We start from the raw sequence: 95192 nt of genomic DNA, 5'->3' as shown, positions 1-95192 counted from the left end.
GGCAGAGCCCGCGCCTGCCCGGCCCCCTGCCGTCCGCAGGACGCAAGGCCGAAGGCCGCGCAGTTTGCTACTGTTGTTACGCGTGCTGGTTTAAGGTTTGGGTTACCCGACCTGTCCGCGTAGCCATTCAACAAAGGATTTCAACGGCTCGGATTCGGCCCTGGATTGGGGCCAGACCAAGTAGAAATCCCCCAGACTGACGCCCGGACCGTGCCAAGCGGGAACAAGACGCCCTGAGCGCATGTCATCTTCCACAAGGTAACTCGGCAGCAGAGCCACACCCAACCCGTGAACGGTTGCCTGCCCCATGGTCGAAAACTGGTCGAACAGCATTCCGCCAAGCCCAGACACCTCTTTGCCCTGAAACGCAAACCATCTCTCCCACGCATCCGGGCGGGTTTCGAGGTGGAGCAAAGGCGCGCTGAGCAGCCAGTCAATGCGATCCGCCCGCTCTGGCAGGATCGACGGGGCGCAGACTGGTACGACATCTTCGCGCATGATGGGCAAGTAATTGACGCCCCTCCAATCCCGTTGTCCAAAATGGATGGCGGCGTCGAAATGCTCGGCCTCGAAATCAAAGGGTCGGAGCCGTGTGTTGAGGTTCACCGTTACCTCGGGATGGCGGCGTGCAAAATCCTGAAGGCGAGGGGCCAGCCAGTGCATGCCGAAGGCGGGCAGGATCGACAGGTTCAGCGACCCGCCCTTCGGGTTTGCTTTCAGCTTGACCGACGCCTGCGCCAGTTGATGCAGCACGGTGCGTGCGACCTGAACATATTCCTTGGCTGCCGGGGTTAGATGCAGGCGCATCTGGCTGCGCTGGATCAGATCGACGCCCAGTTGTTCCTCCATTGTTTTGAGTTGGCGACTGATTGCGCTTTGTGTCAGCGACAGCTCCTCGGCCGCTGCAGAGGCGCTGCCAAGGCGGTCCACGGCCTCGAGCGCCAGCAGGGACGGGATGGAGGGCAGGAAGCGTCGGGGGGCGATCATATGATTATTCCTCATACCTTTCGGATGGATTATCACTGGCATTTCGATTGCACCAGCCTGATAGATTGATGCGTTTTAACGCGGTCTTCGGCGGCGATGATCCGGCAGAGGTCTTGCCCGCCAATCGTGGGCGCGATTATTGCTGTAACAGAAGACCCGGCCGTTCATAGGCCACAACGGGGATCACAGGGCACGGCAGCGCCCATGATCCGACAACAATAGGACGGAGGCGCAGATGGATCGCGCTCAGATCGTGCATGAGAACTTCCTCAAACGCGTTGCCGCGCGCGATTTTCCCGAAGGCAACGCGCCCCGGTCCGGTCTGAGCGACGCCGATGCCGTATCACTGTTCCGCTCGCAAGTGCTGAGCCGCGCGTTGGATCGCACCAGCCGCGCCATGCAGAAGGCGGGGCAGGGGTTCTACACGATCGGCTCATCCGGGCATGAGGGGATGGCGGCCGTGGCCCATGCGCTGCGCCCAACGGATATTGCGTTTCTGCACTATCGCGACGCCGCCTTTCAAATCGCCCGCGCTGAGCAGGTGCCGGGTCAGCAGATCGCCTGGGACATGCTGCTGAGTTTTGCCTGTTCTTCCGAAGACCCCACCTCGGGCGGACGGCACAAGGTGCTGGGGTCCAAAGCGCTGACCATCCCACCGCAGACCTCGACCATTGCCAGCCATCTGCCCAAGGCGGTCGGCGCGGCTTATTCTCTGGGCGCGGCGCGGCGTCACGCACCTGAGCATCGCGAACTGCCCGAGGACGGGATCGCCATGTGCTCGTTCGGCGACGCCTCGGCCAATCACTCTACCGCGCAGGGGGCGATCAACACGGCGGGCTGGACCAGCGTGCAATCGACGCCGCTGCCCTTGTTGTTTGTGTGTGAGGACAATGGAATCGGCATCTCGGTCAAAACGCCAAAGGGCTGGATACAGGCGTCGATGGAGCATCGCCCCGGTATTCGATATTTTCAGGCCAACGGGCTGGATATCTACGAGACCTATGCCGTCGCGCAAGAGGCCGCCGACTATGTGCGCACCCGCCGCAAACCCGCATTCCTGCACCTGAAGACCGTGCGTCTCTACGGCCACGCAGGGGCTGACGTACCCACCACCTACATGCCTAAATCCGAGGTCGAAGCGGATGAGGCCAATGACCCTTTGCTGCATTCTGTGCGCCTGTTGGATCAGGCCGGGGCACTGTCGCCGGATCAGGTGCTGGAGATATATCAGGATACTTGCGCCCGCACCGATCGCATCGCTGCCGAGGCCGCTACGCGCCCGCATCTGGGCGGCGCCGCCGAGGTGATGGCCAGCCTGATCCCGCCCAAACGCGACTGCAAACCCACCAATGGCCCTAGTGCCGAGGCGCGCGCTGAGGCGTTTGGTGGCGATATGCGGGCGATGAATGACCCTCAGCCCATGAGCCGCCTGATCAACTGGGCGCTGACTGATCTGATGCTGGAACATGGCGAGATCGTCTGCATGGGCGAAGATGTAGGTCGCAAGGGGGGCGTCTATGGCGTCACGCAAAAACTGCAACAGAGGTTCGGGCCTGACCGGGTGATAGACACGCTGCTGGACGAGCAGTCGATTTTGGGCCTCGCGATTGGCATGGGGCATAACGGGTTTGTGCCGATCCCCGAAATTCAGTTCCTCGCCTATCTGCACAATGCCGAGGATCAGATCAGGGGTGAGGCCGCAACGCTGCCGTTTTTCTCGAACGGGCAATTCACCAACCCGATGGTCGTGCGGATCGCCGGGCTGGGCTATCAGAAAGGGTTCGGCGGGCATTTCCACAATGACAACTCGCTGGCCGTGCTGCGCGATATTCCGGGGGTGATCATTGCCTGCCCCTCGACCGGCGAGGATGCTGCGCAGATGCTGCGCGAATGCGTCCGCCTGGCGCGCAAGGAACAACGGGTGGTTGTGTTTTTGGAACCCATTGCGCTCTATCCCATGCGTGACCTGCATGGGGCGCAGGATGGGGGCTGGATGACCCACTATCCCGCGCCGGATCGGCGGATTGCGCCAGGTGAGGTGGGTGTGCATGGCGACGGTACAGATCTGGCCATCGTGACCTATGGCAACGGGCATTACCTGTCGAAACAGGCGCTGCCCGAGTTGGAAGCGGCGGGGCTGAAGGTGCGGATTGTGGATATGCGCTGGTTGGCCCCGATGCCGATGGATGCACTGCGCGCGGCTACCAAAACATGCGCGCATGTTTTGATCGTCGACGAATGCCGCCGCACCGGCAGCCAGTCCGAGGCGCTGATGACTTTCTTCGCCGAAGAAAGTCCGGCCACTCCAATCGCCCGTGTTGTCGCCGACGACAGTTTCATAGCAACCGGCCCCGCCTATGCTGCGCCCTTGCCGTCGAAAGACGGGATTGTGGCCGCCGCATTAAACCTGACCGGAGGTCGCCAATGACCCGCACCGCTGTTCTGATCTGCCCCGGTCGGGGGACATACAACAAACCCGAATTGGGCTATCTGCATCGCCATCATGCTGACCGGATGCAGCTGTTTGCCCAGTTTGACGCAATTCGCGCAGAGGCAGGGCAAGAAGGGGTCACGGCCTTGGATGGTGCAGGTCGGTATACGATCAGCACGTATTCTCGTGGCGATATCGCGTCGCCTTTGATTTACGCAGCCTCGCTGGCCGATGCGCAGTCGCTGGCGGTTGATATCGAAGTCGTTGCCGTCACCGGAAACTCGATGGGGTGGTACATCGCTTTGGCGGCGGGCGGCGCGGTCACGCCAGAAAACGGATTCCGCGTGGTGAACACCATGGGCCCGCTGATGCAGGACCACCTGATCGGCGGGCAGCTTGTGTATCCGTTCGCCCGAGAGGATTGGTCGAACGACGCCGAGCGCAAGGCTGAACTGTTGGCCGATGTCGTGCGGATTGACGCTCTGGACGGGCACGAGTTGGCATTGTCGATCGATCTGGGCGGTATGCTGGTTCTGGCAGGTAATGAGGCCGGCCTAAGCGCGTTTGAACACGCGCAACCAACTGTGCAGGATCGCTTTCCCATGCGCTTGGCAAACCACGCCGCGTTTCACACTGCGCTACAAGCGCCGGTGGCCGCCGAAGGGCGGGCGCGTTTGTCTGCGGATATGTTTGACCCGCCCGAACGTCCTCTGATCGATGGGCGTGGAAAAATCTGGTGGCCAGGGGCGACGGACACCCAAGCGCTGTGGGACTACACCCTAGGGCATCAAGTCACCGATACCTATGATTTCACCCGCGCCATCCAGACTGCCGCGCGCGAGTTTGCGCCCGATCTGTTCATCGTCACCGGACCAGGGGCAACCCTGGGTGGGGCGGTGGCGCAGTCGCTGGTTCTGGCCGATTGGAAGGGCATGTCCGACAAAGCGGCATTTCAGGCGCAGCAGGACGCACAGCCCTTTCTGATCGCTATGGGGCGAGAAGATCAGCGTTCGCTTGCAACCGGTTGACGCAGCCCTGATGATCCGCGCATGCGCAAGGAGCCCGATGTGAGCGACCATGACCAGTCCCTCTGGCTGAACACCTGCCGCGAGCATGTGGACAGCACCCCTCTGACCGACGATCTGACGGTCGATCTGGCCGTGATCGGTGGCGGGTATACCGGTTGCTCGGCGGCTTTGACGGCGGCACAATCGGGGGCGTCGGTGGCGCTGCTGGAGGCGCATGAGATCGGGCATGGTGGGTCGGGTCGCAATGTGGGCTTTGCCAATGCGGGGCTATGGCTGCCACCGAACGAGATCCGGACGCATCTCGGGGCTGAGCCGGGCAATCGCCTAATCGACCTTTTGGGCGCTGCACCGGGGGATGTGTTCGACCTGATCGCGCTGCACGGGATCGATTGCGAGCCTGTCCGCAACGGCACCCTGCATTGCGCGCATTCGGGGGCGGGGTTCAGGGACTTGGAAAACCGCCATGCGCAGCTCAAGGCGGCAGGCGCGCCGGTGGAACTGTTGAGCACCGATCAGGCCGGGCAACGCACCGGCAGCGCAGCATTTCACGGGGCGCTTTTCGATCCGCGGGCGGGAACGATTCAGCCTCTGGCCTATGTGCGCGGCTTGGCCCGCGCCGCGACTCAGGCGGGGGCGCAGGTTTTTACGGAAAGCCCGGTTCTCTCTCTGTCCCATGATGGCGATGTCTGGACCCTGACAACAGCCCAAGGCTCTGTCCGGGCGATGGCGTTGATACAGGCCACGAATGCCTATCACCGGGGCATGCCGGATACCGCGCCCGCCTATGTGCCGGTTTATTACTTCCAGTTTGCCACGGCCCCTTTGTCGGACAACCTGCGCGCCAGTATCCTGCGCGGGGGCGAAGGGGCGTGGGATACCGGGTTGATCATGACGTCTTTCCGGCTGGATCAGGACGGGCGGTTCATCATCGGCGCGATGGGGGAGCTTGGTCATGCAGGAAGCAGTGCCCATAAGGCGTGGGCGAAACGCAAGATAGCGGCGCTTTATCCGCAGCTGGCCGACCAGCCGTTGGTGCAAGGTTGGCACGGGCGGATCGCAATGACCTCGGACCACATTCCGAAAATCACGCGGATCGGCCCGAATGCGCTGGCGGCGCACGGGTTTTCAGGGCGTGGGATCGGGCCGGGGACTGTTTTTGGTCGCCAGATGGCCGACAGTTTGCTACGCGATGATCCCGCCCTCCTGCCCGTTCCGCCAGTTGAGGGATACCGCGAAAGCTGGACCGGGCTGCGGCGCGCATATTTTGAGACCGGTGCGGCGCTGACGCATCTCATCAAAGCCCGGTTCTAAACCGCCCCCTTCATAGTGCGGCGGCAATCCGTTCGATCCGGCCGCGCAGCCAGCGATGGGCCGGGTCATTCGCCGATCTCTGGTGCCAGACCATGTAGATCGAGACCTCCTCACACGTGAAAGGCAACGGCGCGCAATCCAGCGCCGCCAACGGCCCGCGTTTCATCAAGGCGGTGTCGGTCGAGATCAGGTCGCTGCCTTTCACAAAGGACGGGATGGCGTTGAAATGGGGCAGGGTGACGGTGGGCGGTCTGATCTGGTTTTGATCCACGCCGCGCATCACCGCGCGCGAGCTTCGACCATCGGCGAACCGCACCTCGACATGTTCGGTGCTGCAATAGACGTCCCAACTGTCCGGCGGTTTGCGCTGTGCGGCGTCATAGAAGATCATCAGCGGGCTGCTGAGGATGCGTTTTTGAAAAATGTCCGGCCCGTCGGGTGGAAGCGGTGTCAACATCAACTGGCATCGGTCGCTGCGCAGAAGGTCCGGGTCCGGCACGCCCGATGGGATGAACCCCAGATGCAGGCCAATGCCTTCAGATCGCGCGGCCCGAAGCAGAGTGGGAAAGATCAACTCGCGCGGCATATCGTTGGTGGCGATCTGGATCTGCATCTGTTCGGCTTGCGGATCAAAGGGGCGGTCTTCGGTCAGGGCGCGCATCCCGTCCAGAACATGCTGAACCGGGTCTTTCAGCGCCAAGGCGCGCTCGGTCGGGGTCAGGCCCTGGCCCGAGCGCACGAATAGCGGATCGCCCAGAACCTGCCGCAGCTTAGCCAGCGTATGGCTGATAGCCGATTGCGTGACGCCCAACCGGTCGGCCGCCTTCGAGACCGAGCTTTCCTCGAGAATGGTCAGGAAGACACGAAGGACCTTGCCGTCCAGATCGGTAAAATCAATATTACTCATACCATCTATGATTATTCATGAATGGTTTTGAGGTCCATGGCGGATTAGGGAAAGCTGAACTCAACAGGAGGCACAGGATGGCAATCCGCTTTTTCTCGGACAAGAACAGGCCCGTTCACATGGGCGGCTATCCGTCAGAGCGGCTGGCACGGCAAGCGGAAATGCCTGATCTGTCGGCGGTGCCGCCGATGCAGTCGCTCAGCTTTCATCGCCCCAAGCGCCCGGAAAGCATCGTCAACGCGATGGGGGAGTTTCAGGCGATGCTGGACACGATCCGCGATGGGTTCGTGAATCCTGTGGTCTCCGAGGTGCCTGCTGACGTGACCGAGCGCGCCAACCATCTAAAAGCGTTTGGCTATTTCAATGATGCCTCGATGATGGGGTGTGGTTCTTTGCCGCGCGAGGCATTGTTGACCGAACCCCGCCGCAACCCCGATATTGACCGTCTGGCCCATGCGCTGAAGACACGGCAGACCAAGACGCTGGCTTCGGGGATCGACCTGATCATGGCCGATCTCAAAGAAAGCATGGAGGCCACGCCGCGCCCGATGGACACCCATCGCCATGCAATTGTCTTTCTGTACGAACACAACCGCGACCCGGACCCCAACGAGACCGGCGCGGATTGGATCATGGATGCGCAGGATCACCGCGCCTGTCTGCTGGCGACCGAGAATGCGGTGGTCGTGGCCAACTACCTGCGCGTTCTGGGCTTTGATGCGCGGGCGCATACGGTCATGTCCTCTGAGGTTGATCTGGGTAAGCTGGCCGTCGCGGCGGGGCTGTGTTCGGTCGAAGACGGAGAGCTGGTCGCGCCGTGGCTGGGTAAACGGTTCGGACTGGCTGCGGTCACGACCGAGATGGAGATCGCACACGATCAGCCTCTGCAACCCATGACGCAGCAGCCGTGGTTTCGTACTCAAGGCCCCGCGTGGTGCCTGGGCGCGGGCTTTGCCAAGAACGCGCTGAACCGCGATCCTTATGCCAATCGGCGCTATGTGGACGGGGCGCACCCGTTTGAGAACCTCAGGCGGGTTGATGCGCCCACTACCTATATTGATGAGGAAAACGTGGCCCGCGTCCCCAAGCGCGCCGATATGTTCGCCCGCGCACAGTTCGGGGATATGGGTAAGCATCTGCAAGACGGGGCCAAGGGCGGGTATTACGTGCGCAAGGCCGCGCCCAGTACCGCACAACGCCGCGCGCTGGGCGCGTTCGTGCTGTTGCAGGATGGGGAAAGCGCTGACACTGCTAGGCCGACCGATGCCGCGCGCAACGCCGCGAATATCAAGGCAGCAACGTATTTTCTGGGGGTCGATGCGGTGGGTCTCAGCCGGTGCCCGGACTGGGCTTGGTACTCGCATGATGCAACGGGCGAGGAGATCACACCGCCTCACGACCAGGCCATCAGCATGATCATCGACCAGGGTTATGAGACGATGGAGGGCGCCAGCGGCGATGACTGGATCAGTGTCGCGCAGTCGATGCGCGCTTATCTGCGGTTTTCGTTACTGGGTGGAGTGATCGCGCAACAGATCCGCAATCTGGGCTATAAGGCCCGCGCGCATACGGTGATGGATGGCGAGGTGTTGCAGCCGCCGCTGCTGCTACTATCCGGTTTGGGCGAGGTCAGTCGCATCGGAGAGGTGATCCTGAACCCTTACCTCGGGCCCCGCCTGAAATCCGGCGCAGTTACCACCGATATGCCAATGGCGCATGACAAGCCCATCGATTTCGGCCTGCAAACCTTCTGCGAAAGCTGCAACAAATGCGCCCGCGAATGCCCTTCGGGTGCGATCACGGCCGGGCCGAAGCTGATGTTCAACGGCTATGAGATCTGGAAGTCTGACAGCCAAAAATGCGCCACCTACCGGGTGACCACGCCGGGTGGGGCGATGTGCGGGCGGTGTATGAAGACCTGCCCTTGGAACCTTGAGGGCATCTTCAAGGAACGCCCCTTCCGCTGGGCCGCTATGAATATTCCCAAGGCCGCTCCCGCGTTGGCGCGGTTGGATGATGCCGTGGGCAATGGCGGGCTGAACGACATCAAGAAATGGTGGTGGGATCTGGAGCTGCAACCGGACGGCGCCTATCGCCCGACCGACCACCCGCTGAACCGGCGCGATCTGCAAACCGACCTAGACCTGAAATACGAAGATCAGACTCTGGCCGTCTACCCCGCCTATCTGGCCCCGCATCCCTGGCCCTATCCGTTCGCCATGGACCGCGAGGCTGGGATCGCAGCCTATCAGGCCATGGTCACGGCCGAGGAATACAAGGCGCGCAAAGCGGCGGGCGATCTGTCGGTGATCCACCGCTATACCATCGCGGGCGATGCCCCGGTTATGCGCGTCGCACTGACCAAGGTCGACAAGATGACTGCGGATGTGACCAAGTACGAATTCTCGACGCTGGACGGCTCACCCTTGCCCGAATGGACGGCGGGCGCGCATCTGGATGTGCTGGTCGCGCCGGAATTCCTGCGGCAATACTCCATGTCCGGCGATCCGTCCGACCGCGCCACCTATCAGATTGGTGTGTTGCGCGAGGATGAGGGACGCGGTGGCTCAGCCCTGCTGCACCGCATTTTCAACGAGGGGCGGAAAGTTTTCATCTCGAAACCCATCAACCATTTCGAACTGGACGAGGGCGCAACGAAGACCTTCTTGATGGGCGGCGGGATCGGCATCACTCCGATGATCGCTTTTGCCCACCGTCTGCATGCTTTGGGCAAACCGTTCGAGCTTCACTATTCCGCCAGTACCCGTGCCGGGGCCGGGTATCTGAAGGATCTGGCAGCGATGCCTTGGGCGGATCACGTGCACTATCATTTCTCGGACGAAGGCACACGGGCCGATTTGGATGTAATCCTGCAGGGGTATCAGGATGGATGGCATGTCTATACCTGCGGTCCTGATCGCTTTATGGACGGAGTTATGCAAGCAGCTGAGCGTCAAGGATATCCCGACGAGGCGCGGCATCTGGAGTATTTCTCGGTTCCGGAACAGCCGGACTATGAGAATCACGCCTTCACCCTACGGCTGGCAAAATCGGGCCGCGATCTGACTGTACCCGCCGACAAAGACGCCGCGCAGGTGATGAACGAGGCTGGCATTCACGTCGATGTGAAATGCGCCGATGGCATCTGTGGAGTTTGTAAATGCGGCGTGATTTCGGGTGAGGTCGAACACCGCGATTTCGTTTTGTCCAAAAAACAACGTGAGAGCGCTATCATCCTATGTCAAAGCCGGGCGGCACAGCCGGATGGTGTGATCGAGATCGACCTCTGAGCCAAGGTTGGGAAACGAAATTCTGAAACGCAAAAATTGGTCGCTCTGGCCATGGACGTTACGGCACGGCTGCACTAACGTCCCCAGCGAACCCTAGTGAATCCTGATCAACAGGTGCGAGGTATTTTCATGGATTATCACAGCCCCGCCAGTTTTGCCGAGGCGTCGGCTCTGGCTGCAAACGCAAAGGGGGTCACCCGCTTTTTGGCCGGAGGCACGGACGTTCTGGTGCAGTTGCGCTCGGAACTGGTCACGCCCGATACGCTGATCGACATCAAAAAGATCGACGGCGTCAGCGATATAACGCGCAACGCGGACGGCAGTTGGACACTGGGTGTTGCTGCCACAGGTGCCGAGATGAGCGAGCACCCTGAGCTGGGCAGCGACTGGCCTGGCGTGGTCGAAGCGATGGACCTGATCGGATCGACCCAGGTTCAGGGTCGCGCAACGCTGACCGGAAACCTGTGCAATGGCTCTCCGGCGGCGGATTCGGTGCCTGCGATGGTTGCCGCTGGTGTGACCGTTTCTGTCACTGGCCCAGATGGAACGCGTGATGTGGCTGTCGAGGAAATCCCAACCGGACCCGGCAAGACCTCGCTGTCCAAGGGTGAGGTGATCTCGGCTGTGAAAATCCCCGCACGCGGAGACAACGCTGGCGACGCCTATCTGCGGTTCATCCCGCGCACTGAGATGGACATCGCCGTTGTTGGCGTGGGTGTCAGCCTGCGTCTGGACGGTGATACCGTGACTGAGGCCCGCGTCTCGCTGGGCGCGGTCGCGCCGACTGTCCTGCTGGTTGAAGACTGTGCCAAGGCCATCATCGGCAGCACTCTGGACGATGCTGCGTTGGACGCGCTGGCGGCTGCGGCATCGGCCGCCTGTAACCCAATCGACGACAAACGCGGCACGATCGAATTCCGCACCGAGGTCGCAGGCGTTCTGGCCAAGCGCGCCGCGAAAATCGCCTATGCCCGCGCGAAGGGAGAGAAAGCATGAGCAAGCTCCACGTAACGACCACCGTGAACGGCGATGAGGTCGATTTTCTGTGCGACCCGCGCGAAACCCTGCTAGATTGTCTGCGCGACAAGCTGAACCTGACCGGCGCGAAAGAGGGTTGCGGTACTGGCGATTGCGGCGCGTGCTCGGTCACGGTTGATGGCCGTCTGGTCTGTTCCTGCCTGATGCTGGGCGCTGAGGCCGAGGGTAAGACCATCGAAACCGTCGAAGGTATCGCGGATGGTGACGTGCTGCATCCGCTGCAGCAGAAATTCATCGAACATGCAGCCCTGCAATGCGGCATCTGCACGCCGGGCATTCTGGTGGCGGCCAAATCGCTGTTGGAGAAAAACCCCAACCCGACCGAGGAAGAAACCCGGTATTGGCTGGCGGGTAACCTCTGCCGCTGCACCGGCTATGACAAGATCATTCGCGCCGTCATGGAAACGGCAGAAGAATTGCGGGAGGCTTCGTAATGGCTCTGGACGATCGTAAAACGGATTTCACTTTTGTCGGCACCCGTCCGAACCGCCCTGACGGGTTGGACAAGGTGACGGGCCGCGCCAAGTTCGGCGCGGATATGTCTGCGCCCGGCATGCTGCATGGCGCGATCCTGCGCTCACCCCACGCCCATGCGCGGATCGTGAAAATCGACACATCGAAGGCTGAGGCGCTGAAAGACGTCAAAGCCGTGGTGACACGCGCTGATTTCGCCGACGTGCCGTTCAAGCCGGGTTTGGCTGGCGAATTCTGGAACGTGCTGGAAAACGTCATGGCGGGTGAGAAAGCTCTCTATGATGGTCATGCGGTGGCTGCTGTGGCGGCGACCTCGGCACTGGCCGCGCGGGATGCGCTGAAGCTGATTGAGGTTGAGTACGAGGTATTGCCTCATGTGACCGACGTAGACAAAGCGATGGCCCCGGATGCGCCGGTTATCCGCGAAGGTGCGGCAGATTATTCCGTGCCCGAAGGGATGCACCCCAACGTTGTGCGGTATCACGAAAGCGGTCACGGCGATGTCGACGCAGGCTTTGCCGAGGCAGATTTGGTCCTCGAAGACAGCTTTGTCACCGAGGCGACCCATCAGGGCTATATCGAGCCGCACGCCTGTCTTGGCCTACTGGGCAATGACGGCAAAGGTGAGCTGTGGTGCACCACCCAAGGCCACTGGATCGCGCAAAAGACCTGCGCGGCGTTGCTGGGAATTGAGACCTCGCAGCTGCGCGTAACTGCGTCCGAGATTGGCGGCGGTTTTGGCGGCAAGACCACGGTCTTCATCGAACCGGTCGCGCTGGCGCTGAGCCGCAAGGCGAACCGCCCGGTCAAGCTGGTCATGACCCGATCCGAAGTGTTCCGGGCGACAGGGCCAACCGCCTCGGCCTCGATGGATATCAAGATTGGCATGAAGAATGACGGCACGATTACCGCAGCACGCGGCGAGTTCCGTCTGCAAGGCGGTGCGTTCCCGGGTGCGCCGGGCGATATGACCGCCATGTGTGCCTTTGCGGCCTATAATCTGACCAACGTCAAACAGATCGGCTATGACGTAATGGCCAACCGTCCCAAGCAAGCCGCTTATCGCGCGCCGGGCGCGCCGATGGGGGCTTTTGCGGTCGAGTCGGTCATTGATGAGATGTGCAACAAGCTGGGCCTCGACCCAATTGAGGTGCGTTTGAAGAACGCCGCGCATGAGGGCACCAAGGCCAGCTATGGCCCGCGCTATGAACGCATCGGTCTGGTCGAAACGCTTGAGGCCGCCAAGGCACATCCGCATTATTCGGCGCCGTTGAAGCCAGGGCAGGGACGCGGCATCTCCTGCGGTTTCTGGTTCAACCACGGGGGTGAAACCTCGGTAACCTTGGCGTTGTCCGAAGACGGATCAGCCCAGTTGATGGTGGGCACGCCCGACATTGGCGGCTCGCGCGCGTCGATGGCACTGATGGCGGCTGAGGTGCTGGGCATTCCATATGAGAACATCCGTGTCACCGTCGCAGACACCGCAACGCTGGGGTATAATGACGTCAGCCACGGTAGCCGGGTGACCTATGCTTCGGGTCTGGCGACGATCAAGGCGGCGCGCCATGCTGTCGAAAAACTGTGCGAACGTGCAGCGGCCAAATGGGATATCCCGGTTGAAGCCGTGAAGTGGGAAAACGGTTGCGCCGTGCCTTCGGGCCCGAACGCGGGCGACTTTGACCCGATGCCGCTGGCAGATATCACTGCCAAAATGGGACGCACCGGGGGTCCGATCTCGGGCCATTTTGAGGCGACGCCCGAAGGCGCAGGTGTGTCCTTTGGCACCCACATTGTTGACGCCGAGGTCGACCCGGAAACCGGCAAGACCACGATCACCCGCTATACGGTCATTCAGGACGCTGGTAAGGCGATCCATCCGACCTATGTCGAGGGCCAGTTCCAGGGCGGTGCCGCGCAAGGTATCGGCTGGGCGCTGAATGAGGAATATATCTATTGCGAGGATGGACGGTTGCAGAACTCGATCTTCCTTGACTATCGCATTCCGGTCGCCAGCGACCTGCCCATGATCGACACGGTGATCGTCGAAGTGCCCAACCCCGGCCACCCCTTCGGTGTGCGCGGCGTGGGTGAGACGGGCATCGTGCCGCCCTTGGCCGCCATCGCCAATGCTGTGTCCAACGCAGCTGGCGTGCGGATGAAGCAACTGCCGATGTCCCCGCCGCGCATTCTGGCGGCGCTCAAGGACAATGGTTGAGGTCCACCTCTGGTCCGGCCTCCGGTCTTTGACCGGGGGTCAGCAGGTGGTGGAGGTCGAGGCCAAAACCACCGGCGATCTTCTACGGGAACTGGTCAGGACGCATCCGCAACTGGAAGGCCCAATTGAGGCGGGCGTGTCCATCGCCATCGACGGACGCGTCATCGCAACCGGTTTGACGGAACCGATCCCCGAAGGCAGTGAAGTTTACCTAATGCAGCGTCTGCGCGGCGGTTAGGACGGCGACCAAGGCTCGCGGCCAACCATGCGGTCGGCCTCGGCCGTGATGTCATTCATATGTTGTTCAAGGCTGAGGCGCAGATCTTCTATCTGCTCGTCAGACGCTTTGCGCGGCACGGTTTCCGTCCATTCTCGGCACAGAAACACGCCCTTGTTGCGCCAGGGGCGCGGCATCAGCAACCGGTCCCATGTGCCTGCCTCGCGACCATGTTCCGCGGAAAAAGTAATCCCGAACACCCGCTTGCCTGAGGTCCTCGCCCAGACTAAAGGCACCGTGGACAACACCCTTTCCGGCCCGCGTGGACCGTCTGCGGCGATGCCGATGGAAATGCCTTGCTTCATTTTGCCGATCACTTCGCGCGATACGGCAATGTTGTTCGATTTCTTGCTGGTCATGGCGATCGTGTCCATGCCGAACAGCTTTTGCACGCGACCAACCATGCTGCCGGCTCGAGCAGACGAGGTGATGGAGCAGATGGGCCCCTTGTCCAGCGGGTAGAAATAGGGCGATTGCGCCAGCCTTTGGTGCCACAGCACCACAATGACCGGTTCGCCCTGCTCGGCCAACTGGTCCAGTTCCTCATAGCCAATACGCTGCCATTCGGTGTTGCGATTGACCAGCCGGATATACCACGCAATGCGCCGTGCAGCCCAGTTCAACAGGGCTTCACTATCAGCGATCTTCTTGCGGATACTCACGAGCGGGGTCCTTCTGCCAAGCAAATTGTGTCTTATAGAACTCAACGCCATGCGCAACTTGTTTGTCGCATGGGTTTAGAGCGGCGGAATCTGAAAAAGCCTCTTGAGTCCGCCGCGCGGCTGGCATATCTGATGCCCACCTTAGGGGTATAGCTCAGTTGGTAGAGCGACGGTCTCCAAAACCGTAGGTCGCGGGTTCGAACCCTGCTGCCCCTGCCATTTAAAATCAATGACTTAGCGGCTAATTTTTTTCGACCGGGTGACGCGGTTTACACCTCGGTTTACAGTTTTGTTCCCGATTCTATCCATCACGGGACAATTTGATAAGCAGGCTGTCCGACGCATCGGCGGACATCATGACGTAGGTTTCGATCATTTTTGCCGTGTGTGCGACACTCCATCCCATATGGGCGGAAATCTCGCGCAGCGTGGCGTCGGCGCGGTAAAGCCGGGTTGCGGCGGTGCCGCGTGTATCGGGTAGGCGTAACTCCTTACGTATGCCGCACTCATCCCGGCGTCGGCTGATGGCCTGACCGAGTGAGCCCACGGATTTATAGGGCTTGCCATCGCCGCCCAGAAGGAGGCGCAGGCGGTCTTTGGGCGTGGCGTCGATGATCTCGCCCATGCCCGGCGTTACAGGCACCGAGACGAGCCGTTTGCGCTTCGCGGTGCGAATGAAGATGCGACGGCCTTCCTTGGTGTGCTGGATGTGGCTCTTGGACAGGATCATCAGATCTCCGGGTCTCAGGCCAGTTTCCAGTGCCGCGTTGAACAGACGCCGCAGCCAGTCTGGCGCGCGGGCAATCTGAACCAGATCCCCGCCGCGCTCGATCTCACCGCCATCGAGGAACAGGTCGATTTCCTCGGGCGTCCAGATGATCTCGGATCGGTCGGACGTGTAGAGGTTGTTCATGCCTGCAAGGTGGTTGACCTTGAGGTGTGACTTGTCCACCGCCCAGTTGACGATGCTGACCAAATGGGTTTTGCGCGCGTCGGCCACCCGGTCGGATTTGAACCCGTCGCGCCACGCATAGACGATCTTGCGGATCGAGGCGTCGTTGAACACGCCCAGGGGCGCATCACCGAATCGCGCGTCGATCCCGTCCTTGTGATAGATGCTGCCCTGATAGTCGCGCTTGGTGCGCGCGGCCAGCTTGGCAAACTCGCGACTGTCGAGAAAGGCGCGGATCACCTGCCGGAACGTGCCGGTTGAGCGATCTCGCGCGGCGCAGGCGTCCCGGTAGGCCGCCCAGTAATCGGCGGACCCTTCTGTGCAGCCGTCGGTGGACGACCAGAACCGAGGCCCCCCGCGCCAGGCGTAGTGGTGACGCACCACCTGACCGGAGGCGAGGGGCTTTTTAACGCGGTGAATGCCTTTAACCGGCATCCGGGTCATTGGCTGCGAGCCATTGGCTTACGGGGTCCTCACTGGTTGCAGATGCGGGGCAATCCGGGGATGCGCCCGCGTGATTTGTTCGAAGGTAGACAGCTTCGCCTTCAAAAACAATTTCTGTGAGATGGGTCGCAGACGAGAGGTCAATCGCAGACACAAGTTGAGTCACGATTGTTCTAAGTGTGGTCGTTTTCATTTTCAGCCTTCTTTTTTTTGGCTGAAAATCACTGTGACACTTCAAAGGCAAGCATGAGGGTGTCCATTTTGGACACCCTTACTTAAACGGCGGAAAATTAAAGGTTTTCTGCCGTGCTTGGGTGAGGTCTGCATCCGTTACGGATGCAAATATCGCAATATATTCCGCGCTAAACGAATCTCGTTTACCTAACGTCAGGTCGTACAACTCTAGGAAGAACGCATGAGCCATGTCCTGACCGAGATCAGTTGTCCGCCAGCCATCGGCGTCATGTTGGACCAGTCCCTTTTTTTCATATCTGGCCAGATGGCGCAGAAGCGTTGGACGACGAACGCCGATATATTCGGACAGGGCGGACGCCGACCAAGGGCCGGGATGTTCGACAAATGCACCAATGGAATTAACGGCCACCCTGGACATTTTCAAGGCGTCCATCACGAGATTGACGCGTCGTAACAGCTCGGCCAGCTGGCCGGGTGAGATTTTCTCGGGGAACATGGGGATAACCCCTTCAGCAAAAAGGGCGGACCACTAGGGCCCGCCAGTAAGCTGAAAATGTCACAACCCAATGTGACGGGTTGTGACCCTAACTGGTCAGAAGCCGAGCGGCAACCAATCTTTGTTTTCGGAGAAGAGTCTTTCGAGAGTGTCGGCCAGTCCTGTTGCTTTCTGGTTGGCAAAGCTGTCCGGTTCTTCGCCTGTAATATGCGCAAGCATTTTAGTCATCCCTGCTATTTTGTATGACTTAAAAAAGTCAGCGTCCAGAGCGACGTATTCACGCAACAGTGCGGGCGTGACCTGCATGGGCAGGTGGGTCGAGCGCAGGCAGTTCAGAATGCGCATCGCCAGCACCGTGCGTTGCTCGGCAGGTTTCAGGGCGCGCAGGGCGTCCTCGTCTCTGGCATCCAGTTCTTCCGCCTTTTGCCATGCGGACCCGAAGATCGGCGCGGGGTCGCCCGTGCCCAGATGCTCGGTCGGCTCGGGCCGGTACGAGAAATGGCTTTCGAAGTAGGACGGAACCGCGATGTGCACCAGAAACTCCTCGAACACATCATTGGGCCGCTTCATATAGTCCTGCCGGACGCAATGGGCCTTGATGCGTTTGATCCGCTGCTCCAGTGCGGCCGAGATTTGCGGCGCTTCGGGTTCAGCCGGGGCGTCAGGTTCAACGGCGTCTGTGGGCGCCGGGCGCTCCATATAGCCGCGGTCGATCAGAGCCTCACGCTCCAGCGTCGTATCGGGGATGATGTGCTCGATGACGCGGATCGGATCATCGCCCCAGGTGCGCAACTCATAGGCCACGATCAGAAGCGATGCGAGATTGTCGGGATAGACCGGCTTCGCCTTCTCGCGCAGTTCCTGCCAGCGAGCATAGAGCTGTTTCTGCTGCGCTTGTTCATCAGGATCTTCGATGGCCTCGAATTGTTCCTGATAGTCCTCGGCGCTGCGCCATGTGTAGAAATCATATCCGATTTCGTCCCACTCCGCATCTTCCTCGGCGGTCATCTGAGAGACGCCGGGGTGGGTGCGGTAATTGTCGGGCAGCTTGTCCACATGCACGACCGCGACCGCGTTGGGGAAGCGTTCCTCCACGATGGTCTGGGCCTTGGCGCGGGCCAGCCGGTCCAACACCTCGGGGCTCAGAATGAACTGGTCCTCGGCAAAGAGGTCGCCTTGCAGCTTGCCGCCGGCCTCGCGGTATTCGTCCTGCGTGACCAATGTCGCGGGGAGGCTTTTCGACCATGCCGAACAGCGGCGCTCGAAGTCTCGGCGCAGATCGTCGCCATCGTAGTGGCGGTTGCTTTTGCAGTCGCCCAACGCTTCGGCGAACCCGTCTGGGTCATCGACCCAGTAGGTCAGGCCCGCCGCCTGACTGACCGTGATCTCGGTCGCGTAAAGCGCGTCGATGGCCTCTTGAGGCAGGCCCAGAATGGCGCGGCGCTGGGTGACGTATTTGGTCGACCGACCGACCAGAGCGCCAAGCTGTTGATCGGTGTATTTGGCGTATTCGGGGCGCGCAAACACCTTGATCGTGTCCAGATCGGACATGATCTGGTGCGTCAGCTGCTCGGCGTCACCGGCGTCAATCGCGGCCTCATACTCCATGACCGTGACCGGGATTTTGTTGTTCGCATCCCAGCGGCCCTCTTCGTCCAGCAGGCGAATGGCGCGCAGACGACGACCGCCAGCGGTCACGAACCACTTGTCGTCTTTGCCGTAGGCGATCAGGGGCGTCAGGACGCCAATGGCCTCGATGCTGTCGGCCAGATGAGCGACGGCCAGAGCGTCCACGGTTTCATCGGAGCGCGGGTTTTCGGGGGCGATCTCCAGTTCGTCGATCAGCAGTTGGGTTGCGTTCAGGGGGCGAAATTCAGCGTTCATAGACCTAGATCCTTGATTGCGATGAGATAGCCAACCCAGATCATGATCAGGACCATGATCAGGGCGGCATCAATGATGTTGTGCAGATTGCGTTCGAGCCATTTGCGGCGCTTGGGCGGGTGCTTCCAGTGACCGCTCATTCGCTTTTTAGCCTCGAATTTAAGGGGACTTGGTAAAGCTCGAACGACAAATCCCAGCGAATTTCGATGGAGCCTTTGTCAATCAGCGTTGCGACTTGACCGATTGCCTCGCCCATATCGCCGCTCAAACAGGAGCCCATCATTGGGGCAACTGTTTTCAAGTCCGGTTTCTTCGTGAAGATTGCGAGAACCTTGGTTTCGGATGGGAAGCCGGTACACTGACCGGCTTCTTCGGTGCGCTCCAAGAGCCAAACTTTGTCGGTCATTCTGCGGCCACGGCGCTCTGGTCGGTGATGATGTTTTCCGACAGGGCTTTCATCAGATCTGTGAGGGGGTTGATTGCGGCCTCGATAGGCTTGTGCTCAAGACCAAGGTCTTTCGCGCGCTCCAACAGTTGCGCGACAGACTTCTGGAAGTTCGCGACAACCGCCGCGTTCTGATCCGGCATATCCGAGACATACGCTTTGATCTTGTCCAGCAGGTCCTCAACGCTGTCCGCATAGAGGTGTGACCCCATGGTGGTTTCAAAATCGTTTTCGATAGAGCCGTGGACGAAGGACCCGAACCGGTCTCCACGGGGGTGCACCTGAAGATACGCGATCGGGCGGATATAGCCCAAATCCGAAATGGATTGTTTCACTTGTGTCAGCTCGTCTTGAATTTCAGCGATGGATTTTGCCATGTTCATTCTCCGAAAGTGTTGCCAGGGCACGCACATGCAGGTGGTCCACCCGTCTGCGTCCCTGACCATTTGAGTGTCATTGCAGTCGCGGCAGGTCATTCCGCTGCCAAGGCGACGGGTTTTTCGATCCAGTCGGGTCGGGATGCTTTGTTCATGAGGTCGATCCGCAGGGGCATCAAAACGGCAAGCAGTTCATCCCTGGCGTCTGGGTGTTGAACAAGAGCGGGATCATTGGGCGAGTTCTGATTGAAGGACAGGTGCTGGCCAATAGCCCCAAGCGTTTTGAACGCTTTTGTGGTGCGCGACATTAGGCTGCTACCCCAACCATAGTCTGCGCCACCTGAACTTTCAGCGGCAGGGCTTGGGACGACGCACCGCCAGTCGGGGAAGTCGCCCGGAATTTCGCGCGCCAGTAGATACTCGACATCTGTTTCCCGGGATTTCAAAGCGGCTTTGACCTGTCCGCTCCACACTTCGGCCACAGCGGGGCGTGAAGGGCTGATCTCTTCCACAATCAACCGACGAAAGCCAATTTCGCGTCCGATCTTTTTCAGGGATTTGGCCTTGAAGTCCAAGGACAAGATGGCGTCGCGCGGGGCATTGCCCCAGCGGTCGTAACCGACAAGCATCATGTGGCCGTCAGTTGCCACCATCAGAGCGCCATAGCCGGTTTTTTCGTCGATGCGGGGCGTGACAAAGACGCCGTTCAGATAGTAGCGGGTTTCTTCATTCGAGCGGGCCTCGGCCACGGCCATCAGCAGGTCAGTGCGAAGTGAGAACATTTTCAGCGTTTCCCTTTTTCTTGGGTTTTTAGTCGTTCCGTCAGGGCCTTTACGGCCAGTTCGATGTGTTTGGGGAAGGGCGGGATCATGACGCGCCCTGTCCGCAAGGCGATGATCAGCACCGCCATGCCGCGCATGGTGTTCAAGCGATCTCCCATGCGATCTGTTCCTTGCCGAAGCGGCCGATCTTGCGCGCGCCGCTGTCTTTCAGCAGCCCGTCATTGCCCAGTTCGGTGACGCGGGGGCGCACGGAAATGAACTCAAGATCGAGGCGCTTTGCCACTTCATCCGCTGTGAGCGGGAAGGGGTGGGCGTGATATTCGGCGAGAACGCGGGCCTTGATCGTGCCGGACTTGGGCGCGATCGCAGCAGCTGCGGCGGCGGATGTGTCGCGGTTGCGAAAGCCGGTTCCGTTTTCAAGATAGGGCATCGTCACTCTCCCACTGGTTTTCGTCGGCAACCTCTTGCAGCTTGGCCGCGATCATCTGCGGCTGGGCTTCATAGAGGCCGATGATGGCGTTGCGGCGCTCACCCTCGCGGATGAGGCGCTTGCGTTCTTCGCGTTCAGCGCGGGTCATGCGGCCTCCTTCTGCTCGGCAGGTTGTAGGTTGTTGAGAAAGTCCACGGCGGCGGATGCCTTGCGCGCCGCGTCGAAGATCAGCCGGGGTTCTTCTCCCAGGCGCTTCATCCACGACTTGATGTAGGCGGCATTGTCCTCGCGCGGCCCGATCTGGATGCCGTGCTCGGTGCCCAGCATGACGGAGCCGATCTCGGCCACCAGTTCCTCGAACGCATAGTCATGGTCGCCGAACTGGTTTTTGATTTTGCGGTCGAGCCGGGTATCCGCGCCGGTCCAGTGCGTCAGCTCGTGCAGCAGAACGCCGTAATAGCCCTCGGTGGTATAGAAGGTGTCAGGCTTCGGCATGTTGATGTAGTCGGCGCAGGGGTGGTAGTAGGCGCGGGCTTCTTCATGGCGCACCTTGGCCTTTGTGTTGCGGATCCACTCGTCCACGGCGATGATCCGCTCGATCTCGTTCTCGGGGGCCGGGTCCTTGGCGGGTTCCACCAGTTTGGCCTCGTCCAGATCGTCGATCTGGGACACGTGCCAGACCCAGTGAACACGGGCGAAGCGATAGCGGCCCTCGTCGCCGTTCTCGTCCGTTTTCTCCACGGTCTTGTAAAAGACAATGGGGATGCCCTTTTCGCCTTTGCGCAGTTTGCCGACCCGTTGTTCGGGGTCTTTGTTGAACAGGGCAGAGCGCGCGATGAACCGGGGGTCGGATTTGTCGTTGCACATCAGCCAGAGCCATGTGGTCAGCACATTGGTGCCGCGATAGACATGGCCGGTGATGCCGTTGCAGGCGGGGCGGGGGCGCTGCCATGCTTGGGTCCAAGACAGACCCTTGGTTTTCATCAGGTCGATGATCTGTTCCGCGACCTGTTTCTCAAGGTCGCAGATCGACAGCCCTTTTCGTTGAGCCATTGGGCATTCCTTTTTCAGCTATGCGGCGCTGTTTGGTGCCTCTGGTGGGCGTGCGCTCGCAGGGGGTGATTCCATGTGTTCGCTTGTTTTGCGATCACGTCAATCATGGGGAGAATGAGGTGGGCGTCTGTCCCTCAGCCCTGGGAGCGATTTGTTGCGCGGGGTCCTGCCGCGTTGCACTTAGCGACGTGCAGTCGTCGATGTGTCGTCTGTGCCCGTCAGCTATGCAGGGGGAGCGCATTTGTTCAGGGTCACTTGGGCCAGCCTCTCGGCTCTAGTCTGACTGATAAAATCAGCGAAAATCTAATGGGCACGACGCCCGCGCGGACTTTCACCGCTATGCGTCTAATCGAACTTCATTTCGGTCCTCCGATTTTAGGGGATGGGGGAGGGCCATTTCTGACCCTCCCTTACTCAAGATACTGATAACAAAGCACATTTTACCATTTCGGCTTGAGTAATAATATTTCGCGGTTTTTGGCGAACACGCGAAATTCGTCTAAGTCACTGATTTCATTCAATCAGGTCTTTAACATAATCAGGATTATTGTTCGTTTGCGGCGCTACTCGTGGACGCCGGGTCAATCGCTCAGCAGCTGGTATGAGCCCTTCTCCGGGTGCCACAGGTAACTAGCCCCGTCGAACTTCACGATGATACCAAAAAGCCGGGCGATTGCGCTATCCATTTTCGATGCCTCCTACGCATCAGGTGAAACGGTGAAAGCCCCCTCCGGCGAACCGGAAGGGGCAGCGTTGCGGTTGAGGGTTACAGGCGCGAGCGCGACTTGCTGTGCGCGAACCGGCTATCCAAGTCCTCGGTGGTTGCGGATGTGTCCCGCTTGACCGGCTTGGTCCATTCCTGACCGGTCTGGACGAGATAGGCGGTTTTGACTGCCTTCTCCCAATCCTCGGCGATGGGCCGGGTGACGACCTTGCAGCGGCCGTATTCCTTTTCGGCGAACTCCAGTTCGTGCGTGTCGATCTCACCGCCCGCGTAGGCGTGGCGCTTGTTGGCCGCGTTCTGACGCAGCCAGTGGAACCGCTTGGTTTCGCGCTGGCGCATCATGTCGGCCTGATAGCACAGGTTGCCCATCACGCCGCCCTGATTGTATTGGGCGATGTTCGGATGCGCCAAGAACTCCTTACCCTCGGGCACGTCCGTGGCGTCGAAGGTCAGTTCCGGGTCGTCGTCATGGAAGAATGCCGCGACTGTCGCCAGCGCCTCCATGATGTGCATCGGGGATTTCTCACCCTCGGTGATGGCGGTGAACTCGTCGAGGAACACCTGTTCCAGCGAGCGGCTGGCGAGGCGTTCCTGTTCCGCAGCAGCGTCTTGCTCTGCCTTGAACTTCACCAGCGCTTCGATTTCAGCTTTTGTCATTGCGTCAGCCATTGGGTATTTCCTTTTCAGCTTGTGTTTTGTGATTTTCTTTTTTGAGTGCCCAGCACCCTATTCTCGTTTTTTAGTTATGCGGGGCTTATGCCCCGCCCTTCTAACGCTCGATCTTGAAGCGGAGTTTCGGCATCTTGGCGCGAACCTTCTGGATCGCACCTTGGGCGCCGACCTTGCGGTCATGAGACCACACACGGGCGGCCAACAGCCGGTTGGTCATGCGGGCGGTGCGCAGGTCCTTGCGCAACACCTTCAGCTGGTCGTCCAGCAGCTTGACCTCGATCTCGATCTCTTCGATCAGATCCCCGTTCATCTCCATTGCGTGCAATATCGCACTGTACTCGTTACTCGTCATGGCCTTGTCCTTACTTCAGGGCTTTGTGAATTTGGTGGGCGGCAAGGGCGGCCCAGAACAGGGCCACCAATGTGTAGAGATCGGTCATCAGAACAGCACCTCGTCATCGAGTTGCAGGCTGACCGGCTTGCCAATGAGCCCGCCTGTCTGGGGCAGAATCGGCGCGTTGAAATCGTCGTCGTAGTCGATAAGGCTGTCCGTGATCGGCAGCATGTCGTCCAGATCGCGGTCCGACAGGTGGACGGCTACGGCAGTGAAGGTGTTCACGTGGATGGTCATTTTCAGCTTCCTTTTGGTTTTTTTGCTTGGTCCTCCGACACCGCACAGGGGCGCGGAAGATGCTGACACCCGGCTATCAATTCGTGTCGGGTCAAGGACGCGAAGCGCCAGCTCTGCTGGGCGTCGTCGGGGCAATCTTTTTCTTGCGAGGAAGGGTCGATTGCAGCCTGGTCTCAGGAAACAGGACCGACCTAACCACGCTCGATGAGCGTCGGAAAAAGATTGGTTCGGCGGCGATCCTTGAGGCGGCGCGAATTGGCAGGCTTAATGCAATTATCCTTCCGCCCTCATGTGTGTGTGGTGGGGGGTACATGGCCGACGGAGTGGGACTGGCTTCTTGGTCTGGTCAGGCTGTAGTGGACGAGCTTTTGCTTGCAAAAGTCGGAAGCGGAGGCCGGACCAGCACCTAGAAAAGCCATGTCCCCGACGAGGCCATTTGTGACACCGACGGTTGATCAGTGTGTCCCAAGTCGACGGGTCTGGATGGGGCGGGCCTCAATGGCCCGGTTCAGCCATCTTCTAAGCAAGCAGCTTGTGCAGACGTGGGTGATGGAGAACTGACCCGCGATAGGGATACTCACCGAATGGCCGAGACAACTTGTTGGCTCGGGGCTTTAGCCTGAGTAGCCCGGCCCGCCACGCGGGCATCGCCCAACTTTCTTTGCAATCAATTCAATGCCTTGCGGCAGTGTTGCAATATTGCCTAATTGACAGGTTCGGCGACGAAGCGCGGAAAGATGGGGACTTAGGGGCAAGCTCATCATCATCGAGCATGTGCCCAGCGGGCCCTCAAGCTACGCGGAAACCTTCATCCATAGGACAGGAACGACGACGTGGACCACGACGACGATCCAGTCCGAGTAAGGCTTGCCATGATCGCAAAACAAGCGCAGCGCTTGAAGCATGGACAATACACCAGCCACACTCACCGACCTCGATAAAGCGCTCGAAGAAGCCAGCATCGACCTCGACGCAATCGGAGGCGCAACGCTTCCAGATGGCACAGAGCTAACCGCGCAACAGAACGTCGCGGCTACACTGAGCGCACTCACAGAGCTCAATAACGCTCAGATCGCAAAACTCGCGCAATACAGCGACAAAGCAGCCGTCTGGCGGTTCCTCAATAGCGATACTGGGCAACGAGCGGTTCGAGCAAGGCTTACATCCTACACCGTTCGAGCGGGCAAGATTGGCTTGATGCAGACGATCAAGCTGGCGCAATCAGCCAAGAGCGAGAACGTGCGGCAGCTGGCAGCAGCCAAGCTATTGGACATAGCGCGCATTGAGGCAGAGGTGGAGGCAAGCCCGAGTAGTCCAGCCACAGGTGGCGGGCGTGAGGTGAGCATCAACATCAGCCTGAGTGGATCAGCAGAGCCAAAAGACGTGACCATCGAGCATGAGTGAGACCTTTTCCAGCAGGTTTTTTTCGCGTGGCAATGGCCGGAGGGGGGCAGGGGAAAAACTGCGCGGGCCATACGGAGGCGACCCGACCACCCCTGACAAAATGCAGGACCCCCAGAAGTTCGAGTGGCAAAAAGGACACACCGCATGAACCACAAGTGCTTTGAATGCGGATGTGCGGCGGCGTTTGGGTTTCGGTTCCCAGGCGCGGCCAAGGACATACCTGAGAAGTATCGCGGGACGCTCTGGGCCTGTGGCGACCATCGTTCCCAAGCAAGAGCCCGCAGAGACACGGCGTTTGAAAAGGCGAGATCCGAGGGGCTGATCAAGGCGCAACAGATCACGATGGATGGGTGGCTGCGCGATGCCGGATAGTCAGTTGAAGATGAGTTCAAGGTGGGAGTGGCCGGAGGACGTGAGGTTGCTAGGGAAGGTGTCGCCGCTGGCGGATTTGGAAGCGGAAATGGCGTCGTACCGGGTGCGGGCGATGGTGGAGCGGTGGATGACCCAGAACCCCGGCAAGGTGCCGCGCCTGTGCTGGGCGGCGTCGAACGATCACGGGACGTTCACGGTGACGGTGGAGGCTGAGGCGTGACCTTCTTCAAGAAAGCCTCATCCCCTTCGCAGCCCATCCAGCCCGCGTATACACCGCCCAAGACACCGGCCCATCGGGGCGACCGGGCACTGGCGGCCCGGATCGAGGCTGACGACATGATCCCCGATCATCGCAAGCCTGCGCAGACGTTGGAGGGCAAGGGCAAGGTCGGGCTGACCAATGCCCGCGTCCTGGAACGGGAGCCGCGCGGGTGCTTGTTCAAGGTGGCCGGCGGGTTCTTCGACCTCGATGGGTATTGGGTGCGGGTGCTGTCGGATCGTCGCTATGAGGTGCGGCGCGGGGCCCCGCGCAAGATCAACAAGCTGATGACGGCAGAGCAAAAGCGGGAATTGGAGCGGGTGCGCTTGCAGGCGCGGCGGAAGGGTGTACGTTGACGCCGTTTCAACCCAACGGAGAACCCCCATGTGGCACCTCGTCCTTATCCTCACCGCACCTTACACCGCCGATTTCAAAGAAGCGCAGGGCGAATATGTCCAGCCCTTCTATCATGGGGTCTATGTCGAGCAGGCCGAGTGCCGCGCAGCTGGCCGGGAACTTGCTGAGGTCCAGAACCTCTCGAACGGCCCCGAATTTCAATACGCCTATACCTGCGTGAAAATACCGAAGGAGTAGAGAATGGGCCTGAATTTCAGCTACGAACCGGACGGTCAGACACTTGCTGACTTCATGGCAGACAACCATTTCGTGCGCGCCCTGATGGGCCATATCGGATCTGGAAAGTCTGTGGCTTGCGTGGTTGAGATGTTCAGGCTGGCCTTGGCGCAACAGCCGGGCCCGGATGGCAAGCGCAAGGTGCGATCGGGCGTCATCCGCAACACCTCTCCCCAGCTGGAAACCACCACCATGAAAACATGGCTGGAATGGTTGCCGGAAGAAGATTTCGGGCCGGTGCGCTGGCGTGCGCCGTTTCGCCAGACCATCACCATTCCCGAGATCAATCTGGAATGGGAGGTTTGGTTTCTGGCTCTGGACCGGGCCGAGGATGTGAAGAAGCTGCTGTCCTTCGAGTTCACCAATATCTGGCTGAACGAGGCGCGGGAATTGCCCCGCGAGGTTGTCACCGCTGCCATTTCCCGCGTGGGCCGCTTTCCCCGGCAGGTCGATGGCGGACCGACCCGCGCCTGCGTGATCATGGACACCAACGCGCCCGACGAGGAGCACTGGTGGTCGATCATGGGCGGATATGTGGAGCCGCCCGACTGGCTGTCGGACGAGGACCGGCTGATGCTGGTCAAGCCCGATAACTGGAAGTTCTTCGCCCAGCCGCCCGCCGTGCTGGACCGATTCAACACCGATGGCACGCTGGCCGGATATGATCTGAACCCGGACCGCGAAAACGCCAAGTTCACCACCGACGACTATTACGGCAACATCATGCACGGCCAGACCCGCGACTGGATCAAGAACATGTTGCAGAACGAGATTGGCCGTATCTTCTCGGGCCGCCCGGTCTATCAGGGCTTCAACGAGAAAATGCACGTGGTCAAAGGCGGGCTTGCGCCTGATCCGTCGGAACCGATCTTTGTTGGCGTGGATTTTGGTCTGACCCCGGCTGCGGCCTTCGGGCAGGACATTCGCGGCCAGGTGCGGGTGATCGACGAGCTGGTGACGCGCGACACCCATACCGAGCAATTCGCGGAAATGCTGTCACATCACATCGGCCAGCATTACCCCGGATACCGGATTGTCATGGTGGGCGACCCGCGCGGCGATGACCGCCAGCCCAACCAGACTGACGCGGCGATGACGGCGTTTCGGATCTTCAAAAAACATGGGCTGGATATCACGCCCGCATGGTCGAACGACCCGCTGATCCGCATCGGCGCGGTGCAAACGCAGCTGAACACGATGGTCGATGGCAAGCCCGGCTATGTGATCTCCGACACCTGCACCTATTTGCTGAACGCCAAGAAGGGCGGCTATTGCTACCTCAAGGACGGCGACACCATCGACAAAAAGTCGATCTATTCGCACATCTCGGACGGCGAGCAGTATATGCTTCTCAAGATGGGATATGGGAAAAAGTTGGTCACATCCGGCAATGGCGGCCACAAATCGGTGCAGGCAAACCACAGGCAAAGCCTGTTTGCGCGAGGCGGGGTGCAGAACCGCAAACAGCGGCGCATGTCGCAAATCCTGTCACGGGGCCGTCACGGTTGACGCAGGCCAAGCAATGCGGCCTGCGCTCGCCTTCGGCTGACCGCTGTTGACCTGACACAATATGAAGCGCAGCGTTCCTGAAATCGAACCAGATTTTGGGGTTTGTCATGTGTCCGCCAGTTATTCCTTTCCTCACAGCCGCCGCCACTGTTGCCGGTGCGGGCGCAAGTATTCACGGCGCTATTGAGCGAAAAAAGGAAGCCAAGCGACGTGAGCGCGAGCGCGAGAAGGAGGCCAAGCGTCTGAAGGACGAGGCCAACCGCTCGAAATCTGCGGCCGATGACGAGCACCGTCAGGACCGCCGCGACAGATACTCCCGGTCCACGTCACGATCCGCCAGCCGATCTGGCAGTGGCGGCTTTGCCTTCGAGCCCCGCTCCTTCTTCGCGGCGGGGTAAGCATGGACGTCAAGAGCATCATCCAGCGGTTTGAGGCCGCCAAGCAGGACCGCTTGCGGTACGAAGATATCTTCGACGACGCGATCCGGCTGACCATGCCCGCGCGGTCCCGGTTCAACACGACCGATATCCGCGACAGCGCCGATGACATTTTCGACGAGACCGGCGCAAACGCCGTGACCGAGTTCGTTAGCCGGATGCAGGCGGGGCTGATCCCGCCCTTCACGCAGTTTCTCAAGCTGGAGGCGTCCTCTCAGGTGGAGGCGTCCGACCGGGATGCGATCAACCGCGACCTGGAGGAAATCTGCGAATACGCATTCGAGGAAATCTGGGCGTCTAACTTTGCGCAGGAAAGCGCGGAAAGCCTGTTGGACCTGAGCATTTCCACCGGCCTGCTGAATGTCGAGGATCACCGGAGCCACGGGCTGATGAATCGGGCGATCCCGATCACCGAGTTCTATGTCGAGCGCGGCGTCAATGACCTGATTGGCGGCACGTTCCGCTGCCGCAAGGTCAAGGCCAGCTTGCTTGAGGCGACCTATCCCCATGCGCGTTTCGAGAATGCGATGAAATCCGCAGCTGACGTGCGCGACCAGCAGGACAAAGAGTTGGAGGTGATCGAATACACCTACCGCGACTGGTCGCAGGCAGATGAGGTGAACCGGCATTTCGTCGTGGTCAAGGATCACAACGAGATCATTGTCGAGCGCACCATGACCGGGGCGGGGTCATCCCCTTTCATTCCTTTCCGCTGGACGACCGCAGCCGGTGAGGCATGGGGGCGCGGGCCGCTGCTGAACGCTCTGGCGGCAATCCGCACCACGAACCTGATGGTTGAACTGGTGCTGGAAAACGCGGCCATGTCCATCGTGGGGATCTACCAGACCGACAACGATGGGGTTGTGAACGCCGACAATGTAAACCTGCTGCCCGGTACGATCCTGACCAAAGAGGTCGGCACCCGCGGGCTGGAACAGATCAACGGCGCGGCGGGCAATTTCAACATGCGTGACGTGGTGCTGAACGACCAGCGGCTCAACATCAAGAAGGCGCTGTTCAACGACATGCTCAGCGACCCGAACAAGACCCCGGCCACCGCAACGGAAGTGGTCGAGCGCATGGCCGATCTGGCGCATCGCACGTCGGCAGGCTTCGCGCGGGTGCATTTTGAGTTTCTGGTGCCCTATATGCGCCGGGTTCTCTACATCCTGCAAAAGCGCGGCGACATTCAGCTGCCCGTCCACAATGGGCGCGCGATCAAGTTCCGGGCCGTGTCACCGCTGGCGCAGGCGCAATATGGGCGCGAGTTGCAGGCCCTGAGCCAAGACTTCCAGATGCGCTCGTTGATGCACGGCCAGTTTGTTGCCGGTCAGTCCTATGACTTCGAGGCGGTTCATCCCTGGCTGCAAAAGCGGTTCGGCACGGATGAACGGCTCTACAAGGACGCCAAGACCATTCAGGACCTTATCGGCAAATCCGCTGAAATGCTGGCACAGGCGCAGGCGCAGGGGACAGTCCAGTGATCACCCGCAAGCAAATGGAAGAAATGCGCCAGCGCGCCAACAAGCCGAGTTTCGACGGCGTGATGCGCAGCCCTGACGCCGAAGAACAGATCAACCAGACCGTTCGCGCCGCCCTATCCGGCCCGAATGGACAGGCTTTGATGGACTATCTGCGGTCCATCACCGTGAATTTCGTGGTGCCCCCGAGTTCCACGGATGCTGAGTTGCGCCATCACGAGGGCAAGAGACACTTGTTCCAGATCCTCGACGCGCGGCTGAAATCCCAACCCAAAAAGTGAGACCCCCCATGCCCCAAATCGAGAGCATTGCCGCCGTCGCCCACGCCGCAAACAAAGAGTATTGCGAGCAAAATGGCGATCGGTCCCAGCCCACGTGGGAATTTGCCCCGCGCTGGCAGCGTGAAAGCGCAATCGCAGGCGTTCAGGCCGTGATGGACAATCCCGACCAGACGCCGGAGCAGAGCCACGAAAGCTGGCTTGCCCACAAGGAAAAGGATGGCTGGACCTTCGGAGAGATCAAAGACCCCGTTGGCAAAACCCATCCCTGCATGGTGCCCTATGACGAACTGCCTGAAGAACAGCGCGCCAAGGACGCCATTTTTACCGCCGTTGTTAAGGCCCTGATCTAAGAGACCCCCATGAAACATGCTTTACTTTTCTCGACGCTTCTATCCCGCCCTCATCCGTTTATGGACGCTGCCGCTGAAGGCGGAACCGGTGGCGGAGCCCCAGCCCCCGGCGGCTCGTTCTTCCAAGCGGGCAGCGGCGGCGACGCCGGACAAGGCGGCAGCCCAAACACGCCTCCGCAGGGATCGGGCGATCAAGGCGCAGGTGCACCGCCGGAAGGCGCACCGGACTGGCTGATCGGCAAGTTCGCCACCAACAACGACGCGGGCGAGTTCGATCTGACCGCCTCGATGGAGAAACAGGCGCAGGGTTATTCCGACCTGTTCCGGTCCTTTTCCAAAAAGACCGACACGCTCAAGGCCGAGTTGAAGGACGAAGTTGCCACCGAATACGCGGCCAATTACGCGACCGAGCGGGGTGTGCCGGAAGATTTGGCGGGCTATGAATATCCCGACTCCGTGCAGGCCCCCGCCGAAGATGTGGACAACGCTCTGCGGCAATGGGCCAAGGACAACAACGTGGGCGCCGAGCAGTTCCAGCAGCTGGTCAATGACGTCTGGTTGAAATCCTTCCCCAATCCTGCCGATGAAGCTGCCAAGCTGGGCAAGACCCAGGAAGCGGTTCAGGAGCGCGTGGACAAGATCAACAACTGGATCGGCGCAAACATCCATGAGGACCATCAGGGCACCATTTCGCGGATCATGCAGACCGCCGATGGCGTCATGTTCATGGAATCCATGGCCGACATGCTGAACCCCTCGGGCTTTGCGCCGGAATTGGGCAGCAATACCAGCAAGGTCGAGCTGACCCGCGACAATATCCGCAACTTGCAGGCGGACCCGAAATTCGGAACCGACGATCAGTACACCGCCTATGTGCGTGGCCTGTGGTCGAAATTCGCCGCCCTGCCAGCTGAAAAACAGCGATGATCATCTGGCCCTCCACACGGGCCGATGTGCAAAGGCTCTGCCGTGAAATGCGGCAGAGCGACCGCCTTGAGGTCCAGTATAACGCCGAAGTCACCGGACGCCTGACGCCTGACTGGTCGATTGAGGGCGATCTGATGGCGGCGTTCGATGCGTCGCAATTCTGGTCGATCTGGCGCAAAGAGGCTCTGGTGGGTTGCGGTGGTGTTGCGCCCTTGCCACAGGATGTCTCCATCGGCGTGATCTGGTTTCTCGGAACCCATCAGGCCGACATTCACCAACTGCCCCTGACCTTGACCATTCGGCGCTTTATCCGCGCCGAGCGCCGCAACTGGTCGCGGATCGGCAACGTCATCCCACAACATATGGTGCGCCGTCGCGCATGGTTGGAAAAATTAGGGTTTGACTTTGGCGCGGACGAAGCGAACAAAAATACACAAGGTCTTGTGACTTTTTGGTCACATGCCCAAGACGGCCCCGAAGAACAGCCTGCGGCCCCGTAAGGAATACCCGCTTTCCGGCTGGCTCAGAGGAACACCCGGCGATCCCGAGTTTCACTGATCCATAGGAGAGCGATATGCCCTCAACCATCGACACAGCCTTTATTGAGGAATACAACAGCGACGTTCACCTGTTGTACCGCCAGATGGGCTCCCGCCTGCAAAACATGACCCGCAAAGGCGCGGTCATGGCAAAATCGGTCTACTGGCAAAAGTTCGGTCATCTGACCGCGCAGCAGAAGGGCCGCAACGCGCAGCACACCTTCATCGACCCCGATCACACCCGCGTCAAAGCGGACATGGCCGACTGGTACGTGCCCACGCTGATCGACGATCTGGACCTGCTCAAGCTGAACATCGACGAGAAAAACAGCCACGTGGCTGCACACGTCGCGGCTCTGGGCCAGAAAACCGACGAGATCATCATCGCCGGTATGGAAGCGGGCGCAAACGCGACCGATCTGGGCGACGCCACCGGCGCGTGGGATTACGACACCTTCATGTCGGTGCTGACCACGTTCCAGTTGAACGAAGTCCCCGATGACGGCAACCGCTTCTGCGCCCTGCATCCCTATGCATGGTCCCAGGCGCTGAAAGTGCCCGAGTTCGCCAACGCCGATTATGTCGGTCAGGACAACCTGCCCTTCAAAGGCGGCATGACCGCAAAATTCTGGTTGGGCACGCTCTGGTTCCCGCTGGCAAACGCCACCTTCGGCGTACCGGACGGCAACCCGGCCAACGTGGCGACCAACCTTGCATGGCACCGTTCGGCGATGGGCCACGGCGTCAACAAGGACATCGACACCAAGTGGGACTGGGAAAACACCTACTCGGCATGGTCCTGCGTCAGCTGCATGTCGCTGGGCGTCTCGGCCATCGACGATCAGGGCCTCTACAAAGTGTCCTCGCTGTCTCCGAAGCCGGGCACCTAAGAATTGCTCTGATCCCTGCGGGGGTGGGGATGCCCGTTCGGTGGCAGACGTAACGGGCAAGAGCCAAGGGGCGGGGCATAGGCTCCGCCCCTTTTTGCAAGAAAGAGGCAAGGCAAATGGTCACTTCGGTTTCAGACAGCACGATCAAGGTTTACAACGCCGCGTTGGTGCGCCTCGGCGTCCCGAAAATCGCATCCTTTCTGGACACGTCCATTGCCGCCCGCACCGGCAACGAGATGTTCGAGGACGTGCTTGAAGCCGCCATCTGCATGTATCCGTATCGCTTTTCCACGCGCCGGGTGGACCTGACGCGCCTGTCATCCGATGCGCCCGAGCCTTACGAGGGCCTGTATCAGATCCCCAACGTCGCCCGCCATGTCTGGAAGGTCTACGAGGACGGCCAGCAAAGCACAGATTTCGACGTGTTCGAGCGCACCGTGGCGCTGAATATCCCGGCGGAGGGTAAATCGGTTGTGTCCGCCGATGTGTCCGTGATTGTCGGGCCGCAGGCATGGCCGGGTTATTTCCGCCTGCCGTTCATCACCTATCTGGCCGCAAACATCTGTATGCCGATCACACAGGATCAGCGCATGGCCGATAGCCTCCTGTCCCTCGGGCAACAGGGGCTTGCGCGCGCCGCCAGCCGTGACAGCCAGTCCCGCACCCCGCCGCGCGTGGATACCAAGCTGTTCATCCGTCAACGTCGGGGAGGCCGTCGCTGATGCCCACATTGCATGACTTCCGATCTGATTTCCGCCGGGGGCGCACGGGCGACGGGCTGCGCATCAACCAGAAGGCCGGGGCCTATGTGGCCTCGCTGTTTGACGCGGACAACTTCATGGTCACGTCCAACGGCAAGATCGAGCGCCGCTGGCCAACCGTGATCCGCAAGGCCGTGACGGGTGAAACGCGCCTGGAGGGCTGGACCTACGGCTCAAGCAATGCCTTCCGGTTCCTGCTGGCCTTTGAGGCGGGCAAGTTGACGATCTACGACATGGACCTCGGCGCAGCGCGCGCCACGTTTGCAGGCGAAGAATGGGATGCGTCCTCGATGTGGTTCATGACGCTGACCACCGAGAACAACCGGATCGTGATTGCAGACGCCACGTTCAAGACACGGGTTCTGGAACTGGACGTTCAGGGCGGCACGTTCACCCTGTCGGATTTCGGCTTCGACACGCTGCTGTCCGACACGAGGCTGGCCGCTCCGTTCCGCAGTTTTGCCAACAAGGATATGACCGCCACCCCGACGATCTTTACGGCCCAAGGCGAACAGGCTGGATATGGGGTCAAGATTGCAACGGCGCTGAACATCAATCAGGCAGATTTCGATCTGGCGCTTGGCACCGGCAAGCTGACAACATCGGCCGATTTCTTCACGTCCGAGCACGTGGGCACGCGGATGCGGCTTGGCACCGGCGAGTTCACCGTCAACAGCGTCGTGGATGCGCGCAACGCCACCATCACCGTGCATAGCGACATTGCCGTTGTTCTGGACAATGACCCGTTTTTCATCACCCGCAATTCGGCGATTGTTGAGGTCGCAGCTGAAAATCACGGCTTGGCTGTGGGCGACGAGGTGTTTTTCTACGGCCTGTCCGTCGAGACCGATGACTACGCCGACAATGTTCTGACGGGTGCTGCGCAATATGGCGGGGCAACAGCCACGGCGGCGCAGGCTTACGTGGTGCAGCGGGTCGTGGATGAAAGCCATTTCGAGATTGCGGGCAACACGGGCGTCAATGAGACAACCGGCCTTTATGGCGGATCCTCTGTTCGGATGATCCCGGCAAGCGGGCTCCGGGGGATCAGTGAACCCGCCTTTTCCGATGCGCGCGGCTGGCCCCAGGCTGCGGCCTTCCATGAAAGCCGTCTTTGGCTGGGCGGCACAGATACCTTGCCCGATGCTGTCTGGGCTTCCGCGCCTTTCGCATTCCGCAATTTTGATCCCGGCGACGGCAATCCCGATCAGGCGATTGCCATGTATGGCATCGGGGAACAGAGCCGCGTGCGCCATCTGGTGTCGGGCTTTGACCTCATCATCCTGTGCGACAACGGCGAATATTACACACCCGGTTCCACCGATCAGGCGATTGTGCAGGAAACGGCCCGTGCGCGGGCTGCAACGGCGCATGGCGCGGCCTTCACCGCCCCGCATAACTTCGATGGCGCGGTGTTTTTTGCCGACAAGACGGGCGGCCATATCCGCGAGTTGCAGCTGCGAAGTTCGGAGCAGGGCTATTACGCGCCGCCTGCCTCTGTTGTGGTTCCCGACTGGATCGAGCAGCCGAAACATTCCTGCGCCTTCCCCGGCTCGCCTGAGCAGGTCACGCCCTACCTGATCTGGGGCAATGACAATAGCGGTGCACTGGTCGTCATGCACTCAAGCCGGACAGATGAGGCGTTTGGCTTCATGCGGTGGACGCTGGCCAATGGCCGGTTTGTTTCGGCTGCGGCGGTGGGGCAGCGGCTGTTTGTGTCCGCCGAGCGCGGCGGCGAGTTTTACCTGCTGGAATTTGAAACCAGCCCCGCCTTTCCGAAGATGGATTTCGCCGAGCAGCTGACCGGCGGCGACGGGATCAACTGGTCGGCCACTTATCTCAAGGATGGCGCGTTCCAGCTTGTCTCGGAGCGCCGGGTGTATTCGGATCAGACATTGGATGCGGGCGGGGCCTTCACCACGCCGGAAAGCCTCACGACCATCGAGGTCGGAGATCCGATGCCGTACCGGGCGGAATTGAACGCGCCGGTATCGGGTTCGGGGCAAGGGCCGAAAGTGGGCGCCAAGCAACGCCTTGTGTCGGCAAAAATCAACTGGAACGACACCGAGACCGGGGACGTGGACGGGGTGAGCGAATTGGGCAGCGCGGGCGCGCAATCGGTGCTGACCGCACTCGACAACCTGTCCTTTCAAGCGCCTACTCCTGTTGACGAGTGGCGTGAATATTTCATCGGCGCATGGGGGCGGGAACCGCGTCTTGTGATCTCCGGGGATACGCCGGGACAGGTGGCGATCCGGGGTCTGGTGATGGACGTGTATTTCTGAGGGGGCAGGCATGTGTGACGTGAACAGCTTCGCATCGGCGTTTGGCAGCTACACAACCGGGCAGGCGGCGCAAATTGAAGCCGATAGTCGCGGGATGCTTGAGCGCGCGCAGATGGAAAGCAACGCCGTTCTGGTTCAGGCCGAGGCGCGGGGCGAGGAAATCGCCCTTCGAAAGAGCTTTGATGACCAGATGAGCGACAATATCGCGGCAATGGCGATCTCCGGCCTCGATCCCGAAAGTTTCGCTGGCGTGACAGAAGGCAATCGCAAGAACCTGCGGGACAATGTGAGGCGCTTGAGCGCGTCCGCTGATCGACGGGCGGGAAATCTGCGGGCCGGTGGCCGCTTTGCGGAAATGGCCGCGCGGATGGAAGGATCGGCGGCGATGTATTCCGGCATTCTGACGGGCCTGAACACGCTTTCCGACGCCGCGACTGCCTACCAAGAAAACCACACCGGCGAGGGCTTCGGGCGCTACTTCGCCAAATCCATCTATAATCCTGGGGGATAATACATGCCAGTTCTTCGCAACCGCGAACGCATCCGTGAGGATTACTCCCCCGGCAGACCGGTCAGTCTGGGCCGGTTTGCCGGGCTGGAAACCGCTGAACTTGGCGCGCGGCTGGCAGGCAAGCGGGCGCATGATTTCGCCAAGGCCATGGGGGCAGAAGCGGCCCGAGAGGGGCAGGCGCTGGCCAAGGCCGCGACCTTCTCAACCGGCCCGAATGGCTTGCCGCAGATGCCGCCCGATGCAACCGAGCGGATGGGCACATTGGCGCGACGCGCCTATGACGACACCATTCAGGAGCGGTTCGCGCACCAGATGACAACCGCAATCCGGTCCCAGATCAGGGATGCGGAAAACGCCAACATGTACGACTACGACGCTTTTGCCTCGGATGCAGAGGGGCGCATGGCGCGCATGGCCGCAGATGTGCCCGCTGGCATGGAGGGCATGTTCCAGCAGATCAGCACCGGCCTGATGGCGGATGCGGGCGCGTCCATCGGTGGCCGCAACGCGCAGGTGCAGCTGGGCAATCGTCGCAGCCAGGAGCCGATCATGGGGCGCGATGCGCGGCAGGCGATGCGCGATGCGATCATGGCCAGCAACCCGGACGGCGCGCGGTCGGTGATGGGAATGGAAATCGCCCGTCTCGACGCGGTTCCCGCCCATATTCTCGATGACGAGGCGAAGGCCAAGGCCAAGGATCAACTGTTCTACGACTTCGGCTGGTTCCAGATGATGAAGGAACTGGACGTGGAAAACATGCCCTATGCCAGCTTGCAGGAATTGCAGGAACGCATGGCAACGGGCGAAGATGAAGAACTGTTGAAATACTTCACCACGCCGGAGGGGGTGAAGCGGTACGACCTGATGAAGCAGGCCATGTACGAGGTGAACCCGTTCATGGGCAAGGCACAGCAGCGCGATGGCGCGGCGCGCAAGGCCATCGAGGATGCCTCCAAGCTGGATCTGGTCCTGCGGGGCGGCGGCAGCGCCCGAGGCACCGAGCCGGAGCGCAAGATGCTGTCGGGGCACCTGAGCCATGCCATCGGGTTTGAACAGGCAGGCAATCCCGGTCACTTGCGCCCGATCGACATGAGCGACTGGTGGACGATGGACGACCAGACCCGCGCAAGCGCGCTGTCGGTGCTGAAAACCGCAGGCTTCCCCGATTCCACGCTGGCAAGCGCGCTGCGCAGCCTTGACCGGGTTCAGGACCCGGACACGCTAGTTGCAGCCTTTCCCCTGCTGCGCGACGTGATGGAAAGCCCCAACACCGCCGGTCAGGTCGTGTCCTTCGAGGAACATATGCCCGAGCGGCTACAGGCGATCTACCAGCAAGCCTCTGTGCTGCATGGCGACGGCGATCCAAGCCAGGAAAGCATTGCCACGGCCATGGCGCAGGTGGACACGCTGCGGGACACCGAATGGAATGACGAGCTGCTGGCGCGCAAGCTGAACAACGACAACCGGTATAGGGACGGTCGCGGCAGGGTCACGAAGGATGACGCGCGCGATGCGTTCCGCAGGGCGGTGATCACGTCCGTATTCGATGGCGTAGAGGCGCGGCCCGATGAAAAGGATCAGGCGGTGTCCCTGGCCGAAACCTATTACCGGCTGGGCAATGGGTTTGACGACGCTCTGGACATGACGCGCCAGAGTTTCGACGGCCGCTATGTCGAAAGCGCGTATATGGCAGGCGCGGTGCGCTCGGCCTATGCGCCGGAAAAGCACTATGCTGATCCCGGCGTGTCCTCCATCGGCGAGTTTTTCCAGCGGGCCGGAACACACGGCATGGGCCGGATGTTTGAGGGTCTGGAATTGATTGCCTATCCCGGCATCAAACTGGGCCAACTGTTTGGCTACGACCCGCAAATGCCCTCAGAGCGGTTGCAGGCCAGCCCGTTCGAGCGTCTGGCCGATGCGCAGATTGCCCAAATGGTGGCCGATGACCCGGTTCTTGGCCCGCTCTATGAGGGCCGACGCGCCGGGGATCAGTTCTGGAAGGGCGGCGACGATTATGTCCTGACGCCTGATCTGGGGGCCGGTGATCCGCCGGTTTACCACGTTCAGGTCAAGGGCCCGTCCGGCACATTGCAGCGCGTGGGCACGCTGGATATCCGCGAGGAATGGGCGGAGATGCAGCAGCTGGCGGTCGCGGTCGAGGCGCTTGATAAAACCGGCGCGCGGCGCGGCTGGGATTTCCTTGGCAGCGACGATCCAGAAGCGCAGAAAATTCTTCAGGACTACATGGAAAGCGTGAACTCCGGCACGCCGATTTCCTATGACGAACTGATGCGCCGGATCGAGGAAGTATTGCCGTGACTGACAAGATCAAGGGCCTCCTGAGTTACATCTACGGGGCCGAGAACGGCGGCAGGATCAACTATGATGTGGTCTATGGCGGCATTCCCGCCCATGCCCGCCCGAGTAAGCCGCTGACAGAAATGACGGTGGGCGAAGTCTACCAGTGGCAGATGGACAATCGCGGCAAGTGGGGGTCCACCGCAGCCGGGGCCTTGCAGGTCATGCCCGAAACGCTTGCGGGGCTGGTCCGCAAGGGCGCGGTTTCCTCCACCGATACATTCGACGCGGCGACGCAGGACCGCATGACGGTCGCCCTGATGCGGGGCCGGGGTCTGGATGACTGGCAGGCGGGCAAACTGTCCACTGAGGATTTCGGCACCAATCTGGCAAAGGAATGGGCGTCTCTGCCGGTTCTCAAGGACACCTATCGCAAGGGCCAGTTCATCCCGGCAGGCAACGCCTATTATGGCGGCGTTGGCGCGAACAAGTCGCGGGCGCTGGTGTCGGCCATGTCTTTCCGTCAGCAGCTTGGCGATCCGGGCCGCGCATTCATCGCAGAGGGCGATTACGGGCCCACCGGAACCCAGGGCACAATGCTCGATCACGCGGGCACGCGGCTGGCGGGCAACATGGATCAGCGCATGGCGGTGCAGTTCGAGGGGCCCGGAGAGCAGCCATATCGCCACATGCAGCCATGGGAAGCCCCTGACGTGGACCTCGGCCCGGATTTGCCCGCAACGCCCACCAGCGGGCCGGACGATGGCTCACGCGGCCCATCTGGCCCACAGCTTACCGCCGTGGATTACCGTACCCGGACCGGACAGGGCGGAAGCCCGGTGTTGCAGGATTGGGGGCAGGCATTCCGTGATGTGGCCTCCGACGGCTATATCGTGCGCGAATTGCAGCGCCGGGACTTGGCGGGCCGCTATGCGTTCGACCGCAGCTTTGATCCGCTGGGTCAGGCTGAACAGGATGGCTTGTTGCAGCATCATGGCCTTCTGGGCCGGGCACGCAACCGTGAGCATTACAACTCCATTCGCCAGCAGATCGAATGGGACGACCTGCGACAGCGCCGGATGTCCGCATGGGATGGCACGGCGGCGCATACGCTGGGCGGGCTGCTCAACCCCGATACCATCGTCACCATGGCGGTGCCGATTGGCGGTGTGGCGGGTGCTGGCCTGCGCGGAGCCGGAGGCAATTTTCTGCGCACAGGCGCAACCACCGCGTTTTATACGGGCGCGTCGGAATATGCGATTGAAGCGGGCCGCGCGTCACTCGACCCCAATTCCAGCCAGATTGACAGCTTTGCCCGTGTGGCCGGGGCCACTGTTCTGTCGGGCCTGATCGGCGGCGGAATCGGCGTCATGGCGGGGGCGCGGGCGCGCAAGGGTCTGGCCTTTGATCTGGCGCAGGACATTGCCCGGTCCAAGGGTGTTGGCCAGATGACCCGCGAGGTTGATCTGGGCAACGGCGCGCGCGGCAGGATCGTCATTGATCCGCAAGGCCGCAGTCTCCTGGCCGAAGTCTCGGATGCGGGGCCGGGGCCGCGCTGGTATTCGGAGCGGGGCGTGAAGATCGTCGGCGAAGAAATCCACGTGAACGAGGAAGCCCTGCAATGGCGGTTCCAGTCTGGCGCGCATGGCACGCCTGCGGAAAGCGCGCAGGAGCTGATGGAATTTGAAGTTGCCCGCGCCGCAGCCCTGTCGCGCGTGATCAAGAATTTCTGGTCCGATGAATTGGGCGCAGTCGGCAAGGGGGCTGGGGCCGGTCGCAATCCCTTCGCAACGGTTGGCGATGATGGCGTGGTCAAGATCGACGCCGCGCGCATCCAGAAAGCCATTGATGAGGGCGAGCCGATTATCCTTGGCCCCGCCACCGGATCACGGCAGGCGCGCAAGATCGAGCCGGTTGTCGTGCGCCCCGGCGTGTTCCAGTCCGCCGACGAGGCGGCAGAGGCCATTCAAAAGGCGCATGATCTGGCGAACAAGGCCCGCGACACGGGCGAGTTCCGCAGCTCCATCCAGTCGCTGATGCGCGATCGGGCGGAAAGTCTCGACGATATCGAGCCGGAGCTGACGGTCGAGCAGCGTCTGCGCGCCGAGCGCAAGGCCGAAGCGGAAGCCGCCGAAGCCTTGGAACAGTACCGCCGCGACAACAACAAGGTTCTTCAGAACGCCAAGCTGGAAGCGCTGGCCCGCCTCACGGATGGGCCCTTCAAGCGCGTTCACCGCAATGCCCTGTCGCCCGAGGCACGCGATCTGGTGGACACGCTGGCCGCTGATGGTGCGTTCTTGCGGGGATCTGACAAAACCGGCCTGACGGTCGGCCCCTCTGTCTATTCCCGCGCAAAGACCTGGGCCGGTGTCACCCGCCGCGTCTGGGATCGGGAGAACGAACTTTACAACAAGTATCTCGGCATCGAGCAGGAAGGCCGGTTTGCTGATCTGGGCCGCCCGGATTTCGTCAAGCGAGCACAGCAAAAGCCTGACGCCATCAACCGTGATGTGTTCCGCCAGCGCGTGACGCAAGCCTATATCAACGGCGAGAAAGACCCGGTGAACGAGGTCATGGAAATGGTCGAGGTGCTGCGCGGGGCCTTCGACGAATATCAGGGCGTGGCCAAGGAATACGGCGTCATCGAAAGCATGGACGCCATTCGCACGCGCATGACCCGCCTGCAAAGCGAGTTGAATGACTTCGCAGCATATGGCCCCGAGCCGGATTCGCGCGTGGCCCGGTTGCAGGAGCAGCTGGAAGAACTGCGCCAGCGAGCCAAGATTGCCGAACAGGAACCGCGCGAGGACTACTTCACCCGGATCTGGAACAAGTCCAGCATCAGCAAGCACCGCGACCTGTTCAAAGAGCGCGTCGTCAAGCCGTGGATGCGGCAGCAGAACCGCGTGCAAATGTGGGTGGTCGGCAAGGACGAGCTGACCGATCAGATGAACAAGCTGATCAAGCAGCTGGGGGACAATGAACACCCCCGCGTCGTGGACCTGCGTCACCGGATCAACGACCCCAAGACCCCGGAAAAATCCGGGTTCAACTGGATTGACCTCGCCACCGATCCCGCCAGCATCAACAAGCGCGCGGATGAAATGATCGAGCAAATTCTGGGTGAGGCAGAGCCGGACGACCTGACCACGCTGCGCGAAGCGAACCGCCCGACATTCGGCCGGCACCGGCAATTCGACATTCCCAACGCCATGCTTCTGAAAGGCGGCGGCAAGGGCAATGGCATCGCGGACTTTATCGAAACCGACTACATGCTGGTGCAAAATATCTATTCCGAGCGGATGGGGCCCGCCATTGAAATGGCCCGGTCCTTCGCGCGCCCGGTTGATGGCATCAGCGCCGTTGAGGGTTTCGAGGAAGCCTTGCTGAACGCGCAGGTGGCCGAACGCCGCGCCTATAAGGGCAAGGACTTCAAAAGCCATTGGGCGAAGATCGAGCGCGACATGCGGCACCTCAAGGACCGCGTGACCAACCGCGTGATCCGCGACCCGAACCGCTGGGACAACCGCGTTGCCACCAATCTGCGGAACTGGTCGCACCTGGCTTTCATGGGCATGTCCGCCCTGCCTGCGGTTCAGGAGGTCGGCACCCTCATCATGCGGCACGGCATGGGGCGGGTATTCCAGCCCGCCATGGGCGAGTTGGACGAGGGCCTGAAGCTGGCGAAAACGATGGGCATTGAGGAAATGCGCAAGGCCGGGGCCATCATGGAGGTGGTCAACGGCGTGGCGCTGTCCCGCTTTGCAGAGACCGGCATGGAGGCCACGATGGGCACCGCGCCGGAACGCTGGCTCAAGACCGCCGCCAACAAGTATTTCCTCTGGAACGGCCTCGCGCCGCTGTCCACGCGGATGAAGGAAATCGACGCGGGCCTGCGGGTGAGCGATACCGTTGAGCGGATCATGCGTGTGTCGGATCTCGGTAAAGGCGCAGATGAGGCCGATCTGGCTGATCTGGCACGCTGGGGCCTGTCCCGCGCCGATGCCGAGCGGATTGCCAAAGAGCCGGTTGAAATGCTCGAAGGCGGGCATTGGGTCGCGAACACGGATATGTGGGGCGACGAGGAACTGGTACGCAAATTCCGCGCGGCGATTGCGCAGGGCAACGAGAACACGATCCTCATGGCCACCGCGGCTGACAAGCCAACGATCATCGACGGCACCATGTATCTGCGCAAAGGCGGGGTGGTGGACAAATACGCCGCCCGCGCGGGCCTGCGCGAAGTGGGCGATTACTGGCAGGTTCAATCCGGCCTGATGACCTTGCCCTTCACCTTCTGGAACTATGCCATCGCGGCCCATAACAAGATCCTTGTTGCTGGCCTCGATGAGCCATCGGCGCAGAAGCTGGGCGGCGTCGCGGCCATGGTCGGACTGGGCATGATGGTGGCGCAGCTGCGCACGCCTGAGTTCAAATGGGAGCAGAAGAACACGGGCGAGAAACTGCTGGCGGGGATCGACCAGTCGGGCGTGATGGGCATTCTGTCACAACTCTCTGGCATTGCCGAGCAGCCGACGCCGATGGACATGGCGCTGCGCGCCGCAGGAGCCGGGCCGAATGTGGCGTTCAACGCCATCGAGGGCGTGACGCAGGGCGACGCCAACTCTGCATCCTGGGCGCTGCCTTTCCGCAACCACTTCCTGCTCAAAGGTCTGTTTGACCGGGCGGTTGACGGGATCGAGCGCGCAGAGGGCTAGACGCGACAGAATTAGAAGCGCAGCTTTGGCGAAAGTGAAGGGCTGCCACCCGACGCGAAGCTGAAACTGTCAGGTGGCCTATGTCTGCAATCACGGACAATATCTATCCGCGCTTCAAAGTGTATGTTGTCGGCCCTGCGGCGTCTGCCGGGCCGTTCGACATTCCGTTCCCGTTCTATGACAACGACACGGTGAACGTTTATGTCGATGGCGTTGAAATCACCGAATACACGATCACCAAGCCAAGCGTCTTTGGCACGGAAGGCAACACGGTCACGCTGACCGCTGCGGTCCAGAATGCGGTGGTCACGGTGGCGTCGGACACCAAGGCAATCCGCACCACGGGCGCGACCTTCACGCAGGGCGAATTGAGCCAGGAATTGGACCGGGTGTTTGCCCTGTTCCAAGAGCAAAGCGAACGGCTCATGGAACAGACGGTGGACGGGACCGGGTTTGACGCGCAAAACCTGCGCATCCAGAACGTCGCCGATCCGGTCAATGATACGGATGCAGCAACAAAGAATTATGCCGACACGGTTCTGGTGCAAACGGGCGCGGCGCGCGATGCGGCACAAGCTGCGCAGACCGCAGCCGAGACAGCCCAGAGCAACGCCGAGACGGCGGAAACCAACGCTGAGACAGCAGAAACCAACGCGGGCAATCATGAGGCCAAGGCGCAGGAATGGGCCGAGAAAGCCGAGGACGCTGAGGTCGAGCCGGGTAAGTTTTCCGCCCTCCATTGGGCTGCAAAAGCGGCAGCGGTTAATCCCGATCAGTTCCTGCCCGTTGACGGTAGCCGTCCCATGACGGATACGCAGGTCATCAACGCGCCCTTTATAGGCACGGAATGGTCCCCGAGTGACCCCGGCCCAAAGGCCCGCATGATCCAGTTTGGCCATTCCGACTACATGGGGTTTATCCCACGCATCAGCGATAACAGCGATTGGGATTGGGGCCAACGTCTATGCTACGGCACAGGCGAGCGGGGTGAACGCGGTTGGTTTTTGGGAGATGAGGGGGTCGCGGCGAACCGCCTAATTACTAGGGGTTACGATAACCTCACAGCCCCCGGTGCCTATTGGCAGAACATGTCGGCCTCACGGGCCGCGCTTGTGACCTACACCAACACAACCGGCCACATTCTCCCGATCAGCGTGCGCGCCATCGACAGCGCAGGAACGTTGAGAAGCGCTTACGCAGCGATTTCAGTTGGCGGCCTTCTCATAGCCGAGACATCGGCGATTGACCGAAGCAGCGAAACACAGGCCGCAACTGTGTTCGCCCTCGTGCCCGCCGGGGCCACGTATTTCGTCAACTATGTCGGGCCGTCTGGTGTCGTTGTGTCGGAGTTCAGAGCATGACCGTCAAATATTACCGTGATGAAAATAACGATGTTCGGGCGATAGAGCCGGGGCAGGAATTTCTGGTTCAGCCAGACTGGGTAGGCCTGACGGATGCCGAGATCGACCAGATCAAGAACCCACCGCCGCCACCACTGGACGAGGCAGGGCGTTTGCAGGCGGTCCGGGTCATGAATGACTGGATCGAGACCTGGATGGAAACGGTGACAAGCCCGGTCCCGGCAACGGAAAAAGCCAGTTGGCCCACCAAGGCCGCAGCTGCGCGCGCCTATCTGGACGGGACGCCAACAGCCTTGCAGTCCTCCATGATCTCAACCGAGGCAGGCTTGACCGGCGAGACTGAGGCCAATCTGGCCGCGATCATCGTTGCCCGCGCCGATCAGTGGCAGATGGTCATCTCGGCCGTGACCGGATTGCGGCGCGCAACGAACCTGCGCATCGAGGCCGCGACGACCGTAGATGAGATCGACGCGATCCTTGCAGACGCACAGGCGCAGGCCGGGGCCTTGGCGCAGCAGATGGGGGTTTGAGATGGCCCGCATAAAGTCATTCCTGCTTGAACTGTTCTCGCTGGTTTCCCGGCCCATCAACGTGCTGACCGGTGGCACGGCGGACCTGACCTTCTCGGCCCGGTCTTACCGCGACGGCCTGTGGACCGAACGCCTGATCGACTTCTTTGCGCTGCGCCTGTTTGGCGAAGCCGATCATTGCCGCGTGTGGTGGGAGTGGGAAATCCAGAGATCCCGGCAAAACATCCTTGTTAACGAGACCAAAAAATGACCGGCAAGCCTACATTCACAAGTCAGATTTCCCTCGGGAACTGGATCACCATTGGCGCGCTTCTTGTGTCCATGGCGGTTGGGTGGGGCGTCATGCGCACGCAGCAATCCACGAACAAAGTGTCCATCGCGAAAATCGAATCCAGCCAGTCGGCGATCATCGCCCGGCTGCGCAACCTCGAAATGGAAGATGCGCGGTCGCAGGAGCGATACAACGCCATCCAGTCCCTCTTGAACCGGATCGACGGGCGGCTGGAACGGATCGAGAGGAACAGTGAATGACCTACCTATCAGACAGCAAGGTCAAGTGGCTGGTCATCCACTACTCGGCAACGCCGGTTGAGCATGACGTGTCGGGCCTTGCCATCGACGCCATGCACCGGTCCCGTGGGTTCAATGAGATCGGCTATCACTTCTACATCCGCAAGGACGGGACGGTGGAGACGGGCCGTGACCTGAGCGTTCCGGGACGGTTTGAAACCGGCGCCCACAGCAAGGGCGAGAACAGCCAGAGCATCGGTATCTGCTACGAGGGCGGCGTCTATCTGGCCGATATTGATGTCGGGCGGGACACGCGCACAAAGGCGCAGACAAAGGCGATGATCAGCCTCATCGACGACCTTCTGGTTCGCTTCCCGAATGCCCGTGTCGAGGGACACCGGGACATGCCCGGAGCGGCCACGCAGTGCCCCGGCTTTGACGCGGCCAGCTGGTGGGCCGAGGTGCAGGCGCAGCGCGTGCCGTGGTGGGCCAAGCTGCTTGAAATGATCCTGGGACAAAAGGAGGCTGCCGCATGACTGGAGCATTGGGGCGTATCATCCTGCGTTATGGCGCGGGCGGGATATTCGGCGCGGCGGTTGGCAACAGTCTCGCGTCAGACAATGATCTGGTGCTGGTCGTCGGCACCGCCGCCGGGTCGATCATCGCGGCAGGTGTCGAGTGCGCCTATGTCGTTGCCAAGCAGAAGGGGTGGACGCTGTGATGGACGCGCTTCCCCTTATCGCCGTGGCCGTAATCGGCTTTCTGGGCTGGCTTTTGGGCATCAAGACCGAGAAGGGCCGCGCCAACAAGCGGTCCAAGCTGGCGCGCTGGCGCAAAGCCAAAATCGAGCGGGGCATGAAAGAGGCCAAAGATGATGAGATTTATGATGTTCTCATTGATCGTCGCGATCGTTTCTAACTGCACGGGCGATTTCTGCGATGTGTATCAGGAGCCGAGCCTGACTCCGGCAGGGGCGCGGGCCCTTCTGGCCGAGGATCGGGCGTCGGCAGAGGTGATTGCGGCGAACAAGGCGTATTCCCTGCGGCATTGTCCATAAAAAAAGCCCGCCAATTCAGGCGGGCTTAAGGTCATCCAACAGGGAAAAATCATTTCTGATCGAATTTACAATTCGCTTTGCGGCGCTCTGCGTCAAGCGCGCTGAGCTTCCCTTATGATGATTTTTGTGTGACAGCTTCAACGCCACCCATTACGCGGCCACCGTCGACCACGAATGATGGTGCCCAGCCTGGACCTTTGACAAAGCGTTCGGCCCGTTCTCGACCCCATGCCGAAACACCTGGTGTTCCGCCCCAGAGCGTGTCCCAGTTGGGTTCGTTGCAGCGCTTCTGATCCCAGAAATCACCATTCTCTGCTAGATAGTCGATAAGGGCTTCTTCGGTTTCGAATGGTGGGCTTACTGGCGTTCCCTCTGAGACGGTTTCCCAAACCTGAAACCAAACAGCATCCTCGTCTTTCCACGGTCGGTAATACTCGGGGTCAGGCGCGGTGTTTTCACTGGCCCAATGCGTGACGCCGTGCGGATAGCAGTCTTTTTCATAGCCCTGTGCGCCGCCGCTTCTAATGCGGTCGAAGTCCGCCAGCCAGTTGGCGGCAGCTTCTTCGTAGGTCTCGTCCATCATAGGCTGAAAGCCCATGCGGCCATTGGGTCTTTCCGTCACCGGGTGGTCCCAATTTGCTGGTACTCGTCGAATTTCTCGGCCCATGTTGGTTCCCTTTAGTCGTTTCCATTTCGGATCGCGCAGAAGGCAGTTAGGTCAACGCGACCGCCACCGGGCAACGGCGCTTGAGAACAACCTAGGCGCTCGCCCCATCGGTCCAGCCAGCCATCGGCATCAAACTCTGTGTGCTCGCAGCACCATGTGTGCAAAGTGATCCATTCGCCTGTAGTGCGCAGCATTGCCTCAAGGCATTGATCGTGGGTCTTATCGGCCATCGTGGTTCCCTTGTGTTGATTTGATGATTTATCTACAGGTTCGCAGCTTCAATCTACGAACCCGTAGTCTGAAAATTAGCCTGTAGAAATTAGGCCATGCCAAGTGCGGTTTTATACATATCCAGCACGGCTTCTTCTTCGGCGATATCGTCCTTGTCGCGTTTGCGCAGGGCAATCACCTTGCGCATGACTTTCGTGTCGTAGCCGCAGGCCTTGGCCTCGGCCATGACCTCTTTTTGCTGCTCTGCAATGTCTTTCTTTTCCGCGTCCAGGCGCTCGAAACGCTCGATGAACTGGCGTAACTCGCCAGCGGTGACACGGTAGCTTGCGGATGATTGGTCGTCGCCGGAATTGTGGCCTTGGCCGGGGGCTGTGTCTGTCATGTTTTCCTGTTCTTTCTGGTGTCTATCGAACGATGGTGATGGAATCTTGCGCTCTGGTGATGGCTGTGTATAGCCACCGCTTCGCGTCCTCGCCAAAGATGCCGCTTTCGTCGTAAGCGATCACATTGGGCCATTGCGAACCCTGCGCCTTGTGGCAGGTCAGGGCATAGCCGTAGTCGAACTGCTGGCTCTGTTTCAGGTCGCGCCAGTCCAGATCCTCCACGCCACCCAGAAAGAACTCCTGCCGCACGCTGACGATAAAGCCCGCGCGGTTCGGCTGGTCCTCCGAGTGAACCCGCAGGCGGAACTTGGTTGCGCCGCGCTTCTTGTGCAGAACCTGCTTCACCGAGAAAATGCCGCCGTTGAAAATGCCGGTGGCCCGGTCATTGCGCAGGCAGACAAGGCGGTCATCGGTTTCCGGTGTGGGCCCGGATCGGCCGAGAATGCGCCTGATCTTCTTGTTGTAGGCGTGGCGGGTGACATTCTTGCCGACCAGAACCTGATCGGCGTCCAGAATGTCCTCACTGGTCAGGACGCCTTTGCGGATAACGCGAGACGTGCCGTAGTCGCCATAGTCCAGCGCCTCGCCCTGCCGCACAGCCGTTGCCAGTTGAATGATCGGATTGCCTTCGGCCTGTCTGTGGATCTCGGTCAGCATCGCGTCGGGCGTGGCTTCGGTGAAGTAACCCGCGCCCTTGACTGGGGGCAGCTGGGCGGGATCACCCAGAACCAGAACCGGCTTGTTGTAGCGTAGCACGTCCATTGCCAGTTCTTCATCCACCATCGAACACTCGTCGATCACGATCAGGTCTGCGGACGCACAGGCGCTGTCCTCATCCCAGACGAAGGTGAACGACCCGTCATCACCTTCCACCGCCGTGTAGATCGTGGAGTGGATCGTGGCCGCGCCCTCGCAGCCAGAGCGGCGCATCATCAGCGCAGCCTTGCCGGTGAAGGCCATATAGACCACGTTCGCCAGACCTTCGGCCAGGTGCCGGGCAATGGTGGTCTTACCGGTGCCGGCATAACCGAACAGCCGGAAAATCGGCTGGCGGTTCTCGGTGTTGAGCCAGTCAGACACGGACGTGATGGCGTCGAGCTGCTGGGGCGAAAACAGGGGAACGTTTGAGCCGTCCATTACTTTCCGCCTTTCCGGCGCGCATCGCGGGCCATTTCTTCCATCGCAACGCGCATGAAGAACTGGTTGTTGTGCTGGAGCCCTTCGAGAAAGAGCCTCCATGCCACATCGGGGGTTTGGAACATTTTCAGCCTCTTATGATTGTTATGCCGATGAAGCCGCAGGCGACGACAGCGCCCATAAGGCCAACGGCAGGGGACGCCATGCAGGCCGCCCCGAGTACGAACCCGCCCGCGAAGGACAGGGCGACGTTACGAACGGCTCTTTCGCGGGGGGGTAGGTGCATTGGGTTTCCTCGGGAACGGGATGACATTGGCAGGAAGCGGCACGGCCTTGCGGGCCTGCGCCATTTTCAGGGCGTCGCGGCGGCAGATACCGCTCGCCGCGCACCGTTTTGGCGTGTCACAGACGCATCGCTGCATCAGAACGGGATTTCGTCGTCGTCGATCCCGCTGCCACCCCAGCCGCCGCCAGTGTCTTGAGGCTGGCCGCCGTTGCTGGCGCTGCTGTTGCCGCCATCCTTGCGGCTGATCTTCATCGAGAAGTATTTGCGGCCGTCTTTCTCACCCTTCCAGACCGCCATGCGGTGATTGGGGTGAGTGTCCATCGGTCCCGAACGATCAGGCGCGCGGTCGTTGCCCTTCTTGTCGTTGGGGAACAGGGGCCCGACGCGCTGGTAAACCACCGGCATGAGGTCGCCATCGCGCTTGATGCGCTCCATCACGACGATGATCCGGGTTTCCGCGCCCTCGACGTTCATCTTGCCCTGGCCGAAAAGTTTCTGATCCTCGTAGGGCTGGAAGAACACGCCCGAGTTGTTGTTGTCGAAATTTCCTGATCCGTCAGCCATAAGCTATCCTTTCGATCTGTTTCATGACCGGCTTGGTGGTGTCGAAACGTTTCCACCATTCCGGGTAGGTTTGCGTGAACCGCCGCCAATCGTCCGGGTGCATGTCAGCTTTCATCCGGTTGCAGTCGAGGCAGCAGGGGGTTGTGCGACGCCCGCCAAGTTTGCGGGGCATCACGTGGTCGAGGGTGAAGGCGCAGCCGGATTTGGACCCGGCTGGCTCAAGGATGCGCTTGCAGTAGGTGCACCATTTGCCCTTTTCCTGCCTGCGGCCCCTAAGTGCTTTTTGGCGGCGGACTGAGCGCCGCCTGTCCTTGTTGCCGCGTGCCATCACCAACCATCATCTGCCGGGGCCGTGTTTTGACGGTTGCCGCTGGCAGGCGGGGTTTTGTCGGCGGGTGGCGCTTCATTTGCTGATGGCTTGTGATTGGCCTCTGGCCCCTGCGTCATGTCAGGGTCATCGCCGGTTTCAAGCTGGAGCGTTTTGAGTACCGCATATTTTACGGCGTAACTCATCGCCTTGCCTGGCCCCTTGTCCTGCGGGTCGATCCCGTAGCCGGGGCATGGAACGTCGATAAACTCCTCTGGAGCGTCGATATTCACAAACCGGACTGTCACCTTTGCCTCGGTGCGGTTTCCATCCTGACGCAAGGCCAGATCAACAGGGTAGTAGACAACGCCCTGTTGGATGAAATGATCCCGCACCAGTGCCGTGACCTTATCGTGGGACACAATGGAGTAGTTCATGCCCCGCTTTTTTTCCTTCTGGATGTACTGCACGCCCTGCATGATTGCGTGGATGCGCTGCCAGAGGTTCTTGGTGCTTTCGATGTTATCCTTGGGCATCGTAGGTCCTTTCATGTTCAGCTTTCATCGCCGCCAGCACCGCTTCTGCCCGCGCCAAATTGTTCTGGGCGTGCCAAAGGCGCTTTTCGCAACGAATGCGAAAGCTGTTCCAGGCTTCGGCTTTTGTCGGGTAGGCGAATTTTTTTCGCGTATTGAGCAAGCAGAGCTTTTTGTGGCGCTCGCGGGTGTTGACGCCAAATTGGCCGCCTAACCGATGGTAATATTCGGGGACGAGCCAGACACCGCATGGTGTTCGACGTAGGATGTGCCAGCGTTCGAAGTGGATGCTGGCAATCGGGTCGTCATGAAATTCCCAGAAGTCAGCACCGCCATTCACGCGCCACCAGTAGACAAGCGGATGATCTGGGTGCTCGTCGCCGAACACCCTTCGATCGTCAATTCTCATTTCTCCGAGGCCAGCCAGCATCAGGCGGCCTCCTTCTTGTCTTTGTGGATGTTGATCAGGACCGAGCCCTTGGCGTTGCGCTTCAAGGTCACGCGCTCGCCGTACAGCTCGTTCTCGTCCTCGCGCATCAGGCCTTTGAGTTCCTTCTTCACCTCGTCATGCCGTGCGGCCTGAGCCTTGGTGATGATGAACTCGTCGATCAGGGCGGGCGCGCGGTTGTCGCCATCGAGGCTGCGTTTCTTCCAGCCGTTGCGGGGCACGGTGTCCGCAATCTTGGTGGGGACAACGACCTTGGCTTCTTTGGGTTCGCCGTAGAAGGTGGGCGCCGGGCGCTCCTGCGTGGCGATGTGACGCCAGAACCGGACACAGGTTTCGATGTAGTGGTCCTGCCATTCCTGGCTTGCGCCAACCCAGATGCGCTCGGGCTCATCCGTGCCGCAGATCACCGAGAACAGCAGCCGATCCACGCCCCAGCAGATCATGTGGTGTTGCAGCTGAGGCATGTAGTAATCCGCAGCCTCGTCGGCGTTTTTCCAGCGGCCCGTGTGCTTGACCTCGATGGGGTAAACGGTGCCCGCATGGTCGCGCAGCAGGGCGTCAGGGTGAGAGCCGAGGATTGGAGCCTGTTCGTTCAGGCCCGAGGCTTCCGGCTGGAACTGGGCCCAGTGTTGCGTCTCGTCGGCCTTGTTGGCGAATTTCGAGAACTGAAACGCGCCACCGGTTTCCTCGTTCAGTCGCCGGGTGGTCCAGTCGAGGTGGAAGTCCTCGGTTTGGATGCCCAGCTGGACCTTGAAGTTGTCGCTCAGATCGGCGCGCTCTTTCAGGCCCATCTTTTCGGAGTAGACCTTATCGAAGTCACCGGCCAACAGGTCGCGGGCGTCCGAAGATCCGATGTATTTGCTGCGATCGTCCATAATTCAGTCCTCAGTGTTTGGTGTTGATCCGGGCTTCCATCAGCTGACGGTTTTGCTCCGCCAGATCGGTGATGTTGTTCAGGGCTTTTTTGACTGTTTCCGGGTCTGCGCCTGCGCCGATTGCATAGACGATCCATGTCCCGGCTTGTTCCAAGGCGGTTTGGACTTTGGCCGCTTGATCCTTGCCTGCGGCGGCTAGCCCTTGGTCGATTGCATGGCAGAGCGCGCGACGCTCTGAGTTGATTTCGAATGCGAGATCGAAATGTTTCATAGTCAGTCTTTCAGTTTGGGGAGGATGTGGCGGAGGGCATTCAGCAGGGCCGCGCGCGGTCCTGTGAGGCGGTCGAGTTCTTCCTGCATGTCCGACCAGGCGGGAAAGAACTTGGCGGTGGCCGATAGATTGCTCAGTGCAACCATCACCATTTGGGCCGGATAGTCGGCGAGCCGCTGGACATAGGTTGCCAGCATGGCCTCGCGGTCCTGTTGGTCCAGTTTCTCGTGCTTGGTGGTCAGCCAGAGCTGATACAGGGCAGCGCGGATTTGGCCGCTATCCTGCGTTTGATCCGTCAGCGAGGCCGCCGCGTGCTTCACCTGTTCCCGCGATGTGCTGCGGGGCAGATACCAAGTCGCGTCCAGAATGCGGGCGATGTGAATGCAATCGTGCTGATTTTCCAGATCCCGCAAGGCCGAGAAGCTGGCGATCTGCGGACCTTCAAACGCGCCCAGCAAGGAAAGCGCCGACCGAACGCGATCTTCCTCCGTCCGCTTCAGCTGCAATTCGGACTTTTCCCGGCTTGCGGCGCTCAAGGATAGTGCGAATGTTCCGCTCGAATGCCTTGTTTGGGTCGGTGGTGGTGAGCCCTGTGCGATGGGCAAATTTGATGAAGTCATCGACAGCTTCCTTCATATCGAAATCGTGGTGGGGGAAATCCTCAAGCAGCGCGTCAACCGTGACGCTTGAGGGCCAGAACTCGGCCGGGATTGGTCCCCCGGCATATCGGTCAGGGAAGGTGAACCCGCGCTCCGCGCGCCCGATCAGGCCCGATGACAACAGGTCAGTTACAATCTGGCGAACCTGCGTAATTGGCAGCTTCGTCTTTCGGGCGATGGTTGCGGGCGACGGGTTGCATTGTCCCGTGTCCATGTTGTGAAAGCTGGCAATCTGAAACAGGACCAGCTTGTGCATCGGTTCTAAGGTGTCGGTGTCAGCGACGAACCGGGTTGCGTGGTATGACATTGATCGAAATCCCCTGTGGTCACATCGACCACCCGAGGTTCCCAGCGCATTGCCTTGCCGCCGCGTTTGACTTTCACTTTTCGCCAGCCTTCAATCCTGATCCTCATCCCGCTTTTCAGCGCCGTGAGTGCGTGGCTTGTGTCGAGGATTTTGGACTTTCTGCTGGCGACGTTTGAGCCGGACGTGACTTGGACAAGCAAGGGAGCCTCACCCGCCTTGATGGCGAGTAGATCAGCAAAGCCGAACAGGTCTTGCCTGATCCGGGCATGAGGGTTCCATCGTTCAACAATGGCCACCGTCCAGCCGTCCTTTTCCAAGGCGGCTTTGCTTCTCTGGGTGGGTGAGGTCATGCTGCTTGGCCGGTCCCAATGCCCAGCTTGGTAAGCTGTTTGGCGAAGGCGCGGTTTTTGCTGTTGACGGTTTCCAGCTTCGTCGTCAGCTGGTTGACCTGCTCCTGAAGGTCGAACGCTTCGGCCTTTTTGGCCTCTAGTTCTTTCTTCAGTTTGTCGTGGTCGTCCATGTTGGGCAGGATGCCCGGTGCGGACGGCAGGGTGACAGGGGCTTTCGAGGGTTTTTCGGCTTGCTTGATCGTGTTCTTGTTCAGGATCGGCTTGCCGTTGTCGTTGGTTTTGACGGGCGCGGCCTTTTGGCTCTTTTGCTCGTCCTTGGGTTGAGAGATTTTCAGCGATTCGGTTGGTGCCAAGGGACTGCTCCTTTGAAGTTCGGCAGTTTACAGAAATTGCCTAACCATTTGATTAGACAGGGGGTGAAAACGAGCCTGCGCTACAAAATTATTGTTGTAAATCAAGGAAAAGCCACGGTCTCCAAAACCGTAGGTCGCGGGTTCGAACCCTGCTGCCCCTGCCATTTCCCAATATCGCTGACATCCACGCGCCAATTTGGGCTATTCCTTTGCATTCCGGTTTCCTCGGCCCGGCGATTGGCATATTGTCCGGCGAAACACCCAAGGACCGGATGAGGATACATGTCGCGTTTCGATGGATATTTCCTGCGGCAATTGCTGATTCTGTTCGGCTTTTTCACGCTGGTTCTGGTGGGGGTCTTCTGGATCACCCGTTCGGTCAGCCTGTTTGATCGTGTGATCAGCGGCGGTCAATCGGCGATGGTGTTTCTGGAATTCACCGCGCTGACCCTGCCGACCCTGATCCGAACGGTGATGCCCATGGCTGTGTTTGCCGCCGCCGTTTATGCCACCAACCGCCTGAGCCGCGAAAGCGAGCTGACGGTTATGTTGGCGACGGGCTCCAGCCCATGGCGTCTGGCGCGGGCAGTATTTCTGTTCGGGCTAGTGACAGGTTTGATGATGGCCGCGATAAGCGTGTTTCTGCGCCCGGCCTCGGTCGAGCAGCTTGAACAACGACAGGCCGAGGTCGCAGGCGATGTCACCGCGCAGCTTCTGAACGAGGGTGAGTTTCTACATCCTGCCAGCGGCGTAACGGTTTATATCGGACGGATTGACCTGGATGGTACACTGTACGAAGTCTTCGTCTCGGACCGCCGGGATCGGGCCAGTACAGTCACCTATTCCAGTAAAACCGCTTATCTGGTCAACAATGGCAGCGGCATTCATCTGGTTATGGTGGACGGGGTGGCGTTGCGCTTGGATCAGCAGGGCAGGACCTTATCATCGACCCTGTTCGAGGATGCTTCATACGACATATCCGAACTGGCTCATGGCAACGATATGAGCCAACGAAGTCTTGAGGCGATCCCGACCCTTGAATTGTTGGAAAACCGTCAGGCGTTGACCGCAAACGAAGGGTTCAGCGAAGGAGAGCTGGTGGATGAGCTGCACCAGCGGTTCTCATGGATTGCCATCTGCGTAGCGGTGGCCATGGCGGGATATGCAACCCTGATGCTGGGCAGCTTTTCCCGTTTCGGTTTGTGGCCGCAGATTTTTGGGGCGTTTACTATTCTCGTTTTGCTGGAAGGTGTTCGGGGGTTCGTATCGCCTATTGTGATCGACGATCCCGCGCTGTGGGCGGTTCTCTACCTGCCCGCCGTGATCGGCATCCTCATATCCTGCCTGTTCTTGCTGATTGCGGGGCGACCACTTTTGCGGAAAAAGCCGCGAGAGAGCGATCTCGCCTGGCCGCAGGCCTAAGCCGTCCGCAATTCCTGCAGGCAATCTAGAACATCGCCAAATGCTGGGCTGTCGCGGCGCGTGACCAGATAGAGCGGCAACATCAGGTCATAGGCATCTGCAACGGGCGCAACCTGCCCAGAATGAAGGTATTCTGCGATGACATAGCGTGGGAAATACCCTAACCCACCGCGCCGCAGGACATAGCGTAGGGCCATCATGCAATTGCCCAGAAACACCGTCTGGCCCGAAGCCCGATGCGCGGCGGATCGAATGTGATTCTGATAGACCTCCCCCAGTTCCAAATTGACGAAAATCGGGTCAGTTCCGGTATCAGGGGTCTGGACCAGCACCAGTCTCTCGGGTGGCAATTCGTGAAACATGACCCGTCTGTCCGACGGTTTCTCATGGGTCAAGGCCGCGTCAAGAACATGGGTGGCTACCGCATCAACCATATTCAGGTCATGATCATAGTTGAGCGTCAACAGCAGCTGCCCCAGGTCGTCCTCATAGCGGATTGCCAGATCGACCAGCAGCGGGTCCCAGATGCTCAGTTGCGCGCCCAGGCGCAGGGCGACCCGGTTCTGCGACTGCGCGGGCAGATCGCGTGAGGCAAAGGACCAGAGCGACAGCATCTGTTCAGCATAGGGCCGGAACTGCCGCCCGAATTCGGTCAGGCCGGTCCCGCCTGCCCCACGGGTGAACAGGGCTTTGCCGGTTTCATCCTCGATCAGACGAATGCGGGCGCTTACAGCGGTTTGCGTCACGTTCAGCTTGCGGGCGGCAGCGTGGAAGCCTCCGGTCTCGGCGACGCACAGAAAGGTCTCAAGGGCTTTGATTTGCATGTTGAAAGTATTTTTTGATCGAAGTGATAAAATCAATTCATTTTTTCGCTCAGCTGGAGTGGAGTAAGCTTTCGTAAATGGATCGATGAAAGGACCGCTTCCATGCTGGACAAAAGCCACAAACCCACTTGGACCAGTTTCGAAGAGGCGACAAAGGCCGATTGGGATGCCGTGATGGAGTATGAAGAGGCGTACAACGCCGCTTTGCCCGACCGTATTCTGGACGCTATCCGGTCGCTGGACGAGGAGTGGACGCCATACCCGGTCAACCGCTATCAGCATAGTTTGCAGGCCGCGACCCGCGCTTACGAAGATGGGGCTGATGAGGAACTGGTGGTCGCTGCTCTGATCCATGACACCGGCGATATCCTGTCGCCCTACAATCACGGTGAGCTGTCAGCGGCGATGATGAAGCCCTATGTCAGCGAGAAGACCTATTGGATTTTGAAACATCACTGTGTGTTTCAGGGCTACTACTATAACCACCACCTTGGCGGCGATCGCAACGCCCGCGACAAGTACCGCGACAGTCCTTATTGGGAGGACTGCCGCTATTTCTGCCATGAATACGATCAGAAGGCGTTCGACCCGGACTACCCGACCAAACCGTTGGAGTTCTTCGAGCCCATGTTGCGCCGCGTGTTGAACAAGGGCGAAGGGCACATGGAGCTGAACGAAACCTCGGAAAGCTAGCAGGCCGCCATCAGGCGATAGACGATCTGAGCTACAGTGAAGTCCCAGGCGGCATTGCCGTCGGGGGCCAGTTCGACCACGTCAAAGCCCACGCATTTGCGGCCTTTAAGGGCATGTTCGACCAACCGCAGGGCTTGGTAGTAACCGAGCCCGCCCGGAACCGGGGTGCCGGTGGCAGGCATCAACGAAGGGTCCAGACCGTCCACGTCAAAGCTGACATAGACCAGCTCGGGGAAATCCTCGGGCAGGTCGACGGCGTGGATGTTGCCTGTGACCAGTTCCTCGGCGTCGACGTGGAATACGTGGTTTTTCAGACGGCTTTTGGCCTCTTCGGTGGAAAAGGCGCGGACGCCGAATTGGGCCAGTTTGATGCCCTCTTCGGTCAGCAGATGCATGACTGAGGCGTGCGAGTGTTTCTTGCCCTGATAGGCGTTGCGCAGGTCCGCATGGGCGTCGATCTGCACGATACCGACGGGCTGGTTCAGCGCCCGCGCCACGCCCATCACCGCACCATAGCTGAGCGAATGTTCCCCGCCCAGTGTGACCGGCACCTTGCCAGCGCGCACCGCAGCCTCGGTGCGTTGCGCAAGGCGTTCCATCACTTCGGGCAAGGGGCCGTCGCAATCCAGCGGGTCTTCGGTGAAGATGCCTTCGACGCAGGGTTCCGCGTGGCCTGTGATGCGTTCCAGTTCATTGCTGGCCTCGATGATGGCTGCGGGACCGTTGGCGGTCCCTGATCCGTAAGACACGGTACGCTCCAGCGGCACGGGGATGACGCGGAACCGGGCGTCTTCGCTGCGCTCAGCGGCGGTCAGTTCACTGTCGAGGAAAATGCTCATGAGAGGCGGTCCTTAAAGTCGTCATAGCCGAATAGTTTGATAATCTTCAGCGCGTCCGTTTCGCTGTTCCAAAGGGCGATTGTGGGCAGGGGTACCCCGTTGAACGTGTTGGTCTTGACCATCGAGTAATGCGCCTGATCGAGGAAGGCAAAGCGCTGCCCTATCTCCAGCGGTTTGTCCCATGTGTAGTCGCCAATCACGTCACCAGCCAGACAGGAGGGGCCACCCAGACGGTAGGTATGACCTGCTTCGGCCTCGTCCATCAGGGCAGGGCGATAGGGGGCCTCGATCACGTCGGGCATGTGGCAGGTGGCCGAGATATCGGTGATCGCAAGGTTCATGCCATTGGTGGGCAGGTCGAGGATTTCGCCGACCAGAATGCCAGCGTCCAAGGCGACCGCCTCGCCGGGTTCCAGGTAGATGTCGACGTTGTGCGTTTCGCGGATGGTCTTGATGAAAGCGATCAGCCCTTCGCGGTCATAGTCATCGCGGGTGATGTGGTGCCCGCCGCCGAAATTCAGCCATTTGAGCTGACCGAGGAAGGGTTTGAGCTTCGGCTCAACGGCAGCCCATGTGCGTCGCAACGGCTCGAACCCCTGTTCGCAGAGCGTGTGCATGTGCAGCCCGTCGACTCCGATCAGTGTGTCTTCGGACAGTTGGCTGACGGGTGTCCCAAGGCGCGAGCAGGGCGCGCAGGGGTCGTATTTGGGTATCTCGCCTTCGGAATGTTCTGGGTTGATGCGCAGGCCGACCTGAACGTTCGCGGCTTGGACTTTTGCCAGGAAGCGGTCCGTTTGCGTGGGTGAGTTGAAGATGATGTGGTCGGACAGCGACAGGATTTCGTCGATATCTGCGTCTTTGTAGCCAGCGCAGAAGGTTGCAACCTCACCGCCATATTCCTCGCGACCCAGTCGTGCTTCGTAGATGCCACTGGCGCAGGTACCGCCGAGGTGGTGGCGGATCAGAGGGGCCAGTGAGAACATCGAGAACGCCTTGAGCGCGCTGAGGACATGTGCGCCGGACCGGGTGCCGATCTCTGAGAGGATGGTCAGGTTCCGCTCGACCGCTTTTTCGTCGACCACAAAGCAAGGTGTGGGGACGCGGCTGAGGTCGAAATTGCGGAAGGCGCCGGCGTCTCCGGCTTGGGTCGTCATCATGTCGGACATGTCCGGCGTCTCCGATTGTGGTGAGGCCGGGGGCTCTGCCTGTCGCCATTGGTGCTTGAACCAATGGCGCATCAATGGCGACCCCCGAGGTACTTTTGAACAGAAGAAGTTCTGGGGATTAGAATTCGACGGGACCGTCAAGTTCATGAACTTGCCATGGCAGGCCGTGATTGTTCAGCATATCCATGAAGTCATCGGGGTCGAGTTGTTCCATGTTCCAAACGCCCGGCTCGCGCCAGTTGCCTTTCAGGACCTGTGCCGCGCCGATCATCGCGGGAACGCCGGTGGTGTAGCTGACGGCCTGGGAGCCGACCTCAGCGTAGCATTCTTCATGGTCGCAGATGTTGTAGATATAGTAGGTTTTTTCGCCCGAGCCGTCCTTGGCCTGACCTGTGGCGATGTCGCCGATGCAGGCTTTGCCCTTGGTTTCCGCGCCCAGATCGCCGGGATCGGGCAGCAAGGTTTTCAGGAACTGGATCGGGATTATCTCTTTGCCGTCATGCATCACCGGATCGATGCGGGTCATGCCGACGTTTTCCAGCACTTTGGCGTGCATGATGTAGGCGTCGCCGAAGGTCATCCAAAAGCGGGCGCGTTCGATCTCGGGGAAGTGGGTGCTGAGGCTCTCCAGTTCCTCGTGATACATCAAGTACATGTTCTTGGGACCGATGGCGGGGAAGTCGAACTCGACCTTGTGGGTCATGGCGGAGGAATGTTGCCACGCGCCGTTTTCCCAGTGACGCACTTCGGCCAGCACTTCGCGCAGGTTGATTTCCGGGTTGAAGTTGGTGGCGAATTCTTGATCGTTGCTACCGCCATTGGCGTCCAGCACGTCGATCTGGCGGATCGTGTCCAGCTTGTGTTTCTTCAGCCATTTGGCGAATACGCTGGTCACACCCGGATCGAAGCCAGATCCGAGGATGGCGGTCAGGCCCGCCGCTTTGAAGCGCTCCTGATAGGCCCATTGCCAGTGGTATTCGAACTTGGCCTCGTCCTCGGGCTCATAGTTCGCGGTGTCGATGTAGTGGATACCGGCCTCAAGACACGCATCCATCAGCACCAGATCCTGATAGGGCAGGGCGAGGTTCACAAGGATTTCCGCGCCGGTTTCTTTGATCAGCTTGACCGTGTCTTCGACCTTGTAGGCGTCCAGTTCGGCAGTAGCGATATCTACACCAACGCGGTCTTTTACGGCTGCGGCGATGGCGTCGCATTTCGATTTCGTGCGGCTGGCCAGAGTGATCTCGGTGAAGATGTCCGAGTTCATCGCCATCTTGTGCACGGCTGCGTGGGATACGCCGCCGGCGCCGACAACCAGTGTTTTGCCCATGGTCTGTCTCCTTCTTATTCGTAATAGGTGTAGCCGTTGATTGAGTCGCGATAGGCGCTCATCAGGGTTTTGCGGTCCTTGGCTTGCAGAGTACCGGTAGAGATCGCCTCGTCTACCATTTTGCGGAAGGCGGCAACGCAGTCTTGCGGGTCGAACTCGACATAGGACAGGACCTGACTGATCGTGTCGCCCTCTTGCTCGTGCAGCAGGTCGAAGCCGCCATCGGCGCGCAGGTCGATGGTGACGACGTTGGTATCGCCAAACAGGTTGTGCAGATCGCCGAGCGTTTCCTGATAGGCACCGACGAAGAAGACGCCCATGAAGTACTCGCCGTCCTTGGGCAGGGAATGCACCGGCAAGCTGGGTGAGACACCGTCGGCCAGAATGAAACGGTCGATCTTGCCGTCGCTGTCGCAGGTGATGTCTGACAAGACGGCGCGGCGGTCGGGGGTTTCGTTCAGCCCTTGGAGCGGCACGATCGGGTGTAGCTGGTCGATCGCCCAGACATCGGGCAGGGATTGGAACAGCGAGAAGTTGCAGTGGTAGATATCGGCCACTTTCTCAAGCTGATCGTCTACATCCGTGTCCAGATCATCGCTTGCGGCCAGCGCCTTGAGGCGGGCCATCAGCGACAGATAGATACGCTCGGCGCGGGCCATCTGGCGCAGGTCGACATAGCCGCGACGGAACAGGGCGCGCAGTTCGTTGCGGTAAAAGGTGGCGTCGTTCCAGCATTCTTGCAGACGATCTTGGCTGAGGTATCCGTGAACGGCAGCAAGGTCCGAAACCAGATGGTTGTCGTCAGGTTCCACATCCGGTGCGGTCGGTGCATCGTAAAGCGTGCTTTCCAGCACATTGAATACCAACATCGAGGATGTCGCCACCACCGCACGACCGCTTTCGGTGACCAGCGTTGGGTGGGCGATTTCGGCCTCATCCATCGCGTAGGCGACGGTCTCGACGACGTTGGCGCAGTATTCCTCGACAGTGTAGTTGATCGAGTTCTCAGCGGCCTTTTTCTCACCGGTATAATCCACGCCCATACCTCCGCCGAGGTCCAGATGGGTCAGCGGTACGCCCTCGCGGGTAAGTTCAGTGTAATAGCGGCAAGCTTCGCCGACGGCGCGGCGCACATCGTTGACGTCTTGCACCTGAGAGCCCAGATGCGAGTGTTGCAGCTTGAGGCAGTGTAACAGGCCCGCCGCTTTTAGTTTGTCCACCGTGGCGACTAGCTGGTCGGTGTTCATTCCGAAGGCCGAGCGATCGCCCGAGCTTTCTTCCCATTTTCCGCTGATCTGGTTGGTCAGTTTTACCCGCACGCCGATCAGCGGTTCGATGCCCAGATCGTTATAGACCTCGATCACCGTGTCGGCCTCTTTCGGGCTTTCCAGAACGATGACGGTGTTGAAGCCGATCTTGCGGGAAAGAATGGCCAATTGGATGAATTCCGCATCCTTGACGCCATTGCAGACGATCAGTGCCTCGGGGGCCAGACGATGGGCCAGCGCCACAACCAGTTCGGGCTTGGAGCCCGCTTCCAGCCCATAATTGTATTTCTTCCCGAACTCGACGATCCGGTCGACGACCTGTGCCTGCTGGTTCACCTTGATGGGGAAAACACCACGATAGGCGCCCTTGTAGTTAACGCGCGCGATGGCATCGCGGAAGCTTTCGTTCAGATGCGCAATCTCGTGTTCCAGATACGAGGTTACGCGCAGCACCATCGGGGCCTTGATCCCCCGGTCGTCCAGATCGGACAAGATACCGGGCAGGCTGATTGCGGCGGCTTCGGGGTGTATCGGGTTGCGCAAACCAATCTCGCCCTGCTCTGTCACCTCGATGAGGCCCTTGCCCCATTTTTCAACCCCGTAGATGGAATGCGGTGCGTCGGGCGTCTGTTTCAATCAAGTCAGTCCTTAACGTAGGGTGCCGGTTTAGCGCCCGCCAATACGGCAGCAATTTGATTCGTCCAAGTGTAATCTATGTATCGCGAATTGCCGAATTTAGGCCAAGGTGCGGATTGGGATCAAGTGGTTGTCCCAATGGCATTTGGCGCGCGCCATGATGTGGGCACCCTCGGTGATCTCTCCGACCGCGCCGGTGCCTGTGGTAAAGACAAATCCCTGCTCGGCAGAGCCGATGCCGCAGACATCCGTCAAGGAATAGGCCGCAGTCAAATTGCCGGTTTCGACATCGAATTGATGCAGCGCGTTTCCTCGGGGGCAGGTGATGGCGACGGTTTTGCCATCACTGGCGAAAGCGATGCTGCCCGCGTAGCCCTGAAGGGTGCTCTGTTCTCTCTCGGGCGCGGTCAGCAGGCGCGGGGCCGTGCCGCGCCGGTGCAGGCCCAGCAGCGGCGGGTGCCGTGTTTTGTCCCCTTGCCATTGCAGCGCAAAAGCCACCAGGCCGTCGGGCCGGACAGCCAGATGGCGGATCGAGTTTCTGTGCAGCGCGCGCGGCAGTTCCATTTGTTCTATAACCGCGCCAGAGTGGTCCAGATAGGTCAGGTTGGGGCGCATGACGGGCAGGTTCAGCTTGGTGCGCCCTGTTTCGGGATGGGTTTCGATGCCGCCATTGGCCACAACAAGTGTTTGGCCGTCGGGCATCAGGCGCATGTCATGGGGGCCGATGCTGCCCGAGGGGAACTCACCCATTCGCGCGTAATCTCCGGTATTCCAGACGCCGATCACGCCTTGGCCTGCCTCATAGTCGTTTTCTGTGGTGTAGAGCGTCGCCCCATCTGCCGAAAACACGCCGTGGCCGTAGAAATGGCGGTCTTCTGGCGCGTCCAACCGGGCGGTTTGGGCTCCGGTTGCGCAATCGATCACCAACGCAAAAGTGCCCGGTCGGCGGGCAAATGCCACCGCCTGCGCGCGCTGAGGGTGCGCGGCCGCCGCGTGACCCCTTGCTGGCAAGGGTAACGTGAACAGAATATCTCCCTCGGCACTCAGCCCCGCCAGCCGGTAAGAGCCATCGGGAAACAGCGCCGCCGCCAAGTAGTCGGGCGCGCCGACCGCTGCCCAACCGCCTAAGGGTGTCATGCTGGCGGCGGCAAGCCCGGCAAGAAAATGGCGGCGGCTGGTCATGGTCAGTCACCGTCCAGTGCGTTGAACCCGGCGCTGATGCCCAGGGTCGGGCCCAGATCATTTGCGGCAATCTGGCGGATATCGTTGATCGACTGTTGCAGCGCCTCGATGCGTAGACGGCCCAGCGGGTTGGCCACGCCCGCAAATGCAGGGTCGTTCAAGGCTTGCGCGCGGGCAATCGCATTGTCGAACGCGCCGTCCATATCTGCCGCAATGGCAGGATGATCCGCAGACAGGCGCATGGCCAGATCACGCAGAGTGATCAGCGACAGTTCCACATGGCGCAAGGACCGCGCAGACCGGCGCGCCTCGGCCCTCTTTGGACGGGGGCGGTCGAATGTGCCCAGCGGGCGTCCAAGGCGGGTCTCGGACGTGAATTGAAGGCTGGTGGACAGTGCCTTGTATAGCTCTTGCAGGGCTTCGTTTTCGGACCGATAGGGCCTGTCGCCGCCGGGTTGCGTCACGTGTTCGGCAAAGGGTTGCCAATCCCGGGCGATGGCCTTTGCGTTGCGGTCGATGTCAGTTGTGATCGCGCGGATTAGGGCGCAGCGATAGGGGGCTTGGCCCTGATCAGCAAAGGCGGGATCAAAGAGCATCATCTCCAGCGCGAAAAACCCGCGCCCGGCGATGGAGGTTTCGGCAAAGGCCTCGGGGCGTTCTACAACGGGGTCGATGGTCGAGATCAAACCGCTCAGGGCCTTGGGCGTGAATCCCTTAGTGTCGGGCCAGAAGGCCAGCGCAAAGGCGCGGTCGTCCCGCTCGGACGGCCCGAACCGTAGGTGACTGACCAAAATCCAATCGTCGAATGCGCCATGGAATGCGGCCCGCAGGTCAGGTGATGCAGGATCGCATCCAGCCTGCGCGGTCGAGGCCAAAGTGGCGGTCGTCTCGGATAGTCTCGCATAACCGGGCAGAACGTGTGCGTCGACCACGTCCGTCAGAATCGCAGCACTGTCCTGTGCTGTGGCGGGCAGGGGCAAAGCCAAAGCAAGGGCAAGGAACAGCGGGCGCATCAGAGGCTCTCCAGAAAGCGGATCAGGGCGTCTCGGTCAAGCTTGGGCATCGACACAACCGTATCGCGCGCCGCTTGCGCCTCGCCCCCGTGCCACAGGATTGCCTCTAGCAGGGACCGCGCCCGCCCGTCATGCAGGAATTGAGTGTGGCCCGAAACCTGTTGGGTCATCCCGACGCCCCACAGCGGCGGCGTGCGCCATTCCCGACCCGTAGCGCGCGCCTCCGGGCGTTGGTCGGCCAGACCTTCGCCCATGTCGTGCAGCAGCAAGTCGGTATAAGGCCAGATCAGTTGGAAGCTGTGTTCGGGCCGGTCCTCCATACGGTGCGTGACATAGGCGGGGGTGTGGCACAATGCACAGCCGGTCTGGTGGAAGACCTGCTTTCCGCGCAGCACTTGCGGGTCGTCTGCATCTCGACGTTCTGGCACCCCAAGATTGCGGCTGTAGAAGGCCACAAGGTCCATACCCTGCTGATCAATCTCGAACACACGGTCGTCGCCATCGCCATGCGGGGCATTCACGCAGTCCACCTGCAACTCCGTGCAGTCACCATGGGCCGCAGGGAACAGAGGGCTGGATATCCCGATGTCTCCGGCAAAGGCACCTGCCGATTGCTCCAAGATAGTCGGCATCCCAGCCTTGTAGCCGAACCGCCCCATCATCGGCGCATCGAATTCGGTCGACCACACAATGTTGGGGCGGCCTGAGATACCGTCCCCATCAACGTCTTCTGGGTCGGCCTTGGCCAGTATATCCCCGACCGGGATCGCTTCGAGCAGACCCAGCCCGATCATCTGCGGTGCCACACGTGGGCTGAGCATCGCCTGCGGGTGCAACGGCCCATAGCCCAGATCGGCTGCGGTATAGGTCGGTGCGCGCAACGTGACCGTCTCACCATCCAACAGCTCGACAGGGACTTCCGTGTAGGTGATGTCCAGCCGGTATTCTGCCGGGTGGCCAGGCAGGGCGAGGTCCTGCATCTGGCCGCCGTAGTTTGGCTCTGGCTGCGTGGCGATATAGTCCGCGATCTCGGACTGGCCCGCCCCGCCAGGGATTGAGACGCGCAGGAACATCGACACCGCGCTGTCCTGTGGGCCATTCGGCGTATGGCCGCGCCCGTCCTTGATGTGGCACCGCTGGCACGACCGCGCGTTGTAAAGCGGCCCTAACCCGTCCGAAGCCAGCGTCGAAGCCGGCGACGAAACCCATAGCTTTTTGAACAGCCCGTTACCGACTTTGAAATCCAACTCCTGCTCAAACTCCAGGTTGCCCGACGGTTGCGAGAACGCATCTGCATCCGCGCGCAACCGCACGGTGGCCGCCCCTGCCGGCAGGTCCTCGAACCGTTGTGGCACGCTGAAATCCTCGGGCGCGGCGGTGACATCCGCGATCCGGGCGGCCTCGTCTTTGGTTCTGGGCTGGAAGTTGAGGTGCAGGTCCTGCAACCCGGTCGGGAAAGAGGGGGTGGCCGCCAAAGCAGCCACCGCTACGATCGAAAGCTTACTCGCCTTCGTCCATTTTCGATGCATTGAGATGCGCATAATTGGCTTCGCCAATCCTTTCATACAGATCAAGCTGCGTTTCGAGGAAGTCGATGTGACCCTCTTCATCGCTGATCAAACCTTCAAACAGGGACATGGTCACATAGTCCCCCGCCTCGCGGCAGTATTCGCGGGCCTCCACATACAGGGCGCGCGCGTCGTGTTCGGCTGCCAGATCACATTCCAGAGTTTCCTTGGGCGTCTGCCCGATGCGAAGTGGGTCCAGCTTTTGCAGGTTGGGATGGCCTTCCAGAAAGATGATCCGTTCGATCAGCTTGTCCGCGTGGCCCATCTCCTCGATGCTTTCCTCGCGACTTTTCTTGGCCATGTGACCAAGGCCCCAATCCTCCTGCAAGCGGTAGTGAAGCCAATACTGGCTGACCGCCGTCAGCTCATGCCGCAGGGATTTGTTGAGGTATTCTATGACTTTGGGATCGCCCTTCATGTGCTTTCTCCTGTGATGCTGCGGACCGCAATGTCCGAAGCTGCATGGGGATTTCCAGCTTATCGCTGGACCGCATCGTGTCTAGGAAAAGTGGCATGCATCCGCCACAATCCGCTGATTTTCCAAGGGCATGATAGATCTTGCCGGGGGTGATCACCGCATGGGGATCGGACGCGCGCATCCAGTCGATCGCGGCGTGGATGTCTGCGTCCGAGATGTTGGTGCAATGGCAAACGATCATGGCAGAACGCCTTTAGTTGATTATTCTGACTATAATAGTCGGTTAATTGCTGAATGTCCTGCGGCAAACCGTCTGCCAGCCCTCAAAAACCTGCGAGGCGGCGGTGAGATGCCGCCCCACAGGTGTGGGATCACTGGAAGACTGCGTTGGGGTTGTCCAAACTGTCCGAGCCTTCAAAATCGATCTGATCCAGCTCCAGCTTGGTGACGATGCGTTCGATGGTCTTGGTCTGATCGATCAGGCCGTTCACGCCGCCCATGATCAAGGCCTCGCCACCTGCATTACCGCGTTCCAGCATTTGGTCATAGGCGAACCCGGCCTCGGCTGTCGATTTGATCCGGCCCAGCGCCTGCATTGTATTGGCCAGCTTCGCCTTCATCTCGGCATCCAGCGCGGGGTCGGTCGCAGTGACAAGATCAGACAGCGATGCGCCCGAGATCGGAGTGCCGTCGATCCGGGTGTAGCTGCCCAGATAGACATTCTGGATGCCCAGACCGTCATAGTAGTGGCTGTTATGGGTGTTGTCCGAGAAGCAATCATGTTCCTCTTCCGGATCATTCAGCATCAGGCCGAGGCGCATCCGCTCACCGGCCTGTTCTCCATAAGACAGCGAGCCCATGCCGGTCAGAATTGCGCTGACGCCTGCGGCCTCGTTCTCGGTCAGTGCCAAGCGCGCATCACCGCCTTCAACCCATTGTGCAGCCATCCAGTCTAGATCGCTGACCAACAAATCGGTCACAGCGCGCAGATATTCTCCGCGACGGTCACAATTCCCGCCGGTGCAATCGGCGCCGGAGGCATAGTCCGTCCACGGGCGGTTTCCGGCCCCGGCGCCGTGGCCGTTCAGGTCCTGCCCCCACAGCAGAAACTCGATTGCATGATAACCGGTGGCTACGTTCGCTTCGATCCCATCAGCCTCGTGCAGGGTTTCGGCCAGCAGTTCGGGGGTGATCTGGCTGGCATCGATGGTTTGGCCCGACAGGGTAAAGTTGGGGTTCGCGATGACGTTCAGCGCGGCGAACTCGTTCTCGTCCGATGGGCCGCCATAAGTGGCATCCACATAGTCGATCAGCCCTTCATCCAACGGCCACGCGTTCACTTTGCCTTCCCACTCGTCGACAATTGGGTTTCCGAACCGGTAGACCTCGGTCTGCTGATAGGGCACGCGCGCGGAAATCCAAGCCGCCTTGGCCGCTGCCAACGTCGCGTCCGAAGGGTTGGCGATCAGGGCATTCACTGCCGTCTGTAGCATTTTGGCGGCGATCAAGCTGTCATCGTATTTCGCTTGGGCGATATTGGCGTAAGTGGCGAGGATGTCGGCTTTCGAGGGGGTCTCGGCGGCGGACGCATTGGTTGCAACGCACAGCGCCAGCGCGCTGGCAGCAGCATGGAATCTGGTCATGGGATCAGGTCTTTTTTGTTAATTCAGAGTGGTCGGCGCACCTGATTGGTGCTGGCTGACGAATAACTGAGTGAATTAGTCGCCTATGTCAACCTGAGTTTTTTAATCAGATATAAACTCCGCGCAAATACCCAAGACAGATGATGCACAGATACTGGTCGGTCGAACCGAACGCAGCGAGTCTGTGGTCTAAAACTGTTTGGGGAAGGTGAAGGCTGAGGAGGGGCTTGAACCCCGTTGCGCGGATCATGACCGAGTTCTGGTACGGTCCGAGAGTTCGCAGGCCGCTACAACCGACATCGTCAACTTATTGGCGACGGTGAGTTTCTGGCGGGCAAACCACCACAAAGCGCCACACCCAACCACACGGGACTTGTCACCCAAACGCTACCCAATCCCCAAAAGCGGACAACTATATTCCGCATTGCGAAATCAAACTTTCAAGGGGTTTTGGGTGATCCTGCGCAATGTTTGCAGCGGATCGCTGTCAGCCGCTTCGAGGGATTGTGACTTTATATCCGGTCTTGAATTCATTCGGCATACGTGTCGGACGTCCAGTTGTCAGATTGGTACACACATAGTCTGATCTGGCGCGCAATATCGTTTTGCTGTCACCCAATCGGATCATCTGAAACAGGCGACTGCAACGCAAACGCTCATCATTCACCGAGAGCCAGTTGTGCACGACGATCTCATCATCCAAAAAAGCGGAGGACAGATAATCGATCTCGTGGCGCACTGCGGCCATACCGCGATTCAGGTCGAGGCAGGCTTGCTCGGTCAAACCGACATGCCGCGTATGTTCCCAAACGGTAGCATCCATCCATTTCAAATAGACAGCGTTGTTTACGTGGTGGAAGCCGTCCAGATCGCCCGCCGTGACCTTGAACCGTTTCCAGAAGGAGTTTGGATAATCTGCAAGTGAGGATATGTCTTCGTTCATTGCGCGAAATACACCATTGTGAGTCTAAAATGGAGAACGTGAAGAGGCCTTTGACGAGCCTACTCTGACAACCATAAGGAACGCCCTATTGTCCATTGATCCCTTCAAAGAACGGCAAGACATCTATTTGATTGCCTGAGTTTGGTTGCGAAACAACCACGGCTTTAGCAGCAGAGTTATGATTGGCATTATCAGATATGTCATCGACACAACCTGAATTGTGACGATGCTGAGCGTCTGTGCCCAACGTGGCCAACCAGTCATGAAAGGAACGAGGAAAACCTGAAGCGCAAAGACAAGGGCAAAGATCACAACGATCAATACAACAGCCATTTTATGGCGTGGTGGTGGAACGGCTGCAGGGATCTCGGGCATATCGAACCACACTTCGAGACCGGTCTCGCTTTTGCGATCTGCATCGCCATCGGATATCCCTTCCAGCTTGGCAATCCACTCGGATCGCTCGGGCGAGGTTTCCCAGGCGGCAGCATGTTCGTAATTATCGAAACGATAAATCATGACGTAGCGTCCGCCAGTCTTTTCGGAAGGGCGCAAAATGCTTAAACCTTGTTGCCCCTCGAAATGCGATGCAGCCTCGGCTATGCCTCGGATCCAATCCTCGAATTCGGCCTCGCGCCCCGGCACGACGCGACGTGAAACAGAGATCGTTACGGGGTTGTTGTCCGTGTCTCGGTGATGTGTCATGTGATCAGTCATTGTGAGCCAAGTTTCCTGCTATGAGGCGCGTGAACGACCTTTGATCAGCCGAAACGCAGCGCCTCTGCGGTTTTCCTAAACCAACATCAATCTGTGTAATTGCAAAATGGACCCTCGCATCGCTGAAGATCCCTGATGTCTTGGTTTTCAAGAGCTCGAGATGCTTTCAAGCTCTCGTTCCACGAGATCCAACCGGTCCTTGCCGAAAAACATTTCTTCTCCGACAAAGAAGGTGGGGATGCCGAAGACACCACGCTCGACAGCTGCGCTGGTGTTGTTTTTCAAGCGCTCTTTGACCGCATCTTCATTGGCACGCTCCAACAGATTTTGACCGTCGAGTCCTGCATCGTTCATCGCCGAGACAAACACGTCCGGATCATCCATTTTGAGCCCCTTTTCCCACATTGCGGCCATCCCTGCCGTGATGTAGTTGCCTTGAAATCCGTCAACCTCAGCGGCTGCCGCCGCCCGCATCATAAGCAACGTGTTAACCGGGAAATGGGGGTTCATTCGGAACTTCGACAGCTTATGCCGGCGAATAAACCGTTCAAACTCCACGCGGTCGTAATCCAGCTTACCTTTGACGTCCCGGAACATGAGAAACGGAGACTGATTGCCTGTCGCTTTGAATATCCCGCCCAAAAGACAAGGAATGTAGTTGAACGACGCGCCGGTTCGGGTCTTGATGTCATTGACCAGGCAATGGGCCAGATAGGCGTTAGGGCTGCCGAAATCGTAGATGAAGTCTACCTGAGCTGTCATGGTTCGCTCCAGTTACCAGGTTTCTTTCCAGGGACGCAGGTCCATCTCATGCGTCCAGGCCGTACGGGGTTGTTTGTGCAGCATCACATAATTCTGCGCGATATGCTCGGGGTTCAGAATACGGTCTTCCTCGCGCATCTGATCCACATCCGGGAAATGTTCGCGGATAAAATTGCTGTCGATGGCCCCGTCGATCACCGTATGGGCGACGTGGATGTTTTTTGGCCCCAACTCGCGCGCCATGGACTGCGCCAGCGCCCTCAGCGCGTGTTTCGCGCCCGAAAAGGCCGAGAACCCGGCATTGCCACGCATACTGGCCGATGCTCCGGTGAAAATGATCGTCCCGCGTTCGCGCGGTAGCATCCGGGCGGCGACCTCGTGACCCATCAAGAACCCGGCGAAAGCGGCCATCTCCCAGACCTTGCGATAGACGCGCGGGGTGGTCTCGGTGATGCCAAAACGCACATTGGCCCCGATGTTGAAAACGGCGACCTCGATTGGGCCAACCTCCTCCTCGATCTTACCGATCAGATTGTGCATCTCGGTCTCATCCCGTGCATCAGCGGGATAGGCGCGGGCCTGATGACCCTCGTCGCGGATTGATTCCGCCAGCGCCTCAAGAGCATGGGCATGGCGGTCGCGGCGAACGACACAAGCGGTTAACCCCTCGCGGGCAAATGCCCGGGCGATAGCAGAGCCTGTGTCATCGCCAGCTCCGATTATCAAACATGCACCATTGGGGTTCTGCATCTCGTTCTCCTCAGTAGCTCAACATCCGGTCAGCCGTGACCGCGAAACAAACCGCGCAGCAGATGGATCGTAAATCGAGCCTGGCTGGGCAGATAGCCGCTGGATTTCGGCAGATCGTCCTGCGCTTCACGGACCCGGTGATTGTAAAAGATGTGGAAATCGGGTGAAGGTAGGTCTGACTGTTCGACAATCCGGGCCGAGGGCACCAAAATCAGTTTTGGAAACAGCGGCACGTTCAATTTTTCCAGTGCCGGGTTGCCGCATGCTGTGCATCTGCCACGCGCCAGCAAAGGCGGCTGCTTCAGGCTTTCGTATACAATTTCACCACACCCGGCCTGGTCCACGTCCGCAGCACGAAACAGCAGGATATCGCCATATTCGGCATCGTTGAACCGCTGGCAAATGGTGCAGTGACAGATCGCCCTAAGCAGCGGGCGACCTTGTGTTTTGAAGTGAACCTGCCCGCAGCTACAGGTGCCGTTGGAATGCGTCATCTAACTCTTCCTTGTTGCGGGCAGGGTTCCGTGAGATCAGGCGCGGACCTTTTTGACCGCTTTGCCGTTTTTCCAGAACCGGTACATCACGCGCAGCGCCGGCCAGACACCGTCCGCTTTGGTCTGCACCTTCTTACCTTGCGAGATGCGTTCGATCTGCATTGTGTACCAGCTGATCTCCATGATCGCCATTGCGTCGATCTTCTTCAGACCCGAACGGATGGGCGCAACATGCGATACGTGCTTGGGGTTCTGCAGAACATGAGTGCCGAACTTGGGATCGACGGCGAAAGGACGGGCCACACCGGCCATATCCAGAGCGCCGGTTGCCAGAGCTTCGCTCATGCCCTCGGACGAGCGGAAACCGCCGGTCACGACCAGAGGGGTCGAGATCTGGCTTTTGACCTTTTCGGCATATTCCAGGAAATATGCCTCGCGCTTGAGGGTGCTCTCCTTTTTGACTTCCTGCTTGCCCTTGCGGTTAACCGGGTTTTCCCAGCTGCCGCCCGAGATTTCGATCAGGTCGATGCCCAGACCGTCCAGACGCTTGGCCACTTCGATCGAGTCTTCCTCGGTGAAACCGCCCTTTTGGAAGTCGGACGAGTTGATCTTGATGCCAACGTTGAAACCGGGGCCGGTACGGGCGCGGACGCGTTTGTAGACCTCTTCGACAAAGCGGAAGCGGTTGTCAAAACTGCCGCCCCATTTGTCTTCGCGGCGGTTGTGATGCGGCGACAGGAACTGGCCGATCAGATAGCCATGCGCGCCGTGCAGCTGAACGCCGGTGAAACCTGCCTCTTCCAGACGGGCGGCGGCTTCGGCGAACCGGTCGATGATGTCCTCGATCTCGGAATCGGACAGCTCGCGCGGGGGGGCGAACATCTCATTCGGGATTGGCACGACCGAAGGTGCAACCGGTGCGTCGTTGACCATTTTGGGCGACTGCTTGCCCGGGTGGTTCAGCTGCGGCCAGATATGGGTGTTGGTCGCCTTGCCGGTGGCCGCCCATTTGCGCAGCAGGTCCATGTTGCTGTCCAGCAGCGCATCCACGACCAGCGGTTCGTTCATGTGCTTGCCGTCAACCATCATGTTGCCGGTGATCAGCAGGCTCGCGCCGCTATGGGCCCATGCCTCGTACAGCGAGACGTGGGCAGGTGTGACTTTACCGTCCGGAGTGGCCAGAGCTTCGTTCATCGAAGCTTTGCAGATCCGGTTGCGCAGAACCGTTCCCGATTTCAGCGTCAGGGAATCCCCAAGCGTTGCCATTTCTGTGTTTCCTTGATTCGTCGTTTCGATCTTCTGAGCAGCAACCATTGGTCTTTACTCCTGAATATTGCGGCGCCGGAAGCGCATCGCCTGAAGCTTTTTCAGGCTGTTGAACATGAAGTTGTCCCAGGGTGGGGCAACAAAAGCGGTGGCGTTGATGCGGCCCTTGCGAACCACGCCCTTGGCCTTCGAAAAATTGCGGAAGCCTTCTTCGCCGTGATAGTGTCCCATGCCCGACGGACCGATGCCGCCGAACGGTATGTCATCGGCCATCACATGAGACATGGTGTCGTTGATGCAGACACCACCCGCATGGGTGCGGGCCAGAATGTCATTGGCGCGGCTCTTATCCCAATCGAAGTAGTAGAAGGCCAGCGGACGCGGGCGGTCATTGACGTAAGCCACAGCTTCATCAATCGAGTCGTAGGGGATCACCGGCAGGATCGGGCCAAATATCTCTTCGCGCAGCACCAGCATCTCTTCGGTCGCGCCCAGGATCAGGGTCATCGGCATCTTGCGCGTGTCGTTGAAATGCTCACCCTTGGGGTTGATGGTGATCAGCTCGGCACCTTTTGCCTCGGCGTCTTTCAGATAGCCTTCAAGGCGGGTTTTCTGACGGTCGGTGATGATCGCCGTATAGTCCTGATTGTCGCGCAGGGCCGGGTAGGCTTTGCTCATCGAATCCGCAAAGGCTGTGCAAAAGGCGTTCACCTTGTCGCGCGGGCACAGGATGTAATCGGGCGACACGCAGACCTGACCGGCATTGATGCCTTTGCCGAATGCAATCCGGCTGGCGGCTTCATCAATCGGGAAGTCCTTGTGGATGATGACCGGCGATTTGCCACCCAGCTCCAGCGTAACCGGCGTCAGGTTGTCGGCAGCGGCCTTCATCACGATCTTGCCGACCTGAGTCGAACCGGTGAACACCAGATGGTCGAACGGCAACTTGGTGAACTCAGTCGCGACCTCGACACCACCGGTGACAACGGTTACTTCGTCCTCAGAGAAGATATCGGCGATGATTTCTTTCAGCAGATCGCCCGAGGCCGGTGCGAATTCCGACGATTTCAGCATCGCGCGGTTGCCCGCGGCCAGGGCGCCTACCAACGGCGACAGGGCCAGGAAGATTGGGAAGTTCCACGGCACCACGATGCCAACCACGCCCACGGGCTGATATTGCACCTGAATGCTGGCAGGCATCAGGGTCAGCGGCGCGTGGCGGCGCTGCGGTTTCATGAACTTGCGCAGGCGCTTGCGGTAAAAGGCGATACCGTCCAGCAGCGGCATGATCTCGGCCAGTTCGGTTTCAGCCGCCGAGCGGTTCGAGAAATCCTTGCTGACCGCCGCGATGATGCGCGCCTTGTTGTCGATCAGCGCGTTGTGCAGCTTGTCCAGACGCCGCACCCGAGCCGCCCGGTCGGGCATGGGATCGGCCAGATAGGCCTTTTTCTGAGCCAGAAGCAGAGCCTCGAGATCAGGCGTTTCCGATTTAACGGGTGTCAGGTGCGGTGCGGACATTGTTAAACCCTCCTGGATTTAAATGTAATCAGTTACGGGGCCAATCCCCATTGCGGCATGGGTGGCGTTCTTGCGCTCAAGCCAGTCGGCTTCGTCGCCTGGGAAGGGCAGAACCATACCGCCTTCGACCACCCAGTTAGATTCGATGCCGATCAGCGTGACCAGCACCTTGCTTTTTTCCAGCTGGGCCGCCTCGGAGATACGCGTGTGCATCTGCTCGTTCAGTTTTTCATAGAGACCAGCGGTCCGGTCACCGCCCATGCGGACGTTGCCGTTCACGCCCAAAACGGTTCCGCGTCGCATGCTGTAGCCGGTCATGAAAACAACGTTCACGAACTCGGACGGCGCGCCAGTTAGGCCGCAATGCACATCGGTGATGACCTGCGCGATGTCAAATCGGATCTGCTCGGGGAAAGGTTTCTTGGATGCAAGAGTATAGAGCGGCATATCAATTCCTCTCCTATTGATTGAACTGCGTGATCAGCACGCCGTGGCGCATTTTTGAGATCATCGCGCGCGAAAACAGCTTGAACAGATAGGTAAAGCGTCCCCAAGGCGACAAGCGTGTCAGGTTGCCTTTCAGAATGTCGCCATAACGGGACTGGTCGAATGCACCCACAGACACCTGATCCGGGTGCTGACCGGTGATTTTGCGCCAGCATCTATCGACCTCCAGCATGAAGGCTTCGCGGCGTTGCGTTTCAAACCCGTCCGGCACTTCCATCGAGACAGTCGACGAGCGTGACCAACGGCGATCTGTGATCGTGTGCTGTTTGGCAGCGACGTTCCAGATGATCGTCAGTTTGTCGTCGCATACGTGCTCGACATAAAGCTTGCGCACGACTTCCTCGAGCGCTTTGATCTGCTCGAGTGAGATCTGACCTTCCTGAATGGCAATGAGTGATCGCATAACATCCTCCTGCCCGGTAATTTCGGTTTTTGGGGATCAATTTTCGATGATGACAGCGGACATCTTTTTGACATTATCGGCCACAGTGTTTAGGTTCAAAACATGCAAAACGCGTCCCTGAAACGATCACCGGGCAGCATCCGCATCCTGTGCGAGGAAGCAGCAAAATATGGTGTAACTCCCGAACAATGCCTGGAGGATACCGGGCTGGTCACTTTCGATCTCTACCAGAACGAGGCGACTGTGACGCTTGGGCAAGAAGTTGCGGCGATAGAAAATTTCATCAAGTACGCGCCTGACCGCCCTGGAATGGGAATTGAAATTGGTCGCCGCTACAGACCCGAAGTCTTTGGCATTTGGGGATATGCTATTTTGAGCAGCCCAACTCTTCGTGCTGGACTAAAAACGGCTATAGATTTCGCGAACCTGTCGTTCGTGATCGCCCGATTGCGTCTAAACGAGCTCGAAGATCCACCTGCCCTAAATTTGGATATCAGCGGTCTGCCAAAGGCAGTCGAGAGTTTTGTGCTGGAAAGGCACCTGACGGTTGTTAGCAACTTCACCTCGCAGTTTCTGCCCAGGTTTTCTATGTCGCGCGTGGTCTTTGAAACCACGCTGGATAATCCGGCGGTCGCGTCCGCAATAAAAACTGAACTCGGAATCAGCGTCACGCTGAGTTGTCGGAGAAACTCGATCATCCTCCCCCAAAAGCTTCTTGATATGCCCTTGCCGCAGCACAACCCAGCAACGATGGAGAATTGCCTGAGGCAATGCCGAAGCCTACTAAACCTGGAAAACTCCGATATTCCGGAAATGACGGCGCAAGTCCGCGAAGCCACTTTGTTGGAAATCAACAACGATCCAACAATCGTTTCAATCGCTTCAAAGCTAGGGACAAGTGAACGCACGTTGCGCCGTCGTCTTGCCAAGGAGGGGACAAGTTTCAGAAAGATCCAGACAGAGGCGAAACTGGCAATTGGGCATGAGTTGCTGAGCACGGCCGGCCTGGATGTTTCAACCGTCGCTTGGAGAACCGGCTATTCAGAGCCATCCAGCTTCGTAAGAGCCTTTACCAAAAAATACGGCTACTCGCCCGGCAGTTTGAAACATTCATCCCGATATGGAGACAACAAACTGACGTGCTAACAGTAGCAACGTCAATTGTTGGTTTCTGCAAGCGTTGCCGCTGATCGCGCCAGTAAGTCTACAAGCCACCCGTGACCCGGATCAGTGTTTCGGCTTTTGTGCCAGTATAGGCGCACCTCGATTTCTGGATAGTCGAACGGAAGGTTGTGCGAAACCAGCGAACCGGCGTCGACCAAGGGTCGGGCCAAACGGGTGGGGACTACAGCAATAAGGTCGGTTGCGGCAACGACTTCAGGGATGGAAACAAAACTCGACATTTGCAGAGCGATATTGCGAGCCGGAAGCGAGTTTCCCAACAAAAACTCCAAAGGGGTAGTTCGTCGACTGTTCTGGCTGCGAACAATACCAAACCTTCGCACCAGCGAAACATGTGCCAGCGTTTGAAACTCTTCCAGCGACACTCCTGTTTTTGCGCATGGATGATCGGCGGCACTGATAAGCGTAAGCGACTCACGCAATATCAGCAGCGAGTCAAAGTGGTCTTCCGGCATAGGCGTGTAGTCAACCGCGTATCCCAATCTTCCATCCTTGAGACGCACAGGAATTTCATCCAGGTAATCTGGATGTACCCTCCACTTTAGATTTGGCGCCTGCTTTCGGGCTTCCCTCATCAATACGGGCCCCCAGATGTGTTCGACTGCATGATTCATCGAGACATCGATGGTTCGGGAAAACGTCTCTGCAGAAAACTCCTGGTCTTCGAAACTGCTTCTGATCTGTACGAGCGCAGGGGCAACCTTGGCATGCAGATCAAGTGCGCGTTGCGTCGGCTTTAGACCTCGACCGGTGCGTACAAACAACTCGTCATCGAATCCCTGTCTCAGTCGTTTGAGCGCGTTGCTGACAGCAGGTTGACTCATGTTCAGACGCTCTGCTGCCTTGGACAAGTGCTGTTCTCGCATCAAAATATCGAAGACTGGAAGCAGATTCAGGTCGTGATTTCTTAGCATTAGCTTAGTTATTTCCCAGAGTGATAATATCCTTAAGTAATATAAATTAGAAGCTATATCAAATCTGCATATTCTGACTGGCAACTTTTGGTTAGGGAGGACCCAGTTATGAATGATGAAGCAAGAGAGAAGTTTCGAGCCAAGTACCGCGCAGGCGTAAGCCCAAACTACAGCGGTCTGCTGCACCTGTCTGTCGTTGTGATCGGCGCAGGATCTTTGATCTGGTGGGGTACGACCAAACTGGTGGATTTTAAGCTCTACCAACTTTGGTTCGTTGTCGCGACCTATGTCGCCTATAATCTGGGTGAGTGGGCATCTCATAACTATTGGGGGCATCACAAAACAAAGCTTTTCAAGCTGTTTTATCAGCGTCACACAGGCGACCATCACACCTTTTTCGTGGATACGGACATGGAATATCAGATGGTCCTGGATTGGCGCGTCGTGATCTTCCCGATCTATCTGCTCGTTCTGACCACGGTGGCAATTTCAATCCCCGGAGGTCTGGTGTCCTACTTCCTCTTTGGGGGTAACTACGGCTATCTGTTCTTCATCACGATGACCTCTTGCTATCTGCTGTATGAAGTCCTGCATTTTAGCTACCACCTGCAGCGTGGTTCGGTCACCGAACGCATTTTCCGACTTATCCCCGGCTGGACGTACCTGCGTTTGTTTCACACTGTGCATCACAATCGCGACGTGATGGTTGAGGGCAACTTCAACATCACTCTGCCCTTGTTCGATTGGATTTTCGGCACGCTCTATTTCGACGCAAATGACCAGCAGAAACCATCGGATAATGGTGCGAACCCGCAGCCTCAGTAACCGAGCAGTCGCAGTTTAAGGCGGCGGGGAAATGCCCGTCGCCTAAGTATTGCTGAGCGTTTGAAAATTCAGGATCTCCTATGCCTAAATCAGACCCGCGTCCTTTTGGTCAACGGGTGGCCATGTGGCTCATCAAAAGTCCAACGGGGCTCAAAATCTCAACCCGCGGCAGAAAGAAAGCAGCGGAAAAACAGCTTGAAAACGCGGTCAACGAAACGGTCATGATTCCGCGCCGGGATGGAACCGGTGAAGTTCGTGTACGTATCTACAAGCCCACCAATTGCAAGGGTCCGCTGCCCATTGTGGTGTTCTTCCATGGTGGTGGATACGCGACAGGCTGGCCGGAACGCCATCATGCATTATTTCAACGCCTGATGGCGTCGCGCCCCTGCATCATCGTAGCACCGGCATTCCGGCTATCGGTTGAGGCACCTTACCCAGCAGGGCACGACGATTGCTATGACACGCTGCTCTGGGTGCGTGATCATGCCGAGCAATTGGGCGGCGATGCGGGCAACCTCATCCTGGCCGGGAACAGTTCGGGCGGTGGGCTGGTCCTGTCGACGGCGTTGCGCGCGCGGGATTCCGGAGACGCAAAGATCGCGTTCATGATGCCTTTTTATCCAATGATCGATGACCGCGCATCCAACTGGACAAAGCTGCCAAAGAACAAGATCACATGGACGCGCGAACACGGGGTGCTCGCCTGGCATTTGTTGCTACGAGAACTACGAACGCAGAAGCGGTACGATATCTCGCCCTACGCTGTTCCGGCGCGCGCCAAAGATGTGTCCGGTCTGCCACCTAGCCTTGGTTACGTGGGTGATCTGGACATCTTGCAGGCCGAAGCCGAGGAGATGGCCGATCGCATGAAGCGAGCGGCTTGCAGCGTAACTTTCCGCACATTCCACGGTGTTTTTCACGCCATGGAAGACAGCGCTCCGCAAACGCCCCAAGCTCTAGAACTCAACGATTGGGTTTCCACTGAATTCGCTCGCATGGTGGATAGCTACTGCTCGGAATAACCAGCAAATCAAACGCCGATTGTTCATCAGGGCGCATCTTTGGCCGAAAGTGTCAAACAATTGACCGATGCGACGCTATTGCGAAGCGAGCCCTTTGGCCATTTTGGTGACAGGGAGGAATGCGATGCAGTTTGACTACGTGATTGTTGGTGGGGGATCAGCAGGGTGTGTGCTGGCCAACCGTCTGTCGGAAGATCCGAATGTAAGTGTGTGCCTGCTTGAGGCGGGCGGCGGCAACGGAGACAGCATATTGGTTCGCATGCCGGCCGCTGTTGTGGCCATGCTTCCGGGTAAGCCATTCAAGATCAACAACTGGACTTTTGAAACCGTCGAGCAGCCGGGGCTGAATGGCCGTAAGGGGTATCAGCCCCGCGGTAAGGTTCTGGGCGGGTCCAGCGCGATCAACGCCATGTTGTACGTGCGCGGTCAGCGCGAGGATTATGACGAATGGGCGAATCTGGGCTGCGAAGGCTGGGATTGGGACAGTGTTCTTCCCTATTTCAAACGATCAGAAAATAACGAGCGTGGCGGCGACGACATGCATGGTGGGGCTGGTCCGCTGCAGGTTTCGGACCAGAAAGAATCTCGCCCGGTGACGCGGGACTTTATCGAAGCCGCTAAGCAATTGCAGATTCGCGAGCGCGAGGACTTCAACACCGGCGACAATGAGGGCGTTGGCTATTATCAGGTCACGCAGTTCCACGACAAAGCCAAGAATGGCGAGCGGTGCTCGGCCGCAGCGGCCTATCTGTTCCCGATCATGGACAGGCCGAACCTGACTGTGATCACCAAGGCGCATGCCAAAGGTCTGACCTTTGACGGCAAACGCGCGACAGGTGTGGTTTACAAGGAAAATGGCAAGGGCCGCGATATCGAGGTCAAAGCCACGCGCGAGGTCTTGCTGTGCAGCGGTGCGCTGAAGACACCTCAGTTGCTGCAACTGTCCGGCATTGGTGACCCGGCAGATCTTGAAAAGCACGGGATCGAGGTGCGACACAACCTTCCCGGTGTGGGCAAAAACCTGCAGGATCACATGGACTTCACGCTGGCCTACAAATCGGCTGATACCGACAATTTCGGCATTGGCCTTTTGGGCGGCATGAAGCTGATGGGTCACATAAACCGCTGGCGCAAAACCGGCGTGTCGATGGCAGCCACCTGCTTTGCAGAAGGCGCGGCTTTTCTGAAAACCTCGCCTGATCTGGATCGCCCCGACGTGCAGCTTCATTTCACAATTGCGCTGGTCGATGATCACTCGCGCAAGCTGCACTATGGCTACGGCTTCAGCTGCCATGTCTGCAAACTGCGCCCCGAAAGCCGGGGCTCGGTCACGCTGAACAGCGCCGATCCTTTCGCCATGCCCGCCATTGATCCGGCCTTTTTGGCCGATGACCGTGATCTCGAAACGATGATCAAAGGCGCGAAACTGACGCGCGAGATTCTTGAGGCTCCGGCGCTGGCGAAATACCGCAAGAAAGAGATGTTCGGCACCGAAAACGCAAAGACAGACGCGGATTGGGAACAGCACATCCGATCGCGCGCAGACACGATCTATCACCCGGTTGGCACCTGCAAAATGGGCACCGATGACATGGCCGTGGTTGATCCGCAGCTGCGGGTACGTGGGCTTGAGGGGCTGCGCGTCGTCGATGCGTCGATCATGCCGAACCTGATCTCGGGCAATACCAATGCGCCCACCATGATGATCGCCGAAAAAGCCGCCGACATGATTAAGGCTGCAAGCTAACGCAAAACTGCGCGCCGATCGCGGTGCGCAGGAACAAGAGGAAAGAAGATGAGCACCAACGTTGTTCTGAAAAACATGGATGAGATTCTGGCGTTCGAACAGACTCCTCTGCAGGATCGCAATCTGCCGCAGACCACCTATGAGGCGCTGCAAAAAGGGGCGGCCATCAATCCCGATGCGCCTGCGCTCAGCTTTTTCCTGAGCGCTGCCGCGATGCGCACGCCCTATACGCTGACCCACGGGCAGTTGCTGAGCCGCATCACCCAGACCGCCAACGCTTTGCGCCGGATGGGTCTGGGACGTGACGATGTGGCGGCCTTTATCCTGCCCAACATGCCCGAGACGCATTTCGCCATCTGGGGCGGCAGTGCGGCCGGTGGCATTCTGGCGATCAACCCGCTGATGGAAGCCGATCAGATGGCCGATCTGTTGAAAGGCGCGGGCGCGAAAATCTTGATCACGCTGGAGCAGACCCCGGGCGTCGATATCTGGGAAAAAGCCAGCGTTGCGGCCAAGGATGTGCCCTCGCTGGAGCATATCCTGCTGGTCAACTTCGCCACCTATATGAAAGGTGACGGCGTGTGGCCCGATACACTGCCGCTGCCGCCTGTCTCGGCCACCATCGAAGGCCGCGACGACGTCACCCTGACCCGTCTGCTGGACGAGATCGCAGGTGAAAATGCCGATGGTCTGGATTTCGAAGGCCCCGGACCCAACGACACTTCGACCATGCTGTGTACCGGTGGCACCACCAGCCTGCCCAAGATCGTGCGCCGGACCCATTTCGGCGAAGTCTACAACTCGTGGTGCCCCAGCCTGTATGTTGGTGCCGAGAATGTTGGCCCCGGCACCGCTGCGCTGTGTGGTCTTCCGCTGTTTCACACCAACGCCATGCTGGTGACAGGTCTGTTGCCCTGGATGCATGGCGGCCACGTCGTGCTGGCCTCTCCCTCAGGCTATCGCGGCGATGGTGTGATTGCCGGGTTCTGGGACATGGTCGAACATTACGGCATCAGCTCCTATTCTGGCGTGCCGACCATCTATGGCGCTCTGCTGCAAGTGCCACATAAGGACAAAGACCTCAGTTCGTTGCGCTTTGGGGCCTGTGGTGCCGCACCGATGCCGGTCGAATTGTTCAACACCTTCGTCAATGAAACCGGCGTCAAGATCATTGAAGCCTATGGCATGACCGAGGGCGTTCTGGCCTCGTCCATGAACCCGATCATCACGGACAATCCGCGTATCGGCTCGATCGGTCTGCGCTTCCCTTATCAGGACATGAAGATCGGCATCCTGAACGACAATGACGAATTCGTTCGCTGGGCCGATGTGGATGAGGCCGGGGTGATCTTTATCACCGGACCGAACGTGTTTGACGGCTATCTGATCGAAAGCCAGAACAAAGGCATCTGGCTTGAGCAGGACGGCAAACGTTGGTTCAACACCGGCGATCTGGCCCGCTGCGATGCCGAAGGGTATTTCTGGATGACCGGCCGCAAGAAAGAGCTGATCATCCGCGGCGGCCACAATATCGACCCCAAGATCGTCGAAGAAGCGATGCACAAGCACCCTGCAGTGGCCATGGCTGCCGTAATCGGCCGTCCCGACGCCAAGGTGGGAGAGGTTCCAGTGATGTACTTCCAGAAGTCCGCGGGTATCGATGTGGATGTGTCCGATCTTGCCGCCTTTGCGCAAGAGCATGTCTCGGAACGTGCGGCGGTGCCGAAAGACTTTATCAGCCTCGACGCCCTGCCAGTGACTGCTGTTGGTAAAATCCACAAGGTCACGCTGAACATGATGGAAATCGAACGCACCATCCGTGAACTGGCGGGTCAACACGCAGCCGAAATCGGATCACTTGAGGTGGCGCAGGATTCGAGCCGCGGCGTTGTTGCAAAACTGGCCCTTTCCAGCGGTGAAGACGCCATGCGTCACGCCTTGGGGCAGTTCACTTTCACCGTGGATATGTAAACCACTCACCCAACGGGTCCGTTATAGCGTCGTGGGAGGCGAAACAGGCGGGCCCGTTTTCCTTAAGAGGGAGGAAAACAATGGATTTCGCAATCAATGTGGTGGTGCCTGCGGCGCAGGCTTTCATCATGTTCTCACTGGGGCTTGGTCTGGAGATCGACGACTTCCGCCGTGTGTTCCGTCGCCGCACCGCTTTCGCCATCGGTGCCATTTCGCAAATCGTCCTGCTGCCAATCGCGGCGTTTTGCGTCATCATGGCGTTCAGCCTGCCGCCTGTCATGGCCGCCGGTCTGATGTTGCTCAGCTTCTGCCCCGGCGGCGTCAGCAGCAACGTGATCACCAAGCTTTCACGCGGCGATCTGGCCCTGTCGGTGTCGATGACCGCTGTCACCAGCGTTATGGCCTTCCTTACCGTACCGCCGCTGGCCACCTGGTCGGTGCTGTATTTCATGGGGGAAAGCGCGCCTGACTTCTCGTTCTTCGAGATCGCGATCTTTACCTTCCTGGTGACAACGCTGCCTGTTCTGACCGGTATCATCGTGCGCCACTTCTTCAACGGTTTGGCCCGTCGCCTTGAAAACCCCCTGCAGAACGTCGCCGTCATCTTCTGGGCCGTTCTAATTCTGGCGCTGTTCGCAGCCAACCGCGAACTGATCATCACCTACATGCCGACGCTGGGCTATTCGACCATGACGCTGCCGCTGGTGCTGATGTTGCTTGGTCTGGCCTTTGGTAAAATCCTTGGCCTCAGCAAGACCGAAGGCAAAACGGTTGGCATTGAAACCAGCGTTCAGAACTCGCCCTTGGGCATTACGCTGGCGATTGTGATCACCGGCACCAGCACATCGCTGAGTGACGTGCCGATGGCGCTGCCATCCGCGCTGTATTCGATCACAATGTACCTCGTAGTTTTGCCGTTCATGTTCTACTTCCGCTGGAGAAGTCGCGGAGATGTACGTCAAAGCGTGGCTGCAGAGTAAGCCTCTGACCAAATATCAGAGTATGCACACGCAAATTCTGATCACGCAAACCTGCCCCTTTTGGGCAGGTTTTTTTGACGCTGCCTTTCCAATGGGCGAGCTTTCAACGAGTGTTTTCTGCGGCTTGGATCGAGAAGTAATTGCCAGGCTGAGGTGCCCGGGAGTTCTGATATGAGAACAGCAAACACTGAAATGTTAGGCAGCGGACGTCCCGTCATTCAGGGCGGATTGCACCATGTAGGGTTGGCTGAATTGATTGCTGCTGTGTCGAACGCGAGTCGGTGGGCACAATCACTGGTCTAGCCTAGCAGGTGCCCGCCGACCGCGCCAATGAACTCGCAAGGTGCAAGGACATGACTGGCAAACAAATCGCGGTTAACGCCAAAAAAGCGCTCGCTGCGAAATACAGAACGCGTTCCGCCTGACGCAATGGTTTCGCGGGTCCTGGTCACAGAGAAAAGAAACGCGGTCCAGTTCGCCAACATCATCGATGCTGTCATTGGCGTGTAAGCGCCTTCATTCCAAACAGAGAATCTAGAGTGGGGGGTGTGGTAGCGGAGGAGGGACTTGAACCCCCGACACGCGGATTATGATTCCGCTGCTCTAACCAACTGAGCTACTCCGCCATGGGTGAGAGGCGATTTAAGGGAGGGGCCCGAGAGGGTCAAGAGGGAAATCTCCCTGAAACCGGATTCTTTTTGTGCCTGGCCTCAACCGGTTTCGGATGCGGATTGGTTCGGGTTGACAGCGCCTTCTGCGATGCTGCGGATAAAGGTGGCGCATGCGTCGGGCGCGGTGATCAGGATCATGTGGCCCAACCCTTCGATCTGTTCGTTGGTCAGACCATATTGCGTCATCGGCGCGCCGTGGGCAGTGGGGGACAGGATGGCGTCCTGTGCGCCGTAAAGAATGCCTCCGGGCACTTTGAGATCCGGATAGCGGGCCACTTGAGCTTCAAGGCTATCGTCTATGCCAACTACGTCCTGGGAGGCGGTGATGAAGGCTGATGGTCGCAGACCCAATGCGCCGCCGGCGCGGTCCAGGAAATCATCCGGTGCCGGTTCAGGGTCGAAGACGGCGCTGAGAGCATGAGGGGCGGTCTTGGCGGCCATGGGGACGGCAATCGTATTGCCGATGAAATTGCGCAACCATTCGGTCCTAATTTCGAGCGGTTTGAACACGGGCGGCGGGCCGGACATCACCTGTGTCAGCGGAGCTAGAAGCGCCAGTGCCTTGACCTTGTCAGGATAGTCCAGCGCCATCGCCAGCGAAACTGCGCCGCCCAGCGAATGGCCGACCAGAACGGGGTCGGACACGCCTTTGATATCGAGAAACTCCTGGATCATCCGGCCCTGCTCGGGCAGACGCCCCAAATCGGCGGACTCGCGGGTTGAATACCCGCATCCGGGCCGATCGACAGCGATGACATGGTAGTCATCCGCGAGCATATCCACCAACGCATAGGTATAGTGCTGAAGCTGCCCGGTGAGGCCGTGGATCAGGACAAGGCTCTGATTGGATGGATCGCCTTTTTCGACATAGTGGATGCTGCCGCCGCGCACAGGCTGGATCTGCCCCAGTTGCGGAACACGTTTGCCGCCGTCTTGTGTCAGCTTACGGGTCCACAGGTTCATCGCACCAAAAAATACAGCGACGAAAAGAACGATAATCAGAAAGGTCATCTCAATGGTCTCCGCTTTGGGATTTGAGGGGTTGGTAATGCTCCAGACCTGATTGGGCCATACGCTTTTCAAATTCAGACACGGTGCCGGGCCAGAGGGTTGTGTTGCGCCCCTCGGCATCCTGATACCACGAAGCGCAGCCGCCCGTCTGCCAGACACTGTCTGTGTGTCGGTCCTGCATCTCTTGTTCAAAGGCGGCCTGTCTGGAAGCGTCAGGGGTGATTGCATGCAGACCACCGCGCTGCATCTCGTCCAGAACGCGGCCAATATGGCGGACTTGCGCTTCGATCATCAGAACGACCGAGTTATGCCCCAGCCCGGTATGCGGCCCAAGCAGTATGAAGAAGTTCGGGAATCCGGCAATCGCAGTCCCCAGATTGGCCTGCATCCCCTCGCCCCAGGCGTCGCGCAGGCTCAGCCCATCCGCGCCGGAGATGTTCAGATAATCGACCATATCGGTGACGTGAAACCCCGTGCCCCAGATCAATATATCAGCCTGCGCCTGCGATCCATCGGCGGCGGTGATCTGGTCGCCCTCGATTTTGTTCACGCGATGCGACACCACCGTAACGTTGTCGCGCGCAAGGGTGGGGTACCAATCGTTCGAGCTGAGGATGCGCTTGCAGCCGATTTGATAAGCGGGGGTCAGCTTTTCGCGCTCGGCCGGGTCGGTGATGGCTTTTTCAAGCGCGGTGCGCCACATCTTCATGGCGAAATTGACGGCTCCCTTTTCGCGGCGAAAAACACGGTGGCGGTATTCGAACACCATGTAGATCAGCTTGCGCCGCAGTTTCGGCAACAAGGGCATGCGCTGGTACAACCTGCGCACCCATGGCGCGATGGGGCCGTCTGGTCGGGGCAGAACATAAGGCGCGCTACGCTGGTAGATCGTGACCTGCCCGGCCATTTTCGCAATCTCGGGCACGAATTGAACCGCCGAGGCCCCGGTACCAATCACCGCGATCCGTTTACCCGACAAAGGTACTTCGTGATTCCATTGGGCAGAATGAAAGCTGGGGCCAGGAAAACTGTCTGCGCCGGGAATATCGGGGATGCTGGGTACATGCAGCGCGCCGATGGCCGAGACCAAAATGCGCGCGGACCAGATGTCCCCGCCTTCGGTTTCAACCTGCCAATGGCTGCCATCCCACCGGGCGGTTTTCAGTTTCTGCTGGAACTGGCAAAGGTCGTACAAACCTTCATTCTGCGCGACCTTGCGCAAATAGGCGTGAATTTCGGCCCCACCCGCATAGGCGCGGCTCCAGTCCGGGTTCAGGTGCGTGGCCATGGAATAAAGATGCGAAGGGACATCGCACGCGACGCCGGGATAGGTGTTTTCCCGCCATGTGCCGCCGATATCGCTCGCTTTTTCAAGGACCGTGATATCGGTGATCCCGCGCTTGCGGGCCTCAATCGCCATAATCAGCCCCGAGAACCCGGCGCCGACGATCAGCATATCGGTTTCATGTTCCACGCGCCCCGCCCCTCCCAAAACGATCCAGATGGTTGTTTCAGGATATAGGCAGGGTGGGGCGCGTGGATAGGGTCTCGTTAGGTCAGGGGCGGATCACGGTTTGATCAGGCGCGCAGTTTCTCACCTTTTGCGTCGAACGGGGGCTCTTTCAAGATAGTGGCCTTGTGCGGTCGACCCAGCACCATCACCTCGACCTCATCGCCGGGCTGGGCGTTTTTGACATACCCAAGCGCCAGCGACATGCCGACCGTGTAGCCATAGGTGCCGGACGTTACACGACCGATGCCTTCACCGTCTTTGAAGATCGGCTCACCGCCGGTCGCGTCGGCGTTGGACGCGGTCACGTCGACCTCATCCAGATGCAGAAGAACCAGTTGTTCTCGGGCGGGGTTTTCAAGCACCTTTTGCGCGGCCCCTTTGTTCAGGAAACCCTTGTCGAGCTTGCACAGACGGTCCAGCCCAACCTCGTGCGGCCAGTATTCGGGGCTGTATTCGCGGCTCCACGAGCCATAGCCCTTTTCCACCCGCAGCGACATCAGCGCGCGGCTGCCAACGGGACCTGCGCCGAAGTCTTTGCCCGCTTCCAGCAGCGCCTCATAAAGCTGCGCCTGATCTTCGGTCCTGCAATGCAACTCCCACCCCAGGTCACCGGTGAAGGACACGCGCAGGGCCAGAACTTCGACGCCTGCAAGCTCGATCATCGCCGAACGCATGAACGGGAAATCCTCGGTTGCCAGCGAGGTGTTGGTCAGGCGTTGCAGGATCTCACGTGATTTCGGACCGGCGACGTTAAAGCCGCACATCGCTTCGGTGTGGCTTTCGAATGTGGTGCCTTCGGGCAGTGAAACCTGCTTGAAAAAGCGTTTGTGATACCGCTCGGCCATACCCGAGCCGATGATCCAGAATTCGTCCTCGGCCACGCGGGTGACAGTAAAGTCGCCTGCAATCCCACCGCGTTTCGAGATCAGAGGTGTCAGGCAAGAGCGGCCAACCGCCTTTGGCATAGTGTTGGCAAAGACTGCGTTCAGCCAATCCGCCGCGCCGGGGCCTTTGCAGATGTATTTGGCAAAGTTCGAGATATCGATGATGCCCGCCCGCTCGCGCAGCATCTTGCATTCTTCGCCCACAGGGGCCCACCAGTTCTGGCGGGTAAAGCCGTTGGTATCCACCGTGCCCGACTCATCCGCGAACCAAAGCGGATGCTCCCACCCGACATTCAGGCCAAAGACCGCACCCATGGCCTTTTGGGTTTCGTAGATCGGGCGCACGCGGGCAGGGCGGCCTGCGCTGCGCTCCTCGTTCGGGAAGTGAATCGCAAAACGGTGGGCGTATTGGTCGCGCACCTTGGCTTTGGTGAATTCCTTTGTCGCCCAGGTGTCAAAGCGGGCCATGTCCCAGGCGAACATGTCGTATTGGGTTTCGCCTTCGATGATCCACTGCGCGGCCATAAGGCCCATGCCACCGGATTGCGAAAAGCCGGGGATTATGCCGTTGCAGCAGAAATAGCCATCAACCTCGGGCACCGGTCCCATCAAGACATTCGAATCCGGAGACCAGATCATCGGGCCGTTGATGACGCGCTTGATCCCGGCTTCGCCCACGGCGGGAAGGCGCTCGATGGCGTTCATCATGTTCTCTTCGATCCGCTCCAGATCATCGGGGAACAGGTCATGGGCGAAGTCCAGCGGCGTGCCGTCCTCGGCCCAGAACTTCATGTCTTTCTCATAGGCCCCGACCAGCAAACCGTTGCCTTCCTGACGCAAATAGTACTCGCCATCCCGGTCCGAGACCGAGGGCAAGCGGGCGCCATGCGCCTGCACATCCCGCATAGCTTCGGTGACGAAATACTGGTGCTCGGTTGGTTGCAGCGGCAGTTCGATCCCGGCGAGTTTCGCAACTTCCCGACCCCACAGACCCGCAGCATTCACAACCCATGGCGTGTGGATATCGCCCTTGGGGGTGCGCACGATCCAAGTGCCATCTTCCTGCTGCTCGGTCGCGGTGACGGGGGTGAAACGGTGGATCTCGGCCCCGCGTTGGCGGGCACCAACCGCATAGGCGTTGGTCACGCCTGACGGGTCAACATTGCCGCCATCGGGTTCGAACATCACGCAACGGATGCCATCATAATTGACCAGCGGGTTCAGCTTTTTCGCTTCTTCAATGCTGATCTCATAGAAGTTCATGCCATAGAGCTTGGCTTTGGCGGCTTGCAGGCGAAGTTGATGCTCACGCTCTTGGGTCTGCGCCAGATACAGCGAGCCGGGCTGGAACACGCCGCAGCTTTGGCCCGTTTCGGCTTCCAATGCGTTATAAAGGTTCATTGTATAGTGCTGAATGCGGCTGATATTTGTGCTGTCATGCAGCCCGTGGATGTTCGCCGCCGCGTGCCACGTTGAGCCCGAGGTCAACTCATCCCGCTCCAACAGGACGACATCCGACCATCCGAGTTTGGTCAGATGATAGAGGATCGAGCACCCGATCACCCCGCCACCAATCACCACTGCCTGTGCATTCGTTCTCATGTGCCTGCCATATCCAAGTTGGGTTCTTTGCGCTTTCTGTCACCAAGGACGTCGCGCGGACAACGGAGAATAATTTCAATCTGGGTTGAGCAGGTTTAACCTGAGGCTAATCCGAAAAATCCAACCGGTGCGCGCGCCCATGGGCGGCCAATCTTGCGTTCAGGGTATCTGCCTCGGGTGCGCCAGATTCCAGCGCAAAAACAAACGCATGGGTCAGATAGAAACAGGCCGCGTCGGTGTCCCGCGCGGCCTCGCGTTCGTCTGCAGCCAAGGTGTAATAGCGGATCAGCGCGTCGTGATCATCGCGAGCATGGGCCTCGAGCAGCAGGTGATCCAGCTTGGACTTGTCCATCGAACCTCCGTCGGGACCGGCCATTGAAAACCGACCGGTCCGCAGTTTCAATCCGCGCGACCGTTTTCGATCTGCGTTGCGACCCAATGGTGGAAATTATGCGTCGGCCCGTCCATCGCGGGCGAGAACCGTCCGCCGTCAAACAGAACACCATGGCGACCCTTTTGCATGCCTTCTACAACAAAGACATCCTCTTCGAATACCGTCTTCCAAAGCTGCGCGTTCGAGGCGCGCAACCCGTCATGCTGCGGCGTATCTTCAATGCTTTTTGCGTAGTACAGTTCAATGTGTTCGACGGTGTTTTCCTGATCGACAGGTTCTAACACGATGGCAAAAGCGTGGTCGCGCTGCACGCCCAGCAGAACATTGGGATAAAGAGCGATATATTCGGCACCCTCGTCCCATTTCTCGCTGAGGCCCGGAAAATCTTCGAAAGTTGCCCCATCCTGATCGGTGAGTTGGCGATAAACCAACGTGCCCTGACCGGAATAGTGCCCGCGTGCTTCGATGTTGTAGTGATCTTCCAACCGGGAATAGCTGTTCAGACCGGGATGAACCCACGGCAGGTGATAGCTTTCGCAATAGTTCTCGACCGCCAGCTTCCAGTTTGTCTTGACCTCAAGCTTGAACGAGGACGTCTCGCCGCCGTGATGCACGGGCTGGTCGAACTCCTTCCAGCGCTCAAGAAGAGCGGCGTGGGCGTCTTCGAACGCTGGGGCGTTGCCGTCGACGTTCACAAAGATCACATCGCGCCAGACGTAGGACCGCACGCGGACCAGTCCCAGATCACTGCGGTCAACGTCTTCATGGGTGTTGTGACCGGGTCCGCCCACATGAGGGGTTGCGCGCAGCTCACCCTTCAGGCTGTAGCACCAGCTGTGATAGGGGCAGCGGATCGCGCCTCCGATCTTGCGAGGAGTGTCCACCAGGATCATGCCGCGGTGACGGCAGGTGTTCTGAAATACGCCGATTTCGCCGTCGCGATCGCGTACGATCAGCAGGGGCATGCCCAGAAAGTCCACAGGTTTGGCATCACCCTCCTCGGGTACGTCCTTACCGAAGCCAACCCCGGACCAATTCGCATAAAGAACCGATTTCCGTTCCTCGGCAAAAATTGCAGGGTCGACATAGTGTTCATTCGGCAGACCGTTGGCGATATTCACGTCGGCCAGAACGGAGGACAGAGGGCTATGCTTGTTCATCGGGCTCTCCTAAGATTGGTTTTAACCGTATTGGGGAAGGCGTGCGGGCGTCTCAATATCAGAAAACCTCATCAGAGAGTTATCTGATCTAAACCGAGCCGTCCTCTACCTCTTGCAAGATCCAGTTCTTCAGTGCGCGAGCGCTCTCTGACAACTCGTTGTCGGGGCGCCCAACAAGGTAGAATTGGTTGGGTGCGGTCAACCTATGAGGGCCGATGATGACCAATTTACCCGATTGCAGCATCGGTTGGATCAGCCGTCGCCAACCCAGCGCCAGACCAGCCCCCTTGCGGGCCAATTGCAACGCAACCGAATAGCTGTTCACGCGCGAGTCGATTGGGATCGCGCCATTGTGACCCATTTGATGGAACCATTCCGGCCATGTGGTCCAACTGCGATCATCTGAGTCCAAATGGATCAAGCGCTCGGCGGCGAGGTCTTCCAGTGATGCGTCAACCAGGCGTTCGGCTATGTCCGGGCTGGCTACGGGCACAAGGTGGTCGCGAAACAAGGGGGTGTGTGAGAGGCTTTGATCGCTGTCACGACCATAACGGATGAAGAAATCAATATCGGGCCTGTCGCGAAAAGGCCGGTCCTGCGATAGTTGGTCGACATTTATCTCAGGCTTTTCGCGCCAAAACCGGATCACTGCTGGAGAAAGCCATAATGCAGCAACGGCCGTTGTTGATCCCACTGTCACCTTGCCGATTGCGGCCTGGTCCCGGATTGTCGCCAGTGTCTTGGAGATTTTGGTAAAGGACGACGACAGAGTCTCAAACAGGGCTTTTCCGTCTTCTGTCAGATCCACACCCCGATGCTTGCGTTGGAAAAGGACGGCGTTCAAGTCCCCCTCGAGCGCTTTGATCTGATGGCTGACCGCCCCTGGGGTGACAGACAATTCTTCAGCTGCGTTTTTGAAGCTGAGATGCCGTGCGGCGGCTTCGAAGGCGGATAAGGTGGTAAGGGGCGGAAGGTTATAGTGGCGTCTGGACATGTTGGCTTAAGAATCAGCTTTCGTGGTCGCGTTAGATCATTTCAATCGAGTATTAGTTTATTTGGGGTTGAATGCCAGATTGCCTCGCCAATTAGATGAATTTTACGGTCACGATTTCGGTGGATGTCGCCAAAAACGACAAAAATGTCGGTTCTGTCTAATGTCCCGCACGGGGCACGCTATAGTCGCATTCACCAAATTTATTGGGTCATGCACGCGGTTTCGAGTGTTCTTCAACGGGGCTCAGACAGGCGGGCGAAAAAACAACCGCGAATGCTGACATTCGGAAAATGGCCGAAAGGGAAATTGATGGATTGGCATAGCCTCACCCCCGATTGCCAGATTAAACCACAGGTCAATAGCGATCTGCGACTTGTTCCACACAACGCAGATCGAATTGTCAGATCAACAGGTGGCGATTGGTGGAAAGCGTGCGGCACGTCTGATCTGGAAAGTTCATTTATCACATAATTGCGAAATCTCTGGGTGAAGCGCGCCGGTCGCGGCAGCTTTCCCCAAAAACGAACGACAACACGGAGGAAGTAGATGTCGATAAAGGACCCGTTTACGGACTTGGACATAAAAACGGCGGATAGCGGTTTTTATGAAAACAACAGCGTACCGATTGCGCTAATCAGTAAAGGCATCATGGTTGCGCTGGTGCTGTGGGCTTTGGTGTTCCCGGCCAATGCCAACAGCACTCTGGGCAGCTGGAACTCTCAAATCTTGGAAGTTTTCAACAGCTTCTATATCATCATCGTTGGATTGTTTTTCTTCTTCCTGGCGGTTGTTGCGATTCTTCCTTCGACGGGCAAGCGCGTAATGGGCCAGCCAGGCGAAAAGCCCGAGTTCTCGAATTTCTCGTGGTTCTCGATGATGTTTGGCGCCGGTCTGGGTGTGGGTCTGATGGTGTTCGCCACAGCCGAGCCTCTGGGCCTGTGGGGTTCGAACCCCGTTGTGGTTGCGGGCGACGTTCCGGGTAACGTGCCAGATGCTGTGCAGTCGGCTTATCGCTACACTTATCTGCATTATGGGTTCCACGCCTGGGCGATCTACGTGGTGACGGGTCTGTCGTTGGCCTACTACGCGTATACACGCAACATGCCACTGACCATCCGCGCGGCGCTGACGCCGCTGTTCGGTAAGCTGATGAACGGCTTCCTGGGTCACGTGGTTGACGTGCTGGGCGTCGTTGCGACCATTCTGGGTGTGTCGGTGACTATCGGGTTCGGCGTAAGCCAGTTCATCGATGGCCTGTACGCAATTACCGGCATGGAATGGATCATGGATTTGGGCGGCGAGGTTCCGGCACCATCGAAAGTGGGTCTGATCTCGGGTCTGGCTGTCATCATGGGGCTGTCGATCATCTCGGCGGTGTCGGGTGTCGGCCGGGGCGTTAAATATCTGTCGAACCTGAACCTTGTTCTGTCGATCATCCTGCTGGGTACGTTCGTTGTGTTTGGCTCGTTTGTCTTCGCGATGACCACCTATGGTACGGCAATGGTCGACTATATCCTGCACTTCGTATCGCTGAGCTTTGGTGCCTATGGCCCGCTTTCAGCTGAAGCTTTTGCAGCGGCCTTGCCGGCCGAGGCGCAGGCCCATGCGGATGCGCTGATGGGTGGTGCGACGAATGCTTGGGGCAGCTTTGACGGCTTCAAGAGCGGTCTGGAAGGCGCAGCGGCTGAGCTGGACGAAGCGACGCTGGCCGCAGCCTATGCTGCAGGTGAGCAGGGCCGTCAGTTCGGCTGGCAAGCCGGCTGGACCACGTTCTACTGGGCTTGGTGGATCGCCTTCTCGCCCTTCGTGGGCCTGTTCCTGGCGCGTATCTCCAAGGGTCGCTCGGTGCGTGAGTTCATCCTGGGCTGTGTGTTCGCACCGGCGCTGGTGTGCTTTGCATGGATGACCGTTCTGGGTGGTACCGCGATTGATCTGGAATTGGCTGGTGCAGCGGAAGGCGCGATCATCGGTGCGTCGAATACCAACAAGCTGTTCGTGACCCTGTCCTACATGATTGACGGCGGTCTGCTGTCGATGCTGAACGTGATGTGCGTGATCCTGATCATGACCTTCCTGGTGACCTCTGCGGACTCGGGTATTCTGGTTATGAACACGATTATGTCGGGCGGCAGCCAAGAGACTGGCATTAAGCACCGTATCATCTGGGGCCTAATCCTGACGGCTGTGATCGGTACGCTGATCCTGGCGGCTGGTGACAACAACCCGCTGGATGCGCTGCGCAACGCAATGATCATCGGCGCGTTGCCCTTCACCATGGTGATGGGGCTGATGATGGTGGCGCTGGCCAAGGCATTGTTCCGCGACGGTCTGCGCGACAAGAGCGAGGTGGCGCAGGCGGCTGAATAAGCCTCCATTGCTCAAGGTAAGACGCGCCGCCCCAAATTGGGGCGGCGTTTTTCATGTCACGACCTCACTCAAGGCCGTGAAAAAGTGGAACGAAACAGGCGGATGTGCCTGTCGTTGACAGGCGATCTGGCAAAGCAGCGACCTCTGTGGTGCAGCTTTTCAGACGGATTCTGAAACTGGTGAAAGATCTGCATGCGGGGGGAGCTGGCCTGCCCTCGGGCTAGTCGGGCTTGGCAGGCGCTCACCCCCTATTCCCGCTCGTACCCCCTCGTTACAACAATACTGGTCAACTGAATTGCGGGATTGATCATCAGTATCCGGTGAAATGGGCAGAACTATTGTCAGAACATGTCCATTCTAAGAGCCAATTTGGAAACAAATTGCAGATTTGCCTTAATTTG

The 95192-nt window shown here is 59.2% G+C and carries 102 protein-coding genes and 2 tRNA genes; 44 read left to right on the top strand and 60 right to left on the bottom strand.

Annotation, left to right across the window (positions count from 1 at the left end; genetic code table 11):
* Positions 1-102: 102 nt before the first annotated feature.
* On the bottom strand, positions 103-987 hold the full coding sequence (locus ACR0CA_RS15305; protein ID WP_480900039.1) for a LysR family transcriptional regulator: 885 nt from the start codon (positions 985-987) through the stop codon (positions 103-105).
* Positions 988-1222: 235 nt separating this feature from the next.
* Here ACR0CA_RS15305 and ACR0CA_RS15300 point away from each other — a divergent pair, with 235 nt between their 5' ends.
* From ACR0CA_RS15300 to ACR0CA_RS15290, 3 genes are read left to right on the top strand one after another with little or no spacing between them, the layout of a single operon-like run.
* Positions 1223-3415: a dehydrogenase E1 component subunit alpha/beta gene (locus tag ACR0CA_RS15300; RefSeq protein WP_480900038.1), complete on the top strand. Its 2193-nt coding sequence runs from the start codon at positions 1223-1225 to the stop codon at positions 3413-3415.
* Positions 3412-4446: an ACP S-malonyltransferase gene (locus ACR0CA_RS15295; RefSeq protein ID WP_170790723.1), complete on the top strand. Its 1035-nt coding sequence runs from the start codon at positions 3412-3414 to the stop codon at positions 4444-4446. The genes ACR0CA_RS15300 and ACR0CA_RS15295 overlap by 4 nt, the downstream gene beginning before the upstream one ends.
* A 39-nt stretch (positions 4447-4485) precedes the next feature.
* Positions 4486-5757: an NAD(P)/FAD-dependent oxidoreductase gene (locus ACR0CA_RS15290; protein ID WP_331252703.1), complete on the top strand. Its 1272-nt coding sequence runs from the start codon at positions 4486-4488 to the stop codon at positions 5755-5757.
* Positions 5758-5767: 10 nt separating this feature from the next.
* Here ACR0CA_RS15290 and ACR0CA_RS15285 read toward each other — a convergent pair whose 3' ends face one another.
* A complete protein-coding gene (locus tag ACR0CA_RS15285) occupies positions 5768-6664 on the bottom strand; it encodes a LysR family transcriptional regulator (protein WP_480900036.1) in 897 nt (298 codons plus the stop codon).
* Positions 6665-6741: 77 nt separating this feature from the next.
* Between ACR0CA_RS15285 and ACR0CA_RS15280 the strand changes: the two genes are divergently transcribed.
* The 5 genes from ACR0CA_RS15280 (at position 6742) to ACR0CA_RS15260 (ending at position 13919) form a co-directional block, all read left to right on the top strand.
* Positions 6742-9954 (top strand): reductive dehalogenase, encoded by a 3213-nt coding sequence (locus tag ACR0CA_RS15280; RefSeq protein WP_480900035.1) that lies wholly within the window; start codon positions 6742-6744, stop codon positions 9952-9954.
* A 129-nt stretch (positions 9955-10083) separates the two neighbouring features.
* Positions 10084-10950: an FAD binding domain-containing protein gene (locus tag ACR0CA_RS15275; RefSeq protein ID WP_480900034.1), complete on the top strand. Its 867-nt coding sequence runs from the start codon at positions 10084-10086 to the stop codon at positions 10948-10950.
* Complete coding sequence (locus tag ACR0CA_RS15270; RefSeq protein WP_170353362.1) at positions 10947-11426, top strand: (2Fe-2S)-binding protein; 480 nt, start codon at positions 10947-10949, stop codon at positions 11424-11426. Before ACR0CA_RS15275 ends, ACR0CA_RS15270 begins: the two co-directional genes overlap by 4 nt.
* On the top strand, positions 11426-13681 hold the full coding sequence (locus ACR0CA_RS15265) for a xanthine dehydrogenase family protein molybdopterin-binding subunit (protein ID WP_480900032.1): 2256 nt from the start codon (positions 11426-11428) through the stop codon (positions 13679-13681). Before ACR0CA_RS15270 ends, ACR0CA_RS15265 begins: the two co-directional genes overlap by 1 nt.
* Positions 13674-13919, top strand: a complete 246-nt coding sequence (locus ACR0CA_RS15260) for a MoaD/ThiS family protein (protein ID WP_170353360.1) — start codon at positions 13674-13676, stop codon at positions 13917-13919. Before ACR0CA_RS15265 ends, ACR0CA_RS15260 begins: the two co-directional genes overlap by 8 nt.
* On the opposite strand, the gene ACR0CA_RS15255 is transcribed toward ACR0CA_RS15260, so the two are convergent.
* Complete coding sequence (locus tag ACR0CA_RS15255; RefSeq protein ID WP_170773862.1) at positions 13916-14620, bottom strand: lysophospholipid acyltransferase family protein; 705 nt, start codon at positions 14618-14620, stop codon at positions 13916-13918. The two genes, ACR0CA_RS15260 and ACR0CA_RS15255, sit on opposite strands and share 4 nt — an antisense overlap.
* A 143-nt stretch (positions 14621-14763) precedes the next feature.
* On the opposite strand from ACR0CA_RS15255, the gene ACR0CA_RS15250 reads away from it, so the two are divergent.
* Positions 14764-14839, top strand: a tRNA-Trp gene (locus tag ACR0CA_RS15250).
* An 82-nt stretch (positions 14840-14921) separates the two neighbouring features.
* On the opposite strand, the gene ACR0CA_RS15245 is transcribed toward ACR0CA_RS15250, so the two are convergent.
* From ACR0CA_RS15245 to ACR0CA_RS15180, 14 genes are all read right to left on the bottom strand, one after another.
* Complete coding sequence (locus tag ACR0CA_RS15245; protein WP_480900030.1) at positions 14922-16016, bottom strand: tyrosine-type recombinase/integrase; 1095 nt, start codon at positions 16014-16016, stop codon at positions 14922-14924.
* A gap of 271 nt (positions 16017-16287) precedes the next feature.
* On the bottom strand, positions 16288-16707 hold the full coding sequence (locus ACR0CA_RS15240) for a winged helix-turn-helix domain-containing protein (RefSeq protein WP_480900028.1): 420 nt from the start codon (positions 16705-16707) through the stop codon (positions 16288-16290).
* A gap of 96 nt (positions 16708-16803) precedes the next feature.
* Complete coding sequence (locus ACR0CA_RS15235; protein WP_480900026.1) at positions 16804-18591, bottom strand: ParB/RepB/Spo0J family partition protein; 1788 nt, start codon at positions 18589-18591, stop codon at positions 16804-16806.
* On the bottom strand, positions 18588-18731 hold the full coding sequence (locus tag ACR0CA_RS15230) for a hypothetical protein (protein ID WP_480900025.1): 144 nt from the start codon (positions 18729-18731) through the stop codon (positions 18588-18590). The genes ACR0CA_RS15235 and ACR0CA_RS15230 overlap by 4 nt, the downstream gene beginning before the upstream one ends.
* Positions 18728-18997 (bottom strand): hypothetical protein, encoded by a 270-nt coding sequence (locus ACR0CA_RS15225; RefSeq protein WP_480900024.1) that lies wholly within the window; start codon positions 18995-18997, stop codon positions 18728-18730. Before ACR0CA_RS15225 ends, ACR0CA_RS15230 begins: the two co-directional genes overlap by 4 nt.
* A complete protein-coding gene (locus ACR0CA_RS15220; protein ID WP_480900022.1) occupies positions 18994-19413 on the bottom strand; it encodes a hypothetical protein in 420 nt (139 codons plus the stop codon). The genes ACR0CA_RS15225 and ACR0CA_RS15220 overlap by 4 nt, the downstream gene beginning before the upstream one ends.
* A 95-nt stretch (positions 19414-19508) precedes the next feature.
* On the bottom strand, positions 19509-20195 hold the full coding sequence (locus ACR0CA_RS15215; RefSeq protein ID WP_480900020.1) for a hypothetical protein: 687 nt from the start codon (positions 20193-20195) through the stop codon (positions 19509-19511).
* Positions 20196-20197: 2 nt separating this feature from the next.
* A complete protein-coding gene (locus ACR0CA_RS15210; RefSeq protein WP_480900018.1) occupies positions 20198-20353 on the bottom strand; it encodes a hypothetical protein in 156 nt (51 codons plus the stop codon).
* Entirely contained in the window at positions 20338-20625 is a 288-nt protein-coding gene (locus tag ACR0CA_RS15205; protein ID WP_480900016.1) for a hypothetical protein, read from the bottom strand. The genes ACR0CA_RS15210 and ACR0CA_RS15205 overlap by 16 nt, the downstream gene beginning before the upstream one ends.
* Positions 20612-20773, bottom strand: a complete 162-nt coding sequence (locus ACR0CA_RS15200; RefSeq protein WP_480900014.1) for a hypothetical protein — start codon at positions 20771-20773, stop codon at positions 20612-20614. Before ACR0CA_RS15200 ends, ACR0CA_RS15205 begins: the two co-directional genes overlap by 14 nt.
* Positions 20770-21678, bottom strand: coding sequence for an ArdC family protein (locus ACR0CA_RS15195; protein ID WP_480900013.1), 909 nt, complete (start codon positions 21676-21678; stop codon positions 20770-20772). The genes ACR0CA_RS15200 and ACR0CA_RS15195 overlap by 4 nt, the downstream gene beginning before the upstream one ends.
* 766 nt (positions 21679-22444) lie before the next feature.
* Positions 22445-23071: a hypothetical protein gene (locus ACR0CA_RS15190; protein ID WP_480900012.1), complete on the bottom strand. Its 627-nt coding sequence runs from the start codon at positions 23069-23071 to the stop codon at positions 22445-22447.
* A gap of 100 nt (positions 23072-23171) precedes the next feature.
* Positions 23172-23426: a hypothetical protein gene (locus tag ACR0CA_RS15185; RefSeq protein ID WP_480900010.1), complete on the bottom strand. Its 255-nt coding sequence runs from the start codon at positions 23424-23426 to the stop codon at positions 23172-23174.
* Between the two features lie 87 nt (positions 23427-23513).
* Positions 23514-23705, bottom strand: coding sequence for a hypothetical protein (locus ACR0CA_RS15180; RefSeq protein ID WP_480900008.1), 192 nt, complete (start codon positions 23703-23705; stop codon positions 23514-23516).
* A gap of 903 nt (positions 23706-24608) precedes the next feature.
* Between ACR0CA_RS15180 and ACR0CA_RS15175 the strand changes: the two genes are divergently transcribed.
* From ACR0CA_RS15175 to ACR0CA_RS15050, 26 genes are all read left to right on the top strand, one after another.
* On the top strand, positions 24609-25109 hold the full coding sequence (locus tag ACR0CA_RS15175) for a hypothetical protein (protein WP_480900006.1): 501 nt from the start codon (positions 24609-24611) through the stop codon (positions 25107-25109).
* Positions 25110-25253: 144 nt separating this feature from the next.
* Complete coding sequence (locus tag ACR0CA_RS15170) at positions 25254-25481, top strand: hypothetical protein (protein ID WP_480900004.1); 228 nt, start codon at positions 25254-25256, stop codon at positions 25479-25481.
* A complete protein-coding gene (locus ACR0CA_RS15165; RefSeq protein ID WP_480900002.1) occupies positions 25471-25701 on the top strand; it encodes a hypothetical protein in 231 nt (76 codons plus the stop codon). Before ACR0CA_RS15170 ends, ACR0CA_RS15165 begins: the two co-directional genes overlap by 11 nt.
* The gene (locus ACR0CA_RS15160; RefSeq protein WP_480900001.1) at positions 25698-26096 is read left to right on the top strand and encodes a hypothetical protein; all 399 of its coding nucleotides are present in this window, start codon (positions 25698-25700) and stop codon (positions 26094-26096) included. The genes ACR0CA_RS15165 and ACR0CA_RS15160 overlap by 4 nt, the downstream gene beginning before the upstream one ends.
* 28 nt (positions 26097-26124) lie before the next feature.
* Positions 26125-26334, top strand: coding sequence for a hypothetical protein (locus tag ACR0CA_RS15155; RefSeq protein ID WP_480899999.1), 210 nt, complete (start codon positions 26125-26127; stop codon positions 26332-26334).
* 3 nt (positions 26335-26337) lie between these two features.
* Complete coding sequence (locus ACR0CA_RS15150; RefSeq protein WP_480899997.1) at positions 26338-27882, top strand: hypothetical protein; 1545 nt, start codon at positions 26338-26340, stop codon at positions 27880-27882.
* Positions 27883-27989: 107 nt separating this feature from the next.
* Positions 27990-28280 (top strand): hypothetical protein, encoded by a 291-nt coding sequence (locus ACR0CA_RS15145; protein ID WP_480899995.1) that lies wholly within the window; start codon positions 27990-27992, stop codon positions 28278-28280.
* A gap of 2 nt (positions 28281-28282) precedes the next feature.
* Entirely contained in the window at positions 28283-29803 is a 1521-nt protein-coding gene (locus tag ACR0CA_RS15140; protein ID WP_480899993.1) for a portal protein, read from the top strand.
* The gene (locus ACR0CA_RS15135; RefSeq protein ID WP_480899992.1) at positions 29800-30081 is read left to right on the top strand and encodes a Bbp19 family protein; all 282 of its coding nucleotides are present in this window, start codon (positions 29800-29802) and stop codon (positions 30079-30081) included. The genes ACR0CA_RS15140 and ACR0CA_RS15135 overlap by 4 nt, the downstream gene beginning before the upstream one ends.
* 8 nt (positions 30082-30089) lie before the next feature.
* Positions 30090-30431, top strand: coding sequence for a RyR domain-containing protein (locus ACR0CA_RS15130; RefSeq protein ID WP_480899990.1), 342 nt, complete (start codon positions 30090-30092; stop codon positions 30429-30431).
* Positions 30432-30440: 9 nt separating this feature from the next.
* On the top strand, positions 30441-31358 hold the full coding sequence (locus ACR0CA_RS15125; protein ID WP_480899988.1) for a hypothetical protein: 918 nt from the start codon (positions 30441-30443) through the stop codon (positions 31356-31358).
* The gene (locus tag ACR0CA_RS15120; protein WP_480899986.1) at positions 31355-31858 is read left to right on the top strand and encodes a hypothetical protein; all 504 of its coding nucleotides are present in this window, start codon (positions 31355-31357) and stop codon (positions 31856-31858) included. The genes ACR0CA_RS15125 and ACR0CA_RS15120 overlap by 4 nt, the downstream gene beginning before the upstream one ends.
* Before the next feature lie 74 nt (positions 31859-31932).
* Positions 31933-32787 (top strand): phage capsid protein, encoded by an 855-nt coding sequence (locus ACR0CA_RS15115; RefSeq protein WP_480899985.1) that lies wholly within the window; start codon positions 31933-31935, stop codon positions 32785-32787.
* A 116-nt stretch (positions 32788-32903) separates the two neighbouring features.
* Complete coding sequence (locus ACR0CA_RS15110; protein WP_480899983.1) at positions 32904-33509, top strand: phage connector family protein; 606 nt, start codon at positions 32904-32906, stop codon at positions 33507-33509.
* On the top strand, positions 33509-35833 hold the full coding sequence (locus tag ACR0CA_RS15105; RefSeq protein ID WP_480899981.1) for a phage tail protein: 2325 nt from the start codon (positions 33509-33511) through the stop codon (positions 35831-35833). The genes ACR0CA_RS15110 and ACR0CA_RS15105 overlap by 1 nt, the downstream gene beginning before the upstream one ends.
* Positions 35834-35843: 10 nt before the next feature.
* Entirely contained in the window at positions 35844-36344 is a 501-nt protein-coding gene (locus tag ACR0CA_RS15100) for a hypothetical protein (RefSeq protein ID WP_480899979.1), read from the top strand.
* 3 nt (positions 36345-36347) lie between these two features.
* Positions 36348-38663 carry a hypothetical protein gene (locus ACR0CA_RS15095; RefSeq protein WP_480899977.1) on the top strand — a complete coding sequence of 772 codons (2316 nt, stop codon included), beginning with the start codon at positions 36348-36350 and terminating at the stop codon, positions 38661-38663.
* A complete protein-coding gene (locus ACR0CA_RS15090; protein ID WP_480899975.1) occupies positions 38660-43360 on the top strand; it encodes a hypothetical protein in 4701 nt (1566 codons plus the stop codon). Before ACR0CA_RS15095 ends, ACR0CA_RS15090 begins: the two co-directional genes overlap by 4 nt.
* A gap of 80 nt (positions 43361-43440) precedes the next feature.
* A complete protein-coding gene (locus ACR0CA_RS15085) occupies positions 43441-44721 on the top strand; it encodes a hypothetical protein (RefSeq protein WP_480899973.1) in 1281 nt (426 codons plus the stop codon).
* Entirely contained in the window at positions 44718-45251 is a 534-nt protein-coding gene (locus tag ACR0CA_RS15080) for a hypothetical protein (protein ID WP_480899971.1), read from the top strand. Before ACR0CA_RS15085 ends, ACR0CA_RS15080 begins: the two co-directional genes overlap by 4 nt.
* A gap of 1 nt (position 45252) precedes the next feature.
* Positions 45253-45501, top strand: a complete 249-nt coding sequence (locus ACR0CA_RS15075) for a hypothetical protein (RefSeq protein WP_480899969.1) — start codon at positions 45253-45255, stop codon at positions 45499-45501.
* Positions 45498-45782: a hypothetical protein gene (locus ACR0CA_RS15070; protein WP_480899967.1), complete on the top strand. Its 285-nt coding sequence runs from the start codon at positions 45498-45500 to the stop codon at positions 45780-45782. The genes ACR0CA_RS15075 and ACR0CA_RS15070 overlap by 4 nt, the downstream gene beginning before the upstream one ends.
* Positions 45779-46297 (top strand): N-acetylmuramoyl-L-alanine amidase, encoded by a 519-nt coding sequence (locus ACR0CA_RS15065; protein WP_480899966.1) that lies wholly within the window; start codon positions 45779-45781, stop codon positions 46295-46297. Before ACR0CA_RS15070 ends, ACR0CA_RS15065 begins: the two co-directional genes overlap by 4 nt.
* A complete protein-coding gene (locus ACR0CA_RS15060; RefSeq protein ID WP_480899964.1) occupies positions 46294-46482 on the top strand; it encodes a hypothetical protein in 189 nt (62 codons plus the stop codon). The genes ACR0CA_RS15065 and ACR0CA_RS15060 overlap by 4 nt, the downstream gene beginning before the upstream one ends.
* The gene (locus tag ACR0CA_RS15055; protein WP_480899963.1) at positions 46482-46679 is read left to right on the top strand and encodes a hypothetical protein; all 198 of its coding nucleotides are present in this window, start codon (positions 46482-46484) and stop codon (positions 46677-46679) included. The genes ACR0CA_RS15060 and ACR0CA_RS15055 overlap by 1 nt, the downstream gene beginning before the upstream one ends.
* Entirely contained in the window at positions 46648-46818 is a 171-nt protein-coding gene (locus ACR0CA_RS15050) for a hypothetical protein (protein ID WP_480899961.1), read from the top strand. The genes ACR0CA_RS15055 and ACR0CA_RS15050 overlap by 32 nt, the downstream gene beginning before the upstream one ends.
* A 112-nt stretch (positions 46819-46930) precedes the next feature.
* On the opposite strand, the gene ACR0CA_RS15045 is transcribed toward ACR0CA_RS15050, so the two are convergent.
* The 15 genes from ACR0CA_RS15045 to ACR0CA_RS14975 form a co-directional block, all read right to left on the bottom strand.
* On the bottom strand, positions 46931-47401 hold the full coding sequence (locus ACR0CA_RS15045) for a hypothetical protein (protein ID WP_480899959.1): 471 nt from the start codon (positions 47399-47401) through the stop codon (positions 46931-46933).
* 95 nt (positions 47402-47496) lie between these two features.
* Positions 47497-47715 carry a hypothetical protein gene (locus tag ACR0CA_RS15040; RefSeq protein WP_480899958.1) on the bottom strand — a complete coding sequence of 73 codons (219 nt, stop codon included), beginning with the start codon at positions 47713-47715 and terminating at the stop codon, positions 47497-47499.
* A gap of 89 nt (positions 47716-47804) precedes the next feature.
* Positions 47805-48098, bottom strand: a complete 294-nt coding sequence (locus ACR0CA_RS15035) for a DUF2312 domain-containing protein (RefSeq protein ID WP_480899957.1) — start codon at positions 48096-48098, stop codon at positions 47805-47807.
* Positions 48099-48120: 22 nt separating this feature from the next.
* Positions 48121-49236, bottom strand: coding sequence for an ATP-dependent DNA helicase (locus ACR0CA_RS15030; protein ID WP_480899955.1), 1116 nt, complete (start codon positions 49234-49236; stop codon positions 48121-48123).
* Positions 49236-49361, bottom strand: a complete 126-nt coding sequence (locus ACR0CA_RS15025; RefSeq protein ID WP_480899953.1) for a hypothetical protein — start codon at positions 49359-49361, stop codon at positions 49236-49238. Before ACR0CA_RS15025 ends, ACR0CA_RS15030 begins: the two co-directional genes overlap by 1 nt.
* A 296-nt stretch (positions 49362-49657) precedes the next feature.
* Positions 49658-50086, bottom strand: coding sequence for a hypothetical protein (locus ACR0CA_RS15020; protein WP_480899951.1), 429 nt, complete (start codon positions 50084-50086; stop codon positions 49658-49660).
* Positions 50079-50414 carry an HNH endonuclease gene (locus ACR0CA_RS15015; RefSeq protein ID WP_480899949.1) on the bottom strand — a complete coding sequence of 112 codons (336 nt, stop codon included), beginning with the start codon at positions 50412-50414 and terminating at the stop codon, positions 50079-50081. The genes ACR0CA_RS15020 and ACR0CA_RS15015 overlap by 8 nt, the downstream gene beginning before the upstream one ends.
* Positions 50414-50929, bottom strand: coding sequence for an ERF family protein (locus ACR0CA_RS15010; protein ID WP_480899947.1), 516 nt, complete (start codon positions 50927-50929; stop codon positions 50414-50416). Before ACR0CA_RS15010 ends, ACR0CA_RS15015 begins: the two co-directional genes overlap by 1 nt.
* Positions 50916-51356 carry a hypothetical protein gene (locus ACR0CA_RS15005; protein WP_480899945.1) on the bottom strand — a complete coding sequence of 147 codons (441 nt, stop codon included), beginning with the start codon at positions 51354-51356 and terminating at the stop codon, positions 50916-50918. Before ACR0CA_RS15005 ends, ACR0CA_RS15010 begins: the two co-directional genes overlap by 14 nt.
* Positions 51356-52249: a hypothetical protein gene (locus ACR0CA_RS15000; RefSeq protein WP_480899944.1), complete on the bottom strand. Its 894-nt coding sequence runs from the start codon at positions 52247-52249 to the stop codon at positions 51356-51358. The genes ACR0CA_RS15005 and ACR0CA_RS15000 overlap by 1 nt, the downstream gene beginning before the upstream one ends.
* Before the next feature lie 10 nt (positions 52250-52259).
* A complete protein-coding gene (locus tag ACR0CA_RS14995) occupies positions 52260-52520 on the bottom strand; it encodes a hypothetical protein (protein ID WP_480899942.1) in 261 nt (86 codons plus the stop codon).
* A 2-nt stretch (positions 52521-52522) separates the two neighbouring features.
* Complete coding sequence (locus ACR0CA_RS14990) at positions 52523-52978, bottom strand: hypothetical protein (RefSeq protein ID WP_480899940.1); 456 nt, start codon at positions 52976-52978, stop codon at positions 52523-52525.
* Positions 52962-53486, bottom strand: a complete 525-nt coding sequence (locus ACR0CA_RS14985; RefSeq protein ID WP_480899938.1) for a helix-turn-helix domain-containing protein — start codon at positions 53484-53486, stop codon at positions 52962-52964. Before ACR0CA_RS14985 ends, ACR0CA_RS14990 begins: the two co-directional genes overlap by 17 nt.
* Positions 53441-53836 carry a hypothetical protein gene (locus ACR0CA_RS14980; RefSeq protein WP_480899936.1) on the bottom strand — a complete coding sequence of 132 codons (396 nt, stop codon included), beginning with the start codon at positions 53834-53836 and terminating at the stop codon, positions 53441-53443. The genes ACR0CA_RS14985 and ACR0CA_RS14980 overlap by 46 nt, the downstream gene beginning before the upstream one ends.
* Positions 53833-54189: a hypothetical protein gene (locus ACR0CA_RS14975; RefSeq protein ID WP_480899934.1), complete on the bottom strand. Its 357-nt coding sequence runs from the start codon at positions 54187-54189 to the stop codon at positions 53833-53835. The genes ACR0CA_RS14980 and ACR0CA_RS14975 overlap by 4 nt, the downstream gene beginning before the upstream one ends.
* Before the next feature lie 282 nt (positions 54190-54471).
* Here ACR0CA_RS14975 and lptF point away from each other — a divergent pair, with 282 nt between their 5' ends.
* Entirely contained in the window at positions 54472-55611 is a 1140-nt protein-coding gene (gene lptF, locus ACR0CA_RS14970) for an LPS export ABC transporter permease LptF (protein WP_170786887.1), read from the top strand.
* Here the strand turns inward: lptF and ACR0CA_RS14965 are convergent.
* Positions 55608-56435 (bottom strand): LysR family transcriptional regulator, encoded by an 828-nt coding sequence (locus tag ACR0CA_RS14965; protein ID WP_480899932.1) that lies wholly within the window; start codon positions 56433-56435, stop codon positions 55608-55610. The genes lptF and ACR0CA_RS14965 overlap by 4 nt on opposite strands.
* A gap of 102 nt (positions 56436-56537) precedes the next feature.
* Here ACR0CA_RS14965 and ACR0CA_RS14960 point away from each other — a divergent pair, with 102 nt between their 5' ends.
* Positions 56538-57128, top strand: coding sequence for an HD domain-containing protein (locus ACR0CA_RS14960; RefSeq protein WP_170752218.1), 591 nt, complete (start codon positions 56538-56540; stop codon positions 57126-57128).
* Here ACR0CA_RS14960 and speB read toward each other — a convergent pair.
* The 19 genes from speB to ACR0CA_RS14865 all read right to left on the bottom strand — a co-directional run bounded on the left by speB (position 57125) and on the right by ACR0CA_RS14865 (position 75551).
* Complete coding sequence (gene speB / locus ACR0CA_RS14955) at positions 57125-57967, bottom strand: agmatinase (protein ID WP_480899930.1); 843 nt, start codon at positions 57965-57967, stop codon at positions 57125-57127. The two genes, ACR0CA_RS14960 and speB, sit on opposite strands and share 4 nt — an antisense overlap.
* Positions 57964-59133, bottom strand: a complete 1170-nt coding sequence (nspC, locus tag ACR0CA_RS14950) for a carboxynorspermidine decarboxylase (protein ID WP_480899928.1) — start codon at positions 59131-59133, stop codon at positions 57964-57966. The genes speB and nspC overlap by 4 nt, the downstream gene beginning before the upstream one ends.
* Positions 59134-59251: 118 nt before the next feature.
* Entirely contained in the window at positions 59252-60463 is a 1212-nt protein-coding gene (locus ACR0CA_RS14945) for a saccharopine dehydrogenase family protein (RefSeq protein WP_480899927.1), read from the bottom strand.
* Between the two features lie 14 nt (positions 60464-60477).
* Positions 60478-62367, bottom strand: coding sequence for a biosynthetic arginine decarboxylase (speA, locus tag ACR0CA_RS14940; protein WP_170790738.1), 1890 nt, complete (start codon positions 62365-62367; stop codon positions 60478-60480).
* A gap of 99 nt (positions 62368-62466) precedes the next feature.
* Positions 62467-63549: a DUF1513 domain-containing protein gene (locus ACR0CA_RS14935; protein ID WP_480899924.1), complete on the bottom strand. Its 1083-nt coding sequence runs from the start codon at positions 63547-63549 to the stop codon at positions 62467-62469.
* 2 nt (positions 63550-63551) lie between these two features.
* The gene (locus ACR0CA_RS14930) at positions 63552-64562 is read right to left on the bottom strand and encodes an imelysin family protein (RefSeq protein WP_480899923.1); all 1011 of its coding nucleotides are present in this window, start codon (positions 64560-64562) and stop codon (positions 63552-63554) included.
* Positions 64562-66091 (bottom strand): di-heme oxidoreductase family protein, encoded by a 1530-nt coding sequence (locus ACR0CA_RS14925; protein WP_480899921.1) that lies wholly within the window; start codon positions 66089-66091, stop codon positions 64562-64564. Before ACR0CA_RS14925 ends, ACR0CA_RS14930 begins: the two co-directional genes overlap by 1 nt.
* Positions 66063-66548, bottom strand: a complete 486-nt coding sequence (gene bfr, locus ACR0CA_RS14920) for a bacterioferritin (RefSeq protein WP_170773884.1) — start codon at positions 66546-66548, stop codon at positions 66063-66065. Before bfr ends, ACR0CA_RS14925 begins: the two co-directional genes overlap by 29 nt.
* Positions 66496-66789: a (2Fe-2S)-binding protein gene (locus tag ACR0CA_RS14915; protein WP_480899919.1), complete on the bottom strand. Its 294-nt coding sequence runs from the start codon at positions 66787-66789 to the stop codon at positions 66496-66498. Before ACR0CA_RS14915 ends, bfr begins: the two co-directional genes overlap by 53 nt.
* A gap of 130 nt (positions 66790-66919) precedes the next feature.
* Positions 66920-68191 carry an imelysin family protein gene (locus tag ACR0CA_RS14910; protein WP_480899917.1) on the bottom strand — a complete coding sequence of 424 codons (1272 nt, stop codon included), beginning with the start codon at positions 68189-68191 and terminating at the stop codon, positions 66920-66922.
* A 487-nt stretch (positions 68192-68678) separates the two neighbouring features.
* Positions 68679-69134, bottom strand: coding sequence for an acyl-CoA thioesterase (locus ACR0CA_RS14905; RefSeq protein ID WP_480899915.1), 456 nt, complete (start codon positions 69132-69134; stop codon positions 68679-68681).
* 123 nt (positions 69135-69257) lie between these two features.
* The gene (locus ACR0CA_RS14900; RefSeq protein WP_170786873.1) at positions 69258-69839 is read right to left on the bottom strand and encodes an antibiotic biosynthesis monooxygenase; all 582 of its coding nucleotides are present in this window, start codon (positions 69837-69839) and stop codon (positions 69258-69260) included.
* A gap of 159 nt (positions 69840-69998) precedes the next feature.
* The gene (locus ACR0CA_RS14895; protein ID WP_480859918.1) at positions 69999-70613 is read right to left on the bottom strand and encodes a DsbA family protein; all 615 of its coding nucleotides are present in this window, start codon (positions 70611-70613) and stop codon (positions 69999-70001) included.
* 12 nt (positions 70614-70625) lie between these two features.
* Complete coding sequence (locus ACR0CA_RS14890) at positions 70626-71363, bottom strand: SDR family oxidoreductase (RefSeq protein ID WP_170790749.1); 738 nt, start codon at positions 71361-71363, stop codon at positions 70626-70628.
* A gap of 29 nt (positions 71364-71392) precedes the next feature.
* Positions 71393-71857, bottom strand: a complete 465-nt coding sequence (locus ACR0CA_RS14885) for a GFA family protein (RefSeq protein ID WP_480899912.1) — start codon at positions 71855-71857, stop codon at positions 71393-71395.
* Between the two features lie 36 nt (positions 71858-71893).
* On the bottom strand, positions 71894-73123 hold the full coding sequence (locus ACR0CA_RS14880) for an NADH:flavin oxidoreductase/NADH oxidase family protein (RefSeq protein WP_170790752.1): 1230 nt from the start codon (positions 73121-73123) through the stop codon (positions 71894-71896).
* Between the two features lie 54 nt (positions 73124-73177).
* Complete coding sequence (locus ACR0CA_RS14875) at positions 73178-74641, bottom strand: coniferyl aldehyde dehydrogenase (protein WP_480899911.1); 1464 nt, start codon at positions 74639-74641, stop codon at positions 73178-73180.
* An 18-nt stretch (positions 74642-74659) separates the two neighbouring features.
* The gene (locus ACR0CA_RS14870) at positions 74660-75088 is read right to left on the bottom strand and encodes a 4-oxalocrotonate tautomerase (protein WP_170790754.1); all 429 of its coding nucleotides are present in this window, start codon (positions 75086-75088) and stop codon (positions 74660-74662) included.
* Positions 75089-75101: 13 nt separating this feature from the next.
* Positions 75102-75551 carry a hypothetical protein gene (locus tag ACR0CA_RS14865; protein ID WP_170786859.1) on the bottom strand — a complete coding sequence of 150 codons (450 nt, stop codon included), beginning with the start codon at positions 75549-75551 and terminating at the stop codon, positions 75102-75104.
* A 102-nt stretch (positions 75552-75653) separates the two neighbouring features.
* Between ACR0CA_RS14865 and ACR0CA_RS14860 the strand changes: the two genes are divergently transcribed.
* Positions 75654-76697, top strand: coding sequence for an AraC family transcriptional regulator (locus ACR0CA_RS14860; RefSeq protein ID WP_170786857.1), 1044 nt, complete (start codon positions 75654-75656; stop codon positions 76695-76697).
* Positions 76698-76708: 11 nt separating this feature from the next.
* Here ACR0CA_RS14860 and ACR0CA_RS14855 read toward each other — a convergent pair whose 3' ends face one another.
* The gene (locus ACR0CA_RS14855; RefSeq protein ID WP_170786855.1) at positions 76709-77647 is read right to left on the bottom strand and encodes a LysR substrate-binding domain-containing protein; all 939 of its coding nucleotides are present in this window, start codon (positions 77645-77647) and stop codon (positions 76709-76711) included.
* A gap of 108 nt (positions 77648-77755) precedes the next feature.
* On the opposite strand from ACR0CA_RS14855, the gene ACR0CA_RS14850 reads away from it, so the two are divergent.
* The 5 genes from ACR0CA_RS14850 to ACR0CA_RS14830 all read left to right on the top strand — a co-directional run bounded on the left by ACR0CA_RS14850 (position 77756) and on the right by ACR0CA_RS14830 (position 84195).
* Complete coding sequence (locus ACR0CA_RS14850; protein WP_480859908.1) at positions 77756-78472, top strand: sterol desaturase family protein; 717 nt, start codon at positions 77756-77758, stop codon at positions 78470-78472.
* A 221-nt stretch (positions 78473-78693) separates the two neighbouring features.
* The gene (locus ACR0CA_RS14845; protein ID WP_480899907.1) at positions 78694-79497 is read left to right on the top strand and encodes an alpha/beta hydrolase; all 804 of its coding nucleotides are present in this window, start codon (positions 78694-78696) and stop codon (positions 79495-79497) included.
* A 124-nt stretch (positions 79498-79621) separates the two neighbouring features.
* Positions 79622-81244: a GMC family oxidoreductase gene (locus ACR0CA_RS14840; protein WP_170790762.1), complete on the top strand. Its 1623-nt coding sequence runs from the start codon at positions 79622-79624 to the stop codon at positions 81242-81244.
* 48 nt (positions 81245-81292) lie between these two features.
* Positions 81293-83215, top strand: coding sequence for an acyl-CoA synthetase (locus tag ACR0CA_RS14835; protein ID WP_480899905.1), 1923 nt, complete (start codon positions 81293-81295; stop codon positions 83213-83215).
* Between the two features lie 80 nt (positions 83216-83295).
* Entirely contained in the window at positions 83296-84195 is a 900-nt protein-coding gene (locus ACR0CA_RS14830; protein ID WP_170786845.1) for a bile acid:sodium symporter family protein, read from the top strand.
* Positions 84196-84744: 549 nt separating this feature from the next.
* Here ACR0CA_RS14830 and ACR0CA_RS14825 read toward each other — a convergent pair.
* The 7 genes from ACR0CA_RS14825 to ACR0CA_RS14795 all read right to left on the bottom strand — a co-directional run bounded on the left by ACR0CA_RS14825 (position 84745) and on the right by ACR0CA_RS14795 (position 92424).
* A tRNA-Met gene (locus ACR0CA_RS14825) sits at positions 84745-84821 on the bottom strand.
* An 84-nt stretch (positions 84822-84905) separates the two neighbouring features.
* Positions 84906-85877 carry an alpha/beta fold hydrolase gene (locus ACR0CA_RS14820; RefSeq protein WP_480899903.1) on the bottom strand — a complete coding sequence of 324 codons (972 nt, stop codon included), beginning with the start codon at positions 85875-85877 and terminating at the stop codon, positions 84906-84908.
* A gap of 1 nt (position 85878) precedes the next feature.
* A complete protein-coding gene (locus ACR0CA_RS14815; RefSeq protein ID WP_480899901.1) occupies positions 85879-87351 on the bottom strand; it encodes a flavin-containing monooxygenase in 1473 nt (490 codons plus the stop codon).
* 104 nt (positions 87352-87455) lie between these two features.
* Complete coding sequence (locus ACR0CA_RS14810; RefSeq protein WP_480899899.1) at positions 87456-89876, bottom strand: GcvT family protein; 2421 nt, start codon at positions 89874-89876, stop codon at positions 87456-87458.
* Between the two features lie 106 nt (positions 89877-89982).
* Positions 89983-90279, bottom strand: a complete 297-nt coding sequence (locus ACR0CA_RS14805) for a hypothetical protein (protein ID WP_331252125.1) — start codon at positions 90277-90279, stop codon at positions 89983-89985.
* Positions 90276-91430 carry an aromatic ring-hydroxylating oxygenase subunit alpha gene (locus ACR0CA_RS14800; RefSeq protein ID WP_480899897.1) on the bottom strand — a complete coding sequence of 385 codons (1155 nt, stop codon included), beginning with the start codon at positions 91428-91430 and terminating at the stop codon, positions 90276-90278. The genes ACR0CA_RS14805 and ACR0CA_RS14800 overlap by 4 nt, the downstream gene beginning before the upstream one ends.
* An 88-nt stretch (positions 91431-91518) precedes the next feature.
* Positions 91519-92424, bottom strand: a complete 906-nt coding sequence (locus ACR0CA_RS14795) for a LysR substrate-binding domain-containing protein (RefSeq protein WP_170773978.1) — start codon at positions 92422-92424, stop codon at positions 91519-91521.
* A 546-nt stretch (positions 92425-92970) separates the two neighbouring features.
* Between ACR0CA_RS14795 and ACR0CA_RS14790 the strand changes: the two genes are divergently transcribed.
* Positions 92971-94791 (top strand): BCCT family transporter, encoded by a 1821-nt coding sequence (locus tag ACR0CA_RS14790; RefSeq protein WP_480899894.1) that lies wholly within the window; start codon positions 92971-92973, stop codon positions 94789-94791.
* The last annotated feature ends 401 nt before the right edge of the window (positions 94792-95192 follow it).

This window comes from Ruegeria sp. F12 (assembly GCF_056533885.1).
The sequence above is the reverse complement of the archived record's forward strand: the minus strand, read 5'-3'. Positions and strand labels throughout refer to the sequence as shown.

Bases quoted from the DNA above. Each gene is read 5' to 3' on its own strand.
- ACR0CA_RS15305 (WP_480900039.1), bottom strand. From the start codon at position 987: ATGATCGCCCCCCGACGCTTCCTGCCCTCCATCCCGTCCCTGCTGGCG.
- ACR0CA_RS15300 (WP_480900038.1), top strand. From the start codon at position 1,223: ATGGATCGCGCTCAGATCGTGCATGAGAACTTCCTCAAACGCGTTGCC.
- ACR0CA_RS15295 (WP_170790723.1), top strand. From the start codon at position 3,412: ATGACCCGCACCGCTGTTCTGATCTGCCCCGGTCGGGGGACATACAAC.
- ACR0CA_RS15285 (WP_480900036.1), bottom strand. From the start codon at position 6,664: ATGAGTAATATTGATTTTACCGATCTGGACGGCAAGGTCCTTCGTGTC.
- ACR0CA_RS15280 (WP_480900035.1), top strand. From the start codon at position 6,742: ATGGCAATCCGCTTTTTCTCGGACAAGAACAGGCCCGTTCACATGGGC.
- ACR0CA_RS15275 (WP_480900034.1), top strand. From the start codon at position 10,084: ATGGATTATCACAGCCCCGCCAGTTTTGCCGAGGCGTCGGCTCTGGCT.
- ACR0CA_RS15270 (WP_170353362.1), top strand. From the start codon at position 10,947: ATGAGCAAGCTCCACGTAACGACCACCGTGAACGGCGATGAGGTCGAT.
- ACR0CA_RS15265 (WP_480900032.1), top strand. From the start codon at position 11,426: ATGGCTCTGGACGATCGTAAAACGGATTTCACTTTTGTCGGCACCCGT.
- ACR0CA_RS15260 (WP_170353360.1), top strand. From the start codon at position 13,674: ATGGTTGAGGTCCACCTCTGGTCCGGCCTCCGGTCTTTGACCGGGGGT.
- ACR0CA_RS15245 (WP_480900030.1), bottom strand. From the start codon at position 16,016: ATGACCCGGATGCCGGTTAAAGGCATTCACCGCGTTAAAAAGCCCCTC.
- ACR0CA_RS15240 (WP_480900028.1), bottom strand. From the start codon at position 16,707: ATGTTCCCCGAGAAAATCTCACCCGGCCAGCTGGCCGAGCTGTTACGA.
- ACR0CA_RS15235 (WP_480900026.1), bottom strand. From the start codon at position 18,591: ATGAACGCTGAATTTCGCCCCCTGAACGCAACCCAACTGCTGATCGAC.
- ACR0CA_RS15230 (WP_480900025.1), bottom strand. From the start codon at position 18,731: ATGAGCGGTCACTGGAAGCACCCGCCCAAGCGCCGCAAATGGCTCGAA.
- ACR0CA_RS15225 (WP_480900024.1), bottom strand. From the start codon at position 18,997: ATGACCGACAAAGTTTGGCTCTTGGAGCGCACCGAAGAAGCCGGTCAG.
- ACR0CA_RS15220 (WP_480900022.1), bottom strand. From the start codon at position 19,413: ATGGCAAAATCCATCGCTGAAATTCAAGACGAGCTGACACAAGTGAAA.
- ACR0CA_RS15215 (WP_480900020.1), bottom strand. From the start codon at position 20,195: ATGTTCTCACTTCGCACTGACCTGCTGATGGCCGTGGCCGAGGCCCGC.
- ACR0CA_RS15210 (WP_480900018.1), bottom strand. From the start codon at position 20,353: ATGGGAGATCGCTTGAACACCATGCGCGGCATGGCGGTGCTGATCATC.
- ACR0CA_RS15205 (WP_480900016.1), bottom strand. From the start codon at position 20,625: ATGCCCTATCTTGAAAACGGAACCGGCTTTCGCAACCGCGACACATCC.
- ACR0CA_RS15200 (WP_480900014.1), bottom strand. From the start codon at position 20,773: ATGACCCGCGCTGAACGCGAAGAACGCAAGCGCCTCATCCGCGAGGGT.
- ACR0CA_RS15195 (WP_480900013.1), bottom strand. From the start codon at position 21,678: ATGGCTCAACGAAAAGGGCTGTCGATCTGCGACCTTGAGAAACAGGTC.
- ACR0CA_RS15190 (WP_480900012.1), bottom strand. From the start codon at position 23,071: ATGGCTGACGCAATGACAAAAGCTGAAATCGAAGCGCTGGTGAAGTTC.
- ACR0CA_RS15185 (WP_480900010.1), bottom strand. From the start codon at position 23,426: ATGACGAGTAACGAGTACAGTGCGATATTGCACGCAATGGAGATGAAC.
- ACR0CA_RS15180 (WP_480900008.1), bottom strand. From the start codon at position 23,705: ATGACCATCCACGTGAACACCTTCACTGCCGTAGCCGTCCACCTGTCG.
- ACR0CA_RS15175 (WP_480900006.1), top strand. From the start codon at position 24,609: ATGGACAATACACCAGCCACACTCACCGACCTCGATAAAGCGCTCGAA.
- ACR0CA_RS15170 (WP_480900004.1), top strand. From the start codon at position 25,254: ATGAACCACAAGTGCTTTGAATGCGGATGTGCGGCGGCGTTTGGGTTT.
- ACR0CA_RS15165 (WP_480900002.1), top strand. From the start codon at position 25,471: ATGCCGGATAGTCAGTTGAAGATGAGTTCAAGGTGGGAGTGGCCGGAG.
- ACR0CA_RS15155 (WP_480899999.1), top strand. From the start codon at position 26,125: ATGTGGCACCTCGTCCTTATCCTCACCGCACCTTACACCGCCGATTTC.
- ACR0CA_RS15150 (WP_480899997.1), top strand. From the start codon at position 26,338: ATGGGCCTGAATTTCAGCTACGAACCGGACGGTCAGACACTTGCTGAC.
- ACR0CA_RS15145 (WP_480899995.1), top strand. From the start codon at position 27,990: ATGTGTCCGCCAGTTATTCCTTTCCTCACAGCCGCCGCCACTGTTGCC.
- ACR0CA_RS15140 (WP_480899993.1), top strand. From the start codon at position 28,283: ATGGACGTCAAGAGCATCATCCAGCGGTTTGAGGCCGCCAAGCAGGAC.
- ACR0CA_RS15130 (WP_480899990.1), top strand. From the start codon at position 30,090: ATGCCCCAAATCGAGAGCATTGCCGCCGTCGCCCACGCCGCAAACAAA.
- ACR0CA_RS15125 (WP_480899988.1), top strand. From the start codon at position 30,441: ATGAAACATGCTTTACTTTTCTCGACGCTTCTATCCCGCCCTCATCCG.
- ACR0CA_RS15120 (WP_480899986.1), top strand. From the start codon at position 31,355: ATGATCATCTGGCCCTCCACACGGGCCGATGTGCAAAGGCTCTGCCGT.
- ACR0CA_RS15115 (WP_480899985.1), top strand. From the start codon at position 31,933: ATGCCCTCAACCATCGACACAGCCTTTATTGAGGAATACAACAGCGAC.
- ACR0CA_RS15110 (WP_480899983.1), top strand. From the start codon at position 32,904: ATGGTCACTTCGGTTTCAGACAGCACGATCAAGGTTTACAACGCCGCG.
- ACR0CA_RS15105 (WP_480899981.1), top strand. From the start codon at position 33,509: ATGCCCACATTGCATGACTTCCGATCTGATTTCCGCCGGGGGCGCACG.
- ACR0CA_RS15100 (WP_480899979.1), top strand. From the start codon at position 35,844: ATGTGTGACGTGAACAGCTTCGCATCGGCGTTTGGCAGCTACACAACC.
- ACR0CA_RS15095 (WP_480899977.1), top strand. From the start codon at position 36,348: ATGCCAGTTCTTCGCAACCGCGAACGCATCCGTGAGGATTACTCCCCC.
- ACR0CA_RS15085 (WP_480899973.1), top strand. From the start codon at position 43,441: ATGTCTGCAATCACGGACAATATCTATCCGCGCTTCAAAGTGTATGTT.
- ACR0CA_RS15080 (WP_480899971.1), top strand. From the start codon at position 44,718: ATGACCGTCAAATATTACCGTGATGAAAATAACGATGTTCGGGCGATA.
- ACR0CA_RS15075 (WP_480899969.1), top strand. From the start codon at position 45,253: ATGGCCCGCATAAAGTCATTCCTGCTTGAACTGTTCTCGCTGGTTTCC.
- ACR0CA_RS15070 (WP_480899967.1), top strand. From the start codon at position 45,498: ATGACCGGCAAGCCTACATTCACAAGTCAGATTTCCCTCGGGAACTGG.
- ACR0CA_RS15065 (WP_480899966.1), top strand. From the start codon at position 45,779: ATGACCTACCTATCAGACAGCAAGGTCAAGTGGCTGGTCATCCACTAC.
- ACR0CA_RS15060 (WP_480899964.1), top strand. From the start codon at position 46,294: ATGACTGGAGCATTGGGGCGTATCATCCTGCGTTATGGCGCGGGCGGG.
- ACR0CA_RS15055 (WP_480899963.1), top strand. From the start codon at position 46,482: ATGGACGCGCTTCCCCTTATCGCCGTGGCCGTAATCGGCTTTCTGGGC.
- ACR0CA_RS15050 (WP_480899961.1), top strand. From the start codon at position 46,648: ATGTTCTCATTGATCGTCGCGATCGTTTCTAACTGCACGGGCGATTTC.
- ACR0CA_RS15045 (WP_480899959.1), bottom strand. From the start codon at position 47,401: ATGATGGACGAGACCTACGAAGAAGCTGCCGCCAACTGGCTGGCGGAC.
- ACR0CA_RS15040 (WP_480899958.1), bottom strand. From the start codon at position 47,715: ATGGCCGATAAGACCCACGATCAATGCCTTGAGGCAATGCTGCGCACT.
- ACR0CA_RS15035 (WP_480899957.1), bottom strand. From the start codon at position 48,098: ATGACAGACACAGCCCCCGGCCAAGGCCACAATTCCGGCGACGACCAA.
- ACR0CA_RS15030 (WP_480899955.1), bottom strand. From the start codon at position 49,236: ATGGACGGCTCAAACGTTCCCCTGTTTTCGCCCCAGCAGCTCGACGCC.
- ACR0CA_RS15025 (WP_480899953.1), bottom strand. From the start codon at position 49,361: ATGTTCCAAACCCCCGATGTGGCATGGAGGCTCTTTCTCGAAGGGCTC.
- ACR0CA_RS15020 (WP_480899951.1), bottom strand. From the start codon at position 50,086: ATGGCTGACGGATCAGGAAATTTCGACAACAACAACTCGGGCGTGTTC.
- ACR0CA_RS15015 (WP_480899949.1), bottom strand. From the start codon at position 50,414: ATGGCACGCGGCAACAAGGACAGGCGGCGCTCAGTCCGCCGCCAAAAA.
- ACR0CA_RS15010 (WP_480899947.1), bottom strand. From the start codon at position 50,929: ATGCCCAAGGATAACATCGAAAGCACCAAGAACCTCTGGCAGCGCATC.
- ACR0CA_RS15005 (WP_480899945.1), bottom strand. From the start codon at position 51,356: ATGCTGGCTGGCCTCGGAGAAATGAGAATTGACGATCGAAGGGTGTTC.
- ACR0CA_RS15000 (WP_480899944.1), bottom strand. From the start codon at position 52,249: ATGGACGATCGCAGCAAATACATCGGATCTTCGGACGCCCGCGACCTG.
- ACR0CA_RS14995 (WP_480899942.1), bottom strand. From the start codon at position 52,520: ATGAAACATTTCGATCTCGCATTCGAAATCAACTCAGAGCGTCGCGCG.
- ACR0CA_RS14985 (WP_480899938.1), bottom strand. From the start codon at position 53,486: ATGTCATACCACGCAACCCGGTTCGTCGCTGACACCGACACCTTAGAA.
- ACR0CA_RS14980 (WP_480899936.1), bottom strand. From the start codon at position 53,836: ATGACCTCACCCACCCAGAGAAGCAAAGCCGCCTTGGAAAAGGACGGC.
- lptF (WP_170786887.1), top strand. From the start codon at position 54,472: ATGTCGCGTTTCGATGGATATTTCCTGCGGCAATTGCTGATTCTGTTC.
- ACR0CA_RS14965 (WP_480899932.1), bottom strand. From the start codon at position 56,435: ATGCAAATCAAAGCCCTTGAGACCTTTCTGTGCGTCGCCGAGACCGGA.
- ACR0CA_RS14960 (WP_170752218.1), top strand. From the start codon at position 56,538: ATGCTGGACAAAAGCCACAAACCCACTTGGACCAGTTTCGAAGAGGCG.
- speB (WP_480899930.1), bottom strand. From the start codon at position 57,967: ATGAGCATTTTCCTCGACAGTGAACTGACCGCCGCTGAGCGCAGCGAA.
- nspC (WP_480899928.1), bottom strand. From the start codon at position 59,133: ATGTCCGACATGATGACGACCCAAGCCGGAGACGCCGGCGCCTTCCGC.
- ACR0CA_RS14945 (WP_480899927.1), bottom strand. From the start codon at position 60,463: ATGGGCAAAACACTGGTTGTCGGCGCCGGCGGCGTATCCCACGCAGCC.
- ACR0CA_RS14935 (WP_480899924.1), bottom strand. From the start codon at position 63,549: ATGACCAGCCGCCGCCATTTTCTTGCCGGGCTTGCCGCCGCCAGCATG.
- ACR0CA_RS14930 (WP_480899923.1), bottom strand. From the start codon at position 64,562: ATGCGCCCGCTGTTCCTTGCCCTTGCTTTGGCTTTGCCCCTGCCCGCC.
- ACR0CA_RS14925 (WP_480899921.1), bottom strand. From the start codon at position 66,091: ATGCATCGAAAATGGACGAAGGCGAGTAAGCTTTCGATCGTAGCGGTG.
- bfr (WP_170773884.1), bottom strand. From the start codon at position 66,548: ATGAAGGGCGATCCCAAAGTCATAGAATACCTCAACAAATCCCTGCGG.
- ACR0CA_RS14915 (WP_480899919.1), bottom strand. From the start codon at position 66,789: ATGATCGTTTGCCATTGCACCAACATCTCGGACGCAGACATCCACGCC.
- ACR0CA_RS14910 (WP_480899917.1), bottom strand. From the start codon at position 68,191: ATGACCAGATTCCATGCTGCTGCCAGCGCGCTGGCGCTGTGCGTTGCA.
- ACR0CA_RS14905 (WP_480899915.1), bottom strand. From the start codon at position 69,134: ATGAACGAAGACATATCCTCACTTGCAGATTATCCAAACTCCTTCTGG.
- ACR0CA_RS14900 (WP_170786873.1), bottom strand. From the start codon at position 69,839: ATGACACATCACCGAGACACGGACAACAACCCCGTAACGATCTCTGTT.
- ACR0CA_RS14895 (WP_480859918.1), bottom strand. From the start codon at position 70,613: ATGACAGCTCAGGTAGACTTCATCTACGATTTCGGCAGCCCTAACGCC.
- ACR0CA_RS14890 (WP_170790749.1), bottom strand. From the start codon at position 71,363: ATGCAGAACCCCAATGGTGCATGTTTGATAATCGGAGCTGGCGATGAC.
- ACR0CA_RS14885 (WP_480899912.1), bottom strand. From the start codon at position 71,857: ATGACGCATTCCAACGGCACCTGTAGCTGCGGGCAGGTTCACTTCAAA.
- ACR0CA_RS14880 (WP_170790752.1), bottom strand. From the start codon at position 73,123: ATGGCAACGCTTGGGGATTCCCTGACGCTGAAATCGGGAACGGTTCTG.
- ACR0CA_RS14875 (WP_480899911.1), bottom strand. From the start codon at position 74,641: ATGTCCGCACCGCACCTGACACCCGTTAAATCGGAAACGCCTGATCTC.
- ACR0CA_RS14870 (WP_170790754.1), bottom strand. From the start codon at position 75,088: ATGCCGCTCTATACTCTTGCATCCAAGAAACCTTTCCCCGAGCAGATC.
- ACR0CA_RS14865 (WP_170786859.1), bottom strand. From the start codon at position 75,551: ATGCGATCACTCATTGCCATTCAGGAAGGTCAGATCTCACTCGAGCAG.
- ACR0CA_RS14860 (WP_170786857.1), top strand. From the start codon at position 75,654: ATGCAAAACGCGTCCCTGAAACGATCACCGGGCAGCATCCGCATCCTG.
- ACR0CA_RS14855 (WP_170786855.1), bottom strand. From the start codon at position 77,647: ATGCTAAGAAATCACGACCTGAATCTGCTTCCAGTCTTCGATATTTTG.
- ACR0CA_RS14850 (WP_480859908.1), top strand. From the start codon at position 77,756: ATGAATGATGAAGCAAGAGAGAAGTTTCGAGCCAAGTACCGCGCAGGC.
- ACR0CA_RS14845 (WP_480899907.1), top strand. From the start codon at position 78,694: ATGATTCCGCGCCGGGATGGAACCGGTGAAGTTCGTGTACGTATCTAC.
- ACR0CA_RS14840 (WP_170790762.1), top strand. From the start codon at position 79,622: ATGCAGTTTGACTACGTGATTGTTGGTGGGGGATCAGCAGGGTGTGTG.
- ACR0CA_RS14835 (WP_480899905.1), top strand. From the start codon at position 81,293: ATGAGCACCAACGTTGTTCTGAAAAACATGGATGAGATTCTGGCGTTC.
- ACR0CA_RS14830 (WP_170786845.1), top strand. From the start codon at position 83,296: ATGGATTTCGCAATCAATGTGGTGGTGCCTGCGGCGCAGGCTTTCATC.
- ACR0CA_RS14820 (WP_480899903.1), bottom strand. From the start codon at position 85,877: ATGACCTTTCTGATTATCGTTCTTTTCGTCGCTGTATTTTTTGGTGCG.
- ACR0CA_RS14810 (WP_480899899.1), bottom strand. From the start codon at position 89,876: ATGAGAACGAATGCACAGGCAGTGGTGATTGGTGGCGGGGTGATCGGG.
- ACR0CA_RS14800 (WP_480899897.1), bottom strand. From the start codon at position 91,430: ATGAACAAGCATAGCCCTCTGTCCTCCGTTCTGGCCGACGTGAATATC.
- ACR0CA_RS14795 (WP_170773978.1), bottom strand. From the start codon at position 92,424: ATGTCCAGACGCCACTATAACCTTCCGCCCCTTACCACCTTATCCGCC.
- ACR0CA_RS14790 (WP_480899894.1), top strand. From the start codon at position 92,971: ATGTCGATAAAGGACCCGTTTACGGACTTGGACATAAAAACGGCGGAT.